Origin of the sequence: Fusibacter sp. 3D3 (genome assembly GCF_001748365.1) — a bacterium.
Taxonomy (GTDB): Bacteria; Bacillota; Clostridia; order Peptostreptococcales; family Acidaminobacteraceae; genus Fusibacter_A.
This window is the reverse complement of record NZ_BDHH01000002.1, coordinates 173,015-288,357: the sequence shown is the minus strand read 5'-3', so window position 1 is coordinate 288,357 and position 115,343 is coordinate 173,015. Positions and strand designations below refer to the sequence as shown.

The following is a 115,343-nucleotide window of genomic DNA, read 5'->3' as shown; positions in this document are numbered from 1 at the left end:
ATATATCAATTTGCTCAGAAATGAAGGTTATGAAATACTGTCGGTAACCAACAAAGGGTATCTGCTCGTATCTGAAATTAAAGAATTGAATGAAGTGGAATTAAAGTATGCTTTAAAAAATTATGAGCTTATTGAAGCTTGTTTTTTCTTTGATTCTATTGATTCAACAAATCAGAAAGCAAAGAGCATAGGCAATCAATTAGAGTTTCCACAATGCTTAATTGTTTCGGATGAACAGACGAGTGGTCGAGGCAGATTGGGGAGACAATGGCAATCTGAAAAGGGAACTGGAATTTGGATGAGCTTATTGCTTAAACCTGATTTTGCGCCTGATTTGGCATCTAGAATTACGCTTATGGCAGCCGCTGCAATGAGTGAAGCAATTGAAGCTGAAACTGAAATAGAAACTGCAATCAAATGGCCAAATGATATTGTGGTTAATGGAAAGAAAGTCTGCGGCATTTTGACCGAACTTAATGCTGAACTCAATCGCATCAATTATTTAGTGCTCGGGATTGGCGTAAATGTAAATACGCGCCATTTTGAGGCTGAAATTAAAGAAAAAGCAACTTCACTTAGCATTGAAAAGAAAAATAAATGGATTAATAGATTAAATATTATAAAATTGTTTGTAGAAAAATTTGAAATATATTATAATCAATTCGTTAACGAAAATGATTTTAGACCTGTAATAGAATATAATAGAAGAAAATCGATCACCTTGAACAAAGATGTCGAAATTATATCGGGTAATGTAACGAAAATAGCGTTTGCCTTAGATATAGATATGGCTGGCAATTTGATCGTTAAAAATAGTGATGGTACAAATGAGGCCATATACTATGGAGAGGTATCTGTTCGAGGCATTAATGGATATGTCTAAAATCAACAGGAGGAAAAATGTTATTAGCATTTGATGTAGGAAACTCAAACATTGTACTTGGTGTTTTTAAGGACAATGAATTAATTACGCACTGGAGAATGGCCACAGACAATGCCAAATCTGCTGATGAAATTGGCATATTTGTCAGCCAATTATTTGCATATGAAAATCTTTCTTTAAAAGACGTGGATGATGTCATTATATCTTCAGTAGTGCCACATGTGATGTATTCGTTACAACATATGTCTTCGAAATATTGTGAGAGAGAAGCTATAGTGATTGGTCCTGGTATTAAGACAGGCATGAATATTAAATATGATAATCCTAGACAAGTTGGTGCCGATAGAATTGTAAATGCAGTTGCTGGGTTTAAAAAATTTGGTGGGCCCATTATCATTGTAGATTTTGGAACGGCGACAACATTCTGTGCGATTAATGAAAAATGTGAATATCTTGGGGGCGCGATTTTACCAGGTATAAAAATATCTTCGGATGCTTTATTTCAGCGTGCTGCAAAATTAACACATGTTGAACTTGTAAAACCTGATCGAGTAATTTGTAAAAATACAAGTCAGAGCATTCAAGCGGGAATCATATATGGTTATGTAGGCAGTGTGGATTATTTAGTCGCAAAGATGAAAGAAGAACTTGGCGGGGATAATATTAAGGTAATCGCAACAGGAGGACTTGCAACTTTAATTGCAACTGAGGCAGAGTCCATCAACCATGTGGAGAAGTTTTTAACTTTAGAAGGCTTGAATATTATCTATCATATGAACAAAACAAAGAAATAAAGCTTTAGTTTTAAGGAAAGAGAGTCATTGATGAAAATTGGAGATTTCCAAACTGAAAATGATGTTATATTAGCCCCTATGGCTGGCGTGACGGATCTTTCGTTTAGGTTGATTTGTAAAGATTTTAATGTTGGGTTAATGGTGACTGAAATGATCAGCATATCAGCCCTTTACTATAAGGATCAAAAAACACATAAAATTATGGAAATACTAGAGACAGAGAAACCGATGTCTCTTCAAATATTTACAAAAGATAGCGATAGATTAGAAGCGGTTATGGATTTGTTAAATCAACATAACAACGATGTTTTGGATATTAATATGGGGTGTCCTGCATCTAAAATTGTGAATAATGGCGAAGGTTCTGCACTGATGAAAACACCCAAACTTGCTGAACAGATCATCAAAACAGCTGTTAAGAACTCCATTAAGCCAGTGACCGTTAAGTTTCGTAAAGGATGGGACGATCAAAATATCAACGCAATTGAATTTGCTAAAATGGTAGAGGCAAGTGGTGCTGCTGCACTAGCGCTTCACGGCAGAACCAGAGCGCAGTTGTATAACGGAGTAGCAGACTGGGAGATCATTAAAGCCGTTAAGGAAACGGTTAAAATACCTGTTATCGGGAATGGTGATGTGTGCTCTGTCGAGGATGCGATTCGAATGAAAACGATTACAAACTGTGACGGGATTATGATTGGTAGAGGTGTACAAGGGAATCCGTGGCTTTTGAAAGAGGTTGCATCTTTTCTAAAAACAGGCGAGAGACTAGAACCGCCAACGTTAGAAGAAAAAAAGAACATTGCATTAAAACACTTTGAATTGCTGCTAAAATATAAAGGCCCAAAAATCGGAACTCTTGAGATGCGTAAGCATGCAGCTTGGTATTTTAAGGGATTAAAGCATGCAAATGCATTTAAAAATGAGATCAATAGAGTGGAAGCGCCAGAAATGGTCAAATCCATTATTATAAGAGCATTTAAGGCAAATTGACTTTAGATTTTTAATAGACTATAATAGACTGAAAATAAGAATAATCGGAGGATGAGTGAATGGAAAATTTGAATGAATTATTACAGATCAGACGTGAAAAACTTGCGAAGTTGCGAGAAATGGGACAAGATCCTTTTAAGATAGAGAAATATGACAGAACTCATTTCAGCAAGACAATTATCGAGAAATTTGAAGAAATGGACGGACAACTTGTACGTGTGGCTGGAAGAATCATGGCGAAACGCGACATGGGTAAGGCTTCATTCATTGACATTCTGGATAGTGAAGGTAGAATACAGTCATATGTCAGAAAAGATGCAATTGGGGAAGACGTATATGAAGTGTTTAAGACGTATGATATTGGTGATATTGTAGGCGTCTGTGGAATCGTTTTTAAAACTCAAAAGGATGAAATCTCTATTAGAGCTGAAGAAGTTATTTTACTGAGCAAATCTTTGCAAATATTACCAGAAAAATGGCATGGCCTTAAAGATCAAGATATCCGTTACAGACAAAGATACGTTGATTTAATTGTAAATCCAGAAGTTAAAGACAAATTTATCATGAGATCAAAAATCATCAAAGCAATGAAAGACTACTTTGATAAAGAGGGATTTTTAGAAGTGGATACGCCGATATTGGGGACAATAGCGGGTGGTGCTTCAGCGAAACCTTTTATTACGCATCACAATACACTGGATATAGATATGTATATGAGAATTGCAAATGAATTGTATCTTAAACGATTGATCGTCGGCGGCTTTGATAGAGTTTATGAGATGGGTAAGATGTTTAGAAATGAAGGGATGAGCATGAAACATAATCCAGAGTATACTGCAGTAGAGCTCTACGCCGCATATGAAGATTATGAGTATATGATGAAACTCACTGAAAACGTAGTTGCATTCTGTTGTGAGCAAGTACATGGCAAAATGGAAGTGGATTATCAGGGCACTTTAATCGATTTTAAGCCGCCTTGGATCAGAGCTTCTATGCATGACTTAGTCGAGAAAAAGACAGGTGTCAATTTCTATGCTTTTGCGACAGATGAAGAAGCGAGAAAAGTGGCCAAAGATCAATTGCATATGGACGTCGATAAAAACATGAAAAAAGGACATTTGGTAAATATGGCGTTTGAAGAGTTCTGCGAGATGGATTTAATTCAACCGACATTTGTATTACATCATCCGGTAGAAGTTTCACCACTTGCGAAAAGAAATCCAGACAATCCTGAAATTACAAATAGATTTGAAGCATTCGTTAATACTTGGGAAATTGCGAATGCATTTTCTGAGCTTAACGATCCAATTGATCAAAAAGAGCGTTTTGAAGAACAACTTAAACAAAGAGAAGCTGGAGATGAGGAAGCTCATATGATGGATGATGACTTTGTCAATGCACTTGAAGTGGGATTGCCACCTACAGGTGGATTGGGCATTGGGGTAGATCGTATGATCATGCTCTTAACCAATTCAACGACGATTAGAGACGTCATCTTATTCCCAACGATGAAGCCAATCAAGTAAGTTTGAACTCATGCCTGCACAATGCATAAAGAGCATTTGTTCGGGGGATACGTTTTCCCAACCCAATCATCATGAAAAAACTGAGAAGAGATAGAATAGTCAATTATGTAAAATACCCCGTTCATAGAAAAAAATTGAACGGGGTATTTATATGGTTAGGGTGTCCAATCCAAAAGTTGAGCAACCCTCTACCTTATGATGTCGTTTACGAGAAGTACGCGATACAACATAGGGGAGAGGGTTAATGCGAAACTGACTTTTGACACCCTAACCTTTATATGAAATTTAAAAATATAAATAATCTCCCAAATGCTCAAATTTAAATAAATATAGGCATAAATGACAATATTAATCCCCCAGCTATGCTGGGGAGAATAGAGTAAACAGAAGTGTTACGTCGATTATAATAAAGCCTCCTATGTTACAATGATAATGGTGTCGTAAGCCATATCAAAACATAGGAGGCGGTCCCAATGGACAATTCAAGTTTATCACACTGTAAGTGGAAATGCCAATACCACATAGTTTTTATACCTAAGTATAGAAGAAAGGTGATGTTCGGACAAACAAAGGCAGATATAAGAGAAATATTGAAGAAGTTATGTGAATATAAAAAAGTAGAAATAATAGAAGGAGCAGTATGTTCAGACCATGTGCATCTATGTGTTAGTATCCCGCCTAAGCTATCTGTATCAGAGTTTGTGGGATACCTAAAAGGTAAAAGTGCGCTCATGATATTTGATAAACATTCAGAGCATGGAAGCAAATGGGATAGGAAATTTTGGGCAAGAGGCTACTATGTATCAACAGTAGGAAACATTACAGAAGAAGCCATAAAACGTTATATTCAAGAACAACAAGAGGAAGCAAAAATTGAAGAAACAAAAAGAAGATAGCCTCTTTTAGAGGCTGTTGGTAGTAAAGCTTGCGACACCCGCCTTTAAGGCGTGCAAGTAAACAGCCCTTATAGGGCTAATTTCAAACCACCACTTGAAGTGGTGGTTGATGACTTAGCCATTGAATCGCTTATATAATTGAATCGCTTATATAATAGGACAAATCAGAGCGTATAATTTGATTTGTCTTATTATTTTTTCTGTAATCCACTTATAGCAAAGGCTAGACGTAATATGTTTTTAATATGATTATTGTATACATAAGGATTGAGATAAGGCAGGAGATATGAGATAATAAGAAAGCAAGATTTCGTAAGTTGGGGGTAGTATGAGCGATTTTTTAAGGGCTTTATTGTTGATCTTCATCGCTGAGATGGGGGATAAAACACAAATTATGGCAATGGCATTTGCCACAAAATATAAAGTAAATCATATTTTATTAGGCGTTGCGATTGGTTCTTTTGCGAATCATGGGATTGCTATACTGCTCGGTTCTTTATTGAATAGATTTATACCCATTGAAGCACTTCAACTGGTTGCAGGGGTACTATTTATTTCATTTGGATTATTATCCTTATCCATCGCTGAGGAAGAAGAAGCAGAGCAAAATCTAAAAAAATATGGTGCAATTGTTACAGTTGGGATTGCATTCTTTTTAGGAGAACTGGGTGATAAAACGCAACTTACGGCAATGACATTAGCGACAGATTCGGTAAATCCTGCGTTTACACTGATGGGAACCGTTTTGGGAATGGTTGTTGTGAGCTCGGTGGGCATCTTCGTAGGTGCAAAACTGGGAAACCGCATACCGGAGCATTTGATTAAATTTGGTGCATTTCTCATTTTTATGTTTTTTGGACTCAATAAAATTTTTACATCTCCATATGTTCAGAGCATGGGTATGACATTTATGGCCTTGCTCGTATTTATGATCAGTATATTAACTATTTTTAGATTTATGATTTTCAATAGACAATTGAAAGAAGTATCCATATCTGCCTTAAAGCAAAAGGCTCAAGACCTGAAAACTTATCGTGAGCGCATTTTAGAGAATCTCAATGGCTTGTGCAAACAGTGTGATGTCTGCAAAGAACATCAATGTCTTGTTGGATATATGAAAGATTTGTTGTCCCAAAAAGTGGATATTAAAGCAATAGACCATGCCTTCATAGAAGCACTTTATGATGATCATTTTGATGCTTGTCAAGCAGAGCAAATATTGACACTATTGAAAGAGTACTTTAATAAATACCCTGAAGAACATCTGGTCAATTTGGAACTGATTAATATCGAAAAAGTACTTAACAAAATTATAAAAAAAGAGTAAGGTGAGGTAGTCAAGTGGGAAGATTATTTGGAACAGATGGCGTTAGAGGCATTGCTAACAAAGAACTTACAATAGAACTGGCGATGAAACTGGGACAATTTGGTGCATATACCATTACAAAAAGCAAAAAAAACGCTACTATAATTGTGGGTAAGGATACTAGAATATCAGGAGATCTTTTGGAATCCGCATTGATCGCGGGGATATTATCAACAGGTTGTAATGTGCTTAAAGTGGGGGTCATTCCGACGCCAGCCATTGCAAAATTGATAAAAAAAATGGATGCTGATGCAGGTGTTATGATATCGGCGTCACATAACCCGGTGGCTTTTAATGGCATTAAGTTTTTTAATCACTTGGGTCTTAAATTATCCGATAGCCTCGAAGATGAAATAGAAGGGTTTATTGACGGCAATGAAGCAATAGAGTTGCCACAAGGTCTTGAGCTTGGAAGTGCAAAAGATTACCCACATGCTGAAGAGGACTATATTGAATACGTATTGGATACTTTGAAGGGCATGACTTTTGAAGGGCTTAAACTTGCGATGGATTGTGCTAATGGAGCTGCATTTGACGTGGCACCGAGAACTTTTAATAAATTAGAGGCAAAGGTTTATTCCATTCATCATGAACCAGATGGTACCAATATTAACGAAAACTGTGGGTCAACACATCTAGGCGATCTCCAAAAATTTGTTAATGTAGTAGGTGCTGATGTGGGATTGGCATTTGATGGTGATGCAGACAGGTTACTCGCTATTGATGAAAATGGTGCCATCGTGGATGGTGATAAAATTATGGCAATATGTGCAAAATACCTTAATGATGAAAACGAGCTTTCAAAATCGACTGTTGTTTCAACTGTCATGAGTAATTTAGGATTTGATATCGCCCTTAAAGAGAACGGCTTAAAAACAATTAAAACAAAAGTTGGAGATCGATATGTTCTTGAGGAAATGCTTAAAAATGGGTATGAACTCGGTGGGGAACAGTCAGGCCATATTATTTTTTTAAAACACAATACGACAGGTGATGGGTTACTGACGGCAGTGCAGCTTATTAGAGTGATGAAAGCAACGGGTAAAAAGCTTTCCGAACTTGCAGGTATTATGACTGTTTATCCTCAAGTGCTTAAAAATGCAAAAGTTTCAAATGCAAAGAAAGAGCATTACATGGATGATCCGATTATTTCTAAAAAAGTAAAAGAAGTTGAAGCTGCATTTCATGGCAATGGGAGAGTGCTCATCAGACCCTCTGGAACGGAGCCACTCGTTAGAGTGATGATTGAAGGCAAGGATCAAGAAGAATTGGAAACAGTGGCAGAAACATTGGTACGGTTAATAGAAAAACAGTTAAATTAATGATGAAAAAAAATATGAAATTTTTCGATTTGCACGCAGATATATTTTATGATCTTACAAATCAAAGTTTAAGTGGTCATGAGGATACTTTTAACAACAGACATTATGATAAGATGGCAACAGGTCATATAGGGGGTTCCATTTTTGTAGTTTGGAGTGATGCTAAATCAAAGGTTACACCCTCCGATTTTTTAGAGTATGCTTTTGAGCAAATAGCACGTGAAATGAATGATCCTTATGCGCAGATGAAAGTTGTTTTAGACAGTCATTCATTGTTTGAAAAGTGGAGTGATGATAAAGTGAAAGTCATCGTCGGTGTTGAGGGGATAGAAGCATTTGGGGATTCTATAATGTTATTAGACACGTACTATGAAAAAGGGCTTCGACATGTGGGCATGACATGGAATGAGCAAAATGCTTTTGCAACAGGTGTAGAGGGTGATCCTGGGCGAGGGTTGACCTTGACGGGTCGGAAAATGGTTCGAAAAATTCAAGATAAAAATATGATTTTAGATTTAGCGCATTTAAATGAACGTAGTTTTTGGGATGTGCTCAAATGCAATCAAAAACCTGTAATGGTTTCACATTCAAATTCATATGCACTGTGCCCCCATAAGCGAAACTTGAAAGATGAACAAATCAAAGCGATTTCTGATCAAGGTGGTATTATAGGATTGACATCAGTGGGATCTTTTTTAAGCCAAGATTTGTCAAAGCGTAATTTAGAGACATTCGCTGAACATATTGAGCATATAGTTGATATTGCAGGCATAGATACTGTTGCACTTGGATTTGACTATTGTGATTATATTCATAAAGATTATGTAGGCGTGGAAGGCCTTGAAAATGCGTCCAAGACGATGAATCTTATAGAAGCGCTTCAAAAAAGAGGTTTCACCTCTCAGGAAATACAAAAAATTGCACATGAAAATGCACTTAAATTTATAAAGAGCACTGGATTTTAAATCAGTGCTCTTTTTTTCGATTCGAGGGTCAGAACCCTCGCCAATCAGTTTTCTAAACCAAATTCTGGGGTCGAAATTGCAGTGTACCAATTGATAATCTCATCTGAGACTTGTCTAATACTGCGGACTTCAAATTGTATGGCATACTCATGTTTGACAATGCTTTTTTTATAAATAGGATCATAGTATTCTAACAAAAGTTTTTCTGCAATTTGAGCATAGTTTTTTTGCTGAATGAGTTGCTCTAAATCTTCTAAAAAAGCTTTACTTGTATAAATGCTTAATTTGGTTAAGGCTTTACGCAACTGAGCGTCAAAATCATCACAGAGAGAATAGTCTTTTACAAGAAGGTCAACCCTAAATTCAATGGCTGCATTTAACAATGAATGAATCCCTGCTTGAATGCAGTTGTAAAGTGTTTGTGGCATAAAAACAGGGCCAATGCGCTTGCTTTCTGACTCTACAAAACAGTATTTATCAGGCATTTTGAATATTTTCTCGAAAACAAGATTTTCAAAATTCTGTTGAGTTTGTAATTGCTCTATACCAATATGACCTAAATGAGAGCCCTTATGCATTGCAAGCCCCTCTAAATCGAGTACTGGGAGATGATCTGATTCTAATGTGGTGAGCACATGGGTTTTTCCAACGCCGGAGAGTCCGTGTATCACAAGCATTTTAGGATAAAAAAGAGGATCCGATAAATGCTCTAAAACCAATTGGCGATAATTTTTATAGCCACCTTGTAACCAAGAAACAGGTATGCCAATGCCCTTTAAAAGTAAAGCGATAGAAGTGCTTCGATAACCGCCCCTTGAACAATAAAAAACAATTTTGAGTTTAGGATTCTGGTTTATGAGCTCATTAATAGCATCGAAATAGAGCATGAGCTTTTGGGATACAAATTCTAAGCCTTTCCGGCGAGCAGCATCCACGGACACATTTTTGTATAGATCTCCAACCACATGACGTTCTTCATTGCTTAAGATGGGCAAATTTTTTGCATTTGGAATATGACCTTTTTCATACTCTGATTCAGATCTCACATCTATATAATAACATTCTAAATCACTGGGATCATAGGGAATTGATTTATACATATACACCTCATTAATTTAATAGACAAACGTTGAAAAGACTTCAACTTATTCTAACATAAAATGAGGGAATCTACTAGATACAGCGCTTTTCAATCCCGCTTAATAAGCGTAAAATTAGAAACGTGATTGCTGAGTTTAATACTACTTTTATAGAGTGTGCTGATTTGGTGTTCGATACTTTTCATGGCAAGGGTATGACTTTCTATGGCGATAACCACTTCTTTGGAAGATAAAGCAGTGGATTGTGAATGCACGATTATTTTTTCAAGTGAATTCGAAATCGCGTTTTTTCTATTAGCGATACCATCAATGGCAAGACTTAATTGTTCTGTTTCCTCCGAAACATCCATTAGGGCATCTATCGTAGAATCACAATGCAAAATGACATCTTCGATTGAAGTATCAAGCGTACTGGTTATTTTCTGAGTACGATCAAGTGAAATCCCAATTTCTAAGGCATAGTGGTACATTTGATAAATGAATTGATGACTGCTTTCTAAAAGTATAGACAATTCAGGTTGATTTGACTGTAGTGCAGATGTTTTGATAAGATCAATGATCGAATCTTGAATGGGAATAAGATTTGCAATGGAGACACTTAAATCATCAAAGCTTTGAATGATAGCTCTAATTGATAGTTCCGACACAACTGCATTTTGAACCAATAGATCGAGTGCCTCATGGACAGAAGACATGGTTTCCGTGGTGATTCCAAGTAGTGTGGAAACATCCAAGGAAATAGTGAGCATATGATCTATTTTGGAACCGATGGATTTTGACAAAAAGAGTGCATTTTGAGTTTCATCAACTTGTATATTTGCATCTTTAGAAATTGCTTGAATAATTGTACTGATTTCGCTTACAGCATTACTGCCCTTAGAGGCATCATCGGCTAGAATAGAAGTAGAGTCATGGATAGTAGCCGTAATATGTGTTATATTTTCAATGAGTTTCGATAGACTCATCTTCATTTTGTTAAAAGCGTTTATACTTTCAGCGATCTCATCAGAACCATTCGTATGAATCGTCACATTAAAATTACCTGAGGAGACTTCCAAAATGTTTTGATGAAGCGATTCAAGTGGTATAAACGATTTTTTTATAATCCAAAATAGAATAATAGAGATGATAATGGTCGATGTCAAGAGCATCATATTGGTTAAAAACAGAGCAGCTTTTAGAGGCTTCATAAGGTCATTATCCGCATTGTTTATGAGGAGGTACCAGTTGTATTCGGGAAGTGCTTCATAATAAAAAACATGATCTTGTGACGAATCCAGCATACCAAAGGCTTTAGTTGAAGACAGAAGATGTTCACTTAGTAAAAGATCAAATCCTTGAAGATTCGTATGACTTAGAACCGCATTTTCGGTCGTTTTAATAATATTGAGGTCATGATCTAATAAAATGTATTTTGCATTGATTATATTGAATGGAAAATCCTTTATTTTAAAATTAACGCTGACAATCCCAATAGGCTCTTGTAATGCTTTAATAGGGGTTAAGACGCTGAAAATATAATCCCCACTTATCGCCTCAATATAGGCAGAGGAAATCACCGTTTGATCTTGCTCCAGCGTATAGGCATACCAAAGATAAAGGTCATTTTTGCTGTCGAGATCAACCTCACTTTGAGCAGTACCGTCTTGATAAAAAAGTTCTTTTCGATTTTTAGACCAAACTGAAATGGAGTGTATGTGATTATCCTTAGAGATATAGGCATTCATATCCGTTAAAAGCGCCGTATAACCTTCTAAACTTTTAAGCGCGTGATTGGTATTGATATATCTCGTCCTTGACAGAAATTGAGATAAGTTTGGATTTTGGGCTAGAAGCTCACAAATCGTAATTTTGCTCTCTATAAAGTATTTTAATTCAGAATGTGCATTGTTTAAATACTCATAAGTAATTTGATCCATGCTATTATTTATATTGGATTGAATAGACGCATTTAAGTAGAACATAACAAAAAATGCTGAAATCAGCAGGAGTGTAAATGTAATTAGGCTTATTTTAGTTGAAAATTGATGTGCGAATTTTAATTTCATAAGTGCCTCCAAGCTGTAAGCTTCAAAAAGAGTATACCCTTTATTTTGTTCACAAAATCTTAAACTTCACAATATAATTATTGTGTTATAATTGTTAAATAAAATCTATCCTCCGAAAACTCTATCAAAAAGGGTTTGTACCATGTCTATATGGGTAGAATGTTTATGGGGGTTATTATTAGGTATATCGAAAGGTTGTGAACTATTATGAGATTAATACACATAAATGAAGTAAATCCAGGCATTAAAATTGCCAAACCGATCTATGATTCTAAATTGTCATTGCTGGTTCAAAAGGATACAGCGCTAAGCAGTAATCTTATTGAAAAGCTTAAACAAATTGATATAAGGCATGTTTATGTAGAAGATGAAATTTCAAAAGGGATTGTACTTGAACCCATGATATCAGATACTTTAAAATTACAAGCGATTACCATGATGAAAATGATTTATGATTTATATGATCAAGGTAACGGTGAAAATCCAAAACAAGTTAGAGAAGAACATATCAGATCGTTAAAAGGGATCATTGATGATATGATTTCTGAAATATACAGCCAATATGATAAAAAATACTACAGCACGGAATTAATGGGTGCAGAAATGTATCATTATGACCATGCGGTAGAAGTGATGATTCTCTCTGTTTTGATTGGCAAGAAAATGGGGATTGACAGAGAACGTCTTTTGAAACTCGGCATGGGTGCTATTTTATCTGACGTTGGAAAGTCCAAGGTACCAGATCACATACTCAATAAAAAAGGCAAGCTTGAGCCTTCTGAATTTGAAGAGATGAAGAAACATGTGGAGTATGGCTATGATATGGTAAAAGAACTCGTTGAACTATCACCTCTATCAAGACAAATTATACTTTTGCACCATGAGAAATTAGATGGTTCTGGGTATCCAAATGGCTTTATTGCAGACCAGATTCCGTTACTTGTAAGAATTGTGACTATATGTGATATTTTTAGTGCCATTGTCTCGGATCGGACTTACAATAATAGAATTTCGGTGGATATTGCAGTGGAGATTCTGCGTTCAGCCGCACCTGTTAAGTTAGATGCTGACATTATCAATTATATGATGCAAATTGTAGATATGTATCCTCCAGGAACGCTTGTGGAACTCAGTACAGGTCAACATGCAATTGTTATAGACAACAATTTAAGTGCACCCACACGGCCAATTCTGAGGCTTCTTACAGACAATCGATTTGAAGAAGTGGATATGATGAAAGATCTGACTTTATTTATTAAAAAAGTGGTCTCAAGACTCCCCAATAGTTAATATTAGAGGTTTAAATGTGGTATTATAGTATTAAATGAGCATTAATGGGGGCGACTATGATCCATGAATTTATTCAAAGAACAAATGAATATCCAATAATTGGAGCGATAAGTGATTCGATTATACTAGACGATGCGCTGGAATCGGATTGTGAAGTTTTATTTTTCTTGTCAGGAAGCGTATTTGATATTGATAAGAAGGTGAAAAAAGCAAAAGAGGCTGGAAAAATGGTTTTCGTTCATTTAGATCTTCTGGACGGGTTTTCGAGGGATGCCGTAGCAGTGGAGTATTTATGTAAAAGGACGGAAACTGATGGCATAATAACCACTAAAAGCAGTATGATTAAAGTGATAAAATCTTTTAATAAGATATCGATTCAAAGAGTTTTTCTCATCGACTCGATTAACTTTGATGCGGGAATTAAGTCGGTTAAGCAGACACAGCCAGATGCGGTGGAAATTCTGCCTGGAATTATGCATCAAATTACAAATCAAATTGTTTCCCAAACGAAGACGCCCATTGTAACGGGAGGGCTTATCAGATCAAAAGAAGATATCATTCAAAGCTTAAAAGCAGGTGCACAAGCGGTGTCCACAAGTAATCCTAAACTATGGGGTCTATAGATACCGCTTGGTGTTTATATGATAAAAACATATAATAATATTAAAAGTTAAGTTTGATGCTGGCAAGGGGTTGTAAGCTTAAAAACCGTATGTTATAATGGCAAAAGAAGGGAGGGGATAAAATGATACTCCTAAAAACTTAATACAAGCGCCAGAACTGTTTACAGTTGACGAGGGCGGGGTTAATCGAAAATTCGGCGGGTGCCCCGCGGTGTAATCAACACCGTAAATACCATACAAATTTCCAGAGTGATTTGGAAGACAAAGTTGGTAGGTTGATTTAAGGCTATAAGTGCGTTCAAGACAGCATCCTAATAGGGTGTTTTTTTATTACCAAAAATGGAATAAGCGAAGGAGCATACACATATGTGTGGAATAGTAGGTTATATTGGAAGTCATAATGCATTACCTTACTTGATGGAAGGTTTGTCAAAATTAGAATATAGAGGTTACGACTCAGCGGGCATTGCGATTAATTTAGATCATGAAATAAAGGTCTTTAAATCAAAAGGCAGATTGAAAAATTTACAGGATTCTCTAGATATGAGCATGAGTACGGTTCTTGGAATTGGACATACCAGATGGGCAACACATGGCGCGCCATCTGATTTAAATGCACATCCTCATACGAATGAAAATAGCACAATAGCAGTCATACACAATGGCATTATTGAGAATTACATGGAAATCAAAGAATGGCTCATAAACGATAAAAATGTCATTTTCAAATCCGAAACAGACACAGAAGTCATTGCACACTTGATAGATTACTACTATGAGGGAGATCTTCTTGAAGCCGTTAATAAGGCCATTGAAAAGATGGAAGGGGCCTATGCGATTGGTGTTATTGCAAAAGGAGAACCCGATCGATTAATTGCAGTAAGAAAGGATAGTCCATTAATTGTAGGACTTGGTGTTGGTGAAAATTTCATCGCTTCAGATATTCCAGCACTTTTAAAGTATACAAGAGATATTCTCTTGATCGAAAATGATGAAGTTGTGGAACTCACTAAAGACAAAGTAACGATTTACAATGCATTTGGTCAAAAGATTGATCGCGAAATTTTTAAGGTGACTTGGGATATGGAATCTGCTGAAAAAGAAGGCTATGAGCATTTCACATTAAAAGAGATCCATGAACAACCCAAAGGTGTAAAAGAAACTTTTATGCGAAGATTGGATAAGAATTCCAATATTGTATTGGAAGGTATTAGCATAACGGCAGAAGATCTCAAGAAAATAAATAAAATCTATATTGTGGCTTGTGGGACAGCTTATCATGCAGGCTTAGTGGGGAGACGTGCATTTGAAACGCTTGCTAAAATTCCTGTGGAATGTGATGTGGCGTCGGAGTTCCGGTACAGAGATCCCTTTATAGATGAGCATACGCTTTTTATTGCTGTATCGCAATCTGGTGAAACTTTAGATACACTTCAATCATTAAGAGAAGCTAAGCGGAAAGGTGCTAGAGTATTAAGCATTGTCAATGTCGTTGGAAGTTCAGTATCAAGAGAGTCCGATGATATTTTTTACACGTGGGCAGGGCCCGAAATTGGTGTTGCATCGACTAAAGCATTCACAACACAATTAACGGCATTTTATTTAATTGCGCTCCATTTCGCTAAATTAAATGGCAATATGAATGATGAGGGGATCAATGCGATTGTCAATGAATTCAAAAAGATGCCTGACATGATTCAAACGATTCTAGATCAAAGCGAACTGATTCAGAAGCTTGCAGCACGACAATTTAACAATGAAAAAGTGTTTTTTATGGGAAGAGGTATAGATGCTGATTTAGCACTTGAAGGCTCACTCAAACTTAAAGAAATTTCCTATATCAATTCATTCTCCATTGCAGCTGGGGAACTTAAACATGGAACCATTGCATTGATTGAGGATCATACTTTTGTTGTGGCACTTGCAACACAAGACAGACTTTATGAAAAGATGGTTTCAAATATCAAAGAAGTTAAGGCAAGAGGCGCACATGTTTTTGCAATCGCCAAAACGGGCAAAAAAGAAATAGAAAAATCGGCAGATGAAGTCTTTTATATACCGGATACAATGGATATATTGACTCCAATACTGACGGTTATACCACTTCAAATGCTCGCTTATTATATTTCTTCAATTAGAGGGAATGACGTGGACAAACCGCGAAATCTGGCAAAATCTGTGACGGTAGAATAGAATAGAGTCGAGTAGAGTAGAGTTCATTTATGCAAGTACGTATGCATAGATGAACTCTTTTTATTGAAAGAACTAAACGCTAAAGGGGTTAAAAGTCTGTTTTGCCTTTGTTAAAGTGATATAGATCAGAACAGCACATTAATATAAAATTATTTTTGCCGATGCAGCCTAGGTTTGAAAAAACTTCAACGGGAATCAATTTACTTTCTTTTGTTTTAAAGATAGAGATATCATAAAATTTTTTTTGCTGCTTCAATCGCTTAAGTCTTAACGCAGAAACATCAGATTGCAATTCAAAGTTTTGTGGACCAATAAAGGTGGATAGCTCTTTGACTGTATAACCAAGCAAATCGCAAGCAGCTTGATTAGCATGTATAAGCGCACCATAATGATCACCCATAGTGTATTCGAATACAAATACAGCTTGAAGGCAATTTTGAAATACACCACGGAAGTGGTTTTCACTAAAGAGCGCAAACTCATTAAAGCGATCTAAAGAGCGCTCCTCAAAAATTTGAACCAATAAAAAGCGTTGATTCTTAAATGTAAAAAAGTCCAAACTGAGATCAATAAGCGATTTTTCACCTCTAAGGTCACAATCGCAGATCATTGGCGATTTGCTTTCTGGAGAACAGCGCTTTATGATTTCATCGGCATATGCGGCAATAATCTGATCGATATTTTGATCAGGGAAGCGTTTTTTTAAAAATAAGGTAGCGCTGATGTTCATATAAAAAAGTGCATGCGTTTCATAATTTACCAAAAAAGTAATCGTCTTCGACTGATTATAAGCGTTGAACAATATCTCAAGTTCCTCAAGAGACGTATTTATTTTTGCGGTTTTTGACCGAATATAAGATTCAATTTCACTGTATATAGAAGGTGCATTTGAATTAATCGTTAATTGATCCGGTGGAATTTTACCACAAGCGATATACAGTATCTCCTTATCACATTCAAGTGTAGATGCTAATTTTTCAATAATTTCATTCGAAACGGTGGTCTGTAAATTGGATTCTAGCTTGCTTATATAGGAATGACTAACACCTATTTCTTGAGCCAATTCTCTTTGGCTAATGTTCAATCCTCTTAACTCTCGAACAAGTTTACCTAACATAAATACTCCTAAAAAGGTTGACATAAGACTTGTTTTTTTTAAAAAAATCAAAGTAACTTATCTCTATTATATCAAATTATTGAGTCTAAACCTTTAAAAAAAATCCAGCGAAAAAAGGCACTTCTAGAGGGCATAAATGTATTTTTGTAAAATTTTGAAAGCTTCATATTATTTGTTCAATTAATAACAAACATCTTGTAAATTGCTCACCAAGTAGTTATAATTTAATAGGGAGTTTCTAAAATGTACACAATAAATAGTGTTACTATAGTGTGTACAAAACGGAAACAAAATCTAAAAATTGCTTACAAAGAGATAAATATGTAGCAATGTGAATAGTTTCAACAAAAAATGTAAATGGGAGAAATTTATGAAAAGAAGTTTAATGACGAAGCTCATGGCGAGCACAGGGTTACTTGTTTTGATGATCATACTTTTTATCAGTGTGATCAGTTTTAAATTTTCAAGCGATGCAATTGAGCATGAAGTTGAATCAAAGCTGATGTCACAGTTGAATAGCTTGATATCGAGTTTAAAAGAGGATCAGTCAAACGTAGAAAGTCTTCTTAAAATTATCGAGCATATGCCGGTGATCAAAGATATTGCTTCTAGCACCTTAAGCTCTCAAGAAATGCAAGAGGTAGATGCGTATTTATTGGCCTTTAAAAAAAGTAACGAAATCTTATTGGAAAATGTATTTATAGCAGACACAAATGGCAAAATTATTGCGGATAGTGAAGAGGGGACCTTAAAGGGACTTGATGTATCTGATCGCGCTTATTTTACTGAAGTGAAAAGTGGAACGCCGGTATGGTCAGATATTGTATTATCCAAAGCCTCTAATGCACCTGTTCGAGTCTATACCTTTCCTATTGAAAATAAAAACAAACAACGCATTGGTTATATTGCCGCTGCGGTTAAAATGGATAAGACTGTAGGGCTGATCAACAGCATCAAAATTGGTGAATTAGGTTATGCCTATATGATTGACCAGAATGGGCTTGTGGTTATTCACCCAAATCCGGATTTTATTTTGCAAAAAAAAATCACTGATTTAGGCATTTCTGAATTGGATAAAGCATTACCTGATATGCTTGAAGGTAGTGTGAACAAAGTTGAATATACTTATGATGGTGTCTCAAAACTAAATATGTATGGTGGGTTTGATCAGTTTTCAATTAGTATTAATGCAGCTAAAAATGAATATTTAGAACCTGTAATTAAAATGCAAAAATCTATAATGATTGTGGGTGCGATCATGTTGATTTTGGGTTTAATCGTATCATATGTGATTTCACGTTATATTGTTACACGTATTAATAGAATGAAAATAGTCATGCTGGATGCTTCTAAAGGAGACTTAACGGTACAAGTGGATCATTTTAAGGTAGAAGGTGATGAAATAGATCAAATAAGCGGGGCCTTTAATACGATGCTTCGGAGTTTTAATGGCATCGTAACCGATATTGTTAAAACTTCAGAAATCCTATCTTCTTCAAGTCAACAAATGGCCTCTTCGGCTGAGGAAGGTGGGAAGGCAGCGACTGATGTGACTGTAGCGATACAAGAAATTAGTCAGGGCATGGAAATTCAAGCGAATGATGTCAACAATACGCGCATACTTGTGGATGATATGAAGCAGAAACTGGATGGCTCTGCAAATGAAACCCTTAAAATGGCCAAAGAGGCAGATGTGGTGATGCAAACGGCAGAAAACAGTCAGAGACTGATCTATGAAACTGTTGATAAAATGGCTGAAATAAAAGCAAGTAGTGCAAAAACCATTGATGTCATTAACAAACTCAATGAACAATCTGATAAAATTAACAAGATCTCTGATACTATTGCGACAATAGCAAATCAAACCAATTTGCTCGCGTTAAATGCGGCCATAGAGGCAGCACGTGCGGGAGAAGCTGGCAAAGGTTTTGCGGTGGTTGCAGAAGAAATTCGAAAGCTGGCAACAGATTCTCAAACTTCCGCAAATGGCATCAACAGTCTTATTAGTGAAATTCAAATAGAGATTAAAGAAGCCAATAATTTTACTCAAGCTGAAAGTGAAGCAATCACCTCAGGCGTTAAAGCGATCGATGTGGCTGGAAATGCTTTTTCTGAAATCCTTAAAATGATAGAAAATACTCAAGGTTCAATTAAGCTTGTGGTGAATCGCATTGGCGAAGCACAAGTGCTTGGAGATTCGGTTAATCAGTCTGTTGAAAACATTGCAGTTGTCATGTTTAAAGCGAATGAGAGAACACAAGAGGTTAGCTCCGCCACAGAGGAGCAAACGGCAGTTTCAGAAGAAATCGCTGCAGCATCGGATCATCTCTCAAAGATGGCAATAGATCTTTTTGAACAAGTAAATCAATATACGATTTAATTTATCCAATGAGGGTAGAAGGGTAAAGGGCAAAGGGCAAAGGGTAAAGGGCAAAAGTTGCCCCCCCCTTTTTAGCAGATCGTGCGTTTACGGAAAGTACGCGATACAGCATAGGATGGAGATACCGTTTGAAGCTGGCTTTGGACACTCTAACTCAATAAAAAAACTTAGAATTTTTTCTAAGTTTTTTTATTTATCCCTGTTCAAAGCAAGAAATTTGTGGCATAATATTGGAGTGGTAACATGCGAGATTAACTCAGATGGTAGAGTGTTTCCTTGACGTGGAAGAAGTCATGGGTTCGAGTCCCTTATCTCGCACCAGTATAGCTAAAGTATTTATACTTTAGCCTTTTTTATGTCAGTATTGCGGCATAAAAGGGTAGTAAAATAACGAAGAGGATAACCTAAAACGAGTGAGTAGGGCATCAAGGACTCAAAAATGGAGTGATTAAATGAAAAAGCAGGATTATTACCAACACGTACCTTATGGAGAACTTGGCATAATTGCCATGGATAACTGTGAAAGTTTAGCACAGCGCATCGATGACTACCTTGTTAAAATGAGACAAGTTTGTGAGACAGAAACGATCCAAATGCCAAAAACCTATCTTATTAAGAAGCAGGAAATCCGGTTTTCAAATGGTGAAGGAAAAGTCTTTATTGAGGAATCCGTGAGGGGTAAGGATATTTACATTGTGACGGATATTGGCAATTACAGTTGTACTTACACGATGCACGGATTTGAAAATCGTAAGAGTCCCGATGATCATATTCAAGATTTGAAAAGAGTCTTGTCTGCGATGGCGGGTAAGGCGAGGCGCATTACTGTTTTCATGCCACTTTTGTATGCATCGCGTCAACATAGTAGAAAGGGAAGAGAATCTCTTGATTGTGCTATGGCACTTCAAGAACTTGAAAAGTTGGGTGTAAACGACATTATCACTTTTGATGCACACGATCCAACGATTCAAAACTCGATTCCACTCATTTCGTTTGAGAATTTATATCCAACACTGGATATTGTTAAAACTTTTTTAACAGAAGAAAGCGAAGCTTTTCAGGATCCAACAAAAGTATTGATTATTAGCCCAGATACAGGTGCTATGGATCGTGCGATATATTACTCCAGTGTACTTGAAAGTGACATTGGTCTCTTTTATAAAAGGCGTGACCATTCTAAGGTGGTAAGAGGTAAAAATCCAATTGTGCAACATGAATATATTGGAAGAGATGTAAAAGACAATAATATTTTAATTGTGGATGACATGATTGCTTCTGGAGAATCTATTTTTGACATTGCAGTTGAACTTAAAAAAAGACAATCTGGCAAGGTCTTTATTGCGACCACTTTTGCATTGTTTACAGAGGGCCTTGATAAGTTTAATAAGTTTTATGAAGAAGGTTATATTGATAAAGTGTATACGACAAATCTTTCATATATCCCAGAGTCTGTTAAAACTGCCCCTTGGTTTGAACAGGTAGACATGTCAGAATATATTTCAAAAGTGATTAACCGATTGAATTATGATATGTCTATCAGCGACATCATGGATGCAACGAAAGGCATTCGTGAATTGATCAAGTTTAAGAACAAAGTAAAATAAAGCACTTGGATATGAAATTAAAAGAGATGCGCAAGGAGAACCCTGATGTTGTTTCGTGCTGTGTTTCGTGCTGTGTTTCGTGCTGTACGTGGTACAGCACGAAACAACATTAGGGTTCTTTTTTTTTATAGTTTTTTAACCTAAAAGCCGAGAAGTCTCCTTCCTCTTAGCCTTCCTTGCTCAGGGAGTGAGAGCGTAGGTGGGAGATGAATCGGTGGTTTTTGCCTTTGAAATATGCTGCAGAAAATGCTATAATATAATCAGTAGTAGTATACAAAKGAGGTTGGAAATAAATGAAAATGGATAATAATAATCATTCAGTATTCTTGATGTATTATCATCTTGTGCTAGTAATCAAATATAGACGAATGGTCCTTGACGATGCAGTATCTGAAAGAGCTAAAGAAATATTCGAATATATCGCAAAAAATTACAATATAACATTGTTAGAGTGGAATCACGAMAGTGACCATATTCATATACTGTTCAAGGCACACCCAAATAGTGAATTATCRAAGTTTATTAATGCTTATAAAAGTGCGAGCTCAAGGCTACTCAAAAATGAATTTCAGTCAATTCGTCAAAAATTATGGAAAGAATATTTTTGGTCAAGAAGTTATTGTTTACTTACAACTGGTGGCGCACCCCTTGAAGTCATCAAGAAATATATAGAAAGTCAAGGTGAAAAGCATTGAATAAAGCGTTCAAATTTAGAATATATCCAAATTCAGAACAAGAAGTGCTCATAGGTAAGACTTTTGGTTGTGTGGGTTTTATCTACAATAAAATGCTAGACGACAAGATAGAATATTACAAGAGGACAAATCAAAAACTGAAAAATACCCCCGCACAATATAAAGCAGAATTTGAATGGCTAAGAGAAGTCGACAGTTTAGCACTTGCTAATGCCCAAATGAATTTGCAAACAGCCTATAACAACTTTTTTAGAAAGCCTAAAACAGGATTTCCTAAATTCAAGTCAAAACGAAATAATAACAAAAGTTATACAACTAATTTTGTAAATGGAAATATCAAGTTAGAAAATGGTTGTATTGTTTTACCAAAGCTTAAAGCTGTGAAAATCAAACAGCACCGAGCTATTCCTAAAGAATACAAACTTAAAGCTGTAACGGTAAGTCAAACTGCAACTGGGAAGTATTTTGCAAGTATCTTATATGAATATGAAGTGACTATAGAAACAGTTCAGCCTAAAACATTCTTAGGGTTAGATTTTTCCATGAAAGCACTTTTTGCATCTTCCGATGGCATATCAGCAGAGTATCCTAGGTATTACAGACAGTCTCTTGAACAACTCAAACGCGAACAAAAAAAGCTATCGTTGTGCCAAAAGGGCAGTAAAAATCGAAACAAACAAAGAATAAAAGTAGCGAAAATTCATGAGAAAGTGAAGAACCAACGAAAAGACTTTTTACACAAGCAGTCAAAGCAGATCGCCGATGCTGTTGATGCAGTGTGTATTGAAGATTTGGACATGAAGGTGATGTCACAGGCGTTGAATTTTGGTAAAAGTGTTATGGATAATGGGTTTGGGATGTTCGTGTCTATGCTTAATTACAAGTTGATGGAACAAGGGAAACACCTCGTCAAAATTGACAAATGGTTTCCAAGTTCTAAAAAGTGTAGTGTTTGCGGGATAGTGAAGAAAACATTATTGCTTTCAGAGCGGACATATCATTGCGAAGATTGTGGCATGACAATGGATAGGGATTACAATGCAAGTATAAATATCAAAACGGAAGGTATACGCTTATTATTAGGGTAAACGAACTCATAGAACCGTGGGACACACGGGGATAGCTTGCTTATGCTGTAGCCGTTAGGCTACTCGAACAAGAAGCCCCCACTTCTTCAAGTGGTGGGAGTATGTCACAAGAACTCTATTTTACAGATGGTGATGTCATCGTTGATATGCTGATTTTTGGAAAAGGAATGCATAATACCTTCATAAAATTTTTGATTGCCAAGGTGTGAAATGGATTCGTCTAAGATATCAAGTGCCACTTCATAGGGGATGTTATTGGTTTCAAATAGACCATCCGTAAAGCATAATAGACGTTGAATTGGCGATAATGCCAACTTGTAAGATTCAAAGAGATTCTCTTCTAAAACGCCTAATAGCATGTTGTTAGAGGCTAAATGGCTTATTTCGCCTGTCTTAGCTTTGATAATGAGGTCAGGATGCCCAGCATTGATCACTTTTAATTCATCGTTGCGCAGATCGAATTCTAAAAAGAGACCGGTGACAAAAAGACTCCTATCGTTCTCGAAAGTGTTGACATCACAGAGTAATTTGTTAATTGCTTTGACCGAATCCCCTAAGGATTTAAAATGGATATAGTCTTTAAACATTTGCGTCAATGTGATTGCCACAAGGGCAGAAGAAACACCGTGCCCCATAACATCAATAAGTGCAAAATGATATGTTGTGGGACTGGTTTTATTAAAATAGATAAAATCGCCACCAATTTCGTTGTAATGAATCATATGATAATTAAAATGCAAAATTTCATCTTCAAGTGGCAATGGGAGTAGAGAATCTAGGACAGTCCGAGCCAATTTGACCTCTTGAGAAAGATGATCGAGCAATAATTTTTCTCGGGTGATATTCTTGCCGATTTTTAAGTATTTTTCAATATTGCCATGCCCGTCTTTGATGGGGCTAATGGTGGCTTCTTCATAAAAAAGAGTATGATCTTTACTCTTGTTGATAAAGATGCCCTCCCAGACCCTGCCACTGGTGATCGTAAGCCATAAGTCTTTATAAAAAGCATCATCATGAAAATCACTCTTAATAAGTCGGGGCGAGTTCGAAATAAGTTCAGAACTATTGTAACCACATAATGATTGAAAATAGTCATTGGCATATATAATATTGCCATCAAGATCGGCTATGACAATTGAATTTTGAGCATTTTTTAACAGGTTGTCCAAAATCTTATGTTCAGAATGATACAATACACGGTTCATGTAGTTGAAGAGAAAGCTAGAGAGTTCATTGTTTAAAAGGGGCCTTTTTAATATGGTGATTTGTATGTGTTCTGCGAAAAGTTTAAATATAAACTCATCCACAGGCACATCGATCAATAGAATTTCTTCATAGTATTTTTTAAAATCAATAATGTGCTCTATTTTTTTAAATTGCTCATAGCGCCCTATGAGCAAATCATACTTACATTCGGGTTTTTGACCTTCTATAACTGTTGAAAAATGAAAATGGACATCCCCGAAGTGCGTTAAAAGAGTGTCCTTAACATAGGGCTCAACATGGCACGCCTCTATAAAATCAATATAAAAATGGTTTGCTTTAAGCATAGGGAACTCCATTATAGTAGTGGGTTAAAATCATCTGTAGAGGTTAATTTTTTTACTTTAGAGGGTTGATGATTATTGTTATGAAAATTGCGTATAAATACCTTAAGAGGTGGGTTATGAGACTTAAGGAGATAGAGCGTCATATCTATTACTTGCAATTAGAGGATAAAAGCATTATGGATCAAAATGAACTCATGGTCAAGATGCTTAGAAAAAAATATGGAGAGTCGAAATCCAATTATCTCATTTTGGATATTACAGAAACAGAGGTAATTGATCACAACTTGATTTGTTTTGTGCTCGAATTGTCAAAATTGTTGGCTTATCGACCTCAAAATTTGATTTTGATTGATCCAATGGAGCGATTTTCAAGGCACTTGGCCATGCTACATCTCAATGGGATTATTGAAAGCTTTGTAAATTTTGAAGCAGCAGTTTCGTTTATAAAATCAAAATCGACTGCAGCAATACCTGTCTAAGGACATTATTTTCTGGGACGTTTCTTTTTAGGCTTTGTTTTTTTTGCCACTGAATAGCCAAAAGTGCCCAGCAAACTGCCTAAACTGTAATATGCGCCATGGCTATAACAGATCATTTCAGCTAAATCGAGTCTGAGCTTCCCTGTTTTATCAAGATAGTGGTCGTCGATCGTAACACTGACCACTTCAGCTAAAAACATATCATGAGAACCCAGTTCTTTGATTTCTTTGACCACACATTCGACATTGACAGGTGATTCAAGAATAGAAGGTGCTTTGACCTTGTTAGAGGCAACTGGTGTTAAACCGGTTGTCTCAAATTTATTGATGTCTTTTCCAGATTTTACCCCGCAGTAATCTGTAGCGTGTACCAAGGATTTTGTGGTTAGATTGATGACAAAACACTGACCTTCTTTGATCAAATCGTAAGAATAACGTTCTTTACGAATGGATACATAGGTCATGGGTGGATTGGTACAGATCGTCCCAGTCCATGCGATGGTAATGATATTAGGTGATTCCAGTGTGCCACATGTGACCATAGCAGCAGGAACAGGATAGACCATGGTTCCCGGTTTCCAAGTAATTTTTCCCATTTAAAGCCGTCCTTATATTAAGATTAGATTAAGCACCTTCATTATATCATATTTTATTTGCAAGCCTAAAGAACTTGTGTATAATAAAGGTATATCGTGTTTAAATAAGTCAAATTTTAAGAGGTATTTTGATGAGTGTTCAGGTTCTAAACCAATAACTTGATATTGTGAGTAAAATGGTGCCCCGAAAGGGTTTTTTGCTGTACCGTTTTACCCATTCAGTTTTGTTTAGAACACCATTACAATTCCTGTAATTGCCGTGCTCAGCACGGTTTTTTTGTACCCAAAATCATGAGTTTTCGTCCTGCTTTTAGCAGGCGTGTTTAAGCTGAGTACCGCAATCAGGCGAAGCGAATCGCGATAAAACCATGTAGTGGTGCACAAAAATGCATTTTGATATGCGATGAAGGGCGTAGATGTGATTCTACGTCCTTTTTTGTGTTCAAAAATCATTACAGGAGTCCCTTTGAGAGATCGAAACAATCGTAAAATGACCTAGTGAAATGACCTAAAGGAGGTATTACCATGAATAAAGCATTAGAATTTAATAGGATTATCGAAAAATTAAAACAACTTGCAATCTCAGAAGCTGCAAAGTCTCAAATAGAGGCGCTTAACCTCATGACAGATCCTGTGCAGATACAGAGACATTTAAAAGAGACCAGCGAAGCCAATGAAGTCTTAAAAATAAATACAAGTGTTCCGCTCAATGGTCTTGAAGGCATTCGAAGTGGATTGGCTAAACTCAAGCGGCAAGAAATTTTGAGGCCTAATGAACTTGAGTCAGTGGCTTATTTTTTAAAAGACTGTCAACGTATGACACGATTTATGAAAGATAAAGCGTTTGCGGCACCTCAAATCGTTACGTATGCCACAGGACTAGCAGAACTTGAACCTATTTCAGAAGCCATTTCAAATGCCATTGCCAATGGTCAAGTGTCGGATCATGCGTCACAGTCACTTTATAAGATCAGACGCAAGATTGGCGATGTGGAGGATCGCATTAAACAAAAATTAAATCAGTATTTAACAGGCGCGGGGTATCAGCATATGTTTTCAGACGCCATTGTCAGTCAAAGAGATGGTCGATATGTAGTGCCCATTAAGAGCGAGCATAAAAAAGCCTTTGATGGACAAATACGCGATCGATCGAGATCGGGCGGGACTCTTTTCATAGAACCAGCAGCGGTGCAAAAATTACAATCCGAATTGACCGAATTAAGAGGGGATGAAGAGCAAGAGGTCTATAGAATTTTATCGACTTTGAGCAATCAAATTGCAGCTGAAATGAGGGCACTTGAACTCAATTATGAAATTATGACTCACTATGATTTTATATTTGCCAAGGGAAAGTTGAGCAGACAAATGGCTGGGATCCCTGCACTTCTAACCCAAGAACATGAAATTCAAATCATCAATGGGCGGCATCCACTTTTAGAGGAAAAGGCAGTTCCGCTTAATCTCACAATAGCCTCGCCTAAGAAACACTTGGTCATAACAGGCCCCAATACTGGTGGCAAGACTGTTACAATGAAGACGGTGGGATTGTTTGTGCTGATGACACAGGCTGGACTGCATGTACCTTGTGAGACGGGCACTGTGTTGCCCATTTATGATCAAGTATTGTGTGACATAGGGGATGGGCAGAGTATTGCTCAGAATTTGAGCACTTTTTCTGCCCATATCACGAATATTATTAAGATTATCGAAAGTACTACGCCCAACAGTTTGATTATATTAGATGAAATAGGCGCGGGAACTGATCCCACAGAGGGGATGGGGATAGGCATTGCAGTGCTCGAAGCTTTAAGCCATAAATCTGCGACCATACTTGCTTCCACACATTACAATGAAATAAAAGATTTTGCCAACAAGCATCCTCTGTTTTTAAACGGCAGCATGGCTTTTAATTTGATGTCCCTTAAACCTGAGTATAAACTCATAATAGGTGAATCTGGTGACAGTAATGCTTTGCTAATTGCACTTCAATTGGGGATGAGCCAGAACCTCATCGAGCGTGCACATGAGATATCTTATAAGACTAAAAAAGATTACCAAGCGGTTCATGAAGAACTCAAACAGTTTGAATCGCATCCAAAAGAGGTTCATCCAAAAGAAGTTTATACGAAAGAGGTACATTCAAAAGTAAGCATTGAACCAAAGTCATCCACAAAACTAGTGAAACGCAAGCCGTCTAAATTTCAGATGGGCGATTCTGTTTACATTCACACCATGAAACGCAATGGCATTGTTGTGGAGACCGAAGATCAAAGAGGTGATATAACAGTTCAAGTCATGAATAAAAAATTTAAAGTAAACCATAAACGCTTATCACTTCATATCAAATCAGATGAACTCTATCCTGAAGATTACGACATGGATATTGTCACGAAATCTAAAGCATATAGAAAGAAAGCAAAACGGGTTCGTAAAGGTAAAGACGAGATTTTAATAGTGCCCAATGCACTTGAATAAAAAGCACCATGTCCCAAATGCATTTAATATCAAAAAACTGAGGAGGAGATCAAATCGTGAGTCCAGTGGATGCTAGAGGCAAATTAGAAGAGGGATTCTTTGACTATACTGTATCAAAGAATGGGAAAGTATTCATCAGTTGGTATGGGAAAGAGGTCATGATTTTAAAAGATCAGGCGAGTAAAAAACTTTTAGAAAAACTTGAGAATGCTTCAGAGTATGATGTTCAGCTGATTTTAGCCAAGGTTACAGGAAACTTTAAAAGAGGAAATGAGAAAAAAGCAAAAAAATTGAAGCGTTAAAAAATAGACACAGAAACTTTTGTATTGCAGTGATTGAGAAGAATATTTGGGTAAATATTTAATATTATATTTTGGAGGTGGCGTTATGAAAATAGCTGTACAGACAGGGTTAAATAATATCATGGAAACACTAAAAAACAAAGGCTACACTGTGGTGCCATATAGAGATGGTGGAACCGATATCAAAGTGACGATTATAAACGATGTAGATGAGGAATATGAAGAAATTGAACCTGTCAGTTTCATGGGGGAAGGTGAAAGTTCAATGGTAGTCATAGATGCGACTAAGCTATCTCAAGAGCAAGTTGTACACTATGTAGAAAAATATGCCCCTATGGCATAAGGAAATGCGTTCTTGACTTGAAATTAATCAGAGATTATATTATAATACAAGGCATAATGGAAAGCGTTGAAGAGAAGTAGTAAGATTGTATTATAGATAGAGAGCCTCTGGTTGGTGAAAAGTGGTTATAAGAAAATCTGAACTCGTCTTGGAGCTGTTGGCATGAATTAAGTAGTGTCAAACGGATGACCTCGATATCGGTTAATAAGTGGATGCTTCGATAGAAGTATCAATTAGAGTGGTAACGCGAGCCCTTCGTCTCTAAACGAAGGGCTTTTTTTCTGCAATAAATTCGCAATTCTGTGCTTTGAGAAGGATGCATATCAGGAATGGATTCAAACAAGATTTAAAAAAGATACATCAAGAGAAGATAGGAAGGAGATTTATCATGCACGATTATCAACATAAAGCCGTCGAAAAGAAATGGCAAGCAAAATGGGATGAGAAAGAAAGTTTTAAAGCTTATAATGATTACACAAAGCCTAAATATTATCCGTTAGTAGAGTTCCCTTATCCATCAGGTCAAGGGTTACACGTAGGTCACCCTAGACCCTATACAGCACTTGACATCGTTGCACGCAAGAGAAGACTTGAAGGGTATAATGTCCTCTATACCATGGGCTGGGATGCTTTTGGTCTGCCTACAGAAAATTATGCGATCAAAAATCACATTCATCCTGCAATTGTAACCGAACAAAATATCATCCGGTTTAAAGAACAATTAAAGAGCCTTGGTCTATCGTTTGACTGGTCAAGAGAGATCAATACCACAGACCCTAATTACTACAAATGGACACAATGGATCTTTATTAAGTTGTTCGAACATGGATTGGCTTATAAGAAAGAAATGGACATCAACTGGTGTACTTCATGTAAAGTCGGCCTTGCAAATGAAGAAGTGGTTGGGGGTGTATGTGAGCGCTGTGGCGGCGAAGTTGTGAAGCGTTCTAAGTCACAATGGATGCTTAAAATCACGGAATATGCAGACCGGTTAATTGATGACCTTGACGACCTTGATTATATTGAACGCGTGAAAATTCAGCAGAAAAACTGGATTGGCAAATCGATTGGTATGGAAATCGACTTTAAAACCACGACAGGGGAAGTGCTCAGAGTCTTTACAACAAGACCTGATACGATTTATGGGGCAACTTATATGGTCATCAGTCCTGAACATCCACTCATTCAAGAGCATGCAGATCAAATTACAAATTTAGAAGCATTAAATGCTTATAGAGAAGAAGCCAAACGCAAATCCGATTTCGAAAGAACTGAAATGAATAAAGACAAAACAGGTGTCGAAATTGCGGGAATTAGTGCCATTAATCCTGCAACTCAAAAAGAAATTCCAATTTGGATCTCTGATTATGTATTGATGACCTATGGCACTGGCGCTATCATGGCGGTACCAGGGCATGATGCAAGAGACTGGGATTTTGCTAAAGCATTTAACTTGCCGATCGTAGAAGTTGTATCGGGTGGCAATGTAGAAGAAGGTGCATACACGGATAATGCCAATGGTGTGCTTGTGAATTCTGATATTATCAATGGCTTAAGAGTACCAGAAGCGAAAGAGAAAATTACAGCTTTCCTTGAGGCAAAAGGTCTTGGGGAAAAACGCATCAACTTTAAACTTCGCGACTGGGTATTTTCAAGACAGAGATACTGGGGCGAACCAATGCCGCTCGTGAGCTGTCCAACTTGTGGTTGGGTGACGATTCCAGAGTCTGAATTGCCGCTTACATTGCCAGAAGTGGCAAGTTATGAGCCTACAGATAATGGGGAGTCACCACTTGCAACTATGAAAGACTGGATCGAGACCACATGTCCAAAATGCGGTGGTCATGCACACAGAGAAACAGATACGATGCCGCAATGGGCTGGATCGAGCTGGTATTTTTTAAGATACTGTGATCCGTTTAATGACGATGCACTTGCAAGTATGGAAGCGCTTAATTATTGGATGCCTGTGGATTGGTACAATGGTGGTATGGAGCATACAACCCTTCATTTACTCTACTCTAGATTCTGGCATAAATTTTTATTCGATATCGGCGCAGTCAATACGAAAGAACCTTATGCAAAGAGGACTTCGCATGGCATGATCCTTGGTGAAAACAATGAGAAGATGTCTAAATCAAGAGGGAATGTGGTCAATCCAGATGATATTATCGAAGAATTTGGTGCGGATACGCTGAGAATGTATGAAATGTTTATCGGTGATTTTGAGAAGAGTGTGCCTTGGTCGGATAACAGCGTTAAGGGCTGTAGAAGATTTCTCGATCGTGTTTGGAATCTTCAAGACAGCATTGTCACAGGAGAGGATTATTCTAAAGCGCTTGAAACCTTAATGCATAAGACGATTAAAAAAGTTTCAGAAGATTACGAAACGCTTAAATTCAACACTGCAATTGCAGCACTCATGAGTCTTTTAAATGAGTTTAAGAAAGTGGAGCATATCAATGAAGCTGAAATGAAGACTTTCTTAATCATGCTTAATCCGGTTTCACCTCATATGACAGAAGAATTGTGGTCTGTTTTAGGATTTGAGGGCATGGTTGTCGATCAGAAATGGCCTCAATTTGATCCAGAAAAAGTCATTGATGACGTCATCGAAATGGCGGTTCAAATCAATGGTAAAGTCAGAGCGACGATTACACTTGCAATTGATGCAACGGCAGATGAAGCACATGATCTCGCCATGGCAGATGCTAAAATAATTCAATTTACGGAAGGCAAGAAGATTGTAAAAGAGATTTTTGTGCCGGGTAAAATTTATAATATTGTTGTGAAATAAAGTCGCCGTGATCCAAAATGAAAAGGGCTGTCGAGCAATAAGACCATTTAATCTAAAAGGGCATAGAAAAAGGCATAAAAAAATCGGGATACAAATTGTATTCCGATTTTTTATGCGTTCATTTAGGGTTAGAGATTGCTCAACTTTTGATTTTGGACATTCTCACTATTTGTGATTTGTCAAAGAAAGGGCTGTTTTTTTGGATTGAAGATAATCATCGATAGCAGTAGATGTCAGCTTGGAATATTTAACAGCTTCTACTACAGTTTTAGCGCCAGTGACCACATCTCCAGAAGCAAAGACGCCTTCACGTGTGGTGCGACCTGCTTCATCTGTGATGACAAACCCGTATTTTGTCGTGTCTATGTTTTTAGTATTGGCAACGATGTTATCCCGAGGACCTTGGCTTACAGAAATGATGATAGAGTCTGCTTCAATAAAACCTTGTTGGTCAGAATGCTCTTGCCATTTGGTTTCACCATTTTCATCCACATAGGCGGATGTCTCGATATATTTAAGACCAGATGCGGTGAGTTCAATAGGGGATTTAAAAAATTCAAATTTAACACCATCTGCTTGTGCGTATTGACGGTCATGCTCATTGGCGGGCATGCTTTCTAAATCTTTGCGGTATACAATACTGACATTTCGACTCCCTTGACGCAGTGCTGTACGGGCCACATCCATAGCAGAGTTGCCAGCGCCAATGATACAAACGTTATTGCCCAAATTATAAACTTCAGGATTTTTCAGATAATCGAGGCCATAATGGACATTGCCAAGGGATTCTCCTTTTATTTTGAGCTTATTGGGTTTCCAGACGCCTGTGCCAATAAAGACGGCATCATAGCCATCTTCAAATAAGTCATCCAGTGTGAGGTTGGGACCGATGAGCGTATTGGGTCTGATCATGACGCCAAGTGCCACAAGCTTCTCCTTAATACGATCCAAAATAGAGTTCGGCAATCTGAATTCGGGTACGCCATATCTTAAAACGCCCCCGATTTTATCATTCGCCTCAAAGATCGTAATATGATAGCCTTTAAGGGCAAGTGTCATCGCGATAGTGAGTCCTGCTGGACCCGCACCGATGATGGCAATCATTTGATCCTTTTTTTCAGAAATATGATAATCCATGACCGTCAAGTAGTAGTCCGATACATAGTTTTCAATAGAACTGATATGAATTGGCTGATCTTTTTTGTTTAAAATGCAATGCCCCTCACATTGTTTTTCGTGCGGACAAATGAGCGCACAAACGACGGAAAGCGGATTGTTTTCAAAGAGAAGCTTTCCAGCTTCCATAATTTGATTGTTTTCAAAGAGCCTGATAAACTCTGGAATATTTGTGGAGACAGGGCAGCCCTTAACACAAAGTGGATTTTTACATTTGAGGCAGCGTTTGGCTTCCAAAATTTCATGACGACTCACAAAGGTCACCTTCTTTCAATAATATATTATCACAGATACTACCATAGATTGTGCTTGATGTAAACGGATAATTTTTTTCAATCAAGAGGATAATGCTTCTCGTATAAGATGATAATTCTTCTCAATTGAAGTTGACAAATGATGCCTCTAGAGATATAATCATACTATAGACACCCCACCTGGGGTGTGGCATTTTGAATTTGAAATCACTGGGTATGCATTTAAATATAGATAGAAATTTAATGAGAAAAGAGGGATTGAAATGAATAATGAAAAGTACAATGTCAGTGGTATGACCTGTGCGGCATGTTCACTAGCCATTGAAAAAAGTGTGTCTAAACTGGATGGCATTACAGAGGTTAAAGTCAATCTCATTACAAATACGATGGCTGTCTCGTATGATGGTGATCTTCTAGATCCAGATGCCATCATAAAAGCGGTGGAAAAAGCAGGTTATGAGGCGGAGATGTCCATAGATGAAATCAAGATGGAGATTGAGCAAAAAAATTTGGAGGAGAAATTAGCATTTGAAAAGAGACTTAAAATCTCTTTGGTGTTTACAGTACCGCTTTTATACATCACTATGGGCCATATGCTAGGGATGCCACTACCCGCGTGGATGAGTATGCATGAGGCACCGCTTACATTTGGTCTTTTGCAGCTTCTTTTGACTTTGCCAGTGGTATATATGGGGAGAAGTTTTTACACGGTGGGTTTTAAGACCCTTTGGAAGCGCTATCCGAATATGGATTCGCTAATTGCGCTTGGCACATCGGCGGCGATCCTATACGGTCTCTTTGCGTTGAGCCAGATATGGATGGGTACTGTTAGACACGATATGGCGCTTACCATGCTCTACGTAAATGATTTGTATTTTGAATCCGCAGCCGTTATTTTAACCTTGATTACCGTGGGCAAATATCTTGAATCTAGAGCGAAAGCGAAAACATCAGATGCCATAAAGAAACTCATAGATTTGTCCCCACAAACTGCACTTTTGTTTAAAAATGAAAAAGAATATGAAATTGATATCAAAGATGTCAAAGTGGATGATATTCTCATAGTGAAACCAGGCGCAACAGTGCCTGTGGATGGCGTCATCGTCGAAGGCGAGTCCGCTATAGACGAATCCATGCTAACCGGTGAGAGTATTCCAGTTTCAAAGGGGATTGATGCTCAGGTTATAGGTGCAAGTCTCAACAAAACGGGTTATTTTAAGATGAAAGCAGAGCGCGTGGGGAGCAGTACAATGCTCTCCCAAATTATTAAACTGGTACAAGAAGCTCAAGGGAAAAAGGCGCCTATCGCAAAAATTGCCGATCAGATCAGTGGCATTTTCGTTCCCGTAGTATTGGGGTTAGCGTTACTTGGCTTTATTGTATGGATGCTTTTGGGTTACTCGTTTGTATTTTCAATGAGCATTGCCATTACAATCTTAGTGATATCGTGTCCCTGCGCGCTTGGGCTTGCAACGCCAACAGCGATTATGGTTGGAACGGGTAAAGGTGCAGAATACGGCATTTTAATAAAAGGGGGCATTGCACTCGAAAATACACATCTCATTGATACTGTGGTCCTCGATAAAACGGGCACCATCACCGAAGGCAAACCCACTGTGACAGATGTGATTTCAAATGAGCTGGCAGAAAATGATCTTTTACAAATCGTAGCCAGTATTGAACAAAAATCAGAACACCCATTGGCTGAAGGCATTCTTAGGGACGCAAGTGAGAAGGGCATCTCGATTATTGAAGTCGCCGAATTCGAATCACTTTCTGGATTAGGGCTAAAAGCAATTATAAATGAAGCACAGTGGCTCATCGGCAATGAGGCGCTTATGAAGCAAAATAAAATCAACATCGATGCATATCGTGAAGCTTTTAATCGTTTAACAGATTTGGGTAAAACGCCAATGCTCATTGCAAAAGATCAAATCCTTATGGGGGTCATCGGCATGATGGATGTCCCAAAGGTAAATAGTGAAGAAGCGATTCATGCTCTTATGGCAGCTGGGATTGAGGTTATCATGCTCACTGGCGATCATAAGAAAACGGCGGCAAGTATTCAGAGACAACTGGGTATCCCTAAAGCTTATGCAGAAGTTTTTCCGCATGAAAAGGCAAAAGTAATTGAAAAATTAATGGCAGAGGGTCGAAAAGTGGCTATGGTAGGGGATGGCATCAATGATTCCCCAGCACTTGCGCTTGCAGACATCGGCATCGCTATTGGCAATGGCACTGATATCGCCATAGAATCAGCGGATATCGTGCTCATGAAAAGTGATTTGCGAGATGTGGTCACGGCGATTGATCTCAGCCGCAAAACGATTAGAAACATCAAGCAAAATTTATTTTGGGCTTTCTTCTATAATGTTCTTGGGATTCCACTTGCAGCAGGCGTGTTCTATCTGTCGTTTGGACTCAAATTAAATCCAATGTTTGCAGCAGCGGCGATGAGCTTAAGCTCATTCACTGTAGTCACAAATGCACTTAGATTAAGAGGCTTTAAGCCAGAAAAGAAAATGCACTCTAAAGTTTTAACAGAAAATTACGAAACTTATTCTTTCAGAGATGATGAAGAACAAAATGAAACAAAACAAAATGAAACAGAAGAAAACAAGGAGGACAATCTAATGAAAAAAGAAATGTTAATTGAAGGCATGAGTTGTGGACACTGTAAGATGCGTGTGGAAAAAGCTTTAAATGCGATTGAAGGGGTACAAACAGCAGAAGTCCATTTAGATGAGAAAAAAGCATTTGTCACAATGCATTCAGAAATTGACGATGAAATCTTAAAATCAGCTGTGGAAGAGGCTGGATATGACGTATTGGAAGTGAAATAATGCCTAAAGACAGATCCGAAGTTCTTAAACTTTTAAAAACTTCAAAAGGCCAAATTGAAGGGATCATCAAAATGATTGATGATGATCGTTATTGTATTGATATTTCAAAGCAGATATTAGCAGCTCAAGCACTGCTGAAAAAAGCCAATCAAAATATTCTCAAAACACATATGGAAACCTGTGTGAAAGAAGCTTTTGAAAATAATAATGGCGATGAGAAAATTGAAGAAATCATCGGGATATTGGACAAATACTACAAGTGATTTGAATGTATCCGTTAGATTCCGGTTGAAACCGAGTCTAACTTTTGACTTTTGATGCGCTAACGCTACTTGTTTTTTGAAGAAAAGTCGAATACAATAAAAACATTCAAGGAGGCATAGCATGAAAATAGACTTTCATTCACACAGTAGTTTTTCCAATGATTCTCAAGCACCCATTGAAGATATGGTAAAAGGTGCTATAGAAAAAGGCATCACACATCTGGCATTTACAGACCATATCGATTACGATTATGACGAAGATGGTGTTACAAGTGATTGGGCTTTTGATCTGGATCAGTATTTTGAAACGATAGAATCGCTTAAAGAAAAATATCAAAGTCAAATACAGCTTCATACCGGTGTAGAGTTAGGCGTTCAGCCACATCTCGGGGAACGTTGCAATAAGCTGGTGCATCAATATGCATTCGATTTTGTCATAGCCTCACTTCACACGGTGGACCGTAAGGACCTCTATAACAAGAAGTATTTTAAAACAAGAACCCCTGAACAAGCACTCAGAGAATATTACGATTCTTACTATAATAGTGTGATACAATTAGATGATTTTAGCGTTCTGGGGCATTTGGATTTGTATTTAAGATATTGGGAACCCTTAAAATCCGAGCCGATAAAAAATTATTTTGATCAAATTGAAATGCTTTACAAACATTTGATCCAAAATGAAAAAGGGATTGAAGTTAATTCTGGTGGGTATTTTAAATACAACTTGATGAGCAATAATCCTTCAGATGACCTTTTAAAATTTTACAAGTCTCTTAAAGGAGAAGTGATCACACTTGGCAGTGATGCACATACGCCAGAGCATATTGGGACATTACATGATGACAATTTAAAAAGACTTGACGCAATTGGATTTAAGTATGTCTGTACCTTTAAGGCGATGAAGCCAGAATACCATAGCATTAAGACGCTTCTATACACATAGAGGTGTTGAAAGTGATGCGAGCGATGGCGAGTAGATATCAAAGGTCAGATAACAAAAGGTCAAATGTCAAAAAAAGGCAGACATCGAAATTTTAGGGGAGGTTAACATGGTTGCTGTAAACATGATAGAACTATTAAAAACTTGGATGATGTCATTCGGCATTAAGCTCTTCGCGGGCTTATTCATTTTGATAATCGGGTTTAAAATTGTCAATATAATTGATTATCGACTCAATAGAGGCAAAAATTTCATTAAGATTGATCCAACTCTAAAATCCTTTTTGAGTTCAGCTATGAGAATGGGTCTCAAAGCGCTTGTGATCGTGACCGCGATTGTACAAGTGGGCATTCCAATGACCTCATTTGTCGCTTTAATTGGCGCTGCAGGTCTTGCAGTGGGGTTAGCTTTACAAGGCAGTTTATCCAACTTAGCAGGCGGGGTGCTTATCATATTTTTGAGACCGTTTAGAGTAGGAGACTACATTGAAGGCAACGGTCATTCAGGGACAGTGAGAGACATCGGTCTTTTTTACACCCATCTCACAACCCCTGATAACAAAGCCGTGATTATACCCAACAGTGGTCTCGCGAACAGCTCGTTAATCAACTATAGTGAGCATTCAGAGCGCAGGGTTGATTTTAATTTTGGCGTAAGTTATGACTCGGATATTAAGACCGTTAAAAGGGTTATACTAGAAGTTATAGAACGCAATGCATTAATATTAAAAACACCTGATCCTTTTGTAAGACTTGCAAGTCATGGTGCAAGCTCTTTGGATTTTACAGTGAGAGTTTGGGTGGCGGCTGAAAATTACTGGGATGTTTTCTTCACAATTCAAGAGGACGTCAAAGAAGCCTTTGATGAAGCCGGTATCGAAATTCCATATCCACATATGGTGCTTCAGACGCAAGCACTAGATCAGAAACCGATGTCAAATAAAATATAAAGTGAGAGGGTTCGTGCGAAACTGGCCCCTCTAAACCTATAAGAAAGCGGAAAAAATGACAAATTCAAAATTTAATGATTTTGCACTAAGCGAATCTATTTTAAAGGCCGTTGCACTGATGAAGTTCGATGCGCCAACACAAGTCCAAGAGAGTATAATTCCTCTGATTCTTGATGGAAAAGACGTTATTGTGAGATCTCAAACAGGCAGTGGTAAGACCGCTGCCTTTGCAATTCCCATTTGCGAGCGCGTAGATTGGGAAGAAAATAAGCCACAAGTTATGATATTGGCACCCACTAGAGAACTTGCGATTCAGGTAAAAGATGATGTCTTCCATCTCGGCCGATTTAAGCGCATAAAAGTATCGGCACTTTATGGCAGATCGCCTTTTCGATTGCAAGAGAAAGAACTCAAACAGAAAACACATGTGGTTGTGGGGACTCCTGGAAGAGTGATGGACCATATAGAGCGCGGGACGTTAGAGACGTCCATGATTAAATATCTAGTCATTGATGAAGCGGATGAAATGCTCAAGATGGGCTTTTTTGAACAAGTGGAAGCGATTTTAAACGAACTTCCCTCAGAACGCGTCACCGTGGTGCTTTCTGCGACAATGCCCGACAACATTAAAAAACTGTGTGAAACACAACTCCGTCACCCTGTATTGATTGAAATTGAGTCCAAAGACCCTGTGATTGATAGAATTTTGCAGTATCGGATTGAGGTGGAAGAAAATCAAAAGAGAGTTCTTTTGAGAGATGTTTTAATCACAGAAAATCCAGACAGTTTAATTCTTTTTTGTAACACGCAGCAAAAAGTAGAAGACGTCTTTAGAACTTTAATGGATGCCCATTTTTTAGTGGAAAAATTGCATGGTGGCATGGAACAGACAGATCGCATCAAGGTTATGGACAAGTTTAGAAAAGGTGAATTTAGATATTTAATTGCAACGGACGTGGCGGCTCGAGGGATTGACATTGACCAAATAGAGCTCGTCATAAACTATGATGTTCCGAACAAGAGCGAGAGCTATGTGCACCGTATTGGGCGTACAGGACGCATAGGCAATACTGGCAAGGCGATTACCTTCGTATCGCCAGCAGATCAAAAGTTGCTTAGAGAGGTACATGAGTATATTAAAGCTGAGATTCCGCTGGGAGATAGGCCAAGTGAAGCGGCTATAGAAAGCAGCCAAGATGCTTTTGATGAGAAAGTATTGATCACGCCGACACCGAAGGAAATCAAAGGTGTGGATGTGAATGAAGGGATCTTAAAAATTCACATCAATGCGGGCAAGAAGACAAAAATGAGAGCGGTAGATGTGGTAGGCACACTTTGTAGCTTAGATGAAATAGAGGCGTCCGATATCGGGATCATCAATATAATGGATATTTCAACCTATGTAGAGATTCTCAACAATAAGGGAGACTATGTCCTTAAGGCTCTTCAAAACAAACCGATCAAAGGCCGGATCAGGAAAGTCAGTAAGGTCATTATAGGTTAGCGGACTGAGTATACGCTTTGATAATTTTACTTGTATTTATAAAAAACATGTATTCTGACTTAAAATAGGGTATAATAGAGAGATAGGTGTCAATTATGTAAACCTATATTGAGAGGAGTCTCATCATGAAAGTAATTTTAAGAGAAGAATCAAATAAAGAAGTGAAAAAGCAAGGTATGGTAGCTGGTGTGATTTATGGAAATGGCATTGAACCTTCAAAAATCAAAGTTGATCGTAAAGAATTCCACAAAACGTATGAAAAAATGGGTCAAAGTGCTGTATTTCCATGTGAATTCGAAGGCAAATCACATAAAGTATACATCAAAGATCTTCAACGAGAAATACTTACACCAGAAAAAATCATGCATTTTGATCTTTTAAGAGTTTCTGCAAGTGATAAAATTCACGCTAAAATTCAGATTCATATCATCGGAAAAGAACTTCTTGAGGGCAAAGGCTATGTTGTACAACAAAACACACATGAAATTGACTGTAAATATCCTATAGACGAGAGTCCGTCAGATATCACATACGATTTATCAAAAGCATCTGTTGGTGATACAGTTTTACTTTCGGCTTTAGAAATTCCAAGTTATTTAGAGATTCAAAGTGACAACGATAATGTTCAAGAACTTGTAATTGTAACTGTTTCACATCCAAAAGTTAAATTGGAAGTAGAAGATGAAACCTCAAGTGAACCAACACAATTTGTAGCAGAAAAAGAATAATGGGTACGCAAAAGAAACGCTTAGAGTCAATAGACGATAGGCGTTTTTTAATAAAATCATTAGTTTTCGTCCAGCTTAGAGTCAGGAATGTTTAACCTGCGCTAAGCGGTTAGACGAGAACGGGTCAGGCAAACAAAGTTTTGATGGATAATGATTTACAATTTCTTCACAATTGATAACTGAAATCATATTGTAATCATTACATTTTATGATATACTCTATTTAGAACAAGGCTCTTGCCTTAGTCGTATAATTTAGAGGAGGAAATTGATAATGGAAAGAATTGTAGGTCAAAATGCACCGGAGTTTAACATAGCAACAGCATTAGGAGATGGCAGTGGATTTGGACGCGTCTCATTAAGTGATTATAGAGGAAAATGGCTTGTGTTGTTTTTTTATCCGCTTGATTTCACGTTTGTATGTCCAACGGAGATCACTGCTTATTCAAAAAAATATGAGGCCTTTAAAGCTTTAGGTGCAGATGTACTCGGCGTTAGTATCGACAGTGAGCATTCACATAAAGCTTGGATTAACAGTGACCTTGGTAAACTGAATTTTCCGATTGGCGCGGATTTAACTAAAAAATTATCATCCGATTATGGTGTGCTTATTGAAGAGGCAGGGATTGCACTTCGTGGTCTCTTTATTATTGATCCAGAGGGTAAAGTGAGATACAGTGTTGTTCATGACCTTAATGTTGGAAGAAGTGTAGATGAAACGCTAAGAGTTTTAAAAGCCCTCCAAACAGGTGGTTTATGCCCAGTAGATTGGGAAGAAGGTGACACACTTTTATAACCCTTGAGGAGATGTCCCCCACTTCTCAAAGTGGGGGACATCTCCTCATTCAGTGGGAGTCCAAACTCCCACTGAATGCAATCCTGACGGATTGCGCAAGGGTTACGAAGGTAGCATAGCGGACTGAGTATACGCTTTGATGTCATGACGCAATTTAATTGAAATCCTCAAAATATAGAGTTTGTCCCTTTCCCTTGGAAGGGGATTTTTTTTATGGTAAGTATTGAGAAATTGCGTTAAAATATAAGTATAGTTAACGTGACAATAAATGAGACTCAAAGAGTACATATAAGGAGTGAGCGGTATGAAAACGATTTATCATAATAAGTTAGTGCGGGATAAGATTCCTCAAATCATTGCTGAAAGTGGTGCATTGTATGAAGTAAATAAACTTAATGAAACAGAATACCTAAATGCGCTAAAAAGTAAGCTTGTAGAAGAAGTACAAGAATACTTAGAATCAGAAAGTATTGAGGAACTTGCAGATATCTTGGAAGTTATCAAATGTTTGCAAAAAACACATAATATCTCTGAAGGCGAAATGAAACAAATTCAGAAAACGAAAGCAGAATTAAGGGGTTCATTTGAAGACCGCATCAATCTGGTTAAGGTTACAAGACAAAGAGAAGATTAATCCATTCAAAGCAGTATCATAAAAAGCTCTACGGATCAGAGGATGTCCATAGAGCTTTTGGATTATAACAACCTTTTTAGGGCTTGTATGAACGCATCGCCATCGCCATTATAATGTAATAAGTGAATGCCTAAGGCTTCGGCACGTGCGATGAGGTGAGCTTGATTTAAAGGCATTGTGGTAGCAATAATTTTAAGGGATGAATCTTCTGCAAGTTCCCCTGTGTATAGCGCAATTTCATTGAGAGAATGCTCGCTGATGTTGGCTGTATCTTTACATGAAATGATAACAAGTCGATTTCCCGAAATGCCTACCACATCGAGTTCGTTTTTTACTAGGTTTTGCTTAGTGTCCCATGAGAAGAGCACGCCTGTATTTAAATTTTCTAAAAGTTGATTTTCCTTAATCAAAGTGTAGATCATATGCTCAAACCACATACCAAATTTCATGAAGTACTCTTTAAAGTGGTGATGTGAAAAGTGAATGATTATTTTGGCGGAGGTTCTCTTGATGTGAATGATATTTTGGCTGTGGAGGAAATCAAGCCAAAGCTGAAATGCCCTTTTATCGGCTGATTCCGAGACCCAATTTTGAACAGATATAGAGGCTGATTCTGACACTGATTTTGTCAGATTTGGGCGCCTCAAAATATGTTTTACTTTAGACCAAGTCTCATAGTTTTGACCAATCCAACTCAAAATAGTGCCGTAACTTTCATGGACGTAAAATTTCTTTTCATCATGAATGATGTGACCACCAATGCTCTCAAAAAAATCTTCCAATTGGAGTTCTTCAGTTGCGATATTTTCAACTTTCGAATCCTGTAAGTGCCAAAGATCACCATCTGATTCGATGAAAAATATATTTTTATGATTTTCAGAAAGTTTTCTAAACAGTATTAAATCTTCTAGAGTATCCATGCTACTCAAAAGAAAGCCGTCTTGATCATGGATACCAGACAACAATTTTTGTACAGTATCAAAATTAGAAAAATCAATGGTCTGTAATAGCAACGTCGCTCGGCTTCTTTTTCTAATTGAAGTAAGCAAATAGTTGGGATCATAGTTCAAATGAACATTTGAGGGTACTAATAAAATGACGTGCTCTGGTCCTGTTGAGAGAATTCCCATTACTTCAAAAATAGGATGAGGCGTGAGTTTTACATAGAGTGTTTTAATCATGAAGCCCCCTTTCAATAGATCTGATTTATTAGAAAATAGAGCGTATAAAATGGATTATGGATTGGAAGCCATAAGAGATTCTAAAGGCTAATCCTGGGAAGAACCAAGTGCACATGGCCCAAAGATTCCAAGCAATAAACAAAGTGCCTAAAATACCTAATCCACTGGTACGTCTCATACTGCGTGTTCTGCGAGGTTGCTTATCTACGAGCCCTTCCTTTTCGAGTTCTTTCATTTTACGTCTGAATTCTCTTTGTGTCTTGTTCAATTGTAAGGCCTCCTTATATGTTTACACTTAATTTCACTGTAGTATATAAAAGTGATTATTGTCGTTGCTGTAAGTAGGTTTTGATTTCCTTTAGATCATGTTCGAGGGTTCCAATTTTCGTTAGAGCTCTATCAAATTGAATGAAAAATCGGATGAGGAAAAAAATTAATACCAGTGTGACGATGAGCGACAAAGTAGGTAGAAACATGAGTAATAAAGGGGTTTGATAAGGCTGAAATCCTGTAATGGTCATAGTGGGGCTCCTTTATATTGAAAGTGAGTTACAATTTTTTGAGTTTTTTTGACTATGATTATTATACACTAATCATAGAATCAGAAAATAAATGAATCCAAGTTGTAATAAAAATGTATTATTTAAGAAGAAAACGGGGCGCTTATAGCCGTATTTTCTCATGGACATCGTCACCTTGAATAACTGTAGCATTAAGCCTATAATGAAAGGGTAACCCAATAGAAATGAATGGTAAATCGCTTTTAGTTTAAAGCGGATTATACAAAAAAGGGGGGTAAAGAATGGGAACCCAAAAAAACAATTTACAAGAGCAAGAAGGGAAAAAATCAGCTCAAAAGGAGTCAAGGCCAAATGAGGCTAATAAAGGGCAAGAGGTTATAGCTAAGATATTGCATTGAATGAAGTGGACTTGGTTATTAGGGACGAGATGTACCCGTTAGATATAGCAAGATTAAATTCGTGCCAATCGAAGCCGTTGCGTCGGTTAGAGCGTGTAAAAGTAAATATATAGGAACTCAAAAGGAGTCTCTAAGAATCTACAGCTGAATCAGCTGCTCATTTTGATAAACAATATGTTGAACCTTAACATTTGATGTATTGAAATTTATTACGGTAATCTGTAAGTTAGCCGCCATCGCACGAACACATTAGGAAGTATAATCAAAACAGACGAATATATTTGATCAAAGTATGCCATATTCAAACTGTTATAACTCATTTTGAAAAGATCAGAAAAGACGGTTTGGTCTATTGTGATTAAGGGCAAGATAATGGTGTGACTCTAAGGCGCCCCACCATTAATGCACGATACCAAATTGAGACTAAGAGCATGCGACAGCGTCTAACACGTCTATTTCCAAAATCACCTATCGTCACAATCGTTGCGAAAGGAAGCAACGATCGCGCCAATTCTCACTGTGCGCTTGTCATCATTCTTGCAAAAGAGACTTATTTTTTTTAGGGCAAGAATGCCGCCAAGCGCCCAGCGAGAACGGTGACTTCGGAAATAGCGGAAACGTTATCTGCCATTTTTGTATCAGCAAGATTTTTCGCACAATAATTGATATAATAATATACATAAGATTGTCGAATTAAGGGAGCATGTAAAATGAATGAAATTTTAAAGGATAAATTTTATGAAGATATTAAAATCATATTGGAAAAATCTCGTAAGCAAGCAGTAAAAGCCGTTAATTTTGCTATGGTTGAAGCATATTGGAATATTGGAAAGAGAATTGTAGAAGAGCAAAATGGAAATGAAAATGCGACATATGGTTCCAATTTGCTAGGTGAATTATCAAAAAAACTAACAGTAGAATATGGAAAAGGTTTTGATGAGACTAATCTGAGTAGAATGAGGAAGTTTTACTTGTCGTTTGGAAATCGTGACACACTGTGTCACGATTTAAGTTGGTCTCATTATAGGCTATTACTTAAACTCGAAAACAGTGATGCAATTAACTTTTACATTGAAGAATGTAAAAATGGAAATTGGAGTGTGCGAGAATTATCAAGGCAGATAAATAGCTTTTATTTTGAACGATTATTATCAAGCAGAGATAAAAAATCAGTAAAAACAGAAGCTTCAGCAGGAAGTAATCAAGTGACACCAAATGAAGTTATAAAAGATCCTTACGTATTAGAATTTTTAGGGATAGATAAATATGAAAAATTATATGAATCAGATTTGGAAGAAAAGCTATTAAGTCACCTTCAAGAATTTTTATTGGAACTAGGTCGAGGCTTTTCATTTGTCGGAAGACAGAAACGATTCTATATTGATGGGGAGAATTTTTTTATAGATTTAGTATTCTACAATTATATTTTGAAATGCTTTGTTCTAATTGATTTAAAAATTGGTGAATTAAAGCATCAAGACATCGGGCAAATGCAGATGTATGTAAATTACTACACTAGAGAACTCATGAACGAAGGTGACAATCTGCCAATTGGAATAGTATTATGTGCGGACAAATCGGATGCAGTAGTAAAATATACTCTTCCAGAAGATAATAAACAGATTTTTGCATCAAAATATATGCTATATATACCAAGTGAAGCAGAATTTAAAGAAGAAATTTTAAAAGAAAAAGAGGAAATAGAATCAGGTAGGGAATAAACAAAAACAGCAGATAACATAAAGTAATGTTTCTAAATCACACAAAAAAATAAGCCTCAAGGAGGCATAAAATGTGATTTAGGAACATTGTGTTGGGCGAAGCCGCGTCACCATTATCTTTGGGTATCCAATGATCTGCTCTTTAGGTTTTTTAGAACAGATTTTGAATAAACGCCTTACAAAAGGTAAAAATGAGATTGTGAATCCATAGAAAAATTGATACAATGACATAGATTCCCCCTCCCCATGAAAGTACATTCAATCATTTGGACGTGTAAGAATCTATTAAGTTTCAAAAGCTTAACCTGCACCAATATGTGGTGTAGCCTCTTGCATGACAGTATCACAATTAGAAGGTTCTAAAGGGCATTTTGAACACCTAGAAAAATCAAGGCGCATAAATTTGACTAGAAACTCAAGTGCAGTATAATCACTGGATTTTTTAGAAGGAATAATCTTCATAATGCGCTGGCAGTGAGCAAGCTTTGTGGGCCTGTTTCTAGCAGCGAGAATGCCATAATGTCTAATTTTCACAAAGCCAGAAGGCAGTACATGCATTAAAAACCGGCGTATGAATTCTGTGCCAGTAAGTGTCATTTGTTTGGTTTTTCCGGAGTCTTTATTGTCTTTATATCTAAAAGTGACGTGATCATCAGTGACTTTGAGGATGCGGTGATTGGAAATGGCCACACGATGAGTATACTGACATAAGTAGTTAACCACGTGAGTAGGTGAGTCAAAGTTTTCTTTGGCGTAAACTACAAAAGCTTTTGAATAGGCAGCATCAATTCTATTTTGAAAGTCCAAAGCGGATGCACATTCATTTGTATTCCAACCTTGTAATTGACCTTCGTAAAAAAGTTTTTTCAAGGCTTTCATAAAAATGCCTTTAAAAACACGACTGAGTATTTTAACATGAATTAGATAATTTTTTCGGGTTTTTTTAAAGCGCATGGTTTTAGTACAAAGCCCCCCACCGGGTACAATAAAGTGAACATGCGGGTGATAAGAAAGTGTTTGACCCCATGTGTGGAGAATACCAGTTAGACCAATTTGAGCTCCTAGATGCTTTTTATCGGCAGCTAGAGACAAGAGCGTTTTAGAAGCAGACTTCATGATCAAATTGTACATCAAAGCTTGATTGGCAAAGAAAATTGGATTGAGTTCTTCAGGGACAGTAAAAACCACATGGAAGTAGTGGACATTTAAAAGTTCAGAGTTGCGATCAACACGCCATTTTTCTCTTTTGAAAGACTGACAAAGTGGGCAATGACGATTACGACAAGAATTATAAGCAATAGAAGTTTCACCACAATTTGTGCAAACATTATGATGTCCCCCCAGTTTAGAAGTACGACAAGCCATGAGAGCATTCATGACTTTATATTGATCATATGAGGGATTGTGGGTTTGACAATAGTCCTCAAAGAAACGCACAAAAATATCTTGGAGATTAGGCATTAAAAACCTCCAAACTATCAAACGGACTAATGGCTTTAGTCACGTCAGCGGTAGTTAAATGAAGGTAGACAGTGGTCGTTGAAAGCTTAGAATGACCAAGCAGTTTTTGAATAACGACAACATTGGTTCCGGCAAGAAGCAGATGTGCCTGAAAGCTGTGTCTTAAACTGTGAATTGTGGCTTCTTTAGGAAATCCTAAGAGATTACACTTGGTCCTAAACACCATTTGAATGTTCCGCGTCGTCAATGGTTTGCTTTTGAGAAGCTTTGAAAAAGGTAATCTTTAGGGTGATATTGCTTGTAGTAAATTCTTAAAAGATCAAGAGCACTTTTCGAAAGAAGCGTGTAGCGTTCTTTGAGTCCTTTGCCATCTCTGACGCGAATGCGCATCGTATCAGAATGAATATCAGAGACTTTGAGGTTCATAAGTTCCCCAACGCGCAAACCCGAAGAGTAACAGACTACAAGCATGGTTTTATGCTTAAGATTTGTGACAGAGTCAAAAAGTGCGTGAATCTGTGCGGGTGTTAAAGCAATTGGAAGCTTAGACGGTTGTTTCACTCTAGGAATATCGACCATATTCCATTCACGACCAAGAGTAGTTTCGAAGAAGAATTTAATGGCACTGTAGTTTGAATTTACATAAGATCGACTGAGCTTTCTACTGGTAATGGCATCATGTAAAAATTCGCGAACATGATCATAGGTGAGATTCTCAGGTGGCAAGTTGTGAAATTTCGAAATCTTCTTAACCCCTTTGAGATAGACAGTGACAGTCTTTGGACTGAAACCTCTGAGTTCCATATCCATTTGCATTTTAGATAATAATTTAGACATAAAAAATAGCGCCTTTTCTTTTAGATTCAGAATAAGAATATCTTAAGAAAGCACTATATGTCTAGGGCAAAAAGATTTAAAAAGTCACCGCGGTAGCGGTTTCGTCCAACACGCCGATTACCAAAATAACTCTGATGTCACAGTCCTTGCGCGGCAAGGCCAGCGCCACTTTTGCCCTAAGGGTCAAAAGGAGTGACTACGGTAATCGCGGGAACGTTATGTGACAGTGCGACCAGCGCTTGAAATAAAAGCACAAGTTACATCTTGGGCTGTCTAAGCCGAAAGACCTTTGGACTGCTCCATCCATTTGGAGTAACCCTATCTACAGGTGCGTCACTGGTAACGGTGGGTTGCTAAGCTGTAGAGACAATGTGAAAATTCTGCCAGCCTAAAGTGGATGATTGCTAGGGTAAATGTTTTGCTATGATTAAATTAAATGAATTATTGCAAGCCTCGTTAAACGTGAGTAGGGAAATAAGGCTGAAACCCTATGACCAAAAGGTGCAAGCTGTGGCATGATAACTTTTCGTATTGTCATGCAAATGGACAAAAGCTTCGGGGTAAAGATAAAATCTAAGGTAGAACGAACTGGGTAAGACCGATTGACTCCTATTTAAATTAGGTAGGCAAATTGTAAAAGGCGCACAATGTTGAGCGGTTAAAGGAAGTTAGATAAAGCGAATGCTACTTTGTAATGAAGTAGATACGGGTTCGAAATTTGCCCGAACGTGAAAACGTGCAGACTTCTAACGGGTTATTTATGGCAAAGAGAGGATATGAAACTTTATGAATGTAGGAAAGCCAAATAACGGTAAAACGTGGGCATCTACAGACTATGAAAAGTTAATAGACTTCAGTCAAGGATTGCCAAAGCAGTAATTAGGCTTGCTGACCACTGATAATGGTCAGTTATAAATAACTTGAGCCGTATGACGTGAAAGTGTCATGTACGGTTCTTAGGGGAGAAAGAGGGAGCAATCCCTCTGACTTACCCGACGTGAGAACTACATAAACAAAAATGATTAATATTAGGAGGTAATATACAATGGACAATAAAAAATATGTTAATGAATACTCAAGTTTAGAAAAGTGGAAAGATATTTGCGAGGTTACGCTAAGCAATTATGCTAATATGAAAAAGAGACTAACCAGAAGAGAAACTACTTCGAATTTTGTTTTAATCTATTACAGCATTGCACTAATAATATTTACGCTAACTAATAAGTATTATCCAGAAATCTTTAATGGAAGATTAAGCGAATACTTTAGTTTAATTCTATCGGTTATCTTATTGGTTTATTCACTAATTAATAAGAATGCAAGATATTCTGAACGTATAGGTAAAGTTGAGGAATCAATGAATGCAATTAAAACTATAAAGAGGCACTTGAAAAGCGAAAATCTTGAAGAGCAAATAGAAATTTATAATAACATAGTTGACAAAACTGAAATGCGCAGTGATGTAGATTTTTTTAACACTATAAAGTCGCATTGTAAACGCAATGATATCAAATGGTATTCATTTATAGAGAAAATTAGTGTTGAAGAAAATGATAAAGAAAAGAAAAAAATAAAGGGCTATTTATCTGAAATAGATAGATTTCATGAACAAACAGGGATAATATTTCAGGAGTTTTGTGATTTCTCATTGATAATCATTCCAGCTCTTGTTTTTGTATTATGTGTTATTGAGAGCTTTGTTAAAGTTCAAGCATAGCGTAGTATTCCGATCTCACCATCACATAACATAAAGTAATGTTTCTAAATCACACAAAAAAAAATAAGCCTCAAATAGGCGAAAATTGTGATTTAGGAACATTGTGCCTCCCGAAGTTGCGTTACCATTATCTTTGGGTATCCAATGATCTGATCTTTAGTTTTTTTAGAACACATTTCGAATAAACACCTTACAAAAAGGTAAAAACAAGATTGTGAATCCATGTAAAAATGAATACAATGACATAGATTTCCCCTCTCCATGAAAGTACATTCAATCATATGAACGTATTTGAATCTATTAAGTTTCAAAAGCTTAACCCGCACCAATATGTGGTGTAGCCTCTTGCAGGGCAGTATTAGAAATGTGAATATTAGAAGGTTCTCATATTCATTGTTGTTCGGCACCCTCCAAAATCTTAAACAGTTTTAAAATTTATACGTGCATCACGTACAAATTCATTTGCAGCACGTGTAACACGTGATACAATTGTATTAGAAAGAGGACCAAATGAAAGGTAAAGAGCTTGTTAAACTTCTAATATCAAATGGTTGGCATGTCGAACGTATAAGCGGAAGTCATCACGTCATGAAAAAAGATGATAAGACAGAAATCATACCGGTACATAACACCTATATTCCAATCGGATTACTAAATGCAATTTTAAAAAGAACAGGGCTTAAATAACAGCCCTTGTCCACTTGATTATACAGTTCACTTTAATTTACAAGGAGGTCATAATTATGTTGAAAGTATATCCCGCAATTTTTCACGAAGAAGAAAAATCAATTTGGGTAGAATTTCCCGATCTTGAAGGATGTCAAACTTATGGAAGTTCACTTCCCGAAACGATAGAACTTGCAAGTGAAGCTCTTGGTCTTTATCTTGCTTCAAAAATTGAAAACGATGAGTCTATCCCCTCACCTTCTGATATCAAGAATCTCAGTGCAGAAGATGGATTTTTGAGTTATGTCTCAGCTGATTTAAATCAATATAGAAGAGATAAAACACCTACTAAAAAAACGCTTACTATTCCTAAATGGCTTAATGAAGAAGCTGAAAAACGTCATATCAATTTTTCGTCTGTATTAAGAGAAGCACTCCTGCAGGAGATCGAAAGATAATTGAAAATCAAAACAACCTGCTAAGCGGGTAGTTTGCTCAGCCCTATAAGGGCATGTTACTCGCGTGAGCCTTAAGGCTCGTTGAATCGGTTCACCAACTGCTTACGTTTACTGGTTGCTGCTAAAGCAGCTTTTCATTTCTTTTTGCCCTCTTCGACTTGCTTACCCGTAAACGGGTCAATATACTCCTGAATACTTATTTGATCATTCGCGATATCTTCTTGTAATTGATTTTTTACATATTCTCTTATCGCTTTTTCATTTCGTCCAACAGTATCTACATAGTAGCCTTGACACCAAAAGTGGCGATTTCCATAGATTACTTGTCTCCTATACTTTGGTGCAAACACCACGTGATATTTACAATTCCATTGAGTATGTGCTAAACTGTTCTTATCCATTTCGGATCCTCCTTCTGAGCTAATAGGGTTGGCGAACCATTATTATTTTATCAGAAGGAGGTGCTTTTTTTGACTCAAAGCTAAAGCTCTTTAGAACCACCGGTAGAACCGGTGGTTTTCTTTTTACAAAAAGAACCATTCAAAAGAATGGTCAATTTCGAGTAGTAATACCTAAATAGTTTTTAATAGCCACTTGAAGTAATTGAGAAAAATTAACATCATTCTCGACAGCAACATCATTAAGCCATTTTGGAATTGTAAGGGTTTTTTTGATGGCCTTGTTTTGCATATAATCTCTAACAGGTTTCATCCAAATATCAATCAGAACTACAGTTTCATTGTTATTAACGGTGATTTCTCTAATATGGGACGGAGAAGGTATCGGGTCAGAATCATCTTCCAATCCAAAAATATGAAGTTCTAAAGCTTCTTTTGCATTTGTGACTGCTTGTAGTTCATCATCACCATATGAAAAACAGCCGGGAAAGTCCGGAAATTCAACTGATATACCATCATCGGCGAAATGAAAAATAGCAGGAAAAATATAACGGTCAGCTAACATAATACACCTTCTTTCATAAAATTATTAAAATATAGGCCACTATCCTATCCTTTAATACCAGCTTGTTTAAGAATACTCTCAAATGTTTTTCGAGGTAAGTCTTTTTTAGGATGTGGAACAGTAACAGTGCCACTTTTTGTAGGATGTTTTAGTTGGTGATGAGAACCTTTGATTCTTGCTACACACCAACCATCATCCGTTAGAAGTTTAAGAAGCTCCCTTGAGTTATAAGAACGGTGATTCATAACTCCTCCAATTTGGTTATTTGAACATCAAATTCTAACGGAAAGAAACAACGTTCTATACGTATATTATACACGTGTAGAACGAAAAAAGCAAGAAAGACTAGAACTTCCAATAACATAAAGTAATGTTTCTAAACCACACAAAAAAACAAGCCTCAAGTAGGCAAAAGTTGTGATTTAGGAACATTGTGGTGGCAGAAGATTGTCGTGGCAATGGGATTGGAACTGCTTTAATATATAACTTATTTCAGGTTGCAAATGCAAACAAAATAGGCTTTATTGGATTAGAGACGCAAAGCATCCATCTTCCAGTGATCGATATTGAAAAAAAGGAGTGATTCAAGCACGAGAACAACTTTACCCGAATGTTCTATGATATAATTATCATCACTTTTAGAGACTATATTATTATGCTATGTGAGGTTCAAATGAATTCAAAAAACAGAGAAATATTGTTGGAATTATTGCAAGATGCAGATGATTTTGCGACGCTGAAAAAAAGATATGCTGCATCTGTCGGTAAAGTTTTTAGACTTTTTGATCGTTTTGATATGTTAGACCCTTATAGCACTCCTATCGCAATTGATTTTGAAAAAAGGTCCATGCAGCTTCTTGGATTTAAGACTTTAAAGTACTACGTTTTATCTAAAGAAGATATTATAGTGAGCAAACTGGGAATATATTCTAACAAAGACCAAGAAGATATTGAGGCTCTGATAAAAGATTGTAATATTGAATTATTAAATCATTTAATTCAATCTGTCATGGATAGAGAAGATTTTAGCGAACGTGTCAAATGTGAATTTATCCAGAATAGCAAGCTGTTAAGGGAGAAATATAATGTATAGACAATTCGTAAAAAACATGGATTGGTATTTAAAATTAAACGCGGATTCAAGTGAACGTACTAATGATCGCTTTGATTTGGCAAAAAGATTAGAACCTTTAAAAGACATCCAACATTTTAAGCGATTTAAAATAGCCAACATTGAGCACTACAAAGAATTACAACATGTCATATGAACAATCCAAAATAGCATTGATAGATACCCCTCCTTTAAAGTGCTTTCTTGGGAATTATGGGGATATGGTTTTGATGGCGAATATCACAACGTAAATGAGGACGTCCTTGAAGAACAATTGAAAATAATTGATTTACTATTAGGCACACAATATTGGCACTGATCAGTGTGATACTCGCGCGTCTATAAAAATCACCCGCTCCAACCTCTGTCCCTCAAGGATCATCCAAGCGCGCGTGCACACGTGGACTTCTTGTCCGAATGGATAGAGGTTGGAGCGGGTCTCTCTCTAATGCTGTTCTATCTCCACAACACATTCATTTTTAATCTTACCCACAAGAAATTGTAGCGCATCAATAACACGTGGTCTTATATCGCCACCGATGAGTACATACATGATATCGTCACCCACATCGAGTTCGCCTTCATTGAGCCATGTTCTCACGTAGAATATCCCTTCCATTTTGTAAGTTGCCTCAATGGCAGCGTCCACCTTTTCAGCATCGTAGTTAAAAGTCATGCCCACGACCACAGAACCATCATCAACACCCTCCCGCACCTTAACTTTTGGGGTCTTTCGCACCACGCCATTGTGGATCAAGAACATGCCTTCTAACAAGGCGTTCTGATCTGCTTTCGCTTCCTTTAGCCATTGGTCCATTGAAGGGATCTCTTTTTTTACTTTTGAATTATGCATCGCTTACACCTCTTTTTTAGTTTATTGGCACACAGATTTCACACCAGTGGTTATTGACCAGCTCTGCTTTATAACGTTCAAGAATGGGTCTTGCTTGATCAATTTGGTATCCTGCCTCTAACAATTTTGGAAACATTTCAGACCATGCCTTTTGAACAGCCTCTGCCGTATGGCTTATCTTAAAAACACAATACTTACCGCCTACGATGTTGCCAAGATTAACTGCATCATGATCTAACTTTAAGTCCACCGAGATGACAAGACCTGTGTCATATCGGCATAATTCAGGCTTTGTCACACTTGGATCATTCTGTGCTATCCCCAATAAAATAGACTGATCATCCAAAAGGCCTTCCCCCATCGCCCAATGCTTTAAACTTTCCATCAACTTCACATTTTCTGGCCCATAAGGGCCTATGTTGCTCATGTAGGCAATTCTATACGCGGGTAGCATTTCAATATAAGGTTTCATAACTTTTCCTTCTTTTTTTTAAAGTACATCGATGTCTGAAATCATCATATAATGCTTTAAAATAGAATTCAAACTTTTTTTTAAAATTAGGATCACTTATTGCATATCAAAAGGCCTGCCTACTATTATTATGCAAATGCAATGGTCAATATACCATTCTCAAATTTGGCAGATTCTATTTGCTTGCCTTTGATCATATCGGGCAGTGCAAAACAACGTTTTTCATTTTTAATGGCAATTTGTATCTCGCCGTTATTTTGACCTAAATCCATTTCACTTTTTTCGGCAAAAGGCAGGTAGATTTCCATAATATGACGGTCCTCTTTTTGAGTGATATTAAAGGTCTTATGTGTCACCAAAACCAAAGCAGGATCTACTTCACCATAAAGAGTACTTACAGCCTTTAAAACTGGGATTGTCTTGAGCTCATGCTTTTGAAGCATTAACACAAATCTTGGCACATCTCTAAAACTTTCTTCAAGTTCAACGAGGCCTTCTTCTTGAAGTTTAACCCATTGGTTAAAATACCCTTCAAGTGCTACCTTGGGGTAAACTTTATTTATAAGAATCGCATCCACATTGTAGTCAAATAGTTGTAACCAAGTAAAATTTCTTTTGGTCTCTTTAATCACTATTTTTTCGGGTGTTGTCACAATTCTAATTGAAACCACCTCTTTGTTTAGCATAAGTGCCTGAAGTCTCTCTAATTTGTCCATTAACCGCTCTATATCCTCAAAGACATTGTCTTTTGGCATGGGGACTTTTGTCACCGTCTGAACAATAGGCCCTGCTACTTTAAGCATTTTACGCTTAATCGGTAATAACTTTTCAAGCATATCGCCAAACATTTCAGGATATTTGAGCAATGATAAGGTCTCTCCAGTCGGTGCACAATCCACAATTAAAACATCATAATCTCCTTTTTCATAGAGGTCTAATATTTTGAAAAGAGCAAATAACTCTTCAAGCCCAGGGAAAACAAGTAGCTCCTCTGCTTCAATGCCACTTTCGACTTTGGAAGTTAGAATTTCTTTCACATAAGCTCTCAAGTTTCCCCAAGCGGATTCACTTTCTGCAACGACATCTATTTCTAATGCATCCAACTTAGCAGTGATTTCAGTCTTTTCAGAGCTAAGCTTAATATCAAATGAATCCGACAAACTGTGCGCTTGATCGGTGCTCATAATCATAACCCGCTTGCCTTCATCTGCTAATTTTATTGCTGTTGCAGCAGCGATACTTGTTTTGCCGACGCCACCTTTACCTGTATATAATATAATACGCATCCTAACACCTCCTATCCTATATCTACTTTTTTAACCCCATGGGTTTTCACTTCGTTTTGTTCAGTTGATTTTTGTGTATCTTGTTTCAGAGCTAAGTCAGAGATATACTCACATGCCATATCTTTCAGTTCCTTGCTAATCACTTCAAGATGCCTCTGCATTTTTTGTGGTAAAAGCATCATCAAAGCTTCCTTCTCTAGTTTTTTTGCTTCAATCAATTTTTCTATAATCTCAATATGAATCGCTTTCATCAGAAGCACCTTCCTTTCATTTTAGGCACTGTTTCACTTTTCAAGTAGTGTTATCGTGAGTATGCCCTCATCAAACTGAGCATTTGTTATTTCATGATTTCTAAGCGTACTTGGCTTAGGGATATTGCGTTTAAAGTTGCCTATTTTTAGGATAATATCGGTTAAGGATTCATGTAGTTTGACATCGGCTTTCTCCACACAAGGTAGGTTTAATTTCAAGATATAACCGTTTTGTACTTTTTCATAAGTTTCACCTTGAATATCTTTTATAACGCTAAAGACATCTCGATTTTTTAATACTGCCTTTGCAATGAGATCTATTCCCGAGAGGCCATTAAGATCGGTGTCGAACCATGGTATTTTATAAATTGGAATCTCCCCAAATATCATTTCGTATTCATCAATGTATTGATGTTGAATTTCAATCCATTCATTGAAAAAGGGATTGTCTATATCACTTGGCAGAATGCGATTGATATAGAGACCATCTACTTGGAAATTATACAAATTCATATACATATAGTTGCGTTTCGTTTCTTCAACGACCATCTTTTCTGGTATTGCAACGATACGGATCGAGGTAACTTCTCTATTTTTAAATAACGCTTGAAGCTGTGCCAATTTTAAAAACATCTTTTCAACATCAGAAATGGCTGCTTTATTAGGCAATTCAATCTTAAAGGCCGCTTTGGAAATAGGTGCCAATACCCTAAGTGCTACCTTGCCAACTGGCAGAAACTTTTCCATATACCATGATAATAATTCTGGAATCTTCAGCATTGCAATGGTCTCACCTGTTGGGGCACAATCCACTATAATGCGTTCAAAATCACCCGTCTCATAAATTTCCAAAATCTTTAATAGAGAAAATAATTCATCCATCCCCGGAAGAACAGAAAGATGCTCCACACCCGATATGGGTGCACCTGATGAACGGATCATATTAATCAAAGCATTTTTCATATCACCAAATTCATTTTCCATCATATGGTTAGGATCAATTTCCAGAGCAAAAAGATTTTCTTCAACTTGGCACGTTGTTTTACCAAGTGATACACCAAAAATATCACTCAAGTTATGTGCCATATCTGTACTTACAATGAGTGTTTTCTTGCCTTCCAACGAGGAATATCTTGCATGTGCCGCCGCCACACTGGTCTTTCCGACGCCACCTTTCCCTGTAAAAATGAGTATTCTGCTCATCATTTCACACCTACTTTCTTTTATAAACTAATGACAACTAATTATTTCTCTTTCCGAATAGTTCTTTTGTCGAAGTATTTTTTCTAATATAAGCTACCTCTCTAGGTAGCCAATATCACGGGTGTCTTTTACTCAACCCGTTTTAACTTATTATTTTTTCACTTTGTATTCTACTCAATTACTATTTTTCTTACCGAACTCTTTCTTTGAACTTCTTTATTACTTTCATCTTGGAGTATCGTGATCACCTTGTCAAAAATCGTCCCAACAGTGGCCATTTCTTCGGCTGATAATGCCGTTATAAATCTTTGACCATAATGTATAAAGGCACTCATCATCGCATTGATCTGCTTCTTCCCTGCATCGGTTAAAACAATCGTCACCACACGTTTATCTGCCATACTTCTGACGCGTTCAATCATAGCTTTTTTTTCCATACGCGTCACAATACCAGTTGCTGTGTTAAGTGGAATGCTCAGATAGTCGGCAATTTGAGTCATATTGACCTGAGCGCCTCTGTATAACAAAATCAAAACAAACAGCTCATTCTTGGTACAATTTAGAAGAATGTTCTCCCATATTTCTTGAGATATAAGTACTCTTATCTGATCAAAGATCTCAAAAAACGCGTTTTCTATATTGTTAAAATCGATTTCCACAATACTTCCTCCTTCGAATTAATTTAATTCTACCACCGAAGCATTATTTTGTCAACCGCAATTGTTTAGTCTTCTCATATTAACATTGGTATACAATTTGAAATTTCATCGCGATCAAAAGATCATACAAAAGGCCTGCCTACATGAATCAATCACATGGGCAAGCCTTCTTTAATTGTTTAGTCTTTAATTGTTTAGTCTTTAATTGTTTAGTCTTTAATTGTTTAATCCTTAAATGACTATTCGGGTGATACTGAAGCCTCATAAATAGATTGAATTGATTGACCGATCATCTGATCAAACGCATCATCACTTTGTTGAGCACTCAAACCTTCTGTCAATGCCCTAGAAAAGCTCGCAATCAGCTTGCGATTTTTAGAGAGTTTTACGTTAGCCTCTTCTCTTGAATAACCACCCGATAATGCAACCACTCTGACGACATTTGGATGATCGCTAAGGCCTTCGTAAAAACTATCAATTTCTGGAATAGTCAGTTTGAACATGACTTTTTGATCCGAATTTAATGATTTTAAAGCCTCTATCAGTTCTTTTTTTAGAACTGCCTCAGCCGTTTGCTTATTGACCGTATGAATATCCACTTCAGGTTCAATAATGGGCACAAATCCAGCTGCAATAATCACTTTAGCAATTTCGAACTGCTGAGCAACGATTGCCTTTATACCCGTCTCGTTCACTTCTTTTATGACTGAACGCATTTTAGTTCCAAAAATATGACGTTCCTTAGCACGTATGAGTAAGTCATCAAGATTGGAAATGGGCTTCATCAATTGGACCCCATTCTCTAAATCGGCTAAACCCTTATCTACTTTTAAAATAGGCACGATACCCTTAGTTTCCCAAAGATAATCAGCGCTGTATTGTCCATCCACTTTTAAATCCATTGTATTTTCAAATAGAATCGCTGCAAGAATTCTTTCTTTCGTGAATGCAGGACTTTTCATAATTCGTGTGCGCATTTCATGTACAAGCTGAAACATCTCAGCTTCACCTTTATATGCATCTTCTGTAACACCATAAGTTGCAAGTGCTTTTGGCGTACTACCACCACTTTGATCAAGCGCCGCAACAAAGCCTTTATCATTTTTCATTCTTTCTAACTGTACAATGTTCATAAAACACCTCCACTTACTAATTTATAACTCTTTTTACCTATTACCCTTTATCCACAACATCCAACACCTTTTTTCTAATATGACAGATTTGTAAAATTTAATTCGCGTTATTCAGCGCTAGAGTGTCCATTTCGTTTAGTGGCATTGAATAATAATACCCCTGCATCATGTTGATGTGCATCTGCTCCAAAAATTCAGCCTGTTCTCGCGTTTCAACCCCTTCTGCAAGTACACTTAAATTAAACTGTCTTGCTAGGGATATGATGGTCTCCAAAAGATACCTTTTCCTTTTACAGGTCAAAATTTCATCTACAAAGCCTTTATCAATTTTCAAAACATCTATCGGTAATTGATCTAAATAGTTTAGGGACGAGTACCCTGTACCAAAATCATCTAAATAAATCTTTATACCTTTATCTCGAAGGTTATTAAGATGCTTAACAACCAATTCAAATTTTTCTATCAATATGGATTCAGTGATCTCCACACCGATTTTGAGAGGGTTCAACTTGTAGGTATCAATCTGCTTGAGAAACATTTCTGAAAAATCTTCTAGATCCAACTGTCGAGATGAAATATTGATGGTCACAGAATAGTCAGCCCCTTGGTTTGCAAGCCGACTGGCAAACTGGCACACAGATTCTATGATCAGATTGCCTAATCCGTGGATCAAAGTTGATTTTTCAGCAAGCGCAACGAAGATATCTGGCGAGACAACGCCAAAAGCATCATCATGCCATCTGGCTAAAGCTTCAACACTAACAATTTTTCTAGATTTTGTATCATAAATGGGTTGATAAACCATAAAAATTTTCTTCGATTCTATGGCTTGATCTAATGCCAGCGTCATGTTAAATCGATTTTTGATTTCATGATCCAACTTGAGATCATAGATAAAATAATGAATTGAGTGAAGTTCCTTCGTCTTGCTCAGTGCAATATCAGCTTCATTCAATAACAATTCAGCAGTTTTCTCTTTAGAATTGCAAATGGATATGCCTATTCGATATTTTATGTTAATCCCATGTTCCGTTAAAAAAACAGAACGTCCTATATCAAACTCTATTTTATTTTGAAGCTCATTCATGGATACATCTGTAATGACAATCGCAAAAGTATCATTCCCAACCCTTGCAATGTGTTGCGCTTTGAACTGAGGATCACTTAAAAGCACCGATATCGTCTTGAGAACTCTATCTCCAAATCCATAGCCATAAACACTGTTGATATTTCTAAACTGAACGATATCGATAAGCAAAACCGATAGAGAGATGCTATTATCCCTTTCTAAAAAATCGTTTAAAGCTTTAATGAATCCTAGTCGATTGAATAGACCCGTCACAGAATCTTTATAGGCAATTTCCGTCAATTGACGGTTCTTCTCTGCATTGTCTTTCAGCAGCAAATTAACATGTGCGTTATTCTTGTACAAAGTTTCATTATCTTCTAGAATTTTTTTCTGATATGCCTTAAAAAGATTCACCACCTTCGGAAGAGTCACCAAAAGGATGAGAATAATGGTATACATACTTGTATAGGTCGACTTTGTCACCTCATAATGGTAAGAGGGATATTTGATATTATATAGAAAAGTCACAATGAGGTGCACTGTAATTAATATGTAACTCAGTTTTATATCCATCAAAGTGAATAAAAAAACGACAAATATAGGCACCCAAATAACCACACTTAAAATTTTACCGATGGAAACCACCGTTATAATACCATATAGCAATAAAGTCATCGTAAAAATGCCTTTGTCAATCTCGTTTCTTTAATCATGCATATTTCTCCTATAATAATTTAACTCCAAAGTCAATAATTCAATCTGCAACATCCTCTTGTTGGGATTAATCTTTACTCCATAATCATACTACGTTTTACTATATGAGTCTATCCGCTTTTAAATCATTGTCCGCCAAGACCACATTTTGTCGGACCCGTCCTCGTCTAACCGCTTAGAGCAGGTTAAACACGCCTGCCTCTAAGCTGGACGAAAACTAAAAAAGAACTACTCCTAGGAATAGTCCCAATAAAGGCTAAAAAAAACTTGCAGTTGATGTAAGGCAGAAATTAGCACAACTATAAACAAGCTTTCATAACCCTCAATACATTTTTATAAAACATTTTTTCGATCTCCGCTTCTTTAAAGCCAACTTCCTTTAAAGCCTCTTCAAGCAAATACATTTTATCACAGCTATCAATTTCAAGTTCCCCACTTATGCCATCAAGGTCACTCCCCAAGCCGATCACTTCAACACCTCCAACATTGGCGATGTATTTCGCCATCTCAGCATAAGCCTTTGCATAGCCATGCCTATCTGAAGTATCCACATTGGAAAAGGCGGGTGCAAAATTGATGCCTGTGATCCCACCTTGATTTGCAAGTACTTTTATCATATCATCTGTCAAATTTCTTTGATGATTGCTGAGACTTCTTGCATTGGAATGCGTTGCCACAAAAGGTTTTTTGCATATTTTTGCAACATCATAAAACCCACCATCTGATAGATGAGACACATCTACAATCATCCCGAGATTCTGCATATATTCAACGGCTTCTTTACCAAAATCTTTTAACCCTTTATTCATGATTTCTGGATTTGTTGAATTGGGATATCCAAAACAGTTTTCAAAATTCCAAGTTAAAGACATGGCTCTAAAGCCCATATCATAGAATTCTTTTATACGGCTCAATTTACCATTGACATCACGACTATCTTCCATCGTTAATAGGGCACTCATTTTACCTTGTTTTTCATTTTCAATAATATCCTGAGCATTGTATGCCATCTTGATGAGATTCCCATTTGCTTCAACATTTTTCATCAAATAGCCATGCAATCTGTTGATGTATTGCGCATCCGTCAAACCTTCAATCTTTAATTTATCATAAAAATCAGGTGGTGGCAGAAATACAGCAAAAAACTGAGCCAGCTGGCCAGCCGATTTCATCCTTTGAAAATCCACAGCTGTAAATTTTGAATTTAATAAATCTGCCTTGTCGCGATCATGAATTAACAGTTGCATCAACGTATCACAGTGCATATCGATAAATTTCATAGTCTTACACATCCTCTCATCTGTCTTAAATGGCATTATTTGTCTATTCTATCAATTTCAAATTTAATCTTGCACCTTCACGCCTCATCTGTAAGATTGCTTAAAATCTCGTGATACCGTCTTGTGGCCAGTTCACTGGGTTCACCTTTTTTACAAAAAGAAAACTGGGCCAATTTAGGCACATTGCGTTCAATAACAATTTTATCATCTTTCATTTTAGATTCCAATGCACTTAAGGCCTCTAAAAACCTTGGATCTCTTTTTGCACGTTTGTAAAAGGACAAAATATAGACATACATAAAGAGATTGTAATTGCGAAATGGATACTCCACTTGCATAAACAGTGTGCCTATACCATAGTGACAAGGCCCGATTGGCTTCCTAATCGTCCAGTGGTCGAGTAAAAATGCTACGGCCTTATCCAGTTCGGGGGATTTGTTAAGGTAATCGCTAAAACGAAAAGCACTTAACGCAACAAGCGTCGGGAGGGGATTTGAATACGCCGTTTCTGGACCACGTCCAAATGTAAATTTGTTACACCGCCATCCGCCATCACCAAATTGAGTTTCTAAAAGGTGTTGAAAGGTTTTTTGCAATCTTTTATCTGAAGCCAATCCCATATGACACAGTGCATCAGCAGCATGAACCGTATGACACGGATAAATGCCTCCACTTGGATACAGTTTAAACCGGCCATCCGATCTCCAAGTGCTAAATATCAAATCTGCACATTCTTTTAATAACGGTTCAGCAGGGGGCATCCCCAATTCAATCAAATAGTGGACACACTCTAATGTTGAAAAAGGCGATCCTTTGATCAACCGTTTATCTGGGGTCGTCCAATAGTCCGCTCCATGATCATACCGATGTGATAATAGAGCATCCACGTCTGCTTGGTATTGCTTTCTTATGGTCATTATCGGCCTCCTTTCAATGTCATTTTATCATATTCTCTTTTGACATTAAATTAATCTTTTAAAGTCTGAATCCACTTTTCAAGTTCCTTTGCGAGTATAAGCTGTTGCTGCAACACAGCTTTACCTGTCGATGGTATTTCCGGCATATTGCCCTTTAGACTCATGTTTTCTTCAAGATACGATTTTAATACCGCAATATTCTCTCCAATATGTGTCAAACACAATTGTCGATTTTCTGGAGTAAGGCTCTCTAAATTCACAATCACCGCATTGAAGTCTAAAAAGATATTAATGGATTGTGAAGCAATGCCCATCATTAAATTTTCAAACTGTTGCTCTCCGGCATCGGTTAGAGCATAAACAGCCTTTTCAGCCATCTTGCCCTCTTTAATCAGGGTACTTTTTATATAGGCTTTTTCCTCTAATTGAATAACTTTTTTATATATTGAAGGCGTACTAATCTTAACCCATTTAGATATGTTGCGATATTCTACCCGTTTTTGAATGTCATAAGCACTTAATGGCTCTTTCTTTACAATCCCTAATACAATCAAATCAATCGTTGACATAAACAGACTCCTTTTCAATTTTCTTCTTGACATGTACTATAATTTATAGTACTATCACGTTATTGCTATAATTTATAGTAATATATTCTACAGTTTGTGTCAATAGGAAGGAGTGTTTCAAATGAATGAGAAAAACAAAAAAATTGAGTTATTAGGAAATGTCCCAATACCCAAAGCACTTTTAACGCTGGGGTTACCCGCTATGATCGGCATGATGATCAATGCACTATACAACTTGGTAGATGCCTATTTTGTAGGCGGCCTTGGAACAAGTCAGATGGGGGCTATATCGGTCACTTTTCCACTCGGTCAACTCGTTGTTGGTTTAGGGTTATTGTTCGGGAATGGCGCCGCTTCCTATATTTCCAGATTACTCGGTCGTCACGAGCAAGAAAAAGCAGGGCAAGTTGCCAGCACTGCTGTTTATAGCAGCATCATCGTTGGCACAATCGCCATCATCGGCATTATGATCTTCTTATACCCTATTCTTAAACTTTTAGGCGCAACAGAGAGCATCATGCCATATGCTATAACTTATGCGAGCATCAATCTCATTTTTTCTATTTTTAACGTTTTTAATGTCACTATGAATAACATTGTTACCAGTGAAGGCGCTGCAAAAACAACTATGATCACAATGCTTGCAGGCGCGTTATTAAACATGATTCTAGACCCTATTTTCATCTATACTCTAAACATGGGCGTCGCTGGCGCAGCCATAGCAACAGCACTTTCTCAAATTTTTTCTTCGCTGATTTACGTCTTCTACATTTTAAGTCAAAAAAGTATTTTCAATTTTCGCATCAAGGCGTGTTGCTTCTCACGTGAAATCATGTCCGAAATACTAAAGATTGGGGTTCCCACTTTAATATTTCAGCTGTTAACGAGCCTCGCCATAACGCTTACGAACATGGCCTCTTCAAACTATGGCGATTCTGTAATTGCTGGCATGGGCGCCGTCACACGTATTATTTCATTGGGAAGTCTGATCGTTTTTGGGTTTCTAAAAGGTTTTCAACCCCTTGCGGGTTATAATTATGCGGCTAAAAATTATGCCCGATTACATGAAGTCATAAAAACGGCATTATTGTGGACAACTCTATTCTGCGTATGCCTCGGATTGACATTGATTTTATTTCCAACACCTATTATTTCTCAATTTACAAAAGGGGATGCAGTGTTAATTGACATTGGTCAAAAAGCGCTCAGAGCAAACGGTTTATCCTTTATGCTATTTGGTTTCTATACCGTCTATTCCTCTCTATTCCTCTCTCTAGGAAAAGCCAAAGAAGGCCTTTTACTGGGTATATGTAGACAAGGTATTTGTTTCATCCCGATGATTCTCACTCTGCCAATGGTTTGGGGCATAAATGGCATCCTCTATGCTCAACCCATTGCGGATGCAATTACTACTATCATCACAGCATTCGTGTCTATCAGGCTTTACAAAACCTTGTCGTTTAAAGTTGTATCTGATTGCGAGGAAAGTGCTTAACAACTATCGTTAGAGTGTTAAAAATCCGTTATTTAACATCATAAAATTCAGCTGGATTCTTTGTCATCATGTTTATGAGGGTCTCTTTAGAAATGCCACGTTCTTCGCAATACGGTATAAACTGCTTGAAAAAACTGGTACAGTTATGCGCATGGCCCTTCTTTAAAAGTGCTTCATGTATATCATAATCTTGAGATAGCAATATTCGATCTTGTTGACCAGCCTTTATGGCTTCTTTAAGATACTCTATTTTTTGCTCATAAGTGCCCACTTGAATCATATCAAAGCCAATCCAAAGACCCTTATCATACGCAAACTTTATGGTTTCTTTATGGCCCGCCTCATCTGCATGCGCCCATAAAAATTTATTTAAATCAGCATTTTCTTCTTCAAGTAAATGGACGACATCATAAACCCGATTATGCTCCAAAATATGACAATGAATTGGCATCCCTGTCTTTTTGCTTGCAATGACTGCCGCTTTTAATAAAGCTTGGTCATGATCCGACAGTTCACCTCTTTCTAAAAGCAACTTGATATAACCCTTGAGGAGATGTCCCCCACTTCTCAAAGTGGGGGTTCATATTCCTAATTCAGTGGGAGTCCAAACTCCCACTGAATGCAATCCGATAGGATTGTGCAAGTGTTACGAAGGTAGCGAAGCGGACTGAGTAGACGCTTTGATCCGGGTCTGATAACGGTGCCTTCAATGGTGTCTAAACCTTCTTGAAAGTCATTTATCCATTTTTTAGATATCTGAGAGATAAAAGTATCTTTAAACATTTCGTGTATATGTTTTGGTACATTGTGCCCTGTACACGGTATTATATGCACCCCTGAGGCCATAGATAACTGCTTAAGCAACTTCACATTTTGACCGCCGATCGGTGGCGAAGTTTCAACGATTGCTCTACAAGACAACTGGTAGAGTTCATTAAGGACTGGTAATATCATTTCGTGAGAGGCTTTAATATCTTCATCGTCGTATTTTTTGTTAAAATACATTTGGTTCGCATAGGTTTCGTTTTCTTCCCATTTAAAATGCTCATGTCCAAGTGTGAGCCCTAGTTGCGCTTTGTTTATAGGACCATTTACTGTGTATATCATTTTTCAGCTCCTTAAAATTTTATAGATTATTAGAGTGTCAAAACCTTGTTTTATCAGGCCCGTCCTCGTCTAATAATCATCATAACAAACAAACCCTGACATATACTTGTCAGGGTTTGTTTGTATTTTTATTTATACTTTTTTTTAAGTTGTTCAACGATATGCTTAATCTGAATAAGATATTCACTTGGACCAAGTACCGTGATTGTCTCTGGGTTTTCAAGAACGATATTGGTGATTTCCTGTTCTTGTCTCGTGGTTACTTGTATCAAAATCATATCTCCATCCTCTAAAACCTTTGAATCTTTGAAATAATCATTCTCTTTTAAGATTCTATACAGACTTCTGCTGATTTTTAGGGTGTAGGTACGCCGTTTAAATTTATCAGAAACAGAAGAGATGACTTCATCCATATGTTCATTTGCCTCTGCATGGACTGCTATTTCCATCATTCTGTCTAGCCTAAAAACACGTTTTGCTTGCCTTAAGTGACAATAGGCAGATAAATACCACGCACCAGCTTCAAAAAAAAGTTCTTGAGGAGATACTTGCCTTCGAACACGTTGATCACTTACGGGCGAATAATAGATAAACTCCAGTTGTTTTCTATGTATAAGGGCAGTTGTAATCGCTTTTAAAATGCCATCTGCATAGTTTGCTGGATTAATATAAGATACATAAAATGAAATGCGCTTTAATAATTTTTCTGCATCGCTTTGATCACGGTTATTAAGCGTATTGACGATTTTACTTCTCAACAGTTCATAGTCACTTTTATAATTTGGGAAGTTAATATCTCTACCCAGTTTTAAGATCATCAGTAACAGCATTGCTTCGTCTTCATTCAGTTTTATACTGGGTATAAAATAATCATCCTCAATTTCATACCCACCCTTAAAACCCTCATACGAAATAATCGGTACTTTGAGTTGACTGAGTGCATCTATATCTCTATAAATAGTGCGCTCACTCACTTCAAATATATCTGCTAATTGTTTCCCTGTTAATCGCCCTCTTTCCTTAAGTGAAAAAATAACACCGTTTAATCTTTCGGCCTTTTTCAAAATGACGCCTCCATATTTAGTCTCCTTGAGCTTGTTCTAAAGCATTTTCAAGTGCTTTTAAATGGGGAGCTCGTTAATAGAAGCTCTAATTTTATCTTCTGCCAAAGCAAACAAGTATTTAAACCAATAAGTATATTGATCAGGGGATTTCTCAATATCCAGTTTTATTGCATCTAAATCTAACCACTTATATTCTGATACTTCTTCTAGATTGATGTTCACTTCTCCATCATAAAATCCGATAAAGACATGATCAAATTCATATTCATGCAAATCTGTTTCAAATGTCGTCTTATATACAAATTCGAAGACTTCACTTAACGCACATTGGAAGCCCATTTCTTCTTGCAATCTCCTACTGACAGCATGCGCTGTGCGCTCTCCAAATCTGGGGTGACTGCAACAGGTGTTCGTCCAAAGTCCTGGCGTATGGTATTTAGACAAACTCCTTCTCTGTAAGAGCAACTGCTTACTTGAGTTGAAAACAAGTATTGAAAAAGCTCTATGAAGTATCCCTTTGTGATGCGCTTCCATCTTCTCAATGGGTCCTAGCGCGTTATCCTTTTCATCCACCCTGATGATCATTTCTTCTACAGTTTTAAGCATCGTTTCCTTGTATACTAAATCGATCTTAGTATGCTCTCCTTCCGTTGTTGTTATTTTATTTATAACCATTGGTTAACGCTCTATAGTAAAAGGTGGATCATAAAAATCCACCTTCAAAATCAATTTTTTATTCATTTGATCCTATTTATTCAAATAACATGTCACACAAAATGTTTCGCCCTCGTCACTGTTACTAGACATATGCTTGATTTCTTGACCACATTTTGAGCACTTTGACATGATAAAGTTGCCATCTTCTTGAACTTTTTCATACTGCTCACAGGCTAAATCGCACCCGTCTTCTTCACAGGTTATACAGTCTTCAGATGGAAATCCAAACGCGCAAGTTTCTGAAATTTCATTTTGATCATGATCACCTTCATCGATAATACTCTTTAAATGCTTACAGCTGCTACAAATGCATTCGCTCATTGTATTGCCTCCTCAAATAAACTGCCGTGTCCATGAATTATACCAAATTCAAATTATGAATACAACTCATGATCCACAAAAAAGCCCTCTCATCTCTTTCGTAAATACAAGAGATAAAAGGGCTTCATATTATTTCCTACTTAAATTGTTCAAATCTGCTTTCGACTTCATCCCAATTCACAAGATGCCAAAAGGCACTGATATAATCAGGTCGCTTGTTTTGAAATTTTAAATAATAAGCATGTTCCCATACATCCAAACCGAGGAGCACGTCTTTGCCATCAGATAATGGTGAATCCTGATTCGCTGTTGATTCAATGCCTAACACGCCATCTTTAATCGTAAGCCAAGCCCATCCAGATCCAAATCGCTTTGCAGCAGCTTCATTAAAGTTTTCCTTAAAGGTCTCAAAAGATCCAAATTGCTTTACAAGAGCTTCCTTTAACTTGCCTTTAGGTTCTCCACCGCCGTTTGGCGATAACAGTGTCCAAAATAGAGAATGATTGTAAAAACCACCACCATTATTTCGAACGGCTACTCTGACATCCTCAGGTATAGCCTCTAACCCCTTTAAAATAGCTTCAATGGATAAGTCTATGTCCTTGCCCTCTAATGCGGCATTTAAATTGTTTGTATATCCAGCATGATGTTTGGTATGATGGATTTCCATTGTTTGCTTGTCAAAATGTGGTTCTAATGCATCGTATGCATATGTCAAATTCGGTAATTGAAATTTCATAATAAACCTCCTAAATAGCTGTTGCGTTTTATGCAATTGATAATAATTCTCATTTGTTGTTTATATCATATCAACTTAGTAGGATTTAGTCAACCGTTATTGGACTCTTTTTTACTATTTAATAATTTCAAAGTCTTGAATCCCCATTGGAGGTGGTGCTATTTCACCTTTATCAAAGGAAATAACGATGTTCTCAGCCTCATTGATATAGAATTTCAACGGCTTTTCAGTATCACTCAGCGCTTCACTTATTGTCGCACTTGTGAGGGTATAAGACCAGTCCGGATGTTCCAGTATACGCTGTTCTATTTGTTCCTGAATACGCTCTGAAATGATTTCTATATACTGATCTCCGAGTTTGTCCGCTAAGGTGATGTCCTTTCCTGTATTTAAATCAATATTATAGAAAGTTTGATAATTATAAGCTGTCACAGAAGATTCCATATCATTAATGACAAATGACAACATATTTTCATTACTAAATTTCACTTCATAGCTAATCATAATATAAAAAGGAACCAACTCTTCTTCTGTTCCACCTGAAGCTAACTGATCGTCAAGAACTGCCTTGCCTCTAATTTTTGCGTTTTCAACAATACTGTCAATTTTATCTTGAATCTGATCGTTAATACGGACCTCTAAATCTGTGTTTCCCGTATTTCTAATAGAAGGCATTTCAACTTGTATGTCATAGGTTGTATCGGATAGTTCATACGTTCTAAACGTAAAGACACGTGCAACCTCGCCAATTATTGGTATTTCATAAACTGCCGAGGCAAACGTTGGCATCGTATTGAGCATAATAACGCAGATTGCAAACATTGCAGCAGTACTGACCAATGCAGGTCTAACCCATTTGTAATGATCTGTTTTTTTTCGTTTCTGTTCCACTGCGCTTACTGCACGTTCAACCATGAGGTTGTAAGACTGCGGTGGTGTTATATTTTTATATATTTTTTGAGTTTGCTTTAATTTATTCAATATCATCACTCCCTATCGTTATTTTTAAAAGGTCAAGTGCCTTATACAAACGTGATTTTACCGTGTTCAAGTTACTATCTGTCACCTTTGCAATTTCTGATAATTTCAGATCTTCATAATATCTGAGGATTATAACCGTTCTCAGTTTGGGTTCCAATTCAGAAACTGCATTAAAAAGTGTGAAGGTCTCAGCAACATCTTTGTCTTCGTAGCTGGCATTTTCAAGAACACCTTCCTTATGGCTATATTTATTGTTTTTTCGCAAATAATTGAGACTTTCGTTAATGACAATTCTATAAAACCAAGTTTTTACATAAGCTTCATTTTGAAGTGTATGCACTTTTTCTATCGCTTTACAGATTGCTTCTTGGACCACATCTGCGGCATCGTCACTATTTTTAGTGTAACTGTAAGCCAATCTGTAAAAATGATTTTGGTCGCCCAGAATATAGGCCTTAAGCGTATCTAGTTTGCTGTCTTTTTTTCGCAAAACACAGTTCCTCCTTATTAATCTCTCTTTTTTTTCCCGCGGTATATTAATTAGACACATCACATGGCTAAAAAGTTTATAATTCAGAATAAATAATCGTTAGAAATATTATGCGCTCTCATAAAAAGGCCCCAGAATCTCTTTTCCTGAAATTCTGAGGCCTTTAGCACGCTAACACCTAAACATCATAAATGTGGTTATAAGTGACAACTAACCGCCCAGTTAAAGCTCTATCTGTTCGCCACGGTGCCGTCCACCCCATTGCATTATGTCTTCCCATAATATTTGCATTAGGATGTCCGTGTGTCACACCATTTGCAGAATAGAAGGCATACCTATAATTCGGGTCATTTTTGGGTGTCGGAATGTATAAGCTATTTACCACTGGATTTTGAGCACAAGGCGGCAAAGCATAATCACCGCCATGATGACACACTTGAAGATACGCACAGTCGTTCTTTTGAACATTTGGTATCCCCGAATATGTACAATCGCCGACTAGCAGCATCTGCTGATATTGTAACACATTTAAAGAATTGATTAAATTTATTCTCGCATATATGCCATGATGATGCGGATGCCTTCCAGCCAGAAGTGCTGGGTCAAAGGCATCAATTTTGCCCAAAATTAGATTTGGATTATTATAAACGTTATATACTTGATTATTTGCTGGATACACATTAGGTAAAACCGTCATTGTACCCCCATATAAGTTTAAATTATGGGCTACAATATTAGCGACAGGCGCAGCTGTTTGTGGCACAAGCCATGTGGACTGTGCCCAAAATGCATCATAATTGTGATTCCCATTGATCTGCCTTACCAAACAAATATGATCATTATGCCAATGAGACAGAATCACAGTCTTTGCAGGTGTATTGATCAAGTCTTGTGAAATAATCGCTAAATTTGCCACAGCTTTATTCGAGTTAGCACGTACATAAGCATTTCCGCTGTTATTACCACTTTTATACCCAAAATCAAAATACGCTTCCGTTTGATGGGGCACCAAGCAGCCCAACGCAACAGAATACGCTGCTGAAAGAAGCCCAACGCATAGAGCAGCGCCTACATAATAAACGGTGGCACCCCAAAACAGAGTATTCTGATCAATTGCTTGGATCCACTCTCCATTTAGCGCCCTATTAGCGTTTACGTTTTTACCTTCAAGGGAACGTATACTCATGAGCTTATTGAGCGTCTCTCTATCTTGCTGATTTGCTAAGTATATCGAACACTTTCCGTACGCGATTGGTTCATCTCCCATAAACGGTACAAGCTGATAGTCGTAATTTCCACCCTCAACAAGGAGATACCAGTCTGTAATCACAATCTGCTCAGCTTCTGCTGGCACATCAAACCATATTGTCAGATAATAAATCGTCTCTTCATTGCCGAAATAAGCCAATTTTTTTTGATAAAACATCTCATGATCCGCACCATGTTCCAAATAATGATTCAGCAAGTCTATATAGGATTCATCTTGACTGTCAAGTGCCATTGCTTTATCACGTTTCAAAAAAGCGGCCACCTTTGAGGATTGAATAACTTCAAATTCAATCCCACTTCGCATTTTGCCCTCCTCCTCAAAAACAAACCTAGAGGCATATGCATGACAGCTCCAATTTGTATCTTCTTTAAATGCATTCATCAGTTCCACCCTTTCTAGTCAGTTTCGCATATACCCTCTACCATTTGTTATGTCACGTGCTTCACGTGAACGACATCATAGTGTAGAAGGTTGCTCAACTTTTGACACTATGACGATCATTGCCATTTTATATAAATACAAGGTAAGTAAGCATTAGTATTTTCTATGGCATTGTAGTATTCAGTGCCTTCATCTAAGGTATTTGTTGAATTGATGCCAATCGCAATATTATATTCATGATTAGAATCAACAGCTTTAACCGTGTAATAGAACTTAAATGAAAAAGCCATCTCGCCTTCTTGAACATCTGAATATAAACTTATATCCAAGTTTGAGCTCCAATATTCGTTAAGCTCGAACTCAACCACATGTGCGTTTATGCTAGGAATTCTAAAACATGATGCTATTTGCTCTTGCGAATACCCATAAAGACAAACACAATTGCCTCTATACTTGAGCATTGGCACATCCGTATTGAGGTTCGTATTATACCCTATGGGCATAAAATCTTCACTAAAGAGAATAGAACCCTTTATCGGCAATCTAACGCTCACTTTTTTTCTAAAGGATTTTACATTGTATTCGAAATAATAATAATCTGATACTGAATCAGAGGTTGACATGGCTTGATACATAGCCGTTATTGGATTATTGCCTTTATAGGATCTCGGATGATAAATATTGATAGTTTTGACAGGTGCTATGGATTTATTTTGATTCATAGAATCCGTTTCTGCACTTCTACTATACATTGGTTCAGTCGTTTTCATAGCATTCAAGGCCTCCCAGATAAAGGATGACCGTTGTCACAGAGCAACGATCATCCCTATTAACAACAAAGCGTATACTCAGTCCGCTTCACTACCTTCGTAACACTTGCACAATCCTATCGGATTGCATTCAGTGGGAGTTTGAACTCCCACTGAATTAGGAATATGAACCCCCACTTAGAGAAGTAGGGGACATCTCCTCAAGAGTTATATTAACTTCAACTTACAAAACACCCAAATGTCTCAAGAGCTGATCAAATTCCGCACTGAGCTCGCGAATCTCGTCGCTTACAGGGGTTTCATTTTTGGGCATGTGACCTTTATTATTTTGTAAATCAAAGTCCCCCGCCCATATGCCATTAGCCGCTACCCATTCACTGCCACCTTCCGAGACAATGCTGTATACTTTATCGTTATAAAACCTTGTGTAATTGAACTCAACCTCATCTTCAATACCGTCAACACAGAGCAGCTTCATTTTGGGCTTGATATCTCGTGCGCGTACAGCCCCTTTACTTGTTAATATTGGATGCATACCACTCACAAGAAGCCTTTTGCCGTCTTTTGTTTGAATACAGAAAATCATTTCCTCATTACCAGACACCATGTCCTTAATGAAGATCACTTTACCATTCTCTCCTAATAATTGATCGCCAGCTTTTAAGTCGCTAACCGTTTTAACCGTCATATCTGCCATCTGAATCATCGTATCTTTCCCAAAACACCCCCATCGGATGAATATATACGGCAAATAGGCATTCGTATCATCTGTAGATTCATAATAAGTTTTTCCTTTTTCTAATGTGTTCGTTGAATAAATAGAAACTGGCTGATTGTGTTCAATAGGTGTCCCTTTAATTTTGGTTTTCATGAAAAATGAGAATAAAAATGAAATATCACCTTCATGAACTTGACCGGTATAAGCACTAATATCCAAATTGGCGTTCCAATCCTGCTTCAGTTCAAATTCTACGACTTGTGGGTTTGTCTCTGAAATCTTAAAACAAGAGGCAATCTCAGCTTGAGAATAATTATATTTGCAGACGCCCTTTCCTCTAAACTGGAGCTGAGGTTTCTGACTTGTAATTTCCGTATTGTATTCAACTGGAGTAATATCATCACTAAATGTGATTTTCCCTTTTACAGGGAATATTGTGCGTACAGCATCTGTTCCAGAAATAATATGATTATCTGGATAGTTGTAATCCGCTGTTTCGCCTTTATCTGGACTCCTGCCGTACATCATCAAAATAGGATTATTCCCTATATAAGACCTAGGATCTTTAATATTCATGTATACAACAGGTGATGAGTCCCCTTCAAGTATAAACTCTTGACTGTCTGCATTTAAACTTATCATTGTGCCATCGCTTTTTAAAACAGCACTACAATCTATATAGTTTTTAATTTTTTGATTGCCAAACTGATTAAGATCTTCGCTATTGCGTTGCTGCACAGTTTCATAGTAATTTATATTGTCAAGTTTTCTACCAAATGAATGAATGATTGTACCATCCGTTTCATTCTTCATGTACCCGCTGACATAAGCAACAGTCCAGTCTTCATTGCCTTGAACTGACGTTGCCCCAGTGACCATACCTGCCTCTTCACTTTTGTTTTCTTGATTGGCCATCAACACATTGCTTTTTACTTGACCGCTAACTGGGGTCAGGGAAATTGCACCTGCAAACGCACCATTTTCAAGACCATCCGTATTTTTCTCAGATTCACCTTTGGATAAAGTATGCGTGTTTAACTGTTTTTCATGGTTATGCTTTTCAACTGTTTTTAGATAAGCTGCATAGACTTTTGGAAACTTATCTTTTAGGAGGTCTTCACCACCGAGGTGTTCAAGGACCTCTCTCGCTTCTTCAGGATTTGAAAAATCTCTTTGTCGCATTCTATTCATACCTAGATTTTGATTATTCATTTTGATCTCCTCGTCTTATTCTTTAATAATGAGTGTACCTCTGCCACCAACATCTCCGCGGATACCTTTTCTACCCTCTTTTCCATTGTGTCCATTACATTTTCCAGAACCACCGGCACCACCTCGACCAGCAATTCCAGCTTCTCCTCCTAGCGAACATAATTCTTTACCGATTACCTGACTCTCGTTCTCAGTTTTATATGTAATCGTTAATACGCCGCCACTACCACCATTGCCACCAAAAGTACCCTCTTGTCCATCTCCGCCGTTGCCACCATTGGCGCCATATGAACCGTCTCCGCCTTTACCGCCATCGCCGCCAAGACCGCCGAGACCCCCTTCTCCACCGCCATAGACATGGACATTTAAGTCGCTTTTTAAATTTTCAATGACAATCTCGCAAATAGCGCCCAGCTTGCCTTCCTCTCCATTTTCGCCATGCTTGCCTACATTTCCGTCAATCCCTTTTACTATAATATCTGGGGATTTTGATGCCTCTCCATCCACTTTTACCAGTTCATCAATTGTAAATGAACAATCCACAAGGATTTCGATGTAACCCCCTTGCTCAAGAGTAATAATGCCAAAAGCTTTGGTATAATGCTCATCTTCAATAATTAACGGACTCATTTTAGTAATTGTAACATCAGGATTTCTGATTTCTTTCATCTTGCTTACAGGATGCATGGTCAAACTTGCATCCCTTCCTCCCTTCCTTTTTTTAATAGATTAACACTCTAACCTTGATTTAGACTTCATAACACCATAAAATACCCTCTTTTGTCATCAAAAACGGTATATTATTCATACTTCCAGTCCAAGGCCGATAATCTGCCTCTAATGGTGGCTGAAAGGGTGATGCGGATTTAAAATCATCCAAATTGATCATCCAATCCGCCGTGAGCAAATACATCACACCCTTTGTTGAAATCATGCTGAACCACCCCTCTACGATCTTGTTTGTAGTGCCCATATCAATCCAACCATTACCTCCCATTTGGTTGACCTTAACAAACCCATTTGTGGTTTCATGCACTGCTGCATAAAGATTATCTCTTAAACTTGAAATATCATAGGTATCCATCTCTTTATCTTTATAATAAAGTGACATGCCCCATTTGCCTTCAAAAACTGCCTCTGGGGTATAAAACATGAGCAATGGTTTACTCAAAGCGCCATAATAAGATGTCCCACTTCGATTGGTCAACTGCCCTCCTGTATTTCCTAAATCCGCAATTGCATCGCTAATTGTCCACACTTTCTTATTGAAGTCATAAGATGCAACCTGTATAAACTTAGAATCCTTTTTAATAATCCCCATCACAATAAATGTCGCCCCCGCAACTGTAGTGCTATAGGCGTTTAACGTCATATTCAGATCTAATTCTAATTTAGAGACCTCTTCCCAATTGAGCAAGTTAGCGCTTCTATATAAGGTCAAATCACAAAATAAATAGCTGTTTCCGCCATACGCCCACACACGTCGATCAACGTTCTGCACCTCTTTTGAAAGATCAACGCCTGTCGTCTGACCTTTCTTTACCCAAGGGGTTTTTTCAAGTTGAAGCGCCGTCATGGCTGCATAGGGCCTAATCCCATCGTATCCATTTGCTGTTGCTGTATAAGTGTCTGATTCTGGAAAAATAGTTGCTTGGCCAGATGTTTGAACTTGCCCTAGCGAAGGTGCGATTTGAACTGATGTTGCTGATGTACTCTCCCAGTATAGTGTAATCGAATCCCCTTTATGATAGTAAAGGCTGTCTGACCATAATCTTATCGTTGGTTTCTCGCATCCAACTTCAAGAGCTGCGCGTTCCGTCATCCCCATGTCATTTTCTGCTGAGAGTTCAAACTTGGTGGGACCAGTGACGGTTACAGCTCTTGAACCATCGGTTTCCACTTGTCCAACACCTGTAATATAACATTTTTGAGCGTTGAGCACCCGCCACGAAAGCGTTGTCATCTGACCAATTGCCACTGTATCTGGGCTTGCTGTAAAATACTCAATATCAACAGGGTATCGCTTATAGAGATTAACCGCCACAATTTTGGTTTTTACATCTGTAAAATTTACAAAATAGGCTTCCAGTGTTGTTGACCCTTCTTTTGCAGTGGTATAAAACGCATTGGAATGGAACGACGCACGATAAGTGTCAGGAAAATCAAAATCATTTGGTGGTGTCACAATAAAGCAGGCATTAGGATCAGACCATGTCATGGTCCATCCTTCTCCAGTGATCGTTGTAAACGTCGTATTGGACGCTTGCTGAATTGTGCATAGATCATTAATGCCTTCTCCCAAGCTCAGACGAATGTATATTCCAGCTTTGGCATCTTCTTCTTTAAATAAAAAAGTCTCCTGATTCCAATTTTTCAGATATTGTTTTGCATATTTGAGGGGTACTTTTTCAAACTCAATGGTGAATGCATTGTCAATCGCCTTTTCCTTTATATAGACAACACATGGCGGTGCAATACTGCATTTTATAATGTAATCTTCTGAACTCATTTTTTACGCTCCTTCCGTTTTAAAAAACCTTCGAAATAAATCGGATTGGTTTTATCGAACACATTTTTCGGTTCAGTAACGGAACCCGCATTCACATAGACATTATCTTTTGTCCAATACCAAGACCATTCCGTGACATCCTTTGAGAACAGCGGCAACTTAATCTGATCCGCATTGCTGACAATCGGATTAACTTCAAAAGAAAAATCCAAATTGGCAAGTACAGGTTCCACATGTTCCGCTGGTATGCTCTGTTTAAAAGCAGGAAGCATTCCCGTTCTAAAACTCACATCAGCCGTCGCTTCCATTAAAAGTGTAAACTCAATTCCAGCGCGATCCGCTGCAGATACACAAATAGGGGAATCATAGCTTAAATACTGAGTCTCTATAGACATCTTTTCTGTATTGTAAATGCAATGCATCTTATCGTACTGATGACTTAAATCTAATAGATCAGGGAAAAATCCAACTGAACCATCGAGCGACCTTGAAATGTCTCCAATATAGACGGGTATTTTCACCTGTTCATAGCCATAAGTGATCTGCCTACCAAAATCATCTGATTTTTGAGAATATTCAGGTTCACCCGGTAAATCCAGTGAAATCCTCGCTCTTGCAAGTGCCAGCGGACGGCTCCAACCGGTAAAAAAATCTTGGTCATTATTATAGGTACAGGTCATATCAATACGTTTTTCAATGAGAGCCATTAAGCCATAAAAAGCAGGATCTTTGTTGTCATTATAATGAAGCAGTGCCCTTAAAAAAGCTTTGGTATGATCGCTGATAAAAGTAACTGCATCTATGTCTGAAGGCTCTCCTGGTGCACTAACCCATCGGACTTCTGGTGAATTGTCGCGATAAACCAGATTCATTCTGCCTTTAAATGAACCATCGGCATCATATACAGCGAGTGCATGATTCAAAAAATCAGGGTATAAGTAACTGCACACAGGCGATGTTTCAGGATCAAGGCAACTCACTACCGAAGCCTCTTTAAAACTGATCCAATCAAAGTTTAGTCTTGCACCTTGGGCAAAACGTGGTGATAGCTGCCCCGTCGATGCCTTTGCATACAGTTCTTCAGAAAAAATAGTCTCTTTTAAAGTAGAATTAACTTGTTGGCGAATACCGAATGTATTGACAATATTGACTTTATCGACTTGTAAAAACCCTGCACGTATAGGGAAAAAAGGGGCATTGGGTACAACTGTATTTGGAAGTCTCCCCCCCATTCCCTGAATCACTTGTTCTGCAAGTTCTTTATATTCATTTTCTGACATAATCGGTATTTGCAAAGTTTCATCTAGTGATAAAAGTTGAGTCCATACACCACTTAACTGTTGAGATAAAACAGCCAGTTGCCTAGTCTTTTCTAAAGCTTTCTTCAAAGCTTCATATAACTTTTCATCTGCCTTGTAGCGTTCCATATTTTTTTCGAGCGCATATTCTAAAAGTTTTGTCGAATGTGGGGTCAGAATGGTACGTCCTTCATAGCTGTATTCCTCTGTGACAGGTTCCTTCGTGTACTCATAATCCATATTGTTAAAAGTCCACCCTTCAAGGGAATTATCAGGATCAATGGCTGTTCTTGTTGGCAACCACGAAATCTGCCATTCTAAAAACAAGGATATCCAAGGTTGTATCCATTCACTGTAAGCGATTGGCGATGGCATTGTGCCCTTAGGTTTCAAATCTGGATCCGCTACTTTTTGGTCAATCCACGCAACACACGCTGGACTAAAGCAAACCGCCTCACAAAAAAGGTCTGAATACTGCTTTGGCAATTGCTCTGGTATATGACAATAAGAGAGAATTTGTGCTTCATCAAGGCTTGTTTTTGTGCCCTCAAGAGCATCCACTAAGGTCGTTCGACACATCAATGTGCCAGATGCCGTAAATCGGCCATCTTCTCCAAAGGCGTATTGGCGACTAATACCAGCACCTCCCAGTAACAATGCAGGTGGCTTGCCCTCATAAAAGGATTCACGCTTAACGGCTTCTAAAAGAATTTCAGATTTCAACGCTACAATTAGCCCCTCCAACTTTTCTTTTGCCGTTTGAACAGACTGTTCCGCTTTAACCGTATCCTCCAGAACCGTTTGAATGCTTTCTAATAGTCGGTTGATCTGTGCAACAATTTCTTTTTCGGATGGATTCGGTGTCACCCAAGGTGCAGGTGGATTATCCATTAAATCCACATACCGCTGCCATGCACTAAAGAGATTTTGACGTTTTGAATTAAGATTTCCAAGGAGCTGATCATAGTTTGCCTGTGCTTCGTTTAGCAAAGTTAACTGCTTGCCAGTCCCTTTCTCAATCTCACCCATGACCTTGAAAATATTCTGATTATGAGTCGTCTCTTTCATTCGAATCTGCCATACGATTCCGCCATAAGTCGGATTGAATGCTTCTTCATGCAAGTGGTCTTCTACTTCAGCCACACCATCAATCCCCTCCAAATAGTTCAAGAGGTCATACTGAAGCAGCGCTAGAAAGCGTTCTAGCACTTGACGCTCTTCTTGATTTTCAGGACCGTATAAAAGTGCTCGATCTTTTTTAACGGCACCCATTTTATCAGCAATCATAGCAGATAAAGCTTCTACTGAAGTATTGCCCACTGCTGCATTGATTACACCCGTTGGTGTATTCGAAGGATAGTCATAATGCGGTCCTCTCCAAGGCACAGTATAGACCATCCCCTGACAGATCATTCGCTCCGCTTGTCCACCCTCACCCGCTACAGACCATGCATTGTTTTCCAAATAAGCATTATAGGCTTCTGCCGTTAATTGATACAAAGGATCTTCTTTTTCATCTGAAAAATAACCCATAACAAAATAAGTCAAATCGCCAGAGGGCATATCTTCTAAATTGTCATGAAAACCAAACACACTGCTACAATTAGGATAATAAGCTGCGAAAGTGGAATCACCAGGGCCAACTGCCGTCAGCTCTCCCAAATAAGTTTTGCCTTCGCTTGGTGTTTCATCTGTTTTATAAGCGCGACCCAGAAATCGATATGGTGTTTCCTCATCTGTGAGATAAGGCACCGTAACACTATATGTATTATCCAGTCCTAAATAGTCGCTTTCCACCACCCAGCTTTTACTTTCAATTTTATCTCCTACCCACAACCGCGTTACCAGCCAGCGATTTGGAATTCGTTGATAACTCAATTCGCCATCAGCTTGCGTCATCGCATGTGTTAAGGCATCTGGAAGAATAAAATGCAAATGAACGCCAACATTCAAAGGGTTTAGGCTTTCAAAGGGTTTGGGATCTAGTTGACCTCCCAAATGCGTTTTGTTTTTTAAATGGGTATAATTAGGCGCAATCGAAGCAATCTCTTTTGCTTTCATATTCTCATCATTCGTCACATATGCTTCCACCGCCAAAGGTACAAATAGTACACTCATCTCACTGCCCCCTTTCAAAAACACATTGTCCTGCTACCGAAAGCATTTCTAAAGCCAACTGCGGCGAATCCATTTCATTCGTCGTCGTGTTCAACGCCCTTGAAAGCGTCTCTCTGAGTTCAGTCACCTTTAACCTTCCGTTATCTGCTACAGGCACTGTTACCGTCACCTTTACCTCGGTACCTTGTTGGTAAAGCGGTTCGCCTTCATGCCCTTCATCAATTCGTCTGACGTCAATTTTTCGATCTTGGCTTCGAGTCCCAAAATGTAAAACTTCTTTGGGTTCATACATTCTAACCGCATCCACTTCGCCTTCAAAAATACAGATTAATACTTTATCCGACAATGTCTCCATGCGAAGAATATCCCGTTGAGTTTCTCCCATAAACCCTTTGACTTCAATTGCTTTCCAGTTAGAGACCAAATCCGAACGCATGATAAACCCAGAAAGTGGCGTCTGGACTTCTGTTGTCATGCGCATATTCTGCGGTTTATGATTTGAATGCATCCTTTCATACCTTGATAGACGTACACTTGCTTTAGCGTTTTCATATCGCCTAGGTAAGTGCTCTATGGATTGTACAGCTTCATATTGCGTCAGTGCACCAATGCTAAATGCACCGTCTACCAAGGCTTGGGCCCAGTGAGGATCCACATTAAAAAAGCGAATGGATTCAACAGGCATCTCCCTTTCATCTACCACCAAGTACGCAAGTGGCACTTCTTTTAATAAGATCAACTGACTCATCCAGTTTTTGACTTCTTCGGGCAAAGGTATTAGCTCTGCAGTTATCCATTTTGTATGTCTGTCGCTAAGGCTTTCCCTATTGGGATGGTCTTTTTTCTTATTTCTCCAGCTTTTCATCCTGATCCCCCTTTTTTTCAAGTTTTGTATCTATTGAAATCGGTGCAATGAGTTCATTTTCCAGTAACTCTTTGGACAAGGTATTGACCCAGAAATCTATAATATCGCCTTGTTCCATCTTGAGTCCAAACTGCATCTGTGCTTTAAAAACGGACTTATTGGCTTCTAAATGCTTCTGTCTTGATATATTCTTTTTCCATGTAATCAATGCAGATGCAATAGCTTGGTTCTTTAGAATCAATAGTCTGCCCAGCTGCCATGCAGCAGAATAGGACGCATCCATAAGGCCATGCTCTGGATCATAGATCATAAAACCATCCGCAGTATGCTTTGTGATGCGCGGTGATGCTTCTGGTGGATAAGGTATGAGCGGTCCACGGTATAATGAAACTGTTTTTTCACCCGTCCTTGTTCGGTGATGTAGCGGAATCTGTCCCCGTCTCAACACTTCATTTTCAGTCATTGCCAAAGGTTTACTGTCAATATTGGTAATGATATTCCGAAAATCTGATTCTCCTTTTTGAGTTGAAAAGACATGCCAACTAAACAGCGATACCAATCGTACTGTTTTTTTCTCTTCCAGCTCAGCATACTTTGCGCCTTCTGGCAGATAGCCTTCGTAACCTTCTAAAGAAACTAAATGTATTGTGCTTTTTTTCATATCATTTTCACCAGAGGGTATAAATCGATTGGATACAACTACAGAAAAATAGCCATCCATAGAGACCATATCATCCACTTTATCATGAAGATCCAGCAGTTTGACATGAGTCAAGTACTGAATCTCATCTTCCCTTGGCATAATCTGACTATACAAATCAAGCGGTAAATCGATCACGCAGCAGATGCTATCTGGTTTTTCCGTACAAAGGGGCATCTGCTTTAATGGATAAAAGAGCGCTTCATCTGAATTTTTAAACAAATCTTCTAAGGTTATATTCTTTGCAGTGATCTGCTCCTCTTCCGAAATGCAAATGAGCGCCAACCATGGCAATACTTGAATGTCCTGATCCTCTTCAACAAATCCATCTGCACCCACTCTTATTGCCTTGGGCAATATAGAATTCTCCCAAGGATAACTTTTCTTCTTAAAAGTGATATGGGCAATAGAATTCCCATAATTACTAGATCCATCCGATGGTGGATAGAGGGTCTGTATCTCTTCAACAGGAATAGTAAAATGAGCACCGGTCACCTGAAAAGGCATCTCGGATTGATAGGTATCTGTCTGAGGCGTTGTAACCTCCTGTTTTACTTCAATCGAACCTGCCCCGTTAACAATAGGGGGTAGACATACTTTCATCATTTTAAAACGTTCATTATTGGCTGTCATATCAGTACCCCCAGTATCATTTCTTCTGTGAAGATGTTATCTGCTTCTTTTGCCATCTTTTCCAGATCGATATTTGTATCAAAATCAAACCCAACTGTATTCATACTTTGAATCCACTCTTTACGCTTATTGCAAACATTATCCGCCATAATGGTTTTCGAAAAGGTCTCAATCGGATGCTCTTGACTATGACTTGGGAGTTGCCAAGGCAGATTCCAAGTAAATAACCGTTCAATACAGGCATAGATGGACAGCTGATTCAGATCGATATAGCCGTCTTTTGGAAAAGTGGTGGTTTTCCGCTCAACTGGCCGAATTCGAACCCCTATAGCAACACCTTTAATGAGTTCTGCCTCTGATTTTTTAATGCCCCAAACCGCATTCGGCAAACTGGCATAAATGGGTTCACAAATCCATTGAAGCGGTTCTGCTTCCGAATGCTTCACGGTTATTGAAAAAGTAGATTGAAGCGTCTTACCTTCTCCCATCGGTAGTACACCGACTTGAGGTAAGTCCTTGCTTAAAACAATTGCCACCCCATCGAGGAAAAGGGCTGTGATCGGTATTGCGGATTGAATGATGAATTCTGCACCCTCTGCGCCAATTGCAGGAACTGTTTTATCATCAACTTCGTTCTCTCCACGCTGACCGTTACCGAGTTTAACAGATAAAGGCATCACAGTCTGAGGCTCTGTACTATGGGTATCTGAACCTCTTTCTTGATTTGCCACTTGCGCCCTTTCATTTTCAGGAAGGAATGAAGTGGCAAATTCATTCCAGTTGAGTTTTGGTGGACTTGTTGGCGACCCCGCGCCGAAACCGATGGTAAATGAAATGATATATAAGGATATCCTGGCTTCTCCGCTGAATTCAGGTCCCCATATGTGAAGGCCTGCTGACAGTTCGACGTTAATAGTCGTGTGAACAAACAACAAATGCACTTTGACCGAAACGCCAAAGCCAACAAACAACCTTGCATCATAAAAGAACGGTTTCCATCCGATATAGAAGTCCGCTTCTGCTTTAAACCAGGCTTTAATACAGCCCTTTGAATAAACTGCAGCCAAACGGCCACCTGCCATTAATGCTGAAGGTGTCAATGCAAAATAGAGGTCTCCACTGAGTTTCAAATCTGATGTTACATCCCAATGGAAGCCCAATCTTGGAACAACGGGATAATGAGCAGGTTTTTTGTAATCAGGATGATATCCCCCTAAAGTGACGACAAAGTCACCCGCATATTCACCAGAAAACCAGACATAGAAGGCAAATCCACCTGTGAGCTTACAATTTTTAGAAAGAATATAAGACTCTGATGTGAGTTTTGCCATCATTGAAAACAATCCAGATTTTGGATTAACAGTTATTTTTAAAGCAAGTTGTGCAAAGGCAATCGGTTCTATATGACTGCCCAAATTAGGGGGCACACTGACTTGTGACAAGCCCAATAGATTGATCTCAGTCTCATTTCCAAAGGATACGGTAACCAGAGCAAATGACTCAATCATTTTAAAAGAAGTAAATTTGATCCCCGCAGCAAGAAAGACTTCGCCTTCTTCAATGGTTAATTTTTCTTTTAACTTAATGCGCATTTGATCTTGATCTATGTTGCCAAGTGCACCACTGACTAGAGGAAAATTGGCAACACCATCAATGTCAGGTATTTTAACGCCCATGTTGTAACCAAAGCTTGCAGCTAAGCCCGTAACAAAAAAGACTGGTGGTCCACCAAAATTTTTATTGACCAGTGCAGATACAAACAGCGACTTTCCACTGTAGATCCCCATTGCAAAAATAGCAAGATCGCCCGTTTTAATCAAAATTTGACCCTCGTAACTTTCTTGATCCCCCAGCGTGGATTTGAGGAAAGCACCCCCTATGGATAAGACCCCGTTGTCAAAGGCAATTTTTAGGCCTGATAGATAAAAAGCGACATCTTTAGGATCGTCAAGTTTTAAACCAATCCCTAGCCCAAGTAGCCCCAGTTCAATAGGTTTGGATGCTAAGGCTGCATCTAAAAGGAACGCGATTCTGCCATCAATATAACCCACACCAAATCTGTAAAACTCAAAAATACTGAATGATTTATTCAACGTAAACCATTTGGTCATACCACTACTTGAATTGTCCGCAGTAACCAAAGCATTTAAATTGCCATCTCTATCTGTCAAATCATACATGCCACTATGTGTCAGCCCGTTTTGATTAGGTGCACTTTGATAGATTTGTAAAATGAAAGGCATCTCATAAATCACGCCTAAAATTGCAGCACCGCTTAATGTGCCTTTTGCTTTATTGTCTTTAGAAGAGGCATATAATTCCAGATGCTCAACCGCAAGATTATCCAGCAGGTGTAGATACGTCCCTACAATCGGTAGCATGGACAAGGCGATCTTGTCATTTAAAATAATATCCACGATATAGTCAGTACCACTTATAACAACGTTAATTTTTTCAAATACATTGGTTTCTACGTTTATAGCAAGCTCACCCTTATCGATGTCATAGTCCAAACGGACGCCTGAGATGTAAAAATTTAAGTCAGAAATAACCGATGGCACATCCTTTATACCAAAGAAGTTCAGTATTTTCACCAAGGTGATCACATCTTTATCACTGAGCGGTTTCCATTCTGCAGATACATGGTTATTAGAATTACTGATTTTTTTAGTATCAAAGTCATATGTAACGATGAATTCATTGCCATCCATATCCAAAATGCCTTTAAATTGACCTTTATAATTGCGCTCATTACCCATCAGTTCTGACTCGATGGTAACTTCTGCACGGATTTCAAAAAGCTTATCCAATATTGTAGGGTCTGCTTTCGCTGTTATCCGATTCTTAGCGTGCGCTTTAAAGGTTTTGCTTGTTAAAGCAAATGTCACTTGAACATCATAAAGGGTTATCTCTGGAATCGGCAAAGCTGTAATGCTTTCAATGCCAAGCATCTGCGCAAAACTGACTAATAACCGATCCAAATAAAGTTCTTCTTTCGCAGGAAATCCACCTTGCAGAGTCCATCCGCTTTCAGAATCATAGGTGCCTCCGATTTGAACATCAAAATCAGAGATGCTAATGGTACCGATAATGATAAAACCCGTGATCACTTTGTCACCAATCGTTTGACGGTAAAATCCAATTTTGATTGTTTTCAACACCAGACTCTCAATGCCAAAAAATGACCAATTGCTATCAATCGTTATGGTGACATAAAATTGATTGAGTTGTTTTAAACTATAGGGGGCATCCATTGTGAAAAGCCATAGTGTTAGATTTTTGCCTTCTGCTACCTCTTTGGGAAATACAGATAAGCCATCCGTGATTCCAAGAAGATCCCCAACATCTGAAAGGGATGGCAACGGGCACCCCGTATTGCCTGTTTCAACGCCAAATTCGAATGCTTCATCACGCATTTGAAGATAAATAGGTAACGACGTCGTCGCAATGACCACACTGCCTTTTAGGCAAAACGAATAACTGGTATTTCTTTTTTGCAAAGAAACACCAAAAGATTTAATCCCCAATTGATCCGTAAGTAAAAGGTCACAACCCGTATCCACATCCGCTGTTAATTTGTCCCATATACTTTCGCCCTTGCCTTCATATCCGAGTAAAAAACGCTTAACTGCCACATCAGGAATCACATCACTTGGAATTCCTAGGTGTGCGTAATGATCTAATGCTTCCATTAACGTACGCGTTGTGAAGGATTCATCTGTTGTAAACTCGATGCACCACTTATGGCCCTCATATTGATAGTTTCCAGCGGCGTGAAAATCAAGATCAGACAACTTGAATAGCCCCGACAATGTACCGGTTATTAGATTGACGCCGATCTGTTTTTGAAAATGCGTTATCACTTCTGACACAAAAAATACATTCTGCTCATCCAATGGCATCTGCCACGATTTTGGCATTACAGCAGAAACGGAGCAAATAATAGCTTGGGGGTTATCCTTGGCATTTTCGAAGATTACTGTAAAGTTGACATCGTTTTGGCCTTCCAAAACGGTATGACCTTCCAAGGTGATTTTATCCGCAAATTGATAAAACACTTGTCTGATTTCAAGTGTTGTCACTTGATAAGCTTCATTTAGAAGTGTCGATATGTCATTTGTCTGTGTGGTTGTTTCATCCGAAAGTAGAAATTGATCGTCTTTTATGTATGATTCCATCCGTTTAGCAATGTCTTGTAGTTCCATTTTTTCCACCCTTTCTTTATTGCCCTTAGGCCTTAGAATAAGGACAATCTACATGCTGTTTAATTGACCTGAATTAACTCATTTTCGTTAGATACCCACTTATTTTATTTTCTACACATAATTCTAAAAATATTTATTTAAGGTCTAAAATCGACTTATTTTTCCATTTTTAAAAATGCTTTACTTTAAAGAAAAAGGCCTCCTATATAGCAGAGGCCTCTTTTTCTTGATCTTTTTCTTGATCTAAAATCCTAAATAGAACATATAGAGTCCTATTAATAGAATCATCAATCCCATAGCTATTTTTAACAGTTTACTTAATAGACTGTATTTTTGACTTGCCATGATTTTTTGAACAAACCCTATGGATGTGCCTGCAACAATAACCAGTAAACTGTGTCCTATAGAATAAAACAAGAGCAATAACATGCCCCAAACCATATTACCACTTCTTGCAACCATTCCGAGTAAAACGACTAAAACCGGGGTTGCACAAGGCGAAGAGAAAAGCCCTCCTAAAATTCCAGCAACACACGCTCCAGTGTATCCTTTTTTTATACTTTTAGACGCAAAATAAGTTGAAGGTATGAAATGATATACTTCCCATATCTGTAAAGCCATTAAAACCATCAATACGCCAAGTGCAATATACCACACTTGACTTGACGTGCCTATCAATCTTCCCGCTAGAGAGGCAATCGTACCCATCGTTGTAAATGTTATGGCCATTCCAGTTGCAAATACAAGTGACAATTTAAATGCTTTTTTTGTATTTCTACCACCTGTTCCTCCCACGTATCCAATAACAAGTGGCACACTGGATAATGCACATGGTGTTACTGATGTGAGAATCCCCGCGACTAAAGCGATCAATGGGGCAATCCACATATGCTCTGAGATTAGAGTCGATAAGGTTTCTAGCCATAAATCAATCATTCTTCTAGCCCCATTTCTCTCAGTGTCAATATCATTTGCTCTTCTGTAAGCCCCCCTTGATGTGTTGTAAATACATGTTCTCCAGTATCTTTTAGGGTGTATTGTATGAATTCAATACTCATTTCTTCACTTGGAAAATAGGGCTTACCCGCAGAATCTATTAAAATCTGAGTTGGAATAACTTCCACTGGATAATTAGTTGCCAGTTCTGGATACTTCCAGACATCGGCAAATAAAATAATCGCTTTTCCTGCAAGATCTTCATTTAGCTTTTTCAATACAGGCGCCATTTCCTTACACGGATTACAAGAATCAGCACCAAAATCTATAATAATAGGCACTCCATAAGTTTTTAATTTTTCTAGATCTATTGCTTCTGTCACCTCCAGAGGAAAATAATCTTCTTCCGAAGTTTGCTCTGGAAGTTTATGCTCTGATGTCTTCCCTTGTGATAAAATTAATGACGTATCCTCTGCTGTTACGGGTTTGTTTTTATAAATCCATACACCTCCAACAAGCCCAATGACCAACATAACGATTCCAATCTTTATCACTATTTCTTTTTTCCTGCTACTCTGTTTGTCATTCATCTGTAAATGCTCCTTAACCTTATTTACTTTACTAAACGCTTAAAAGTATACGCTGTAAGAAAAGATCTCACAGCGTATACTTTTGAAGTTAATAAAAACCTTACTGAGTTAATCTTATCCTTTTAACACCCACAAGCTGTCCGTTTTACCGAAAACCCATCTCCACTTTTTACAATTACAGGATTTTTCAGAGCCACCAGTAAATGCTCTTCAACTACAAACGGAATGCCATCCTCTTCAAACAAAACATCTCCATCCATTTTATCACTAAGTTCAATATCAAATAAAGGTCCTTTACACCCAACGCTGGTTACAATAAATCGTGCTGCAGTTTTTCCTTTAGCAACAAGCGTTTTTTTTAAAGCTTCACTTACCTCTGTACCTATTTTAATTTCCATATACATACCTCCAATTTTATTATATTGAACTGAGGACTACTCCGCAACAATAGCATCTACTTTTTTACAAATTTCTTCTGCAATTATATCCACCATCTTATAATGAACGTCTGTTAAATCTCTCGCTGAAACCATTTTTGAGAGTACAACATCTTTTCCAAGTAATTCTGAAATGATGACAGTATCCTTTACCTCACCCGAATATTTCAATGTTGCTATTTTGGCACAAGATTTATCACAACCATCCACTGAAATCACTGGAAATTCTTTTGCAAAATTGCGTTCCTCTTCTCCCCCCGCAATATAGAGCGGAAGACAAAGTGAAACAACTCTACCTATTCGCAACTTTTCCATGACCTTTCGAGTGGCCATTCTTGCAAGCGTTCCTCCAAGCATTTCTTCGCCGCTACACGAAAGGACTCCGATTTGAACATTTGGCATATTACTCTACCTCCTTTGCAATTTCTATAGCCTTTGCTGCAATTCTATCTGCTAAATCATCCGTGATAATCCAACCCTCTTCTGATAATGCCGTTCCATCTCCAGCATTCTTCCCGCGATGTTCTTTCATTATATCCACAACCCTGAACTCTGCCTTCACAATACCGCCAGAAGCTTTAATACTCTTAGCCGCACATAGTGCCGGACAGCCATCTACTGAAATACAATTTAACCCTTCTACTTTTGCACGTGCTTCATCATCTCCTGAGACAATATGCGCTAAACATGCTGTTTCACAAATATCAGATGCCAATACATCGGTTACACGCAATGCCGATTCTCTCGCCATTAGACCAAAAACTTTCCCAATGCCACTGCAAGGCACTACCTTTATTTTAGACATGAAATTCATCCACCTTTCTTTTTAGGACTGGAAAATAACCTTCAAAATCATGTAGCAAGTCCTGATCTTCTTCAAAATCTGAAAGTTCAATTTCTGCAATCCACCCTTGCTCATATGGATTTTGATTAATCAATTCAGGCGCATCCAGCAGTCTTTCATTTACCTTAATGATCGTACCACTTACTGGACTGACAATTTCAAAAATTGCTTTTCCAGACTCAATATTCCCCGCTTCCTCAAACTGTTCAATTTCCATACCGACGCTGGGCGGTGTGAAAAACATGATGTCGGAAAGACTCTGCTGAACAAAATCTGTGACACCCAACCGCGCCTTATTGCCAACAACATATACCCATACATCATTTTCATTGAAATAGAACCCCTTATTCTCTGGGACTCTGAAAAGAAATTTGTCTTTTTTATATTCTTGATAAATTAAAGATGGCATTTGAATGAAATCATCGAGGGTTGATTCAGAGGGTTTATCTGCCGTAAGAATTCGATTGACAAGTGTCATTGCTAACGCTTTTCCAGCTTCGTTTATAGGTATGCTTAAACCAATATCAATACCTAACGTCTTAGCTTCTTCGGTTATATTCATTTTTTCAGCAATCTTCAAACCCTTTTCAGAAGCCAGTTTACTTGCACATCGCGTCCCACAACCATCAATTACAAGCAATGGCAACGCCTCTATAACACTGCTGTATTTGGCTTCCGCTACTCGGTAAAAAACTGGGCAGATAATTTCACTTTTACTTTGTTTGCTTAATTGAATCGCCATCTCTCCTGAAATACAGCCTGCACATTTATCAAGGCCATTACAAGGCAGTACTGCATAGGCCTTATTCATTTGAGCTCCCCTCCTTGCGAATTTTCTTAATATATGCGGTGGTTTCATTTTTATCAGGAAAATCAATCGCATCTAATCCGCAAGTCTTTCCACATGCACGACAGAATACAACGCAATTGTGAGGATTCTTTACGATCAACTTAGGCTTTGCATTTTCATCTACCAAAAATACATTGTGCGGGCAAAACTCAACGCACTCCATACAATCATTACACTTTGAATAATCTATACGTGGACTCCAATCAATTTTATCTCTAGGAACGCCCATAAATGTCGTTTCACTCATTTACAATTCCTCCTCATAGCCAAGTTCTTTTAATGCCTCTTTTACCACCTCAAAAGCCTTTTCATTGCTCATATCGCGAATATCTAGCATGACACTGTCCTTCTCAACATCAAGTCCAGCATCTGTAAAAGCTTGCTTAAACATTTTCTTTTGCATATTGGGCGCACAAGCGCCAATGATTACTTTGCGATTCGCTTTTAGAAAATCCGCAAGAAAACGATCTCCATCTTCTTCGCAGAGTTGCGGATGAATAAACCCATATTCTACTGGTAACTCTACCCTAACTTGATTGATGAAATCCCAAATATCCATTGCTTGAAATCCTGGACATTTCCCAGTACATACACACATGATAAACCCATAACGTTCTTTTTCTTCCATTGAGATACCTCCTACTTTTTAGTAAACTCATTTTGTAAATAACACCTGTTTATTAGATTATAGTGCATGAATCGCCCTGCCTATCAGATCTCCACAAGCTTCCCATATTGCTTCACTTAAAGAAGGGTGTGGATGTATCATATCCGCTAGATCACTGGCATTTGCTTTTAAAGTAATCGCAAGTGTAAGTTCAGAGATCATTTCAGAAGCATTTACGCCTAAAATCTGGCCTCCAATAATGATGTTCTCTTGATTTGCTATTACTTTTACAAAACCCTCACGTTCACCTAGTGTCAAGGCTCGACCGTTGTTTCTAAAATTAAATCGACCGACTTTCACAGAGATCCCTGCTTCTTTTGCCTCATCTTCTGTCATTCCAACCGAAGCAATTTCAGGGTTTGTATATATACATGAAGGCACTGCACCATAATTTAATCGACTTTTATATCCTAATGCATTTTCCGCTGCGATTTTACCTTCCATAAAGGCCAGATGTGCGAGCAACTGCCCCCCCGTAAGATCACCCGCCGCATATATACCTTCAATATTGGTTTCCATGCTTTCGTTTACAACAATAGCACCTTTTTCAGTATTAAAAAGCAAATCTCCAAACATATCTGTATTCAATTTTCTACCCACAGCAATTAAAACTTTCTCGCAGGTTTGAACTTTGTTTTTTTCACCCATTTTATAGTTTATTTCTAAGCCCAATTCTGTTGTTTGTATTTCTGTGACTTCTGCTGATAATTTAAAGGCTATCCCTTGGCGTTTCATAATTTTTAAAAGTTCTGATGCCATTTCGATATCTTCGCTTGGTAATATTTGATCATTTATTTCAATTACAGTAATTTTGCTTCCAAGTGAATGCATCATAGAAGCAAATTCTAATCCAATGACACCTGCACCTACTATGACCATACTTTTAGGGATATGCTCTAAACTCAATGCTTCATTACTTGTGATAACACCTTCTGCTTCAATCCCTTTAATGGATGGCAACATTGGCGCTGAACCCGTCGTCAGGATTATTTTTTCAGAGCTAACCTCTATCAGTTCTTCTGCTGTTTGAATACAAATTTTTCGGTTAGATGTCATTCGGCCCTTTCCCTTAATAAGGGTTATGCCTTTAGCCAAAATTAATTGTTCTAGACCCATATTTAAATTTTTAACAATCCGATTTTTACGATCCACAGCGGCATTCCAATTTATAGTCTCAACACCACTGATGATTCCAAATTCTTTCGATTTGTGAATAGCTGCAACTGTTTCAGATGTTTTTAGAAGCGCTTTTGTCGGTATACACCCTACATTCATGCACACACCACCCAATTCTTTTGCCTCAATCAATACCACTTTTGCACCAAGTTGAGCCGATCGAATAGCTGCCACATATCCAGCTGGTCCACCGCCCAAAATAGTAATATCACAACTTAATTTTGTCAATATTTTCACATCCTTATCTTAGTATATGTGTAAGCAGAGTCTAATTGTTATTTCCATTCATCAGACTTCCTCTCTTAACCTTCTCGCGCACATTGATCCGTCTTCAGATTTTCGATTAAATCGATCCACATCAATCATTAATTGTGGATAATTTTCTATTTTATTTAAAATAGTATTCATAATCTCTTCGTGGACAGAGTCAGCAAAATTGGTATAATAAAAGACCCACTGCCCTTGCCTTTCATCTCGTACATATCCCATGTCACGTAATCGCGCAAGATGCCTGGAAACCTTTGGTTGAGATTCCTCGAGCACCTCGCAAAGCTCACATACACACATCTCTTTTCGAGACAACAGCACCAGTATTCTGAGTCGTGTCTCATCTGAAATTGATTTAAAAAACTCTATTAGATGATTCATGTTTATTTCCTTTCTCGGCTTTGTAATTTGTCACTCTATACTTAGGTTTACACCAATATGCTTATCAATATAGATATAGATATACGTATATATGCATATCCGTATATCTATATATTAAATCTTCTTTGCTCATTCGTCAATGTCTTTTTTTGCATTTTTACTATGGAACTAAAAAAAGGCTTTCGCCTTTTTTTAGTTCTAAATGTTTTATTCGTCTTTGTCTTTTTCTTTGTCTTTGTCTTTTTCTTTGTCTTTGTCTTTTTCTTTGTCTTTTTCTTTGTCTTTTTCTAAGAAATCACAATGCTCTTCATCCTTACAGCTTATATCACAATACATTTGTCTACCGCGTTCCATTGCAGATTTATAATTTGAAACGCCAATAAATCCTATTATAATTAAAACAACTGCACCAAGTAAAATCGTCTGAATGCTCATAAGTTCACCTCACAAATATTAAAAGCGTTATCAGTCATATCGATAACCATAGATCTATACTGATATTATACCAAACGATTGTTAAATCAAACGATCTTATTGTTAAATACAGGTTAAATCGCAACACAGTTCTTTAAACTACAATCTGATTCGATCCATTATAGGTATTTTATCTTTCTTCATGATTTATTTTCTGTAATTTAAATACCGGATATTGACGTTTCATTTGAGTGAATCTGCCTTGTTTTAACATCTCAACTGGCCTCCAAAAAGGCACAGCTGTCCATATGGCACAAATGCCATTCGGCTTCAGAATACGACTTAATTCCACCGATAATTGCCTTAATGAAATCACAGGAGATGGCACCACACCGTATAGGACTATCACATCAAATGAATCGTCCGCAAAAGAAGTGCTATGTGCATCTTCACAAGCTACAGTTACATGCTCTATCTTGAGAGCCTCAACTTTTTGAGCCGTCTCTTTCACCGCTAAAGGGTGAATATCCGTTGCAATAACTTCCCCTAAATTGCCTGTCACCTTTGCAATTTCTGCTGTAAAAAAGCCGGATCCACAACCAATTTCAAGCACTTTTTGACCTTTTAAAATACCTGCTTTTTCAACCAAATTTGATGGATTGTTATACTTATAACGTTTAGGACTATCCAGCCATTTCAGCATTTTTTGATAATTCGCTGCTGACTTTTTAGATTCTGCATTAAATACAATTTCTTTTAATTTCATGTGCTCCTCCTTTTTAAAGGAACAATCGTTCCTTTAAACTTCAAAAAATAACTGCCTGTGGCAGCTACATAAATTGACACTCTAACCATGCCTTACAATAAAAATTGTCTGATACCTTCTGTGTGAAAATCTGTTAAATGCTGCAGATTCTGAATGAGATGTGTTTCATCTCTATGTGCCTTGGCGATGTGTACAATCCCCTTTATCAAATTCATTGCGAAGACACTGGATATTAAGTCTTTGTCTTTGACCTTCTCATTCATCTGAGCCCGAATATGGCTCTGTAATTGAGTGATCATTTCATCCTGAAAGCTTTCATATTTTGTGCCCTTGCTCTTTTCAAATAAGAGTAGGAACTGGTCTCTGTTCGCCACAATCATTTTTCCTAATCCAAAAGTAATGTTTTGATTTAATGCCTCTGTTTTATCCTGATGATTTAAAAAATCCACAAGTCCAGAAATCAGTTGTTGAAAGATTGGCTCCGAAACGGCATTGAACAGCATTTCTTTATTCTCATAATACAAATATAAATTGCTGACGCTGATGCCCGCTTCTTTAGCAATGCCACGTGTTGTCGTCTTTAAAAAGCCATTCTCACAAAACAGTTTTTCAGCTGCCTGTAAGATCAATATCCGAATTTCATCTTTTAATATTTGCACAATAAAGAACCTCCGTTCTTTATTAAGATACCACCCTTGTTTCTGCTTGTCAAGGTTAGATTTGAGAAAAACCGGATTTTGAAACTCTAACTGTAGAAGGAATATGTGAGAAATGTTAAAATAGATAAAAACACACAAGGTCCATTAAACCTCATGAAATGCGTAAAGGAGATCATATGAAAATAACATTAATCGGGCTGGGCGCAATCGGCGCTTCCTATGCAACACTTCTAAATGCCTGTTCTGAAGTTGAGCTCAGCATCGTACTGGATGAGAACAGACTAGAACGCTATAAATCGAGCGAACTCAAGGTAAATGACGTCGTTCAGCAGTTTAATTATTGTAGTGAAATGGCGCAGGTATCCCCTGCAGACCTCGTAATAGTCGCAGTAAAATACAATGATTTACCAGATGCCATAGATGCCGTTAAGCATCATGTTGGAAATCAGACAGTGATTATGTCCCTCTTAAATGGTATTGATTCTGAAGAAATCATCGGTTCCGTCTTCGGTATGGATAAAATGATTTATAGCATGTGTCTTGGGATTGACGCCCAAAGAAGTGGACTCAATGTGACTTACGGTTCTGTGGGCAAAATTGTTTTCGGCGAAAAATCGGGGGAAATGACACAGAGAATAGAGGCAATTGCCGAGATTTTCACAAAAGCGGCGCTCCCTTTTGAATGCCCAAAAGATATGTATAAAAAACTTTGGTGGAAATTCATGATCAATGTCTGTAGCAACCAGCCTACTGCAATCCTTGGCGCAAATTACTATTTCTTAAATACCTCGGATGGTCACGAGATCATGCGATTGATTATGGGAGAGGTTAGACAAATTGCCATTAAAAAAGGCGTTGAAATCACGGATTCAGATTTCAACGCTTGGCTGGAAATTTTAAATACAATGGTTCCTGAGTCAAAGACCTCTATGCTTCAAGATATTGATGCCAGAAGACTTACAGAAGTAGATATGTTTGCGGGCGTTATCAGACAGCTTGGCAAAGCACATGGCGTCCCTACCCCTTACAATAATCTCATGTACCATATGATAAAAGTAAAGGAGCAAATCCATTTGAAATAGAGGCAATCCCATTGGTGTAGCCAAGGTATTTTTGTCTTAAGCGTATGGCCCATTCATACTTTGACTGAATGGGCCATACGCGCCTTTTTATCCATGCTTCTATTTTTGGGGCGCTGGTGCCTTGATCACAATAAGCTTTAGCACCATAGTCTCTAAGTTTTTAACATTCATTTTAGTGGTGACATACTCCCACCACTTAAGAAGTGGGGGCTTCTCGTTCGAGTAGCCTAACGGCTACAGCATAAGCGAGCTATCCCCGTGCGTCCCACGGTTCTAGAAGTTCGTTTACGCTAATAATATGCGCATACCTTCATTTTTGATATTTATACTTGCATTGTAATCCCTGTCCATTGTCATTCCGCAATCTTCGCAATGATATGTGCGCTCTGAAAGCAAAAGGGTATTTTTTACTTTTCCACACTCGCTACACATTTTGGAACTTGGAAACCACTTGTCGATTTTAATCAGTTGTTTACCTTGTTCCATCAACTTGTAATCAAGCATAGACACGAACATCCCAAACCCATTATCCATAACACTTTTACCAAAATTCAACGCTTGTGACATCCCCTTCATGTTCAAATCTTCAATACACACAGCATCAACAGCATTGGTTATCTGCTTTGACTGCTTGTGTAAAAAATCCTTACGTTGGTTGGTCACTTTCTCATGAATTTTTGCTACTTTTATCCTTTGCTTGTTRCGATTTTTACTTCCTTTTTGACACAAGGATAGCTTTCTTTGTTCACGCTTAAGCTTGTCGAGTGATTTTCTATAATATCTAGGGTACTCTGCTGATATKCCATCAGATGACACAAAAAGCTCTTTCATGGAAAAATCTAAMCCTAACAATGTTTTWGGTTGAACGGCTTTTATCTCTTGTTCATATTCAAACAAAACACTGGCAAAATATTTTCCAGTTGGAGTCTTGCTCACAGTTACAGATTTAAGTTTATAATCYTTWGGAATAGATCTGTGTTGCTTGATTTTCACAGCTTTAAGCTTGGGTAAAAYAATACAACCATTTTCTAACTTAATATTTCCGTTCACATAATTTGTTGTATAGCTTTTCTTATTATTTCGCTTTGACTTGAATTTAGGAAATCCAACTTTAGGCTTTCTAAAAAAGTTATTATATGCTGTTTGCAAATTTATTTGTACATTAGMAAGAGCAAGACTATCTACTTCCTTAAGCCATTCATATTCCTTTTTGTATTGTGCTGGAGTATTGTTTAGCTTTTGCTTCATTTTCTCGTAATGCTCAATTTTATCACTCAGCATCTTGTTGTATATGAAGCGTACACAGCCGAACGTCTTAGCTATTAGCACTTCCTGTTCTGAATTTGGATATATTCTGAATTTGAACGCTTTATTCAATGCTTTTCACCTTGACTTTCTATATATTTCTTAATGACTTCAATGGGTGCACCACCAGTTGTAAGTAAACAATAACTTCTTGACCCAAAATATTCCTTCCAGAGATTCTTGCGAATTGATTGAAATTCCTTTTTGAGTAGCCTTGAACTTGCACTCTTATAAGCGTTAATAAACTTTGATAATTCACTATTTGGGTGCGCTTTGAACAATATATGGATATGATCACTGTCATGATTCCACTCTAACAATGTTATATTGTAGTTTTTTGCAATGTACTCGAATATTTCTTTAGCGCTTTCAGATGTTGCATCATCAAATACATTCCGTCTATATTTAATTACTAACACAAGATGATAATACAGCAAGAACACCGAATGATTGTTATTGTCCATTTTCATTTATATCCAAACCCTTTTACACACTACTACTGATTATATTTTAGCCTATTTCAAAGGCAAAAACCACCGATTCATCTCCCACCTACACTCTCACTGCGTGAGCAAGGAAGGCTAAGAGGAAGGAGACTTCTCGGCTTTTAGGTTAAATAAGCAGCATAAGAATGTGGCAAAGTCTTGTCATCTTTGGATTGGTTTAAAAATTTCTCTATTAAGCAATGGGCATGAGGATTATAAATGAGTTCAACTAATTTTGCCCTATATTCTAAATCACTTCCACTCAAATCTGGAAACTTAATATAGTCACTTAAATGTTGTGCTTCATGCTTTAAAAACCATACCTGAAACTCAATGGAATTTATATCTATCTTTTCCCTACCGTTATCGACATAATACAGTCCTTCTGGTTTGGCCCATCCCCCCGTATGCCTTTTTCCCATTGTGGCAAAATGTGCCCAACTTAGCATTAAAAAATCAGAAATAAAATACACCACAACTTCTTGTTCACCATCGGGAAGTGTAACAGTAAATGTTTTTATTGAAGTTTTTTTCCAAATATATGGACCTCTAAAGGGTGACGTCACGCCCCCTAGATATGAATAACCTTTTTCTTTAAAAATCTTATTAAGTTCTAATTCAATTTCATCTAAACTGGAATCCTTAGGGAGGGTCACCAGTTCGGATAAACTTAAATTTAATTGATCTTCAGCCTGTTCTACAGGATGATTAACCAACACAGAACGAAAATACCTAAAATAGCAGCTTATTACATCTTGTATCCACGGATCTTCTGAGTTTATTTCATCGCTTTGCTGATCTTTCAAAAAACGAGCCTCATATTCTTTTATTAACCTAGAAGCTTCCTCGTTTTTTTCTTCAAAGGGTTTTAAATATTCAATGGCTTTAAGTACATTTCCCTGTAAGCAGATAGAGTAAAATTTTTGCATGTCCATATTATGCGGCCTCATTTCTGATAATGCTTTGGTGAAGGTGATTGTTCCGTTGATTGTTCCGTTGTGTGTTTCGTTGTGTGTTTCGTTGTGTACCACGTGTTTCGTTGTGTACCACGTACACAACGGAACACCGACTTTTGTGTATAAGGCAATTTAGGGTTTAATTAAAATAGGTTTCAGCTTAGAACTTTTTATATTTATGCGTTCATGCTATTGTCTAAGCGCTGTTTGTGATGTGAACTCATGATCTGCTCAAATTTGTCTATATCACTGCTTTTAATGGACAGGCTCAACACTTCAAAAGTATTTAGGAAAAAATAAGTCTTAGTGACAGTAACGTAAACATAGATTGAACCCACTTCATAAGACTCAATATCTTCAATTGGTATTTGTCTACCCTTGTGGAATATATAAGTATCGCCTATTCCACTTAATGATGTATGCGTAATAAAACTATTTATAACGCTCAATACCATCGTTATTCCAAATGAAGCCAACACAAGATTATGCTTTTTGTATGCAAAATAGAAAGTGATTATGGTTAGTATTGCCATTAATAGGGTCAATAGTAAGACAACAATTTCACGTTTGATTGTTATCTCTAATGGATCAGTTCTGCGGCTTTTCAATTTTTTTATGGTCAGAATTAGTAACCAGAGGCTCAACAAAAATATGATGGCAGCATTCGTACGATCTGATCTTAAAAAATCAATTTGTGGCGTTGATAAAAATCCAAATAGAGATGTGTAAAAGAATGAAAATAAAGATACGACTACTATAAGTGAAACGATTTTAAGCATTTCTAAATTGATTTTATGCATCTTTCTCTCCTTTTCTTAAAATTTTATAGTTTCTTGCGAAACTCTGTAAGCATTGAAAATACTTGCTTTTATTTATAGAAATAGCATATTACCCTCCATTTTGGGTATAAATAAGGTGTGTTCCTGTTGATAACTCATACTCAAAAGAAAGGAAGGTAATAATGCTAATTTCTGCTTCTAATCAGGTTTCCCTGTTTGATCTTGATGCTGAGTTTGATGAACTCACTTCATACAAATCAGATCAACTTTTTTCTCTTTTTAACCAGTTTATTGACACAGATGATGTTATTCCAAAATCTTTCTACAGTGTTTACTACTCTAATGTTGGAAAAAACAGAGATTTTCCACTTGAAGGTATGCTCAAAGCATTTATCTTTTACAACTTGCTCGGTCTACCTACCATTTCCACTCTCATTTTTATCATCAACATTTCAAGTGATTTTAGAAAATTTCTAGGCTTTTCCAGAGCACCTCATCCCTCTCAGTTTTCTAGGTTCAAGACTCTCTTTTATGACCAAATCCTCGAAATGTTTCATCATCTTGTTGATTTTACCTCTGATTTTGCAATAGATGCAGATGATCGCCTCGCCAAAATACTCATTACCGATACAACTGGTTTCGAGTTATACGTTAAGGAAAATAACCCTAAATTCTATCAATCTATTCTTAAAACCGTTAAAACTTACGCTAAATCTCATAAGTACGACAAGACCTTTGATGTAGAAAAATATGCCCAATCAAAGATGCCAAAACAAAGTTCTTCTAACCCTGAAGCTAAACTGACTTATCTTAATGGGCATTTCGGATACTATCAAAAGGTCATCCTCGCTACCAACGGGTTTGGATTAATTCGAGATATTAATTTTTATAATGCCGACAATACGCTACAGCTTAACCTTACGCCTCAAGAAATCAAAGATGAATATGATGCTAAATCTCTTATCCCTTCACTTGAAACGTTTTTCGATTTACACCCAGATTCTAAATTCAACTACTTTCTTGGGGATTCAGGCTTTGATGCAGTTGATAATTATGCGTATCTTTACAAAAAAGGCATCATACCTATCATCAACCTTAATCCTCGAAATAATTCTACGCTGCCTCAACCCCTGTTTAATGAAGACGGTATCCCTACTTGTCCCAACGATCCTGAGTTACCAATGACCTATGCTGGGGTGATTAAAGGAGCCAATAGAGCAGATCGTATTCAGTTTATTTGCCCTAAAAGATCTCTTACAATGTCTGATTCAGTAAAATCCGTTATTCTTGATTGTGATAATCCTTGTACCAATTCACCATATGGAAGAATTAAAAACATCACTGTTCACCATAATTTCAGATTCAATGCTGCTATGCCTCGAAATAGTAATGAATGGATCAATCTTTACAAAATAAGAACGGTTTGTGAAAGAACCATCGCACAACTTAAATCCTTTATGCAAATCAATATTTCCAAAGTCAATAAAACCTTAACCCTGAAATCAAACATCTTTTTAGCTGGCATCACACAATTGATTGCTTTCATTATCATTCATAAAAGTAAATTAAACATTGGTCATTTGTCTATAAAAACTATGGTTGCATAGAATAACTTACTGCGAAATTGAGTAAGTCTTTATTCTGTTGCGCTTTTTTTTTGAACTTTTTTAGATATTTCAATTTTGCTTGTGGATAACTTTGGTTTTTATTTCGCAACGATCTACAGATTTGTCTATTTATAAAGCAAATACAATACCAACGCAACCAAAATACCCTACAGACAAGTGTTAACAATGGTTTTAGTTTTTACCTACTCTAACTTTTCAAAAGGCAAACTTATTAAGTGAGCGCTATAAGCGAGCATTTTTGCTCTTTTTGATACTTTATCGCTCATGGCTACTGTCTAAAAAAATGATTGTTAATATTTTGCACAAAGTGGATGTATCTTAATACTTTACGGATAAATCTAGTAAGATTTGATCTTGAAGATGGATTGCCTTGACAATCCTAATTAGAATGGATATCATAATCTCAATGGCATATCTATGGAAACGTTATTTTTTTAACACAGGAGATTTATATGAATAATCCTCAATTCATTATCGGACTTCCAGTAAAAACCTTTCTTTTTGGGGGCGGACTCTACTTCTTGTCCATGCTCTTACCAACAGTACTTGTGATCATTTTAAGAAAACGGGAGGCTAGAAATAATGAATAAAATCCTAATTTACATGCTATCTCTGACCCTTTACACCCTATTTTTACTCTTCTGGGGCAAAAACGGTTTTAAGAAAACAAACACCATTCGTGACTTTTGCGTTGCAGGTAACAGTCTTGGCATCTTTACCAGCATTTTCACCTTTACTGCAACTTGGTTCAGCGCTGTCTCTATGCAAAGTGTTACTGGCTATGTATATACATATGGCTATATCACTATCCTCTATTCTGTCATTGGATGGTTTCTTGGTGCTTCCATACTTATTTTTGCCGCAAATCGCATCCGTCAATATGATATTATGACCATTCCAGAATTTTTCAAGGTCCGCTATGACAGCAATACGCTTCAAATTTTAGGCGGACTCATCATTGTAGCTTGTTATATTTTCTATATGATTATTCAAATTGTAGGCTTTGGTTTTATTGTGTCAGAGCTTTTGGATATCCACTATAATATTGCTATTTTCTCGATCTACCTCTTCATTGTTTACACGAGCTTTGGTGGCCTTTTTTCAGTCTCCAAAACGGATATTCTCAATTTCACCATCGTCCTTTTCGGACTCCTCATAGCAGCCATTATCATCATAAGAGATATTGGTAGTATCACAACAATGCATTTAATGGCATCTGAAATTTCAAACGGCAACTTCTTAAAGTTATCCTCTAATCCACTTTTCCCACCAATGACAGTCTTTACTTTAGGGCTTGCATGGGGGCTTGGAACAGCGGCAAATCCTCAATACCTCACCCGTATTTTATCTGCTAAGAGCAAAAATACAGCACTTCATATGATCAGCTACTCGGTCATCATCATGGGAGCTCTCTATCTGTTCCTTATGATACTAGGTATTGGGTCCCGTGTCTTATCCTTAGGCTCATCAGTCATCATCCCAGCCAATCAAGTGCTCCCCCATATCATCAAACATATTATAGATAGTCCCGCTGGTGGACTTATCTTTATCAGTGTTATTGCCTCTGCTATTTCCACTGCTAACTCCCAGTTAATCTTAATCGCAAGCAGTTTCACTCATGACATTTACAGCAAATTTAAGCACCCTAATATTTCCAACGATCACTTTATTTATGTCGCTCGTATCATCATCTTCATATCTGCCACTATGTCGCTGTTTCTTTCTATCAATCCACCTGAGAGCTTGCTACTCTTTGGCAGTTACATCTGGGGAATCTTTGCGGTCACATTTTTAATGCCTCTTTACGGAGGTTTATATTGGGCTAAAGCAACCTCCCGTGGTGCCTTATGGTCCATTATTTCAGGTATATTAGCCATGACCATATGGCATCCATTAAGTATTGGAAATACGCTCCTTCAAACCATTCATCCTGTATTTCCGGGTTTTGTTGTAGCATTTGTATTCTTCGTTGTTGTCAGTTTAAAGACTCAAGATAACAACACGATCAACAATGCAATGAATGGAGACGCCTATGAAGCTTGATATAGAGAACCGCATTTTAATTCCATTCATGCTCTTTACCATACTCCCCATCTGTTTCTTGGCAGGTGTTTCTTATTGGAACGGTCATTACCTACTCATGAACGAAAAAACACGAAGCCTTGAAATGACAATTCAAGAATCTCTCGCTTTTATTGATGCCTTGGAAGAAGAAACTGATTCAGAAGACGACACCCAAAAAAAAGTGCTAGACTTCTTCAGTACTTTTAACACACGTGATATTGTCATTCTTGAACGTGGTAATCTACTTCTTAATCAGCCCAACCTCACGATGGCTGATTTAAACCCTATTATCTCAAGCGAGAAATCCGGTATCTATGACGGGAAAGACCTACTCATGGTTTACGATTATTATGAGAAGTGGCAATGGCAACTGATCACAGTAGTTGATAAAAGCAGCGTATTAGAAAACTTAATTGATATACAAAAATATATTCTTCTTATTTCCATTATGTTTCTAATTTTTTCCATGCAAGCCATTATATTTACGGCACATAATATCTCCAAACCCATCAGAGCCTTTGCTGAATTTTGTAAAACCATTGATTTTGATAATTTAAAACAAAAAATAGACATCACTCGAAGTGATGAAATAGGCATTTTGGCCAATGCCTTCAACGCCATGATTGACCAACTCAATGCCAGTGCCGAGAACCTCATTGAAATAAAACGGTACAACGAAGATATTCTTCAGAATGCTTCTGTAGGAATCCTTACAACTGACGCGCAGGGCCAACATATTACCATCAACCGAGCTGGCACGGACATTCTAAATAAGTACAATCACAATCCGCATATTCTGGACCTATTGAACCAGCACATCGGCAAGGCCATACACAGTAGAAAGGGGCTCAATACGACGATCACCCTAGATGAAATCACTAACAAAGCGTTCTACTTGGATGTGAGTATCTCATTGTTACTCCGAAAGAACAACGAGTTCATCGGTATCATTTGCTGTTTTAGTGACATTACAAAACGTCGCATTCTCGAAAACAACATCATAAGGGTCAATAGGCTCGCCAGTGTGGGCCAATTTGCAGCCGGTATGGCCCATGAAATTCGCAATCCATTGACTGGCTTAAAAACAGGGATTCAGTATATTAGAACACAATTACCTGATGCGGATACCACCAGCATCGAACTTACGGATGATATGGTTTATGAGATCAATCGAATTAACAACTTAGTCTCTGAACTCCTAGACTTTTCAAAACCAAAGCATGCCTTTAAAGAACCAGTCAAAGTTCAGGCACTTTTAAAAAAATCTTTAGATATATTAGACGATGAACTTCGTAAAAAACAGGTTAATCTGTCCATTATAGAGTTGGATCAAGATCCCATTGGTATCATTGATAAAGACCAAATTGAACAAGTCTTTATTAATATAATTAAAAATGCAGTAAATGCTCTTAGTGAACACGGCAATCTTACTGTCCAGATCCGATTATTAGACCGCCATGGTCAGTCTTGGATCAAGCTCAGCTTTATGGATACCGGCCATGGTATCCCACCTGAAAATCTCGAACGCATTTTTGATCCATTTTTCACCACTAATCCCAAGGGCATTGGCTTGGGATTATCGGTTGTTAATAGCTTGCTCATTCAAAACGACGGCAAAATGGAAATTGAAAGCAAATATCAAGTGGGGACTACTGTTCATATTTATCTGCCTCACTATGAAGGAGCAACCTATGAAAATTAAACTTTTAATCATTGACGATGAATCCCTTATACGCAAATCATTAAGTGCTGGTTTGAGAGATGCTGGATATGAAGTTTCTGCAGCTGACAGTAAAGCAGAAGGTCTACATTTGATGGAAGTCTTTCGCCCCCATATCGTCTTAACAGATATGCGTCTTGGTAAAGACAACGGTATCGACTTAATACCTGAACTCAAAGCCATTGACAGTGATGCAGAAATCATTGTTATGACAGCTTTTAGTGACATTGAAAGCGCCGTTAGTGCTATTAAACTTGGCGCATTTGACTATATTAATAAACCCTTTGACTTAGATCATATCAAACTCATCATTCATCGTGCCTTTGAATGCATCAAACTAACAACTCGACTCCTTGTCTTAGAGAAGCACTCTGAACTGTATATGAAAAACATGATTGGCTCCAGCCCAGTTATGAGGGAAGTCTATAAAAAAATTGAAAAAGTAGCCCATGTTGATAACGTAACCGTGCTGATAAGAGGTGAAACTGGAACAGGCAAAGAATTGGTAGCAGAAGCCATCCATAAGAACAGCATACGCAAAGATGAACTCTTGTTGCGCATTAATTGTAGCGCAATTCCCAAGGCTTTAGTCGAAAGTGAACTCTTTGGATTTGAGAAAAATGCCTTTACAGGTGCAACCAGCAAGAAGAAAGGACTCTTTGAAATTGCAGATGGAGGTGTGGTTTTTCTGGACGAGTTTGGCGAACTCCCTCTTGAAACACAATCCAAATTGCTCAGATTTTTAGAGGAAAGACGCTTTAGGCGCGTTGGAGGTCTTGAAGATATTGAAGTTGATATACGTATTGTAGCTGCCACTCATAAAAATTTAGAAGAGGCTGTTAAGAAAGGCGAATTCCGAGAAGATCTCTACTACAGAATCAATATTTTTCCGATTACCTTACCGCCCCTTCGCAAGCGTGGAGATGACATTCTTCTTTTGGCAGATTTTTATTTGAAAAAGTTCTGTCAAAATGCTCAGAAGGATATTTCAGGCCTCAGTATTAAGGTCAAGGAACAGCTCTTAAAATACCCATGGCCAGGTAATATTCGAGAACTGCGAAATGTCATAGAACGCTTGGTCATATTGGCTGATACAGATGTAATAGAAGCCTCATACTTGCCACCTGAAATTCAATTTTATACCGATAAAGTGGCAACTATATCTACTGATATTTCAGATCAATATGCCGAAAAAGAAATAGGCAATTTAAACCAAGAGCTTGATCAAGTCGAAAAGCATTTGATCACAAAAGCATTAGATAAAAATTCATGGAACCAAACTAAAACCGCCGAAATACTCGGCATCACCAGATTCTCATTAAAACGAAAAATGGAAAAACATGGTTTTTAAGGGTCTCGGTGTCAGGCACAAAGAAAGGATATTCGTTTTATGAGAATACATTTCATGCTTCTTGGGGAGATGTCTATTTAGTTTTGGACATATGCCAATATTTTTATTGACAATCATTCTCAACAAGGTGTAAAATGATGTCTGACCCCTCCTGCAAGGGGTGAACATTAGTGTGATGCCTGATCATTACAATATTAGGAGGCTTATATGAAAAAAATAGTTGTCATAGGTGGTGGCGTTGCAGCCAAAGGTTTTTTAAATGCGTCATTAGCATTGAATCATGATATTGAGTATACCGTCATTCGAAGTAACGCCAAGGGACCTGTGCCATGTGGCATTCCATATGCATTTGGTACGCTTAAAGATCCTCGTCAGAATATTTCAAGCGACAAGAATTTAATTGATCAGGGCGTTAACCTTGTGATCGATGATGTCGTCCGTGTGGATACTGAAAATAGAAATGTCTATACAGGTACCGGCAAAACATATCCGTACGATCGCCTAGTGATGGCAACAGGTTCATTGCCAATGTTTCCGCCTCTTCCCGGAAAAGATCTAAAAGGGATCCATGTCATCGAAAAAGACTTAGACAGAGTTGTCTCAATGAAAACTGAAGTTGAAAAGGCGAAGAGCGCATACAAAAAGTTCAGCTGAACAACGGCAATATGCTGGATGTGGATTTAGTTTTCGTTGCAATAGGTGCTTACCCTAATGTCTCTCTGGCAGAAAAAATGGAACTCGAGCTGGACGAAAAAAAATCCATTAAGGTCAATGTATTCCAACAAACCTCAAACGAAAACATCTTTGCAATTGGAGATTGCGCCTCAAAATCAGATATTTTCACGGGTAAAGCAAGCAATGTACGACTGGCTTCCATTGCGGCAAAAGAAGGCCGAAATGCAGCAATCAACCTGCTGAAACAGGAAGAGTCTGCGCCTGTGCAAGGCATTATGAATCTCTTTTCAACATCTATCAACAACGTCTACTACGCGGCTGCTGGCATGACCAAACACCAGTGCGAACAAACTGGATTCCAAATACTCGAAGTCAGACTAAATGCACCAAACATGCATCCTGGAACACTGCCAGGCATGGTCATGACAAATGGCACATTCTTTTTTGATAAAGCCACCCTAAAGCTTCTCGGTGTCCAACTTTCGGGTGATAAAGCCGTCGCAGAAATGATCAATGCTTTTGGCATCGCAATTCAAAATCACGCAACTGCCAAAGACCTCTACAGCTACAACTATGGCACACATCCACTGGGAACTGCGTCTCCAAATGTATATATAATGCATCAAACAGGTCTTTATGCACTGGCAAAACAAAAAAGTTTAATATAGGCAAAACTAAGGAGGACAAATGAAAAAAACATCAACACAACTCGAAATGGAAACAACATTCTCACCGACATGGTTTTTAAAAGCACTTGGCAACGGCGGACTTGCCGTTTCATTTTTTATGTATCTCATGTTTTTTATTGAGCATAAAAACCCGCTCCCAACATTTTCCGACCTTTCCCGTGAACTTGCGTCCCATGACTTAAGGGCTGTAATGGTCGCTTTGGTTTCAGGCGTTATTCTCTATTTTTCATATATGTATTTCTATCAGCTTGCTGTTCAGCTCAAACGCTACTTTGCTTACCTAAAAACAGACAGCTATCGCAATATGCTTGGCACCAATGATGAAATCACGCTTATGACCCTGCCGCTGACATTGGCAATGGGCATCAATGTTATTTTTGTTCTCGGCGCTGTATTTGTACCACATCTCTGGGACTATATAGAAATCCTCTTCCCTTTTGCTATCCTCGCTTTTCTGGCGGTGGGCATCTATGCACTTAAGCTGTTTCTGAACTTTTTTTCAGACACGCTGGCAAAAGGAAATTTTGATTTTGTACGCAACAACAACCTTGGTCAAATGATTGCACCTTTTGCTTTTATCATGGTGTCAGTAGGGCTCGCCGCTTCAGTTGCAATGAGTCATACAAAAGCGACTAACATCTTTGCTTTTGTAACATCTGTCTTTTTCCTTGTGCTCGCGATATTGCTGATGAACATCAAAATGCTTTTGGGCTTCAAATCCATCTTTAAGCACGGCGCTCATGACGAAATGACACCAACGCTATGGATTGCCATCCCAATCACCACACTTATAGGTATTACACTTATTCGATTAATTTCAGGCACCTACCATCACTTTCTTGAAAGTTCGCCAAATCCAATATTTTTATTTATCGTTCTGTTGACCCTATTTTCAATTGAAGTAATCTTTGGTCTTCTGGGATATACTGTGATGAAGCGAAACAATTACTTCAAAAAATTCGTAAATGGCGATCAGTTCCACATCGGAAGCTACGCGCTGATTTGCCCTGGCGTCGCCTTTGTAGTTCTGGGTCTGTTCTTTGTCAACTATGGTTTTATCAAAACTGGCTTCATTTCAAAATTTAGTCTAACGCATTGGCTTTTGATTTTGCCTTTTGTCATCGTGCAGTTGAAGACCATTCAGACACTCAACAGACTCAATCAAAAATCAAAGGTTTTATCTTTTATTCAGCAGAAATTCGATTAATTTGATTTATCAACAACTTGAAATTAGATTGTTTTTGCACCCAACTGCCTTCATTGGTGCTCGATACCCTCCATCTTCCTTATATTATAATATCGCTACTCGTAGTGGCATTTTCTCGCATATTGACACTTTGTGATGAAATAGAGCCCTTCACATAAGGGCTCTTTATCAAGCAAAACTCTTGATTGACATAACCCATTTGATCTTCATTAACAATTATTTCATACCAATCATTTGCCTTTAAAATACCAGTTTGAATCAACTTTTCATACGCTTTATAATGCTGTATTGTCCATAGGCTCATAATAAAAAAACCACGTTGTTTTACATAAAAGGTTGCTTTAAATCATAGGCGATTCCAATTGCACCAGGTCCCACATGGGTTCCAATAACCGGCCCTATATCCACCACTAGCACTTGAACGCCAAGGTCATCCTGAAGGCGCTTCGCCAAAGCAAGCCCTTCTTCATAAGCCTCAATGTGATGCACTACAACATTTTTAAGACCATATTGTGCTATATCCTCTAATGCAATTTTCAGTAGCGTCTCCACTGCCTTCTTCTTTGTTCGCACCTTTTGAAGTACCTCACTACGGCCCTCTTTTACAGTGAGGATGGGCAGAATCTGAAAAATATTACCCATTATCGCTTGAGCGCCACCAATACGGCCCCCCATTTTCAAGTAATCCAACGTCTCAGGTAAAAAAATAAATCGACTTTGATTTACATAATCACGCATGGTCTGAGCAATACTTGCCACAGGTATGCCTTGAGCCGCCAACTCAGCACCATAAAGCACACAAAACCCCAACTGCATGCAATTGGTTCTAGAGTCAATAAGCTCAATCTTTGCATCAGGGTACTTCTCCAAAAGTTGCGCCCTAACCATACAAGCCGTTTGGTAAGTGCCACTCATTTCTGAGGACAAGCCTGTTGCTCCATTCTTTAAAAGTTCTATATTTTATTTTATGTTAAATCACACCATAACCACTCTTAATTATAAAGTAATTTGAGCAGAAGTTAAAGAGTATTGTTCATATTGCTGAGATATAAATCTCGTCGGTCTGCACCTAATTGGTGCAGTCACAAAAAATAAAAAAAGCCCCAAAGAGGTGTTAAAGTTTAAGTACCGCTACAAAAACAAACTATACAATGGTTTAAATGGAGACTTAATCAAAGTGGTCCTCAGAAGTGGTAGTGTCTATTCTTGTCAAAATATTTTTAAACAATCTCTAAAAAACTTGCCCGCAATAGTAAAATAATGCGGGCAAATCGTTTATAAATCATTCTTTTTTTAGTACATTTTTTAGAGTTGGTTTAGAGTAATATTTTAGCCACGTATAGTTGCTTTCTGAATAAGCTCTTTATCTTATTAGATACCTAGCTCCTCCACTAACTGTTCTCTAATTTTAATGTCATCAGTACTGTGTTCATGTCCTAAAGTTTTCAATTTTTTGATTTCAAAAAGTATAACAGTAAGTGCCAATATGAATGCTAGCCCATCCGCCACTGGCCCTGCCCATAAGACACCCTCAATTCCCCAAAATTTAGGAAGAATCAATACCGCAGGAATAAAAAATACAATCTGTCTAGACAGAGACAGTATCATTGCTGGGACAGGTCGCTCAATAGCCTGAAGGAAGATACTGGCAACAGTTTGAAAACCGTTAAAAATGCAAAACAAAAGAAATATACGAAAACTTTTCACAGCAAAGTCATTGTACAAATCGCTTTCAGCTCCAAAAAGAGATACAATAGGCATTGGGAAAAATTCAAAAGCAACAAACGCTACCATTGCTGATATAAATGCACTAATAACACATATTTTGAAAGCCTTCATAACGCGTCCAATATGTTTTGCACCTAGATTAAAGCCAATAATCGGTTGTGCACCTGCTGCAATGCCCACGACAACAAATAAAAATATTTGATTAACTTTTAATGTAATGCCCATAGCTGCTAAAGGAATATCTGCTCCATAAGCAGATTCAGCGCCATATGTTGTTAGAGCATTATTTATCATGACTGTCATGATAACAATGGCCATTTGGTTGATAAAACTGGAAATTCCGAGTGGCAAAATAGCCTTGCAATGCTGAAAGCTTAGTCTAAAATCTTTTTTTACGAGCTTAAATGTTTTCCATTTATTTAAGTAGGACAAATAAATAATTAATGATATAAACTGTCCAGTAATCGTAGCCAGTGCAGCGCCCTCTACTCCCCAATGAAAAACAAATATAGCGATAGGGTCCATAATTGTATTAAATATTGCACCCGATAGAAGAGCGATCATAGCATGTTTTGGGCTTCCATCTGCACGAATAATTGAGTTCAACGTCGTGCCAATAAGCACAAACGGAAATCCTATCGTTACAATCCTACCATAGCCAAGTGCATAAGGTTCCACTGATTCCGTACATCCAAAAAGATACACAATTGGTTTCAAAAATATGACTGCTACTGCAAACAACACCACAGCAGTAATAACAGACATAAGAATTCCACTGCTAACTCCTTTTTTTGCATTTTCAATATTGCCTTGTCCTGATTTTAAGCTAGCATATGTTGCCGCTCCGTCACCGAATAGTACGCCAAGTGCCGCACATAGTATAGTAAGTGGAAATACTACGTTCGTGGCACTATTGCCTAAATAACCAACGCCATTACCAATAAAAATTTGATCTACAATGTTATATAGACCATTCACAACAAGCGAGATTACACAGGGAATCGCAAATTTTGCAATCAAACTTCCGATCGGTGCTGTTGCAAATGCATTCTCCTGTGATAACTCGTGTTCTTCTGTCATAATATCCTCCCATCATCCACATAGTTGCTTAAGCAACTATATTCTAAAATAAATAGCCAACTATTTTTTCTTGGCATCTATTGTTTTACACGATATTTCGCTAATAGTCAAGTTAAAACTCAAAAATAAATTGACACATCGCTCTATTTATTATAATATTTAGTTGTCTAAGCAATGTTATTTTTAGTAGGAAGTGTTTATATGCATGATTTTATGAATCGATTTTCAATTCTTCATAGGCATTCTACCATTTACTTGGATCGTCATTTAAAAATGGATGGTATTACTGGAAGCCAGTACACTCACATTTTAGTTATCTGTGAAAATCCAGGTGTTTCACAAGAGGATATTTCTGATAAATTAAAAATTGATAAAGGCTCTGTGGCGAGAACTGTTAAACAGTTTGAGAGAGAAGGGTACATTACCCGGCTTACTTCAATTGAAGATAAAAGACAGTATAGAATATATCCAACCGATAAGGGCAAGGCTTTATATAGTAAAGTACACGGCATAGCCATAGAAAGCGAAAATAGATTGACTAAAGAATTTACAGATATTGAGAGAGAAATTCTGAAAAATTTGTTGGACAAAGTGATGCTAAATTTAGAATAGTAAAATTATGGTTGTCTACATTTTCCAATATTGAACTAGTATCCCGTGATGGTTCAACGAGTTATCGTTCAGCTATTAATGAATCTCATCCCGATGCGATTCAAATAAGTGACAGATTTCATTTGGTTAAGGCAATCTCCAAGTATATGAAGCGAATTATCAATGGTTGAATCGAGATCCCTTTAACCTCAGAAGCAGGTAAAAAAACGTTATAATTATCTATGTGATCTGAGTCGACGGGTACAGTGTGAGTAGTGTTTGTTAATGGTCATTATGGAAAGAGTCTGAATGGTAAACTGATGCCCTACCGAGATAAAGTGATCCCCCTACGTGCAGAAGGTTTGACTTATAAAGAAATTACATCTAATATACAAAAAAGGGTTACATTGGAACTATTGATGCACTAAGAGTCTTTATATCGAAAGAGAAGCGCATATTTACCGTTAACAAAACACCTCCCTTTTACACTCAAAAAGGAGGTGTTTTGTTAATATTTGGATTAGATACTTATTTAATAAACCTTACTTCTGGGATTATTTTCTCATACTGCTCTTCTTTAATCTGATTAAACTCTACCTTATATTGCTCGAAGATATTGTTTCCCTCAGAATCAATTGAAACTATTAAAGGTCCAAACTCTTTTACTTTGCATACCCAAAGAGATTCTGGCATACCAAGATCTGTCCAGTGAACTGATTCAATAGATTCAACCTTATTCGCGGCATAAACAGCATTTCCAGCAGGATAAACCAAATGTAATACTTTATGGGTTTTGCAACCCTCTTCTGTGTTTTTACCCATACCGCCTTTACCAACGATAAGTTTGACTCCTGTTTCTTCAATAAATTCCTTTTCAAACTTCTCCATTCGCATACTTGTCGTTGGACCTATAGAGATCATTTCATACTCATTATTACCATGATCTTTAACGATTGGCCCTGCATGAAAAATGGCGAGCCCTCTTAAGTCCACTGGCAATTCCATTTTTTCTTCAATTAATCTTCGATGTGCTACGTCTCTGCAGGTTACAATAGTACCAGTCAGATAAATAATGTCGCCAATTTTTATATCTTTTAAGTCATCATCTTTTATAGGTGTTGTTAGGATTTTTTTCATAGTACTTCCCCCTTATGCATTGGCATATTATAGTTAAGGTCTTTATCAAAAATGATTAGTCCTCTTCTATGTGACCAACAGCCAGTGTTAACAGCAACGCCTATGGTGGATGGATGTCTTGCAGTATTTACTACATTTACACCCATAACTGATTTTAATCCTTTAAGTCCTTGTGGGCCAAGGCCGATGGCATTAATACCATCTTCTAGTAATTGCTCTAATTTCGCAGCATTTGCGTTTTCATTCTTACTGTCTACTTGTCTCATAAGCGCCAGTTTCGAATTCATTGCTGCTGTTTCAACCGATGTGCCAACGCCAACACCAACAAGTAATGGTGGGCATGCATTAAGGCCATAGCTAGTCATTCGATCTAATACAAATTTTACGATTGCTTCATATCCTTCACCCGGCATTAAAACAGTAGCAACCCCCGGAAGAGAACAACCGCCTCCTGCCATATAGGTATAAATTTCAACGCCATCGCTGTCAGGTTCAATTTCCCAAAATATACTTGGTGTTCCTGTCCCTATATTTTTCTTTGTGTTATATTCGTCAAAAGTTTCAACTGAATTATGTCTCAGAGGCGTTTCCATCGTTGACTTATAAGTCGCTTCTCTAAGAATAGTATTGAGTTGTCCCATCAATGGAAAATGCTCGCCACATTTAATAAAGAATTGAAGCACTCCTGTGTCTTGACAGGAAGGACGTTTCATTTCATAAGCGAGTTTCTGGTTTTCATCCATAGTTTTATAGATAATTTTAGCCATTTCCCCAATTTCCTCTTCACGTAATTCTTTTAGTTTGGATTCAACATCATCAGGCAAGCGATAACTTACTAACCCAATAAATTTTGACATGATTTCAGTCAATTTTGATATTTCATTTTCTTTATGCATATTAACTCCTTGCTAATCTAATTTGGATAGAATGGGAATAATATTGGAAGTAAAATCATAGACACGATTAGCGAAACAACGATTAATGGTGCTCCTGCTTTCAGATAATCTCTAAATGTATACCCTCCAATCCCATAAACCATGGTATTTGCAGGCATCCCTATTGGTGTTGCATATGCCATAGAACCACCAATAACTGTTGCCATTAATACTGCTCGTGGGTCTGCTCCAAGTGCATTAGCAATGGAAAGACTAATAGGTACTAGAAGAGCAGTCGTTGCTGTATTGGACATAAAATTTGTCATAACTGCTGATAAGAGTAACACAACAAAAAGAAGTATGAATGGGGATGGATGACTTCCTAATGCAGCAATTATTTTACCCGCTAACAATTCACCTGCACCTGACTTTTCTAGGGCTTTCGCCAGTGCCAGTGAACCCGAGAAAAGTAAAATTGTATGCATATCGATAGACTTCATGGCTTTCTTTTCAGTTAAGACACCTGAAACGACAAGGACCAAAGCGCCTATCCAAGCTGAAATATAAAGCTTAATTCCAATTTTACTTTCAAAAATCATTGCAACAACTGTTAATACCAGAACGATTAATGAAAAATATTGCTTCCACTTTGGTACATCAGAATAATCCTCATGCTTCGCAAATACAGAATCTTGATCTAACTCTTGGTCTGAATGGTTGGGTAATAGTTTATAACCAAAGAAAGCCATATAACCGATTCCAACTAATAAGATTGGCAAGCCTACTTTTGCATATTCAAAGAATCCAAAACTCATTCCAATTTCCTGAAGCGCTGACTGAGCGATCATATTCCCCGGAGCACCTATAAGACTCAAATTACCCCCCATCGCTGCTGCTAGAACCAGTGGAATCATCAACTTAGAACGTGCGAATCCCGATTTGGCTGAGATCCCGATCAAAACTGGAATCAACACCGCTGCAGTTCCCGTATTAGATAATACACCTGACATGAAACCCGTAATGAGCATAACCGCAACTATTAATTGTCTCTCAGTCTTTGCAAACTTTGTTACAATTCCACCCACTCGCTGCGCCATACCAGTATCAAAGAAAGCTGCACCAACAATGAACATGCCCATAAACAAGAGCACATTACTATTAACAAAGCCCGAAAAAGCCTCTGCTGGCGTTAAAACATTTGTAAGTGATAATCCGATTGCTACAATCATCGCTGTAATCGATAAAGGTATTTTTTCCCAAGCAAACATGACAACAGCAAAAACCAAGAAAATCAAAGTGATAATCTGTGGACTCATATAATTAACCTCCGCATATTTTTTAGACGTCTTAACCGAATACTATATCTAAACTCAAAAATAAACTATCCTTTTTTACAACTGTTTATTAACACTTCGCAACATTTCAGATTGAATCAAAAATTGTATCTGAAATAAAAC

The 115,343-nt window shown here is 37.6% G+C and carries 112 protein-coding genes, 1 tRNA gene and 1 other annotated feature (1 of these 114 cut by a window edge); of the genes, 48 read left to right on the top strand and 65 right to left on the bottom strand.

Features of this window, described 5'->3' with window-relative positions:
• The 8 genes from F3D3_RS03305 to F3D3_RS03270 all read left to right on the top strand — a co-directional run.
• Nucleotides 1-883: the 3' portion of a biotin--[acetyl-CoA-carboxylase] ligase gene (locus F3D3_RS03305; protein ID WP_069871182.1), read on the top strand. It extends 104 nt beyond the left edge of the window; 883 of the gene's 987 nt are visible here — the last part of the coding sequence; its start codon lies beyond the left edge, outside the window; its stop codon occupies nt 881-883.
• 17 nt (nt 884-900) lie between these two features.
• Entirely contained in the window at nt 901-1,677 is a 777-nt protein-coding gene (locus F3D3_RS03300) for a type III pantothenate kinase (RefSeq protein WP_069871180.1), read from the top strand.
• Nucleotides 1,678-1,707: 30 nt separating this feature from the next.
• Entirely contained in the window at nt 1,708-2,670 is a 963-nt protein-coding gene (gene dusB / locus F3D3_RS03295; RefSeq protein WP_069871178.1) for a tRNA dihydrouridine synthase DusB, read from the top strand.
• 59 nt (nt 2,671-2,729) lie between these two features.
• A complete protein-coding gene (gene lysS / locus F3D3_RS03290; RefSeq protein ID WP_069871177.1) occupies nt 2,730-4,196 on the top strand; it encodes a lysine--tRNA ligase in 1,467 nt (488 codons plus the stop codon).
• Between the two features lie 473 nt (nt 4,197-4,669).
• Complete coding sequence (tnpA, locus tag F3D3_RS03285; RefSeq protein ID WP_069871175.1) at nt 4,670-5,092, top strand: IS200/IS605 family transposase; 423 nt, start codon at nt 4,670-4,672, stop codon at nt 5,090-5,092.
• A 328-nt stretch (nt 5,093-5,420) separates the two neighbouring features.
• Nucleotides 5,421-6,419, top strand: coding sequence for a TMEM165/GDT1 family protein (locus tag F3D3_RS03280; RefSeq protein WP_069871173.1), 999 nt, complete (start codon nt 5,421-5,423; stop codon nt 6,417-6,419).
• Between the two features lie 14 nt (nt 6,420-6,433).
• Nucleotides 6,434-7,780, top strand: a complete 1,347-nt coding sequence (glmM, locus tag F3D3_RS03275; RefSeq protein ID WP_069871171.1) for a phosphoglucosamine mutase — start codon at nt 6,434-6,436, stop codon at nt 7,778-7,780.
• A gap of 14 nt (nt 7,781-7,794) precedes the next feature.
• Nucleotides 7,795-8,745 (top strand): dipeptidase, encoded by a 951-nt coding sequence (locus F3D3_RS03270; protein WP_069871405.1) that lies wholly within the window; start codon nt 7,795-7,797, stop codon nt 8,743-8,745.
• A 44-nt stretch (nt 8,746-8,789) separates the two neighbouring features.
• Here F3D3_RS03270 and mnmH read toward each other — a convergent pair whose 3' ends face one another.
• Nucleotides 8,790-9,845, bottom strand: a complete 1,056-nt coding sequence (gene mnmH / locus F3D3_RS03265; protein ID WP_069871169.1) for a tRNA 2-selenouridine(34) synthase MnmH — start codon at nt 9,843-9,845, stop codon at nt 8,790-8,792.
• Between the two features lie 89 nt (nt 9,846-9,934).
• A complete protein-coding gene (locus F3D3_RS03260; protein ID WP_069871167.1) occupies nt 9,935-11,893 on the bottom strand; it encodes a HAMP domain-containing protein in 1,959 nt (652 codons plus the stop codon).
• A gap of 207 nt (nt 11,894-12,100) precedes the next feature.
• Between F3D3_RS03260 and F3D3_RS03255 the strand changes: the two genes are divergently transcribed.
• From F3D3_RS03255 to glmS, 3 genes are all read left to right on the top strand, one after another.
• The gene (locus F3D3_RS03255) at nt 12,101-13,183 is read left to right on the top strand and encodes an HD-GYP domain-containing protein (RefSeq protein WP_069871165.1); all 1,083 of its coding nucleotides are present in this window, start codon (nt 12,101-12,103) and stop codon (nt 13,181-13,183) included.
• Nucleotides 13,184-13,239: 56 nt separating this feature from the next.
• A complete protein-coding gene (locus F3D3_RS03250) occupies nt 13,240-13,806 on the top strand; it encodes a glycerol-3-phosphate responsive antiterminator (protein WP_069871164.1) in 567 nt (188 codons plus the stop codon).
• 366 nt (nt 13,807-14,172) lie between these two features.
• Nucleotides 14,173-15,999 (top strand): glutamine--fructose-6-phosphate transaminase (isomerizing), encoded by a 1,827-nt coding sequence (gene glmS / locus F3D3_RS03245; RefSeq protein WP_069871162.1) that lies wholly within the window; start codon nt 14,173-14,175, stop codon nt 15,997-15,999.
• Between the two features lie 88 nt (nt 16,000-16,087).
• Here the strand turns inward: glmS and F3D3_RS03240 are convergent, their stop codons facing one another.
• Complete coding sequence (locus F3D3_RS03240) at nt 16,088-17,116, bottom strand: helix-turn-helix domain-containing protein (protein WP_069871160.1); 1,029 nt, start codon at nt 17,114-17,116, stop codon at nt 16,088-16,090.
• Nucleotides 17,117-17,486: 370 nt separating this feature from the next.
• On the opposite strand from F3D3_RS03240, the gene F3D3_RS03235 reads away from it, so the two are divergent.
• The 5 genes from F3D3_RS03235 to F3D3_RS03215 all read left to right on the top strand — a co-directional run bounded on the left by F3D3_RS03235 (nt 17,487) and on the right by F3D3_RS03215 (nt 22,883).
• On the top strand, nt 17,487-19,496 hold the full coding sequence (locus F3D3_RS03235; RefSeq protein ID WP_069871158.1) for a methyl-accepting chemotaxis protein: 2,010 nt from the start codon (nt 17,487-17,489) through the stop codon (nt 19,494-19,496).
• 245 nt (nt 19,497-19,741) lie between these two features.
• Nucleotides 19,742-19,817 (top strand) — tRNA-Val (locus tag F3D3_RS03230).
• Between the two features lie 131 nt (nt 19,818-19,948).
• Nucleotides 19,949-21,100, top strand: coding sequence for a ribose-phosphate pyrophosphokinase (locus F3D3_RS03225; RefSeq protein ID WP_069871156.1), 1,152 nt, complete (start codon nt 19,949-19,951; stop codon nt 21,098-21,100).
• 293 nt (nt 21,101-21,393) lie between these two features.
• Nucleotides 21,394-21,795 carry an IS200/IS605 family transposase gene (gene tnpA / locus F3D3_RS03220; RefSeq protein ID WP_069871155.1) on the top strand — a complete coding sequence of 134 codons (402 nt, stop codon included), beginning with the start codon at nt 21,394-21,396 and terminating at the stop codon, nt 21,793-21,795.
• Nucleotides 21,792-22,883: an RNA-guided endonuclease TnpB family protein gene (locus F3D3_RS03215; RefSeq protein ID WP_069871153.1), complete on the top strand. Its 1,092-nt coding sequence runs from the start codon at nt 21,792-21,794 to the stop codon at nt 22,881-22,883. Before tnpA (F3D3_RS03220) ends, F3D3_RS03215 begins: the two co-directional genes overlap by 4 nt.
• 104 nt (nt 22,884-22,987) lie before the next feature.
• On the opposite strand, the gene F3D3_RS03210 is transcribed toward F3D3_RS03215, so the two are convergent.
• Nucleotides 22,988-24,433, bottom strand: coding sequence for a SpoIIE family protein phosphatase (locus F3D3_RS03210; protein ID WP_069871151.1), 1,446 nt, complete (start codon nt 24,431-24,433; stop codon nt 22,988-22,990).
• Nucleotides 24,434-24,549: 116 nt separating this feature from the next.
• On the opposite strand from F3D3_RS03210, the gene F3D3_RS03205 reads away from it, so the two are divergent.
• Complete coding sequence (locus F3D3_RS03205; protein ID WP_069871149.1) at nt 24,550-24,912, top strand: hypothetical protein; 363 nt, start codon at nt 24,550-24,552, stop codon at nt 24,910-24,912.
• 5 nt (nt 24,913-24,917) lie between these two features.
• Here F3D3_RS03205 and F3D3_RS03200 read toward each other — a convergent pair whose 3' ends face one another.
• Nucleotides 24,918-25,508 (bottom strand): flavin reductase family protein, encoded by a 591-nt coding sequence (locus F3D3_RS03200; protein ID WP_069871147.1) that lies wholly within the window; start codon nt 25,506-25,508, stop codon nt 24,918-24,920.
• Nucleotides 25,509-26,033: 525 nt separating this feature from the next.
• Between F3D3_RS03200 and F3D3_RS03190 the strand changes: the two genes are divergently transcribed.
• The 4 genes from F3D3_RS03190 to leuS all read left to right on the top strand — a co-directional run bounded on the left by F3D3_RS03190 (nt 26,034) and on the right by leuS (nt 31,425).
• A complete protein-coding gene (locus tag F3D3_RS03190) occupies nt 26,034-27,983 on the top strand; it encodes a hypothetical protein (RefSeq protein WP_069871144.1) in 1,950 nt (649 codons plus the stop codon).
• A 56-nt stretch (nt 27,984-28,039) separates the two neighbouring features.
• The gene (locus F3D3_RS03185) at nt 28,040-28,285 is read left to right on the top strand and encodes a hypothetical protein (RefSeq protein ID WP_069871142.1); all 246 of its coding nucleotides are present in this window, start codon (nt 28,040-28,042) and stop codon (nt 28,283-28,285) included.
• An 85-nt stretch (nt 28,286-28,370) separates the two neighbouring features.
• The gene (locus tag F3D3_RS03180) at nt 28,371-28,628 is read left to right on the top strand and encodes a YkuS family protein (protein WP_069871141.1); all 258 of its coding nucleotides are present in this window, start codon (nt 28,371-28,373) and stop codon (nt 28,626-28,628) included.
• A gap of 57 nt (nt 28,629-28,685) precedes the next feature.
• Nucleotides 28,686-28,894: a binding site (T-box leader), on the top strand.
• A 122-nt stretch (nt 28,895-29,016) separates the two neighbouring features.
• Entirely contained in the window at nt 29,017-31,425 is a 2,409-nt protein-coding gene (gene leuS, locus F3D3_RS03175; RefSeq protein WP_069871139.1) for a leucine--tRNA ligase, read from the top strand.
• A gap of 165 nt (nt 31,426-31,590) precedes the next feature.
• On the opposite strand, the gene F3D3_RS03170 is transcribed toward leuS, so the two are convergent.
• Complete coding sequence (locus F3D3_RS03170) at nt 31,591-32,856, bottom strand: NAD(P)-dependent oxidoreductase (RefSeq protein ID WP_069871138.1); 1,266 nt, start codon at nt 32,854-32,856, stop codon at nt 31,591-31,593.
• A 262-nt stretch (nt 32,857-33,118) separates the two neighbouring features.
• Between F3D3_RS03170 and F3D3_RS03165 the strand changes: the two genes are divergently transcribed.
• The 8 genes from F3D3_RS03165 to F3D3_RS03130 all read left to right on the top strand — a co-directional run bounded on the left by F3D3_RS03165 (nt 33,119) and on the right by F3D3_RS03130 (nt 41,514).
• Entirely contained in the window at nt 33,119-35,698 is a 2,580-nt protein-coding gene (locus F3D3_RS03165; protein WP_069871136.1) for a heavy metal translocating P-type ATPase, read from the top strand.
• Nucleotides 35,698-35,961 (top strand): metal-sensing transcriptional repressor, encoded by a 264-nt coding sequence (locus F3D3_RS03160; RefSeq protein ID WP_069871134.1) that lies wholly within the window; start codon nt 35,698-35,700, stop codon nt 35,959-35,961. The genes F3D3_RS03165 and F3D3_RS03160 overlap by 1 nt, the downstream gene beginning before the upstream one ends.
• 121 nt (nt 35,962-36,082) lie before the next feature.
• Nucleotides 36,083-36,907, top strand: a complete 825-nt coding sequence (locus F3D3_RS03155; protein WP_069871132.1) for a histidinol-phosphatase HisJ family protein — start codon at nt 36,083-36,085, stop codon at nt 36,905-36,907.
• A 106-nt stretch (nt 36,908-37,013) separates the two neighbouring features.
• Nucleotides 37,014-37,853, top strand: coding sequence for a mechanosensitive ion channel family protein (locus F3D3_RS03150; RefSeq protein WP_069871131.1), 840 nt, complete (start codon nt 37,014-37,016; stop codon nt 37,851-37,853).
• A gap of 55 nt (nt 37,854-37,908) precedes the next feature.
• Entirely contained in the window at nt 37,909-39,357 is a 1,449-nt protein-coding gene (locus F3D3_RS03145) for a DEAD/DEAH box helicase (protein ID WP_069871129.1), read from the top strand.
• A 125-nt stretch (nt 39,358-39,482) separates the two neighbouring features.
• Nucleotides 39,483-40,085, top strand: coding sequence for a 50S ribosomal protein L25 (locus tag F3D3_RS03140; protein WP_069871127.1), 603 nt, complete (start codon nt 39,483-39,485; stop codon nt 40,083-40,085).
• Nucleotides 40,086-40,358: 273 nt separating this feature from the next.
• Nucleotides 40,359-40,880, top strand: a complete 522-nt coding sequence (locus F3D3_RS03135; protein WP_069871125.1) for a peroxiredoxin — start codon at nt 40,359-40,361, stop codon at nt 40,878-40,880.
• Between the two features lie 304 nt (nt 40,881-41,184).
• On the top strand, nt 41,185-41,514 hold the full coding sequence (locus F3D3_RS03130) for a nucleoside triphosphate pyrophosphohydrolase (RefSeq protein WP_069871124.1): 330 nt from the start codon (nt 41,185-41,187) through the stop codon (nt 41,512-41,514).
• 62 nt (nt 41,515-41,576) lie between these two features.
• Here the strand turns inward: F3D3_RS03130 and F3D3_RS03125 are convergent, their stop codons facing one another.
• Nucleotides 41,577-42,695, bottom strand: coding sequence for a Card1-like endonuclease domain-containing protein (locus F3D3_RS03125; protein ID WP_069871122.1), 1,119 nt, complete (start codon nt 42,693-42,695; stop codon nt 41,577-41,579).
• Nucleotides 42,696-42,723: 28 nt separating this feature from the next.
• Nucleotides 42,724-42,963, bottom strand: a complete 240-nt coding sequence (locus F3D3_RS03120) for a hypothetical protein (RefSeq protein WP_069871120.1) — start codon at nt 42,961-42,963, stop codon at nt 42,724-42,726.
• Nucleotides 42,964-44,324: 1,361 nt separating this feature from the next.
• Between F3D3_RS03120 and F3D3_RS03110 the strand changes: the two genes are divergently transcribed.
• Nucleotides 44,325-45,335: a YhcG family protein gene (locus tag F3D3_RS03110; RefSeq protein WP_069871117.1), complete on the top strand. Its 1,011-nt coding sequence runs from the start codon at nt 44,325-44,327 to the stop codon at nt 45,333-45,335.
• Between the two features lie 300 nt (nt 45,336-45,635).
• Here the strand turns inward: F3D3_RS03110 and F3D3_RS03105 are convergent, their stop codons facing one another.
• From F3D3_RS03105 to F3D3_RS03100, 3 genes are read right to left on the bottom strand one after another with little or no spacing between them, the layout of a single operon-like run.
• The gene (locus F3D3_RS03105; RefSeq protein ID WP_069871115.1) at nt 45,636-46,796 is read right to left on the bottom strand and encodes an IS91 family transposase; all 1,161 of its coding nucleotides are present in this window, start codon (nt 46,794-46,796) and stop codon (nt 45,636-45,638) included.
• Nucleotides 46,789-47,043 (bottom strand): tyrosine-type recombinase/integrase, encoded by a 255-nt coding sequence (locus F3D3_RS24865; protein WP_084388791.1) that lies wholly within the window; start codon nt 47,041-47,043, stop codon nt 46,789-46,791. The genes F3D3_RS03105 and F3D3_RS24865 overlap by 8 nt, the downstream gene beginning before the upstream one ends.
• On the bottom strand, nt 47,040-47,633 hold the full coding sequence (locus F3D3_RS03100) for a site-specific integrase (protein WP_084388790.1): 594 nt from the start codon (nt 47,631-47,633) through the stop codon (nt 47,040-47,042). Before F3D3_RS03100 ends, F3D3_RS24865 begins: the two co-directional genes overlap by 4 nt.
• Before the next feature lie 1,045 nt (nt 47,634-48,678).
• Here F3D3_RS03100 and F3D3_RS03095 point away from each other — a divergent pair.
• From F3D3_RS03095 to F3D3_RS03085, 3 genes are all read left to right on the top strand, one after another.
• Nucleotides 48,679-49,350, top strand: a complete 672-nt coding sequence (locus tag F3D3_RS03095) for an SLATT domain-containing protein (protein WP_069871113.1) — start codon at nt 48,679-48,681, stop codon at nt 49,348-49,350.
• A 510-nt stretch (nt 49,351-49,860) separates the two neighbouring features.
• Nucleotides 49,861-50,037: a type II toxin-antitoxin system HicA family toxin gene (locus F3D3_RS03090; RefSeq protein WP_069871112.1), complete on the top strand. Its 177-nt coding sequence runs from the start codon at nt 49,861-49,863 to the stop codon at nt 50,035-50,037.
• 56 nt (nt 50,038-50,093) lie between these two features.
• Nucleotides 50,094-50,474 (top strand): type II toxin-antitoxin system HicB family antitoxin, encoded by a 381-nt coding sequence (locus F3D3_RS03085; RefSeq protein WP_069871110.1) that lies wholly within the window; start codon nt 50,094-50,096, stop codon nt 50,472-50,474.
• Nucleotides 50,475-50,608: 134 nt separating this feature from the next.
• Here F3D3_RS03085 and F3D3_RS03080 read toward each other — a convergent pair whose 3' ends face one another.
• The 3 genes from F3D3_RS03080 to F3D3_RS03070 all read right to left on the bottom strand — a co-directional run bounded on the left by F3D3_RS03080 (nt 50,609) and on the right by F3D3_RS03070 (nt 51,682).
• Nucleotides 50,609-50,875: a transposase gene (locus F3D3_RS03080; protein WP_069871109.1), complete on the bottom strand. Its 267-nt coding sequence runs from the start codon at nt 50,873-50,875 to the stop codon at nt 50,609-50,611.
• A 151-nt stretch (nt 50,876-51,026) separates the two neighbouring features.
• Complete coding sequence (locus F3D3_RS03075; protein ID WP_069871107.1) at nt 51,027-51,437, bottom strand: type II toxin-antitoxin system HicB family antitoxin; 411 nt, start codon at nt 51,435-51,437, stop codon at nt 51,027-51,029.
• Nucleotides 51,438-51,481: 44 nt separating this feature from the next.
• Complete coding sequence (locus F3D3_RS03070; RefSeq protein WP_069871105.1) at nt 51,482-51,682, bottom strand: type II toxin-antitoxin system HicA family toxin; 201 nt, start codon at nt 51,680-51,682, stop codon at nt 51,482-51,484.
• A 188-nt stretch (nt 51,683-51,870) separates the two neighbouring features.
• On the opposite strand from F3D3_RS03070, the gene F3D3_RS23650 reads away from it, so the two are divergent.
• The 3 genes from F3D3_RS23650 to F3D3_RS03060 all read left to right on the top strand — a co-directional run bounded on the left by F3D3_RS23650 (nt 51,871) and on the right by F3D3_RS03060 (nt 52,705).
• Entirely contained in the window at nt 51,871-52,020 is a 150-nt protein-coding gene (locus tag F3D3_RS23650; protein WP_175438273.1) for a GNAT family N-acetyltransferase, read from the top strand.
• Nucleotides 52,021-52,110: 90 nt separating this feature from the next.
• Nucleotides 52,111-52,530 (top strand): DUF6036 family nucleotidyltransferase, encoded by a 420-nt coding sequence (locus F3D3_RS03065; RefSeq protein ID WP_139132003.1) that lies wholly within the window; start codon nt 52,111-52,113, stop codon nt 52,528-52,530.
• A complete protein-coding gene (locus F3D3_RS03060; protein WP_069871102.1) occupies nt 52,523-52,705 on the top strand; it encodes a hypothetical protein in 183 nt (60 codons plus the stop codon). Before F3D3_RS03065 ends, F3D3_RS03060 begins: the two co-directional genes overlap by 8 nt.
• 288 nt (nt 52,706-52,993) lie before the next feature.
• On the opposite strand, the gene F3D3_RS03055 is transcribed toward F3D3_RS03060, so the two are convergent.
• The 11 genes from F3D3_RS03055 to F3D3_RS03005 form a co-directional block, all read right to left on the bottom strand.
• The gene (locus F3D3_RS03055) at nt 52,994-53,401 is read right to left on the bottom strand and encodes a molybdenum cofactor biosynthesis protein MoaE (protein ID WP_069871100.1); all 408 of its coding nucleotides are present in this window, start codon (nt 53,399-53,401) and stop codon (nt 52,994-52,996) included.
• Nucleotides 53,402-53,417: 16 nt separating this feature from the next.
• The gene (locus F3D3_RS03050; protein ID WP_069871098.1) at nt 53,418-53,873 is read right to left on the bottom strand and encodes a GyrI-like domain-containing protein; all 456 of its coding nucleotides are present in this window, start codon (nt 53,871-53,873) and stop codon (nt 53,418-53,420) included.
• A 128-nt stretch (nt 53,874-54,001) separates the two neighbouring features.
• Entirely contained in the window at nt 54,002-55,159 is a 1,158-nt protein-coding gene (locus F3D3_RS03045; protein ID WP_069871097.1) for an ArsA family ATPase, read from the bottom strand.
• A gap of 11 nt (nt 55,160-55,170) precedes the next feature.
• The gene (locus F3D3_RS03040) at nt 55,171-55,410 is read right to left on the bottom strand and encodes a hypothetical protein (protein WP_069871095.1); all 240 of its coding nucleotides are present in this window, start codon (nt 55,408-55,410) and stop codon (nt 55,171-55,173) included.
• A 33-nt stretch (nt 55,411-55,443) separates the two neighbouring features.
• A complete protein-coding gene (locus F3D3_RS03035; RefSeq protein ID WP_306455906.1) occupies nt 55,444-56,616 on the bottom strand; it encodes an ArsA family ATPase in 1,173 nt (390 codons plus the stop codon).
• A gap of 167 nt (nt 56,617-56,783) precedes the next feature.
• Complete coding sequence (locus tag F3D3_RS03030) at nt 56,784-57,272, bottom strand: MarR family winged helix-turn-helix transcriptional regulator (RefSeq protein WP_175438272.1); 489 nt, start codon at nt 57,270-57,272, stop codon at nt 56,784-56,786.
• Nucleotides 57,273-57,511: 239 nt separating this feature from the next.
• Complete coding sequence (locus F3D3_RS03025; RefSeq protein ID WP_069871091.1) at nt 57,512-58,405, bottom strand: fructose bisphosphate aldolase; 894 nt, start codon at nt 58,403-58,405, stop codon at nt 57,512-57,514.
• Nucleotides 58,406-58,502: 97 nt separating this feature from the next.
• Nucleotides 58,503-60,149, bottom strand: coding sequence for a bifunctional diguanylate cyclase/phosphodiesterase (locus F3D3_RS03020; protein WP_069871089.1), 1,647 nt, complete (start codon nt 60,147-60,149; stop codon nt 58,503-58,505).
• A gap of 338 nt (nt 60,150-60,487) precedes the next feature.
• On the bottom strand, nt 60,488-61,468 hold the full coding sequence (locus F3D3_RS03015; protein ID WP_069871087.1) for a dipeptidase: 981 nt from the start codon (nt 61,466-61,468) through the stop codon (nt 60,488-60,490).
• Nucleotides 61,469-61,545: 77 nt separating this feature from the next.
• On the bottom strand, nt 61,546-62,385 hold the full coding sequence (locus tag F3D3_RS03010) for a prenyltransferase (protein ID WP_069871086.1): 840 nt from the start codon (nt 62,383-62,385) through the stop codon (nt 61,546-61,548).
• 50 nt (nt 62,386-62,435) lie between these two features.
• Nucleotides 62,436-62,954: a PadR family transcriptional regulator gene (locus F3D3_RS03005; RefSeq protein ID WP_069871084.1), complete on the bottom strand. Its 519-nt coding sequence runs from the start codon at nt 62,952-62,954 to the stop codon at nt 62,436-62,438.
• Between the two features lie 121 nt (nt 62,955-63,075).
• Here F3D3_RS03005 and F3D3_RS03000 point away from each other — a divergent pair, with 121 nt between their 5' ends.
• The gene (locus F3D3_RS03000; RefSeq protein ID WP_069871082.1) at nt 63,076-64,449 is read left to right on the top strand and encodes an MATE family efflux transporter; all 1,374 of its coding nucleotides are present in this window, start codon (nt 63,076-63,078) and stop codon (nt 64,447-64,449) included.
• A 28-nt stretch (nt 64,450-64,477) separates the two neighbouring features.
• On the opposite strand, the gene F3D3_RS24860 is transcribed toward F3D3_RS03000, so the two are convergent.
• From F3D3_RS24860 to F3D3_RS02850, 30 genes are all read right to left on the bottom strand, one after another.
• Nucleotides 64,478-64,981: a TatD family hydrolase gene (locus F3D3_RS24860; protein WP_069871080.1), complete on the bottom strand. Its 504-nt coding sequence runs from the start codon at nt 64,979-64,981 to the stop codon at nt 64,478-64,480.
• A gap of 56 nt (nt 64,982-65,037) precedes the next feature.
• On the bottom strand, nt 65,038-65,556 hold the full coding sequence (locus F3D3_RS24855; RefSeq protein WP_069871079.1) for a hypothetical protein: 519 nt from the start codon (nt 65,554-65,556) through the stop codon (nt 65,038-65,040).
• A 128-nt stretch (nt 65,557-65,684) separates the two neighbouring features.
• Nucleotides 65,685-66,620, bottom strand: a complete 936-nt coding sequence (locus F3D3_RS02985) for a YafY family protein (RefSeq protein WP_069871077.1) — start codon at nt 66,618-66,620, stop codon at nt 65,685-65,687.
• A gap of 57 nt (nt 66,621-66,677) precedes the next feature.
• Nucleotides 66,678-67,295 carry an isopentenyl-diphosphate Delta-isomerase gene (gene idi / locus F3D3_RS02980; protein ID WP_242877066.1) on the bottom strand — a complete coding sequence of 206 codons (618 nt, stop codon included), beginning with the start codon at nt 67,293-67,295 and terminating at the stop codon, nt 66,678-66,680.
• A 72-nt stretch (nt 67,296-67,367) separates the two neighbouring features.
• Entirely contained in the window at nt 67,368-67,658 is a 291-nt protein-coding gene (locus F3D3_RS02975) for a hypothetical protein (RefSeq protein WP_069871075.1), read from the bottom strand.
• Nucleotides 67,659-67,794: 136 nt separating this feature from the next.
• On the bottom strand, nt 67,795-68,397 hold the full coding sequence (locus F3D3_RS02970; protein WP_069871073.1) for a superoxide dismutase: 603 nt from the start codon (nt 68,395-68,397) through the stop codon (nt 67,795-67,797).
• 114 nt (nt 68,398-68,511) lie between these two features.
• Complete coding sequence (locus F3D3_RS02965) at nt 68,512-69,378, bottom strand: DUF3298 and DUF4163 domain-containing protein (protein ID WP_069871071.1); 867 nt, start codon at nt 69,376-69,378, stop codon at nt 68,512-68,514.
• Nucleotides 69,371-69,868, bottom strand: coding sequence for an RNA polymerase sigma factor (locus F3D3_RS02960; protein ID WP_069871069.1), 498 nt, complete (start codon nt 69,866-69,868; stop codon nt 69,371-69,373). The genes F3D3_RS02965 and F3D3_RS02960 overlap by 8 nt, the downstream gene beginning before the upstream one ends.
• A 178-nt stretch (nt 69,869-70,046) precedes the next feature.
• A complete protein-coding gene (locus F3D3_RS02955) occupies nt 70,047-71,519 on the bottom strand; it encodes a hypothetical protein (protein ID WP_069871067.1) in 1,473 nt (490 codons plus the stop codon).
• A gap of 116 nt (nt 71,520-71,635) precedes the next feature.
• Nucleotides 71,636-72,289: a hypothetical protein gene (locus tag F3D3_RS02950; protein ID WP_069871065.1), complete on the bottom strand. Its 654-nt coding sequence runs from the start codon at nt 72,287-72,289 to the stop codon at nt 71,636-71,638.
• A gap of 223 nt (nt 72,290-72,512) precedes the next feature.
• The gene (locus F3D3_RS02945) at nt 72,513-74,219 is read right to left on the bottom strand and encodes a Hint domain-containing protein (protein ID WP_069871064.1); all 1,707 of its coding nucleotides are present in this window, start codon (nt 74,217-74,219) and stop codon (nt 72,513-72,515) included.
• Nucleotides 74,220-74,234: 15 nt separating this feature from the next.
• Nucleotides 74,235-74,888, bottom strand: a complete 654-nt coding sequence (locus F3D3_RS02940; RefSeq protein ID WP_175438271.1) for a hypothetical protein — start codon at nt 74,886-74,888, stop codon at nt 74,235-74,237.
• 79 nt (nt 74,889-74,967) lie between these two features.
• Nucleotides 74,968-76,728, bottom strand: a complete 1,761-nt coding sequence (locus F3D3_RS02935) for a hypothetical protein (protein ID WP_069871060.1) — start codon at nt 76,726-76,728, stop codon at nt 74,968-74,970.
• Nucleotides 76,725-80,144, bottom strand: coding sequence for a hypothetical protein (locus F3D3_RS02930; RefSeq protein ID WP_069871058.1), 3,420 nt, complete (start codon nt 80,142-80,144; stop codon nt 76,725-76,727). The genes F3D3_RS02935 and F3D3_RS02930 overlap by 4 nt, the downstream gene beginning before the upstream one ends.
• 1 nt (nt 80,145) lies before the next feature.
• Nucleotides 80,146-81,009: a hypothetical protein gene (locus tag F3D3_RS02925; RefSeq protein ID WP_069871057.1), complete on the bottom strand. Its 864-nt coding sequence runs from the start codon at nt 81,007-81,009 to the stop codon at nt 80,146-80,148.
• The gene (locus F3D3_RS02920; protein ID WP_069871055.1) at nt 80,990-82,342 is read right to left on the bottom strand and encodes a hypothetical protein; all 1,353 of its coding nucleotides are present in this window, start codon (nt 82,340-82,342) and stop codon (nt 80,990-80,992) included. Before F3D3_RS02920 ends, F3D3_RS02925 begins: the two co-directional genes overlap by 20 nt.
• Nucleotides 82,339-86,547 (bottom strand): DUF6603 domain-containing protein, encoded by a 4,209-nt coding sequence (locus F3D3_RS02915; RefSeq protein WP_069871053.1) that lies wholly within the window; start codon nt 86,545-86,547, stop codon nt 82,339-82,341. The genes F3D3_RS02920 and F3D3_RS02915 overlap by 4 nt, the downstream gene beginning before the upstream one ends.
• 243 nt (nt 86,548-86,790) lie before the next feature.
• Nucleotides 86,791-87,483 (bottom strand): cytochrome c biogenesis CcdA family protein, encoded by a 693-nt coding sequence (locus tag F3D3_RS02910; RefSeq protein WP_069871052.1) that lies wholly within the window; start codon nt 87,481-87,483, stop codon nt 86,791-86,793.
• Nucleotides 87,480-88,073 carry a co-chaperone YbbN gene (locus tag F3D3_RS02905; RefSeq protein WP_069871050.1) on the bottom strand — a complete coding sequence of 198 codons (594 nt, stop codon included), beginning with the start codon at nt 88,071-88,073 and terminating at the stop codon, nt 87,480-87,482. The genes F3D3_RS02910 and F3D3_RS02905 overlap by 4 nt, the downstream gene beginning before the upstream one ends.
• Before the next feature lie 122 nt (nt 88,074-88,195).
• Complete coding sequence (locus F3D3_RS02900) at nt 88,196-88,471, bottom strand: hypothetical protein (protein WP_069871048.1); 276 nt, start codon at nt 88,469-88,471, stop codon at nt 88,196-88,198.
• Between the two features lie 36 nt (nt 88,472-88,507).
• A complete protein-coding gene (locus F3D3_RS02895) occupies nt 88,508-88,912 on the bottom strand; it encodes a putative zinc-binding protein (protein WP_069871046.1) in 405 nt (134 codons plus the stop codon).
• 1 nt (nt 88,913) lies between these two features.
• Nucleotides 88,914-89,315: a putative zinc-binding protein gene (locus tag F3D3_RS02890; RefSeq protein ID WP_069871045.1), complete on the bottom strand. Its 402-nt coding sequence runs from the start codon at nt 89,313-89,315 to the stop codon at nt 88,914-88,916.
• Nucleotides 89,308-90,165 carry a putative zinc-binding protein gene (locus F3D3_RS02885; protein WP_069871043.1) on the bottom strand — a complete coding sequence of 286 codons (858 nt, stop codon included), beginning with the start codon at nt 90,163-90,165 and terminating at the stop codon, nt 89,308-89,310. The genes F3D3_RS02890 and F3D3_RS02885 overlap by 8 nt, the downstream gene beginning before the upstream one ends.
• Nucleotides 90,158-90,451: a ferredoxin family protein gene (locus tag F3D3_RS02880; protein WP_069871041.1), complete on the bottom strand. Its 294-nt coding sequence runs from the start codon at nt 90,449-90,451 to the stop codon at nt 90,158-90,160. Before F3D3_RS02880 ends, F3D3_RS02885 begins: the two co-directional genes overlap by 8 nt.
• Complete coding sequence (locus tag F3D3_RS02875) at nt 90,452-90,832, bottom strand: hypothetical protein (protein ID WP_069871039.1); 381 nt, start codon at nt 90,830-90,832, stop codon at nt 90,452-90,454. It lies immediately after the preceding gene.
• A 57-nt stretch (nt 90,833-90,889) separates the two neighbouring features.
• The gene (gene lpdA / locus F3D3_RS02870) at nt 90,890-92,284 is read right to left on the bottom strand and encodes a dihydrolipoyl dehydrogenase (protein ID WP_242877065.1); all 1,395 of its coding nucleotides are present in this window, start codon (nt 92,282-92,284) and stop codon (nt 90,890-90,892) included.
• Nucleotides 92,285-92,335: 51 nt separating this feature from the next.
• Nucleotides 92,336-92,695 carry a metalloregulator ArsR/SmtB family transcription factor gene (locus F3D3_RS02865; protein ID WP_069871038.1) on the bottom strand — a complete coding sequence of 120 codons (360 nt, stop codon included), beginning with the start codon at nt 92,693-92,695 and terminating at the stop codon, nt 92,336-92,338.
• A 207-nt stretch (nt 92,696-92,902) separates the two neighbouring features.
• Entirely contained in the window at nt 92,903-93,130 is a 228-nt protein-coding gene (locus F3D3_RS23985; protein WP_069871036.1) for a hypothetical protein, read from the bottom strand.
• Nucleotides 93,131-93,299: 169 nt separating this feature from the next.
• Nucleotides 93,300-93,875 (bottom strand): class I SAM-dependent methyltransferase, encoded by a 576-nt coding sequence (locus tag F3D3_RS02855; RefSeq protein ID WP_069871035.1) that lies wholly within the window; start codon nt 93,873-93,875, stop codon nt 93,300-93,302.
• Between the two features lie 92 nt (nt 93,876-93,967).
• Entirely contained in the window at nt 93,968-94,534 is a 567-nt protein-coding gene (locus F3D3_RS02850) for a TetR/AcrR family transcriptional regulator (RefSeq protein ID WP_069871033.1), read from the bottom strand.
• Nucleotides 94,535-94,710: 176 nt separating this feature from the next.
• Here F3D3_RS02850 and F3D3_RS02845 point away from each other — a divergent pair, with 176 nt between their 5' ends.
• Nucleotides 94,711-95,616: a ketopantoate reductase family protein gene (locus F3D3_RS02845; RefSeq protein ID WP_069871031.1), complete on the top strand. Its 906-nt coding sequence runs from the start codon at nt 94,711-94,713 to the stop codon at nt 95,614-95,616.
• A 285-nt stretch (nt 95,617-95,901) separates the two neighbouring features.
• Here the strand turns inward: F3D3_RS02845 and F3D3_RS02840 are convergent, their stop codons facing one another.
• The 4 genes from F3D3_RS02840 to F3D3_RS02825 all read right to left on the bottom strand — a co-directional run bounded on the left by F3D3_RS02840 (nt 95,902) and on the right by F3D3_RS02825 (nt 99,162).
• Nucleotides 95,902-96,993 (bottom strand): RNA-guided endonuclease TnpB family protein, encoded by a 1,092-nt coding sequence (locus F3D3_RS02840; protein ID WP_069871029.1) that lies wholly within the window; start codon nt 96,991-96,993, stop codon nt 95,902-95,904.
• On the bottom strand, nt 96,990-97,391 hold the full coding sequence (gene tnpA, locus F3D3_RS02835; RefSeq protein ID WP_069871027.1) for an IS200/IS605 family transposase: 402 nt from the start codon (nt 97,389-97,391) through the stop codon (nt 96,990-96,992). The genes F3D3_RS02840 and tnpA (F3D3_RS02835) overlap by 4 nt, the downstream gene beginning before the upstream one ends.
• Nucleotides 97,392-97,528: 137 nt before the next feature.
• Nucleotides 97,529-98,341 carry a hypothetical protein gene (locus F3D3_RS02830; RefSeq protein WP_069871025.1) on the bottom strand — a complete coding sequence of 271 codons (813 nt, stop codon included), beginning with the start codon at nt 98,339-98,341 and terminating at the stop codon, nt 97,529-97,531.
• Nucleotides 98,342-98,538: 197 nt separating this feature from the next.
• The gene (locus F3D3_RS02825; RefSeq protein WP_069871024.1) at nt 98,539-99,162 is read right to left on the bottom strand and encodes a hypothetical protein; all 624 of its coding nucleotides are present in this window, start codon (nt 99,160-99,162) and stop codon (nt 98,539-98,541) included.
• Nucleotides 99,163-99,323: 161 nt separating this feature from the next.
• Here F3D3_RS02825 and F3D3_RS02820 point away from each other — a divergent pair, with 161 nt between their 5' ends.
• The 8 genes from F3D3_RS02820 (at nt 99,324) to F3D3_RS02790 (ending at nt 108,475) form a co-directional block, all read left to right on the top strand.
• On the top strand, nt 99,324-100,748 hold the full coding sequence (locus F3D3_RS02820) for a transposase (RefSeq protein ID WP_069871022.1): 1,425 nt from the start codon (nt 99,324-99,326) through the stop codon (nt 100,746-100,748).
• A gap of 473 nt (nt 100,749-101,221) precedes the next feature.
• The gene (locus F3D3_RS23980) at nt 101,222-101,359 is read left to right on the top strand and encodes a hypothetical protein (RefSeq protein ID WP_175438270.1); all 138 of its coding nucleotides are present in this window, start codon (nt 101,222-101,224) and stop codon (nt 101,357-101,359) included.
• Nucleotides 101,352-102,812, top strand: a complete 1,461-nt coding sequence (locus F3D3_RS02815) for a sodium:solute symporter family protein (RefSeq protein WP_069871020.1) — start codon at nt 101,352-101,354, stop codon at nt 102,810-102,812. Before F3D3_RS23980 ends, F3D3_RS02815 begins: the two co-directional genes overlap by 8 nt.
• Entirely contained in the window at nt 102,802-104,535 is a 1,734-nt protein-coding gene (locus F3D3_RS02810) for an ATP-binding protein (RefSeq protein ID WP_069871018.1), read from the top strand. The genes F3D3_RS02815 and F3D3_RS02810 overlap by 11 nt, the downstream gene beginning before the upstream one ends.
• The gene (locus F3D3_RS02805) at nt 104,525-105,904 is read left to right on the top strand and encodes a sigma-54 dependent transcriptional regulator (protein ID WP_069871016.1); all 1,380 of its coding nucleotides are present in this window, start codon (nt 104,525-104,527) and stop codon (nt 105,902-105,904) included. Before F3D3_RS02810 ends, F3D3_RS02805 begins: the two co-directional genes overlap by 11 nt.
• 207 nt (nt 105,905-106,111) lie before the next feature.
• Complete coding sequence (locus F3D3_RS02800) at nt 106,112-106,558, top strand: FAD-dependent oxidoreductase (RefSeq protein WP_069871014.1); 447 nt, start codon at nt 106,112-106,114, stop codon at nt 106,556-106,558.
• Between the two features lie 20 nt (nt 106,559-106,578).
• Nucleotides 106,579-107,247: an FAD-dependent oxidoreductase gene (locus F3D3_RS02795; RefSeq protein ID WP_207645338.1), complete on the top strand. Its 669-nt coding sequence runs from the start codon at nt 106,579-106,581 to the stop codon at nt 107,245-107,247.
• Nucleotides 107,248-107,266: 19 nt separating this feature from the next.
• A complete protein-coding gene (locus F3D3_RS02790) occupies nt 107,267-108,475 on the top strand; it encodes a hypothetical protein (protein ID WP_069871010.1) in 1,209 nt (402 codons plus the stop codon).
• A gap of 79 nt (nt 108,476-108,554) precedes the next feature.
• Here F3D3_RS02790 and F3D3_RS02785 read toward each other — a convergent pair whose 3' ends face one another.
• The 3 genes from F3D3_RS02785 to F3D3_RS02775 all read right to left on the bottom strand — a co-directional run bounded on the left by F3D3_RS02785 (nt 108,555) and on the right by F3D3_RS02775 (nt 111,283).
• Nucleotides 108,555-108,779, bottom strand: coding sequence for a hypothetical protein (locus F3D3_RS02785; RefSeq protein ID WP_069871009.1), 225 nt, complete (start codon nt 108,777-108,779; stop codon nt 108,555-108,557).
• 20 nt (nt 108,780-108,799) lie between these two features.
• Nucleotides 108,800-109,402, bottom strand: coding sequence for a DegV family protein (locus F3D3_RS02780; protein WP_069871007.1), 603 nt, complete (start codon nt 109,400-109,402; stop codon nt 108,800-108,802).
• A 444-nt stretch (nt 109,403-109,846) separates the two neighbouring features.
• Nucleotides 109,847-111,283, bottom strand: a complete 1,437-nt coding sequence (locus tag F3D3_RS02775; protein WP_069871006.1) for an MATE family efflux transporter — start codon at nt 111,281-111,283, stop codon at nt 109,847-109,849.
• Nucleotides 111,284-111,484: 201 nt separating this feature from the next.
• Between F3D3_RS02775 and F3D3_RS02770 the strand changes: the two genes are divergently transcribed.
• Together F3D3_RS02770 and F3D3_RS25110 are read left to right on the top strand one after the other, a co-directional pair.
• The gene (locus F3D3_RS02770) at nt 111,485-111,895 is read left to right on the top strand and encodes a MarR family winged helix-turn-helix transcriptional regulator (RefSeq protein ID WP_069871004.1); all 411 of its coding nucleotides are present in this window, start codon (nt 111,485-111,487) and stop codon (nt 111,893-111,895) included.
• Nucleotides 111,896-111,906: 11 nt separating this feature from the next.
• Nucleotides 111,907-112,065, top strand: coding sequence for a transposase (locus F3D3_RS25110; protein WP_175438269.1), 159 nt, complete (start codon nt 111,907-111,909; stop codon nt 112,063-112,065).
• 337 nt (nt 112,066-112,402) lie between these two features.
• Here F3D3_RS25110 and ttdB read toward each other — a convergent pair whose 3' ends face one another.
• Genes ttdB through F3D3_RS02755 form a run of 3 tightly spaced genes read right to left on the bottom strand, consistent with a single transcriptional unit; the run spans nt 112,403 to nt 115,202 of the window.
• Nucleotides 112,403-113,011 carry a L(+)-tartrate dehydratase subunit beta gene (gene ttdB, locus F3D3_RS02765; RefSeq protein ID WP_069871002.1) on the bottom strand — a complete coding sequence of 203 codons (609 nt, stop codon included), beginning with the start codon at nt 113,009-113,011 and terminating at the stop codon, nt 112,403-112,405.
• Nucleotides 113,008-113,907, bottom strand: coding sequence for a L(+)-tartrate dehydratase subunit alpha (gene ttdA, locus F3D3_RS02760; RefSeq protein WP_069871000.1), 900 nt, complete (start codon nt 113,905-113,907; stop codon nt 113,008-113,010). The genes ttdB and ttdA overlap by 4 nt, the downstream gene beginning before the upstream one ends.
• Before the next feature lie 17 nt (nt 113,908-113,924).
• A complete protein-coding gene (locus F3D3_RS02755) occupies nt 113,925-115,202 on the bottom strand; it encodes an SLC13 family permease (protein WP_069870998.1) in 1,278 nt (425 codons plus the stop codon).
• Nucleotides 115,203-115,343: the final 141 nt, after the last annotated feature.

What these genes read in the sequence shown, in the direction of transcription:
- F3D3_RS03300 (WP_069871180.1), top strand. Translation starts at nt 901, where the DNA reads ATGTTATTAGCATTTGATGTAGGAAACTCAAACATTGTACTTGGTGTT.
- dusB (WP_069871178.1), top strand. Translation starts at nt 1,708, where the DNA reads ATGAAAATTGGAGATTTCCAAACTGAAAATGATGTTATATTAGCCCCT.
- lysS (WP_069871177.1), top strand. Translation starts at nt 2,730, where the DNA reads ATGGAAAATTTGAATGAATTATTACAGATCAGACGTGAAAAACTTGCG.
- tnpA (WP_069871175.1), top strand. Translation starts at nt 4,670, where the DNA reads ATGGACAATTCAAGTTTATCACACTGTAAGTGGAAATGCCAATACCAC.
- F3D3_RS03280 (WP_069871173.1), top strand. Translation starts at nt 5,421, where the DNA reads ATGAGCGATTTTTTAAGGGCTTTATTGTTGATCTTCATCGCTGAGATG.
- F3D3_RS03270 (WP_069871405.1), top strand. Translation starts at nt 7,795, where the DNA reads ATGAAATTTTTCGATTTGCACGCAGATATATTTTATGATCTTACAAAT.
- mnmH (WP_069871169.1), bottom strand. Translation starts at nt 9,845, where the DNA reads ATGTATAAATCAATTCCCTATGATCCCAGTGATTTAGAATGTTATTAT.
- F3D3_RS03260 (WP_069871167.1), bottom strand. Translation starts at nt 11,893, where the DNA reads ATGAAATTAAAATTCGCACATCAATTTTCAACTAAAATAAGCCTAATT.
- F3D3_RS03255 (WP_069871165.1), top strand. Translation starts at nt 12,101, where the DNA reads ATGAGATTAATACACATAAATGAAGTAAATCCAGGCATTAAAATTGCC.
- F3D3_RS03250 (WP_069871164.1), top strand. Translation starts at nt 13,240, where the DNA reads ATGATCCATGAATTTATTCAAAGAACAAATGAATATCCAATAATTGGA.
- glmS (WP_069871162.1), top strand. Translation starts at nt 14,173, where the DNA reads ATGTGTGGAATAGTAGGTTATATTGGAAGTCATAATGCATTACCTTAC.
- F3D3_RS03240 (WP_069871160.1), bottom strand. Translation starts at nt 17,116, where the DNA reads ATGTTAGGTAAACTTGTTCGAGAGTTAAGAGGATTGAACATTAGCCAA.
- F3D3_RS03235 (WP_069871158.1), top strand. Translation starts at nt 17,487, where the DNA reads ATGAAAAGAAGTTTAATGACGAAGCTCATGGCGAGCACAGGGTTACTT.
- F3D3_RS03225 (WP_069871156.1), top strand. Translation starts at nt 19,949, where the DNA reads ATGAAAAAGCAGGATTATTACCAACACGTACCTTATGGAGAACTTGGC.
- F3D3_RS03210 (WP_069871151.1), bottom strand. Translation starts at nt 24,433, where the DNA reads ATGCTTAAAGCAAACCATTTTTATATTGATTTTATAGAGGCGTGCCAT.
- F3D3_RS03205 (WP_069871149.1), top strand. Translation starts at nt 24,550, where the DNA reads ATGAGACTTAAGGAGATAGAGCGTCATATCTATTACTTGCAATTAGAG.
- F3D3_RS03200 (WP_069871147.1), bottom strand. Translation starts at nt 25,508, where the DNA reads ATGGGAAAAATTACTTGGAAACCGGGAACCATGGTCTATCCTGTTCCT.
- F3D3_RS03190 (WP_069871144.1), top strand. Translation starts at nt 26,034, where the DNA reads ATGAATAAAGCATTAGAATTTAATAGGATTATCGAAAAATTAAAACAA.
- F3D3_RS03180 (WP_069871141.1), top strand. Translation starts at nt 28,371, where the DNA reads ATGAAAATAGCTGTACAGACAGGGTTAAATAATATCATGGAAACACTA.
- leuS (WP_069871139.1), top strand. Translation starts at nt 29,017, where the DNA reads ATGCACGATTATCAACATAAAGCCGTCGAAAAGAAATGGCAAGCAAAA.
- F3D3_RS03165 (WP_069871136.1), top strand. Translation starts at nt 33,119, where the DNA reads ATGAATAATGAAAAGTACAATGTCAGTGGTATGACCTGTGCGGCATGT.
- F3D3_RS03160 (WP_069871134.1), top strand. Translation starts at nt 35,698, where the DNA reads ATGCCTAAAGACAGATCCGAAGTTCTTAAACTTTTAAAAACTTCAAAA.
- F3D3_RS03155 (WP_069871132.1), top strand. Translation starts at nt 36,083, where the DNA reads ATGAAAATAGACTTTCATTCACACAGTAGTTTTTCCAATGATTCTCAA.
- F3D3_RS03150 (WP_069871131.1), top strand. Translation starts at nt 37,014, where the DNA reads ATGGTTGCTGTAAACATGATAGAACTATTAAAAACTTGGATGATGTCA.
- F3D3_RS03145 (WP_069871129.1), top strand. Translation starts at nt 37,909, where the DNA reads ATGACAAATTCAAAATTTAATGATTTTGCACTAAGCGAATCTATTTTA.
- F3D3_RS03140 (WP_069871127.1), top strand. Translation starts at nt 39,483, where the DNA reads ATGAAAGTAATTTTAAGAGAAGAATCAAATAAAGAAGTGAAAAAGCAA.
- F3D3_RS03135 (WP_069871125.1), top strand. Translation starts at nt 40,359, where the DNA reads ATGGAAAGAATTGTAGGTCAAAATGCACCGGAGTTTAACATAGCAACA.
- F3D3_RS03130 (WP_069871124.1), top strand. Translation starts at nt 41,185, where the DNA reads ATGAAAACGATTTATCATAATAAGTTAGTGCGGGATAAGATTCCTCAA.
- F3D3_RS03125 (WP_069871122.1), bottom strand. Translation starts at nt 42,695, where the DNA reads ATGATTAAAACACTCTATGTAAAACTCACGCCTCATCCTATTTTTGAA.
- F3D3_RS03110 (WP_069871117.1), top strand. Translation starts at nt 44,325, where the DNA reads ATGAATGAAATTTTAAAGGATAAATTTTATGAAGATATTAAAATCATA.
- F3D3_RS03105 (WP_069871115.1), bottom strand. Translation starts at nt 46,796, where the DNA reads ATGCCTAATCTCCAAGATATTTTTGTGCGTTTCTTTGAGGACTATTGT.
- F3D3_RS03100 (WP_084388790.1), bottom strand. Translation starts at nt 47,633, where the DNA reads ATGTCTAAATTATTATCTAAAATGCAAATGGATATGGAACTCAGAGGT.
- F3D3_RS03095 (WP_069871113.1), top strand. Translation starts at nt 48,679, where the DNA reads ATGGACAATAAAAAATATGTTAATGAATACTCAAGTTTAGAAAAGTGG.
- F3D3_RS03090 (WP_069871112.1), top strand. Translation starts at nt 49,861, where the DNA reads ATGAAAGGTAAAGAGCTTGTTAAACTTCTAATATCAAATGGTTGGCAT.
- F3D3_RS03085 (WP_069871110.1), top strand. Translation starts at nt 50,094, where the DNA reads ATGTTGAAAGTATATCCCGCAATTTTTCACGAAGAAGAAAAATCAATT.
- F3D3_RS03080 (WP_069871109.1), bottom strand. Translation starts at nt 50,875, where the DNA reads ATGGATAAGAACAGTTTAGCACATACTCAATGGAATTGTAAATATCAC.
- F3D3_RS03075 (WP_069871107.1), bottom strand. Translation starts at nt 51,437, where the DNA reads ATGTTAGCTGACCGTTATATTTTTCCTGCTATTTTTCATTTCGCCGAT.
- F3D3_RS03070 (WP_069871105.1), bottom strand. Translation starts at nt 51,682, where the DNA reads ATGAATCACCGTTCTTATAACTCAAGGGAGCTTCTTAAACTTCTAACG.
- F3D3_RS03065 (WP_139132003.1), top strand. Translation starts at nt 52,111, where the DNA reads ATGAATTCAAAAAACAGAGAAATATTGTTGGAATTATTGCAAGATGCA.
- F3D3_RS03060 (WP_069871102.1), top strand. Translation starts at nt 52,523, where the DNA reads ATGTATAGACAATTCGTAAAAAACATGGATTGGTATTTAAAATTAAAC.
- F3D3_RS03055 (WP_069871100.1), bottom strand. Translation starts at nt 53,401, where the DNA reads ATGCATAATTCAAAAGTAAAAAAAGAGATCCCTTCAATGGACCAATGG.
- F3D3_RS03050 (WP_069871098.1), bottom strand. Translation starts at nt 53,873, where the DNA reads ATGAAACCTTATATTGAAATGCTACCCGCGTATAGAATTGCCTACATG.
- F3D3_RS03045 (WP_069871097.1), bottom strand. Translation starts at nt 55,159, where the DNA reads ATGCGTATTATATTATATACAGGTAAAGGTGGCGTCGGCAAAACAAGT.
- F3D3_RS03040 (WP_069871095.1), bottom strand. Translation starts at nt 55,410, where the DNA reads ATGAAAGCGATTCATATTGAGATTATAGAAAAATTGATTGAAGCAAAA.
- F3D3_RS03035 (WP_306455906.1), bottom strand. Translation starts at nt 56,616, where the DNA reads ATGATGAGCAGAATACTCATTTTTACAGGGAAAGGTGGCGTCGGAAAG.
- F3D3_RS03025 (WP_069871091.1), bottom strand. Translation starts at nt 58,405, where the DNA reads ATGAACATTGTACAGTTAGAAAGAATGAAAAATGATAAAGGCTTTGTT.
- F3D3_RS03020 (WP_069871089.1), bottom strand. Translation starts at nt 60,149, where the DNA reads ATGACTTTATTGCTATATGGTATTATAACGGTGGTTTCCATCGGTAAA.
- F3D3_RS03015 (WP_069871087.1), bottom strand. Translation starts at nt 61,468, where the DNA reads ATGAAATTTATCGATATGCACTGTGATACGTTGATGCAACTGTTAATT.
- F3D3_RS03010 (WP_069871086.1), bottom strand. Translation starts at nt 62,385, where the DNA reads ATGACCATAAGAAAGCAATACCAAGCAGACGTGGATGCTCTATTATCA.
- F3D3_RS03005 (WP_069871084.1), bottom strand. Translation starts at nt 62,954, where the DNA reads ATGTCAACGATTGATTTGATTGTATTAGGGATTGTAAAGAAAGAGCCA.
- F3D3_RS03000 (WP_069871082.1), top strand. Translation starts at nt 63,076, where the DNA reads ATGAATGAGAAAAACAAAAAAATTGAGTTATTAGGAAATGTCCCAATA.
- F3D3_RS24855 (WP_069871079.1), bottom strand. Translation starts at nt 65,556, where the DNA reads ATGATATACACAGTAAATGGTCCTATAAACAAAGCGCAACTAGGGCTC.
- idi (WP_242877066.1), bottom strand. Translation starts at nt 67,295, where the DNA reads ATGGTTATAAATAAAATAACAACAACGGAAGGAGAGCATACTAAGATC.
- F3D3_RS02975 (WP_069871075.1), bottom strand. Translation starts at nt 67,658, where the DNA reads ATGAGCGAATGCATTTGTAGCAGCTGTAAGCATTTAAAGAGTATTATC.
- F3D3_RS02970 (WP_069871073.1), bottom strand. Translation starts at nt 68,397, where the DNA reads ATGAAATTTCAATTACCGAATTTGACATATGCATACGATGCATTAGAA.
- F3D3_RS02955 (WP_069871067.1), bottom strand. Translation starts at nt 71,519, where the DNA reads ATGAATGCATTTAAAGAAGATACAAATTGGAGCTGTCATGCATATGCC.
- F3D3_RS02950 (WP_069871065.1), bottom strand. Translation starts at nt 72,289, where the DNA reads ATGAAAACGACTGAACCAATGTATAGTAGAAGTGCAGAAACGGATTCT.
- F3D3_RS02945 (WP_069871064.1), bottom strand. Translation starts at nt 74,219, where the DNA reads ATGAATAATCAAAATCTAGGTATGAATAGAATGCGACAAAGAGATTTT.
- F3D3_RS02940 (WP_175438271.1), bottom strand. Translation starts at nt 74,888, where the DNA reads ATGAAAGAAATCAGAAATCCTGATGTTACAATTACTAAAATGAGTCCG.
- F3D3_RS02935 (WP_069871060.1), bottom strand. Translation starts at nt 76,728, where the DNA reads ATGAGTTCAGAAGATTACATTATAAAATGCAGTATTGCACCGCCATGT.
- F3D3_RS02930 (WP_069871058.1), bottom strand. Translation starts at nt 80,144, where the DNA reads ATGAGTGTACTATTTGTACCTTTGGCGGTGGAAGCATATGTGACGAAT.
- F3D3_RS02925 (WP_069871057.1), bottom strand. Translation starts at nt 81,009, where the DNA reads ATGAAAAGCTGGAGAAATAAGAAAAAAGACCATCCCAATAGGGAAAGC.
- F3D3_RS02920 (WP_069871055.1), bottom strand. Translation starts at nt 82,342, where the DNA reads ATGACAGCCAATAATGAACGTTTTAAAATGATGAAAGTATGTCTACCC.
- F3D3_RS02915 (WP_069871053.1), bottom strand. Translation starts at nt 86,547, where the DNA reads ATGGAACTACAAGACATTGCTAAACGGATGGAATCATACATAAAAGAC.
- F3D3_RS02910 (WP_069871052.1), bottom strand. Translation starts at nt 87,483, where the DNA reads ATGATTGATTTATGGCTAGAAACCTTATCGACTCTAATCTCAGAGCAT.
- F3D3_RS02905 (WP_069871050.1), bottom strand. Translation starts at nt 88,073, where the DNA reads ATGAATGACAAACAGAGTAGCAGGAAAAAAGAAATAGTGATAAAGATT.
- F3D3_RS02900 (WP_069871048.1), bottom strand. Translation starts at nt 88,471, where the DNA reads ATGGAAATTAAAATAGGTACAGAGGTAAGTGAAGCTTTAAAAAAAACG.
- F3D3_RS02895 (WP_069871046.1), bottom strand. Translation starts at nt 88,912, where the DNA reads ATGCCAAATGTTCAAATCGGAGTCCTTTCGTGTAGCGGCGAAGAAATG.
- F3D3_RS02890 (WP_069871045.1), bottom strand. Translation starts at nt 89,315, where the DNA reads ATGTCTAAAATAAAGGTAGTGCCTTGCAGTGGCATTGGGAAAGTTTTT.
- F3D3_RS02885 (WP_069871043.1), bottom strand. Translation starts at nt 90,165, where the DNA reads ATGAATAAGGCCTATGCAGTACTGCCTTGTAATGGCCTTGATAAATGT.
- F3D3_RS02880 (WP_069871041.1), bottom strand. Translation starts at nt 90,451, where the DNA reads ATGAGTGAAACGACATTTATGGGCGTTCCTAGAGATAAAATTGATTGG.
- F3D3_RS02875 (WP_069871039.1), bottom strand. Translation starts at nt 90,832, where the DNA reads ATGGAAGAAAAAGAACGTTATGGGTTTATCATGTGTGTATGTACTGGG.
- F3D3_RS02865 (WP_069871038.1), bottom strand. Translation starts at nt 92,695, where the DNA reads ATGAATCATCTAATAGAGTTTTTTAAATCAATTTCAGATGAGACACGA.
- F3D3_RS23985 (WP_069871036.1), bottom strand. Translation starts at nt 93,130, where the DNA reads ATGAGCATTCAGACGATTTTACTTGGTGCAGTTGTTTTAATTATAATA.
- F3D3_RS02855 (WP_069871035.1), bottom strand. Translation starts at nt 93,875, where the DNA reads ATGAAATTAAAAGAAATTGTATTTAATGCAGAATCTAAAAAGTCAGCA.
- F3D3_RS02845 (WP_069871031.1), top strand. Translation starts at nt 94,711, where the DNA reads ATGAAAATAACATTAATCGGGCTGGGCGCAATCGGCGCTTCCTATGCA.
- tnpA (WP_069871027.1), bottom strand. Translation starts at nt 97,391, where the DNA reads ATGAAAATGGACAATAACAATCATTCGGTGTTCTTGCTGTATTATCAT.
- F3D3_RS02830 (WP_069871025.1), bottom strand. Translation starts at nt 98,341, where the DNA reads ATGGACATGCAAAAATTTTACTCTATCTGCTTACAGGGAAATGTACTT.
- F3D3_RS02825 (WP_069871024.1), bottom strand. Translation starts at nt 99,162, where the DNA reads ATGCATAAAATCAATTTAGAAATGCTTAAAATCGTTTCACTTATAGTA.
- F3D3_RS02820 (WP_069871022.1), top strand. Translation starts at nt 99,324, where the DNA reads ATGCTAATTTCTGCTTCTAATCAGGTTTCCCTGTTTGATCTTGATGCT.
- F3D3_RS23980 (WP_175438270.1), top strand. Translation starts at nt 101,222, where the DNA reads ATGAATAATCCTCAATTCATTATCGGACTTCCAGTAAAAACCTTTCTT.
- F3D3_RS02815 (WP_069871020.1), top strand. Translation starts at nt 101,352, where the DNA reads ATGAATAAAATCCTAATTTACATGCTATCTCTGACCCTTTACACCCTA.
- F3D3_RS02810 (WP_069871018.1), top strand. Translation starts at nt 102,802, where the DNA reads ATGAAGCTTGATATAGAGAACCGCATTTTAATTCCATTCATGCTCTTT.
- F3D3_RS02805 (WP_069871016.1), top strand. Translation starts at nt 104,525, where the DNA reads ATGAAAATTAAACTTTTAATCATTGACGATGAATCCCTTATACGCAAA.
- F3D3_RS02800 (WP_069871014.1), top strand. Translation starts at nt 106,112, where the DNA reads ATGAAAAAAATAGTTGTCATAGGTGGTGGCGTTGCAGCCAAAGGTTTT.
- F3D3_RS02790 (WP_069871010.1), top strand. Translation starts at nt 107,267, where the DNA reads ATGAAAAAAACATCAACACAACTCGAAATGGAAACAACATTCTCACCG.
- F3D3_RS02785 (WP_069871009.1), bottom strand. Translation starts at nt 108,779, where the DNA reads ATGAGCCTATGGACAATACAGCATTATAAAGCGTATGAAAAGTTGATT.
- F3D3_RS02775 (WP_069871006.1), bottom strand. Translation starts at nt 111,283, where the DNA reads ATGACAGAAGAACACGAGTTATCACAGGAGAATGCATTTGCAACAGCA.
- F3D3_RS02770 (WP_069871004.1), top strand. Translation starts at nt 111,485, where the DNA reads ATGCATGATTTTATGAATCGATTTTCAATTCTTCATAGGCATTCTACC.
- ttdB (WP_069871002.1), bottom strand. Translation starts at nt 113,011, where the DNA reads ATGAAAAAAATCCTAACAACACCTATAAAAGATGATGACTTAAAAGAT.
- ttdA (WP_069871000.1), bottom strand. Translation starts at nt 113,907, where the DNA reads ATGCATAAAGAAAATGAAATATCAAAATTGACTGAAATCATGTCAAAA.
- F3D3_RS02755 (WP_069870998.1), bottom strand. Translation starts at nt 115,202, where the DNA reads ATGAGTCCACAGATTATCACTTTGATTTTCTTGGTTTTTGCTGTTGTC.